Below are 95,204 nucleotides of genomic sequence, written 5' to 3'. Positions count from 1 at the left end.
CGCCGAGCGCTTGTCGGCGTCCTGCACGAACGGGCTGGCGTACTTCGACGCCTCCGCCCAGCCGTACAGGTTGCGCGCGCTGGCCGCCGCGCGGGGGTCGGTCACCGGTTCGCTTCGTGGATCTTCCTCATCCGGGCCGCCGCGTCCGCCCTGGACTCCTCCATGCGGCCCTCGGCCTTCTCCGCCCCGCCCTTCACCTCCATGCCCTTGTCATCGGCCATCGAGCCGATCTCTTCCTTCGTCCTGCCCTTGAGCTGCTCTGCCTTGCCCTTCGTCTTGCCCATGTCGGCCTCCCGGCTGGGGTACGCGATGCCTGGCGGCTACCCGGAATGCGCGGCCGCATGCTCCCCGGATCCGCCGCTGCCGAGCCGCATGCATGAACTCGCGCGACCGTGGTAGACGCAGTGCGTCCCCCCGTCCGAGAGGGACCAGGAGGTACTCATGATTATCCTGGGCGTCATTCTGCTGATCATCGGCTTCTTGACCGGAATCTCGATCCTGTGGACCATCGGCGTGATCCTCGTGGTCATCGGCCTCGTGCTGTGGCTGCTGGGCGCCGTCGGGCACGCGGTGGGAGGGCGGAAGCATTACTACTGACCGGCCGCATCCGGGGCACGGCGCGCTCCGCGAGACCCTCGCCCCCCGTCTCCCCGGCGACCCCGCGCCGCCGGGGGGCCCGGCCGGGCCGGACGGGCAGCTGCTGCCCCAGGACCACACCCAGGCGATCCTGGAAACCACCAAACGGGTGGCGACGCTCCTCAAGCGTTCCGCCCGTCCCTTTCGCCCTCGCGGGCAGCGTCGCCGCCTTCGCCCACGGCCTCCCCGCCACCTTCCAGCACGACACCGACTTCTGCGTCCGCCCCGAGGACGCCCGCGAAGCGGTCAAGGCGCTGGAGGAGGGCGGCATCGCCATGCGCCGGGCCCCCGAGGACTGGCTGGTCAAGGGGCGCTCCGGCGGTGAGGAGATCGACCTGATCTTCGAGCTGGCCCGCCGCCCGGTGAGCACCGCGCTGCTGCAGCGGGCGACCGTCAGGGCGGTGGACTCGGTGTGGATGCCGGTCCTGTCCCCCACCGACCTCATGGACAGCCGCCTCGCCGCGCTGTGCGAGCACTACTGCGACTTCGGCGACCTGCTGCCGATGGGGCGCATGCTGCGCGAGCAGATCGACTGGGAGCGCCTCGACCGCGACCACCGCGACTCCCCGCTGGCCGACGCCTTCCTGTACCTGCTCGACAGGCTCCGCGTCATCGCCCGCCCGGACCGGGCGCAGGACACCCCGTGACCCGCGTCGCGGCCGTCGGGGACATCCACCTCGGGCCGGACGGCGGCGGACTGCTGCGGCCCGCCTTCGACACCCTCGGGGCGTGCGCCGACCTCCTGCTGCTCGCGGGCGACCTGACCCGGCGGGGCACCCGCCGGGAGGCGCGCGTGGTGGCGCGGGAGGTGGCGGGACTGCCGGTGCCGGTGGTCGCGGTGCTCGGCAACCACGACTACGAGAGCGGCGAGGAGGCGGCCGTCGCCGAGGAGCTCCGCACGGCCGGCGCACGGGTCCTGGAGGGCGAGGGCGTCCGGCTGGACCTGGGCGGGACCACGGTCGGGGTGGCCGGGACCAAGGGCTTCGGCGGGGGCTTCGCCGGGCGCGGCGGGAGCGAGTTCGGCGAGGAGCAGATGAAGGCGTTCATCCGGTACAGCCGTACCTGCGCGGAGGGCCTGGGCCGGGCGCTGCGCGACCTGCGTGCGTCGGGGAGCGGGCTGTGCGTCGCGCTGACGCACTACGCGCCTGTTCCGGACACCCTCGCGGGCGAGCCGGCGGAGCTCTTCCCCTTCCTCGGCAGCTCCCTGCTGGCGGAGGCCATGGACGCCGAGGGCGCCGACCTCGCGGTGCACGGGCACGCCCATCTGGGGACCGAGCACGGCAGGACGGCGGGCGGCATCCCGGTCCGCAACGTCGCGCTGCCGGTCATCGGGCGGCCCTTCGCCGTGTACCGGCTGACCCCGCACGCGGGACCCGCCGGGTGACCTCCAGGGCCTCCAGGGCCCCGCGGTCTCAGAGTTCGCGCAGGGCGGGCAGCAGCGTGGACCCGGCCCAGTCCAGGAACGGCGTCTGCCGGTCCCCGCCGATCTGGACGAGGGCCACCTCCGTGAACCCCGCGTCCGCGTAGCCGCGTACCGCGTCGACGACGGCATCGACGTCGTCACCGCAGGGAATGGTGTCGGTGAGGTCCTCGGGACGGGTGTGGCGGGTGGCGGCCGCGAAGCCGGCCGGGCCGGGAAGCTCCGCGTTGAGCTCCCAGCCGCCGACGGCCCAGCGGAACTGGTCGTGGGCGCGTGCCACGGCCGCGTCGCGGTCGGTGTCGTAGCTGACGGGGAGCTGTCCGACGCAGGGCTTGCCGGCGCCGCCGTTCGCCACGAAGGACGTCACGAGGGCGCGGTCGGGTTCCACGGCGACGAGGAGGTCGCCGTAGCGGCCTGCGATTTCGCACGAGCGGGGCCCCGAGGCGGCCATGCCGATCGGGGGCGGTACGTCGGGGAGGTCCCACAGCGTGGCGTTCTCGACGTCGAAGTGGGCGCCGTGATGGCTGACGCATCCCCCGGCGAGGAGCGAGCGGATGATGCCGACGGCCTCCTCCAGCATCTCCAGGCGGACGTGGGCGGAGGGCCAGCCCGCTCCGACGACGTGCTCGTTGAGGTTCTCGCCGGACCCCAGGCCCAGCCGGAAGCGCCCGCCGGACAGGAGCTGCATCGTGGCGGCCTTCTGCGCGACCACCGCCGGGTGGTAGCGGAAGGTCGGGCAGGTCACGTAGGTCATGAGCGGGATCCGGTCGGTGGCCTGCGCGGCGGCGCCGAGGACGCTCCAGGCATAGGGCGCGTGGCCCTGGGAGTCCAGCCAGGGGAAGTAGTGGTCCGAGACGACGGAGAAGTCGAACCCGGCCCGCTCCGCCCCCACCAGGTCCCCGACGAGCTCCCGGGGACCGGCCTGTTCGGTCATCATCGTGTACCCGATCCGCACCATGCCAGGCGCCTTGCCACTGCCACCGTCCCCAAACACGGGCCGGCGGCGGCCGGTCTTCCGGGTGGGGCGGGGAGTGGGCAGGATGGCGCGGCGGGCGGGGGCGCGGACGGTGGCGTGCGGGTGGAGGGGCTTGTGGGGGCTGGGACGGAGCAGGAGCGGCGGGACGGGCTGTACCGGGACCCGTATCCGCTGTACGAGCGGGCGCGGCGGGCCGGGGGGCTGGAGTTCGTGCCCGAGGTCGGCGCCTGGCTGGTGGCGCGGGACGAGGACGTCCGGGAAGTGCTGCGTCGGGACGGGGACTTCTCGTCCGCCAACGCGCTGCTGCCCGACGTGGCGGTGTCGGAGGCGGCGCTCGGGGTGCTGGCGCGCGGGTTCGGGCCGCGGCCGACCGTCGTCTCCTGCGACGGGGCCGCCCACCGCCGCCACCGCGCCCCGCTCAACCGGGCGCTGTCCTCCGCGCGCTCGGCGGCGCTGCTGCCGTACGCGCGGGATTGTGCCCGGGAGCTGGTGGCCGAGCTCGCCGGGGCCGGTTCCGCCGAGCTGGTGGAGGCGTACGCGCGGAAGCTGCCCGGGCTGGTGGTGGGGCGGCTGATCGGGCTGGACCCGGCGGACGTGCCGGCCGCCGTGCACGGCGGCTACCGGGCCGAGGAGCTGCTGTTCCGCCCGCTGGCGCCCCAGGAGCAGGTGGCCGCCGCCGAGGACGTCGTCGCCCTGCAGCAGCTGCTGGACGGGTACGTCCGCGAGCGCAGGGCGCGGCCCCGTGAGGACCTGTGCTCGGACCTGGCCTCCGCCGCCGCCCCGCCGGGCGCCGGGCTGGGCCTCGAAGAGCGTCACGAGCTGGTGGCCCACCTGCAGAACCTGCTGATCGCCGGTTTCCTGACCACCGGCGCCCTCATCGCCACCACCCTGCTGCACCTGCTCTCCGACCGCCGGCAGTGGGAACTGCTGTGCTCCGATCCGGCGCTCGTCCCGGCGGCGGTGGAGGAGGGCCTGCGGTTCGACACCGCGATCCAGGCCTTCCGCCGGGTCACGACCCGGCCGGTGGAGCTCGCCGGGACGGAGCTGCCGGCCGGCGCCGCCCTGCTCGTGGCGTACGCCTCGGCCAACCGCGACGGGCGGCGGTACGAGGACCCCGGCGTCTTCGACATCCGCCGGCCCGCGGGCCCGCCCCACCTCGCCTTCGGGCACGGGCCCCACGCCTGCCCGGGCGCGCACCTGGCCCGCGGCCAGCTCCGGCTCACCCTGGAGCTGTTCACCAGGGCGCTGCCGGGCCTGCGGCTCGACGGGACCCGGCCCGCCCCGCGGATGCGCCCCACGCTCATCCACCGCTCGCCGGAGGCCCTGCACGTGACCTGGTGAGGGCCTCCGGGTGCGAAGATGCTGCTGTCGGAGCGGATGGACGGGCGGCGGAGGGCGGGCGAGCGGTGGCGGACGGCCGGACGGAGCGGGGACGGCGCACCCGGGAGAAGATCGCGGACGCCTTGCTCGGACTCCTCGACGAGGGGGCCGTGGAGTTCCCCGCGGAACGCGTGGCCGAACGGGCCGGGGTCTCGCGCCGGCTGGTGTTCCACCACTTCGCCGACATGTCCGAGCTCGTCGACCTCGCCATCACCCGGCGCCTGGAGCAGCTGGCCGAGCAGATCCGGCCGCTGCCCGTGACCGGCCCGCGGGACGTGCGGGTGGCGGCGCTGGCCGAGCAGCGCGCCCGCATCCTGGAGTGGATCACCCCGGCCCGGCTGACGCTGATGCGGATCGAGCACCCTTCTCCGCGCGTCGTGCAGGTCACGGACGAGGCGTTCGCGGACGCCCGGCGCCGTGTCGCGGAGATCTTCGCGGAGGAGCTCGCCCTTCTCGACGGGGACCGGGCGGCCGCCCTGCTGGACGGCCTGGACGCGGTGACCACCTGGGGGGCCTGGCACCACTGGCGCTCCGGCGGGAAGAGCCCGCAGGAGGCGCGCGCGGCGATGGAGGCCACCGTGCTGAACCTGCTGGTCGCGGCGGACCACCCGCCGGCCTGACGGCCGGTCCGCCGGCCGTCAGCCCAGGGCGACCTCCCCGGCCCGGGCGGTGACCGTCACCCCGGTCGCCCCGACCGAGACGCCCGTGGGCCGCAGGCCGAGGGGCAGGGCGGGCAGGGTGCGGGTCTGGCGGGCGAGCGCCTGGGTGATCAGCGGGCTGTCCGGGTCCAGGGGCCGTCCGGCCAGGGAGGCGGACTCCGCGTGCAGGGACAGGACCGCGCCGTCGAGCCGGACGTCCGCCGTGAGGGTGAACGGGGCGCCCAGGACGCTGCGCCGGACGAGCAGCCGGCCCCCGCCGGCGTCGGAGAGGCTCGTGGTCCCGTCCGCGCCGTCGCCGAGGGAGGCGTAGGGGGCGGTGAACCGGGCCGAGGCCGAGGACGCCCGGTATCCCCCGCCCGCGCCCTGCGGGGTGACGTCGTCGAGGGTGACGTCGGCCGTGACGGGGCGGCCGCGGCCGGTGGTCGTGTCGGCGCGCACCCGGACCTCGGGGTAGCTGTCGCGGGCGGCGTGGAGGAGGAAGGGCAGTCCCCCGACGGTGACCTCGGGCCGCGCCGTCAGGCCCGGCTGCCGCCGGGCGATCCGGTCCGCGAGCCGGCTCTCGGTCAGCCCGCGGGCGGTGGCGTCGGCGACGGGCAGGCCGAGCAGCAGGACGGCGGCGGCCGCGGCGAGGGCCGTGCGGGGGCGCCGGAGGGCGCGCGGGAAGGGCATGCGGATCCTCATCGGGGTCTCTTCGCGGGGCTTCTCGGGGTCTCTTCGCGGGGCTTCTCAGGGGCTCATCGGGGGCCACGTCGGGGCCTCTTCGGAGAAGGTCCCCGGATGCCTCACGGGGTGGGGAGGGCGGGCCGGGCGGGGTGCGGGACAGCGGGGTCGGCCTCCCCGGTGTCCGGCCGCTCCCCGGCGGCCGCCGGCCCCGCGTCGGCTTTCGGCCCCGCGTCGCCCGCCGGCCCCGCGTCCACCGCCGGCCCCGCGTCCACCGCCGGCCCCGCGTCCGCCGCCGGACGGGTGTGGGCGGCGCCCTCGATGTCCAGGTCGGGCAGGATCCGGTCCAGCCACCGCGGCAGCCACCAGCCGCGGTCCCCGAGCAGGGTCATCGTGGTGGGGACGAGCAGCCCGCGCACGACGGTGACGTCCAGGGCCACGGCCGCGGCCAGGCCCGTGCCGAACATCTTCACCACGGGGTCGTCCGACAGGAGGTAGGCGAGGAAGACGCTCACCATGATCAGTGCGGCGGAGGTGATGATGCCGCCGGTGGAGGCCAGTCCGAGGACCACGGCCCGGCGGCCGTCGCCGGTTTCGAGGTACCGCTCGCGGACGGCGGTGAGCAGGAAGACCTCGTAGTCCATGGAGAGGCCGAACAGCACGGCGAACATCAGCAGCGGGACGTATCCGGGCACGGGCACGGCCCCCTCCAGCCCGATGGCCCGCGCGCCCCAGCCCCACTGGAACACCGCGGTGAGGACCCCGTACGCGGCTGCCACCGACAGGAGGTTGAGCACGGCCGCCTTGAGGGCGAGGAGGGGGGAGCGGAAGGCCGCCAGGAGGAGCAGCCCGGCCACGGCCACGACCACGCCGATCACGGCGGGCAGCCGGTCCGCGAGGCGGTCGTTGAGGTCGGCGACCGCCGCCGGGGCGCCGCCCACGTGCGCGGTGCCCGCGCCGTCGGCGGTGGCGCCGGGCAGCACCCGTGCGCGCATGGTGTCGACGAGCCGCGCCGTGTCCGGGTCCCCGGGGGCGGTCGTGGGCGTGACCTGCCAGCGCACGGTACGGGCGTCCGCGGAGATCTGCGCCGGGCCCACGGATGCCACGCCCGGGGTGTGGGCCAGGGCCGTCGAGACCTTCGTGATGCGGGGGTCCTGGGGTCCGGCGGGGGCGGTGGGGAGGGTGTCCGTCACCTGGAGGGGACCGTTGACGCCCGGTCCGAACGCGGCCGAGAGGCGCTCGTAGGCGGTGCGGCTGGCGGAGCCGGCCGGTTTGTCCCCGGCGTCGAGCTGGCCGAAGGCGAGGCCGGCGGCCGGGGCGGCGAGCACGAGGAGCAGGGCGAGGCCGGCGAGCAGGTGGCGCCAGGGCCGGGCGGCGACCCGTTCGGCCAGCCGCTGCCAGCCGCCCGTGGGCCGGCCGGAGCCCGCGGGGTCGGCGGCCGGCGGGGCGGAGCCGAGGAACCGGCCCAGCAGGCTCAGCAGGGCGGGCAGCAGGGTGAGGGTGGCCGCGACGGCGACCAGCACCGCCACCGCCGGGGCCAGCGCGAGGGCCTGCAGCAGCGGCAGCCCGCCGAGGGCGAGCCCGGCCAGCGCCGCGATCACCGCGCAGCCGGCGAAGGCGGCGGCCTTGCCGGCGGTGGCCGTGGCGAGGGCCGCCGCCTCCGCCGCGGCGGTGCCGCGGCCGCGCAGTTCGCGGAAGCGGGTGAGGCTGAAGAGGGTGTAGTCGATGCCGACGCCCAGGCCGATCATGGCGGCGATGGTGGTGCCGGAGGAGGGCATGTCCATGAGGTGTCCGGCCAGGCCGACGGCGGCCAGGGACACGGCCAGCCCGGCGATGCCGATGGCCAGGGGGAGACCGGCGGCGGCCGCCTTGCGGAAGCCGAGGAGGAGCACCACCGCGGCGGCCGCCAGGCCTATGAGCTCGCTGTGGCCGGTGTCTGGCCGGTCCACGGCGGCGGCCAGGTCTCCGCCCGGGGTGACCTCGACGCCGGCGGCGCGGGCCGGGGCCGCGGCGTCGACGATCCGGTCGGTGAGGTCCGGTGTGACGTCCCGGCCGGTGACGTCCAGCCCGACGGAGAGGTAGGCCGTGTGCCCGTCCGCGGCGACCGCCGGGCCGCCCGGGCGGTCGTAGGGCGAGACGACGCTCACGACGTGCGGCACGTCGGCCACCGCCCGGGCGCTGCGCTCCACGGCGGCCCTGGCGGTCTCCCCGGTGAGGAGCGGACCGTCGGCCGCGGTGTGCAGGACGAGCGGCTGGTTGCCCGAGGCGGGCCCCGGGAAGGCCCGGGCGGCGGTGTCCAGGGCGGCCTGGCTGTCACTGCCGGGGATCCTCACCGCCTCGCTGGTGACCCGCCCGTAGGCCAGGACGGCGCCGCCGAGCGCCAGGAGCAGCAGGAGCCACGCCGCGAGCACCCGTTTCGGCCGATGGGCACACCAGCGCCCCAGTGCGAGGAACATCCGGTCCTCCCCTTCCGTCCGGCGCGGGAGGGCCGCGCCGGAGTCGATCACCATTCATTGCACTTGCCGTGCAGCCATTACGCTTGCACTCACCGTGCAACAATGTCAATCGGAGGCCGGACCGGTGGAGGGGTTCAGGGGCGCGGGGCCCTCAGGGCACGGTCCAGTGGAACTTCCCGCCGCCGACCCACCGGACCTCGTCCAGGTCGTCGAGGTCGTGGATGGTGATGCCCACCTCGGCGGCGATCAGCAGCACGTCCGTCATCGACGCCGCCCTGCCGACGATCTCTCCGTCGAACTGGACGAGGCGGAAGGGCGGTTCGCCGGGCTGGACTCCGAGGACGGTGATGCGCGCCGGGGAGATGTGGGGTGCCGATCCTTCAGTCATGGGAAGACCGTTCCACGAGGCGGCCGGGGCGGGGCTCGGCGACACGTTTTCGAGGCTCCGATCCACCGCTTGCGGTTCCCCGCGCTCCTCATCGCCCGTGGGCATCACCCGTGGGCATCACCCGTGGGCATCACCCGTGGGCGAGCCGCTCGACGGCTTCCAGGACGCGTCCCGCTCCGTCCTCGGTCCGCAGGTGCGCCGCGGCCGTCCGGGCGGCCCGGGCGTACTCCGGCTGCTCCACCGCCCGGCGCAGGGCGTCGGCGAGCAGCCCGGCGGTGAGGGACGCGAAGGGGATCGGGGCGGTGGCGGCGCCGGTCGCGGCGAGGCGGCGCGCCCAGAACGGCTGGTCCGCCGTGACGGGGACCGGCACCGCGGGGACGCCGGCGCGCAGTGCGGCCGCCGTGGTGCCGGCCCCCGCGTGGTGGACGACCGCGGCCGTCCGCGGCAGGAGGAGGGCGTGCGGGACGTCCCCGACGGTCAGGACGTCCGGGCCGTCCGCGGCCGTGAGCCCGGCGCTGCCGCTCTGGAGGATGCCGCGCAGCCCGGCGCGGCGCAGGGCCCGTACGGCGAGCTCGCCGAGCCGCTCGCCCTCGCCGGAGGCCATGCTGCCGAAGCCGACGAGGACGGGCCGGGGGCCCGCGCCGAGGAAGTCCTCCAGGGCCTCGGGGAGCCGTGCGTCCGCGCCGACGTGGGGCCACCAGTTGCCCACCACCTCCAGGCCCGGCCGCCAGTCGGACGGGGCCGGCGCCAGGGCCGTGCTGTAGCCGTGCAGGACGGGCCAGCGCGCCCGCTCCTGCCTCCGGCGCATGGCGGAGGCCGCGAGCGGCGGCAGCGCGAGCCGCTCGCGCAGCCGGGCGACGCCCTGTTCGGCGATCCGGTCGGCCATGCGCAGGGCGAACCGGCCGGCCGCGCGGTTGCCGGGGCGGCCCAGTGAGCGTGCACCGGTGACGACGGGCGGGAAGTCGCCGGTGGGCGCGGTGGGCTGGAGGTAGACGCCGAGGGCGGGCGTGCCGGTGGCCTCGGCGAGGTGCCAGCCGAGCGGGGCCGTGGTGGTGGACAGCAGGAGCAGGTCCGCGCCCCCGTCCACGGCGTCGGCGAAGCCCCGGCCGAGTTCGGTGAGGAAGGCGGCGGCGGTGCGCATCAGCCCGCGCCGGTCGGTGACGTCGCCGCGCGGCCGGGTGTCGCCGGGGAGGGCGCGGAACTCCAGGCCCGCGGCGCGTACCAGGGGGGCGAAGGCGTCGGTGGTGGCCAGGGCGACCTCGTGGCCGGCGCCGCGCAGTGCGGCGCCCAGGCCGGTGTAGGGGTCGACGTCGCCGCGCGATCCGGCGGCGGCGATCAGTATCTTCATCGGTTCTCTTCCGGGTCGGTACGGGCGGGCGCGCGACGGGCGGCGTTGGCGTGGACGGCCTCGCGGAGGTAGGAGGCCAGGCCCGGACGCTGCTGCGAGGGCGGTACGACGAGGGCGAAGGCGCGGGGGTCGGCGACGAAGTCGTCCGCGATGCGCCGGTGCATGTCGGGCGGGCAGGAGGTGAACCACCGCGAGACGTGCAGGCGGTGTTCCTCGGCGAGGTCACCGGCGCGCTCCCCGTCGGCGGGCTCCCCCTCGTCGAAGGCGGTGAGGAGCTCGGCGCGCCAGGCGGTGGCCTCGCGCATGAGCCGGCGCCAGTCCTCCTTGGTGTGGGCGGCGGCGCGCGCCATCGCCTCGCGGCGGCCCTCCGAGCCGGTCCACTTCAGCTCCGCCTCGGTGGCGTAGCTGAGGTCGAAGGCGATCTCCCCGAACACCTCGAAGCGCTCCTGCGGGGTCATCGCCACCCCCGTCCGCTGGACCTCGATGGCCCGCTCGGCCACCTCGGAGAGCCGCTGGAGCCTGGCGATCTCCTCGCCCAGCCGCCGCTGGCGGGCCTGGAGGTGCTCCAGGGCGTTCGCCTGCGGGTCCTCCAGGATCGCGGCCGTCTCGTCGAGGGTGAAGCCGAGCTCGCGGTAGAAGAGGATCTGCTGGAGGCGCGCCAGGTCCGCGTCGCCGTAGAGCCGGTAGCCGGCGTGGCTGCGGCTGCCGGGAGAGAGCAGCCCGGCCTTGTCGTAGTGGTGCAGCGTGCGCACCGTCACCCCGGCGAACGCCGCGACCTGACCCACCGAGTAACTCATCCGCCTGCCCTTTCGTCGGCTTCAGCCTGAAGCCTGACGCAGGGGGAGGGTCAACTCCGGCCGGGGGCCCGCCCGGCGGGCCGCCGTGCGGACGCGGTCAGCGCCTGAGTTCGGCGGCCAGGAGGTCCATCAGGAGGCCGTCGTGCCAGGTGCCGTCCGGGCCGCGCTCGTACTGGCGCATGATGCCGACCGGCCGGAAGCCGACCTTCTCGTAGCAGCGGATCGCCGCGGCGTTGTCGGCCGCCGGGTCGATGACGAGGCGGTGGAAGCCGCGGTCGTCGACGAGGTGGCGGGCGAGGGTGCGTACGGCGTCGGTGCCCAGACCGATGCCGTGCACGACGGGGTCGAGGAAGAGGTCGATGCCGGCGTGCCGGTAGTCCGGCTCCTCCTCGGCGTACCACTGGATCATGCCGACGATCCGCTCCCGGTGACTGATGGTGAGGCAGACCGTGCCCGGGTCCTCCAGATCTCCGGCGATCTCCGCCTCCAGGTCGTCCTCGCCCCGCCACCGGGCGCGGACCTCCGGAGTGGCCCGGATGGCGGCCAGGGCGGGGACGTCCTCGGTGAGGGTGGGACGCAGGACGACGCGGGCACCTCGCAGCACGGTCATGAGCAGGGAGGATATAGGTGCGGGCGGTCGGGCGCCCGCTGTTGGTTTCGGGTTCCTCCCCCTCCGGAAAGTGGTCCTCGTGCTCGTCGTCCGTTCGGTCGCCCTGTTCCTCGCCGCCGCCCTCTTCGAGATCGGCGGCGCCTGGCTGGTCTGGCAGGGGGTGCGGGAGCACCGGGGGTGGGCGTGGATCGGCGCCGGGGTCATCGCCCTCGGCGTGTACGGGTTCGTCGCGACCCTCCAGGAGGACGCGGACTTCGGCCGGATCCTGGCGGCCTACGGCGGGGTGTTCGTGGCCGGGTCGCTCGCCTGGGGCATGGTCCTCGACGGGTACCGGCCCGACCGGGCGGACGTCGTCGGGGCGCTCATCTGCCTCGTCGGGGTGGCGGTGATCATGTACGGGCCGCGCGGATGACCGCTGCCGGAGCCCGGGCGGGTGCCACGCCGGGCGGCCGCAAACCCTCGGCGCGGCGCCGCGCCCGGCCGACACTGGCCCGATGGACATCGGAATAGCGCTGCCCCAGTACGGGGACCACGCCCGACCCGAGTGGATCGTGCCGTTCGCCCGGCAGGCCGAGGAGGCCGGCTTCGGCTGGCTGTGGGTGGGCGACCGGTCCCTCGCACCGGTCTCGCCCGGCGACCTCTACCCCGGCCGCACGGCGCAGGACCCGTACCCGGCCGGGTTCCGCACCTTCCTGGACCCGTTGACCGTGCTGACCGCCGCGGCCGGGGCGACCACCCGGGCCCGGCTCGCCACCAGCACCCTCAACGCCCCCTGGTACCCGCCGCTGCTGCTGGCCCGCACCCTCACCACCCTCGACGCGCTCAGCGCGGGCCGGCTGGTCGCCGGGCTGGGCCTGGGCTGGCTGCGCGACGAGTACACCGCCGTCAACGCCGACTTCGCGCGGCGCGGCGCCCTGCTGGAGGAGGCCCTCGACGTCCTGCACGGCTACTGGACGCAGGAGGTGTTCGGCCACGAGGGCCCGCACTGGTCGATCCCCGCGTCGTACGTCGGCCTGCGCCCGGCCCGGCCCGGCGGGCCGCCCGTGCTGCTCGGCGGCCTCTCCCCCGCCGCGATGCGCCGGGTGGGCCGCCGCGCCGACGGCTGGGCCGGGGTGCTGCTGCCGCCGGACGCGGAGGCGGCGCTGTGGGACGTGGCACGGCGGGCCGCCGAGGGGGCCGGCCGGGATCCCGGGGCGCTGACCCGGCACATCCGGCACAACGTCCGCCCCGGCACCGGCGCCGACGCCATCGCCTCGGTGCTCGACGGGGTACGGGCCTCCGGCGCGGACAGCGCCTTCATCGACCTCCAGCAGTGCACGGCCGGTCCCGCCGAGGCCCTGGAGCTCGGCATCGCGGCGCTGGAGCGCGTACGGGCGGGCTGACCGCCCGCGCCCGTCCGCCGGCCCGGACCCGCACGGGGCCGGCGGACGGGGTGCCGGACGGGTACGCCCCGGGAGCGGGCGGGGCGGGCGGTGGTGAGCCGCCGCGGAGAGCCCGGTCGGGTGGCCGCGGCCGGGGCGGTGGTGCGCGGTCAGGGGCGGCGTCCCGCCGGGCCGTGGCCGACGAGGGAGCGGAAGCGGTCCGGCAGGGCCCGGAGCCAGGCCGCCCGGTCGGCGGCGATCTCCCTCAGCCGGGCGTCGTCGTTGCGGGCGACGAGGTGGCCCATGTAGCGCTCGTCGAACCGGGCGTACTCCCGGTGCAGCGTGCGCAGGGCGTCCGCCACGGCCCGCTCGTCGGCCCGGGCCAGGTCGGCCAGTGCGGCGACGTGGGCCTTCCAGCGCCCCTCGACGGCCTGGCGCAGCAGGCCGACGAGTGCGGCGTCCCGGCCGAGGAGGTCCAGCAGGTCCTCGGTGCCCAGGCCGAGGGCGTCCGCCAGGAGCAGGGTCTGGCGGTCGGTGCCGGGCCAGCGGCGTTCGGCCTCGGCGGCGGCGTAGGCGTACGGGTCCATGCCGATGCGCAGGGCCAGGCGCTCGGCGGTGAACCCGCGTGCCAGGCGGTGCTCCCGCAGGGTGGCGGGCCGTACGGCCATGAGGACCGCGACCGGGCACCACAGGGCGTCGGCCAGGGCGAGGAGTTCGGGTTCGGTCGGGGGGACCGCCCCGGCTTCCCAGGCGTGGACCGCTTCCGTCGGCCGCTCCACGCCCAACTGGGCCATGGCGGCGACCACATGGCCGGGCGTCATGCCCAGGCGCAGGCGTGCGGCCCGGGCCTCGGCGGGGGAGAACGGGGGTGTGGGCACGGGGGGATCACCTCGACGGCTGCGCGTCGGCGAAGGCGTCCCAGTCGATCTCCTCCCGTGCCGTGCGGCCGGCCGGGGTGTGGAAGAACAGGTTCAGCAGGACGGCGGTGAGGCTGCCGAGGGTGATCCCGCTGCCCAGGACGGCCCGCACCTCCACGGGCATGTGCGCGAAGAACGGTCCCACGACGGCCGGCAGCATCGCGGCGCCCAGACTGAGCGCGAGGATCAGGGCGTTGCGCTCCTCGCGCAGGTCGACCTTGGCGAGGATCTGGATGCCGACGGTGGCGACCATGCCGAACATCGCGACGGCGGCGCCGCCGAGGACCGGGTGCGGGACGGAGGCGACCACGGCCCCGGCCTTGGGGACCAGGCCCAGCAGGATCATCAGGAATCCGGCGGCGACCACGACGAACCGGCTGGTCACCCGGGTGATCCGGACGAGGCCGATGTTCTCGGCGAAGGCCACGTAGGGGAAGGAGTTGAACACGCCGCCGAGGACGGTGGCCACGCCGTCGGCGCGCAGGGCGCGGCCGACCGTCTCGCCGTCCACCTCGCGGCCGGTGATCTCGCCCATGGCGTACACGTCTCCGGTGGTCTCGACCATGGTGATCACCATGACGACCACCATCGCGAGCATCGGGAAGAGGTGGAACTGCGGTACGCCGTAGTGGAACGGGGTGCTCACGCCGATCCAGTCGGCCTGCTCCACGGCGCCGAGGTCGGCGTCACCGAGCAGCCAGGCGGCGGCCGTTCCGCCGACGAGGCCGAGCAGGACGGCGACGCTGCGCAGGAAGGGTCCGCCGAAGCGGGACAGGAGCAGGATGAGCAGGAGGGTGCCGCCGGCGTAGGCGAGGTGCTCCGGGGCGCCGTAGCCGGGCTTGCCGATCAGGTCGGAGCCGCCGCCCACGTCCTGCAGGGCCACGGGTATGAGCACGATGCCGATGACGGTGAGGAGGGTGCCGGTCACGATCGGGGGGAAGTACTTGGCGAGCCGTCCGACGAACGGGGCCAGCAGGAAGGTGGCGATGCCGCCGGTGATCACGGCGCCGTAGACCACCAGGAGGCCGGCGGTGCCGCCGCCCGCGCCCTGGCCGATGGCGATCATCGGGGAGACTGCGGTGAAGGTCGCGCCCTGGACGAGCGGGAGGCGTGCGCCGATCCGCCAGAAACCCCATGCCTGGATGATGGTGGCGAGGCCGGCCGTGACCAGGTCGGCGTTGATCAGGTAGACGAGTTCCCGGGGGGACAGCCCGAGGCTGCTGCCCAGGATGATCGGGACGAGGACCGCGCCGGCGTAGAACGCCAGGACGTGCTGGAAGCCGTAGAGCGACAGCTGGGAGAACGGGGGGACCGCGTCCACGGGATGCCGGTCGGCGGCGGCCGCGGTACGTCGGCGCGAGGCCAGTGGTGCCATCTCTGCCTTGCCTTCGAGGTAGGTGAATGAGAGGGGGCGCGACGGGGGGTCGCGTGAAAGGGGGTTGTGCCTCGGAAGGGGGCGCGTACGGGCGACCGCTCGGATCGGGCGGCTCGCGGGGCGTGGGACGGCACGGGGTTGCCGGTGCTCGTCCGGGCGCGGTGAGGCGGAACGGGGCCGATACTGTCCGAGCCTTCAGTGGTTGCGCAAGTCGTCGACCGTGTTTTTATTAGCAAAACCCATAGGTAACTTACGAATCCATGGCGAAGCGGCTTCTTTGCTTCGGAATCCGTTGCGGGAGATGTCGGCGCCCAACTGTGCCCCGGGTGGCGCGACTTCACGGTCCCGCCGCGGCCGTCCGAGCGCGCCGAGGCCGGGGGCTACGGCTGCGGACGACGGCGGTGCGCGGCCAGGACCGTGGCCGATGTGAGGAGGAGCAGGGCCGACAGGGCCGGTTCCCAGGGCCCCGCGGCACCGGCCGGCACCGGGGACAGGCGGCGCCGGGGGTCGTGGGCGATGCGGACCTCCGCGCCCCGGGAGAGGGGGGACGGGGCGTCCTTGAGTTCGCCGGGATACCCTCCGGGGCAGTCCAGCGCGAGGCGGTACACCGTCTTCTCCGCGCCCCCCTCGCCGAGCGAGGCCTCCGTCTCGGCGCGGACCTCCCGGACCACGCAGGTGGCCGTCTCCGCGCGCGCGGCCGTCCGCTCCGTGGCCGCCGCCGTCGAGAGCAGCCCCAGCGCGAGGAACAGCGCGCCGAAGAGTCCGCAGGCCCCTCGGACGGACACGGCGTACGCCGGCGAGGCGCCGAGGACGAGCACCGCGCCGCCGGCCACCGCGACGGTGGGCGACGGGGGCGCGGCGCCGACGGAGCACCAGCGCGCCCAGGCGTACACGAGCGCGGCGGCCGCCGCGGGCAGCGCCGCCACGGCGGACCACCGCCCGTGCGTCCCCTCCTCCTGCACGCACACCACCCCCGCCCTCGGACGTACGCCGGCACGCCGGCGGTTGCGCCGGGCGGGGCGGGGAGCCGCCCGCAGGGCGTCAGCCGGCGGGGACGGGGACGTACGGGGCGGCGGCGAGCAGGGCGCGGGCCCGGCCGCGCAGGAGCTCGTCGTCCTGGACGCCCCGGTCCTCCACCCCCGGACGGAACACCCGCGCGTCCCCCTCGGCGAGCACGGCCAGCCGCTCCAGCTGACCCGGGCTCAGGACGTCCGCTCCCAGGGCTCCGAGGGCATCGCAGGCCTCCAGCGGGTCGGCTCCCCGCTCGACGGCGTCCAGCACGGCCCCGGCCAGGGCGGTGCGGGCCGCCGTGTCGGGCCGGGCGGTGGCGACGAGCGCGAGCACCACCGCCGGCACCCGCTCGAAGTCGCCGAGCAGCGCTTCCAGACGGGGCGTCAGGGGGCGGGCCGCAGGCCCCAGGACCGCTGCCGCCCGGACCGCGCGGACCGCCGACCAGTGGCCCCAGGAGCCCCCGGGGGAACGGGCGAGGACCGCGTCGAGGACCGCCACCGCCGTCGCGGCGTCGCCGGCGACGCGCCAGAGGGCCTCGGCGAGCGCGGTGTCGGCCTCCAGGGCGGGCAGCAGCGCGGCGGCGCCGGGGTCGCTCAGGGCGGCGCGCAGCAGCGGGACCAGTGAGGACGCCCGGGGGCCGAGCCCGCCCGCGGCCTCCGCCGCGCGCGCGGTCGCGTGGGCCCCGTCGGAGAGCTGCCGCGCGATGCGGTCGAGCAGCACCCCGTCGTCGCCGGTGAGCTCGTGGAGCGCCGTCGCCACCGCCAGTGCCTCGTCCTCGGCGGCGGCCTTGCGCAGCGCCTCGGCCGCCCGGGCGCGCACGCCCGGTGCGCCCGCGGCCGCGAGGGCGGCCACGACCGGAGCGGTCTGGCGCTGGTGGTGGCGCAGGGCGAGCAGGAGCTCCGGGAGCGCCTCGGCGGCCCGGGCTCCCCAGCCGGACAGCAGGGTGGCCAGCTGCCAGGCCTCCTTGCCGTCCAGGGACTCCGGCCGGGCGAACCGGCTGCGGACGGCGCCGAGGAGCTCCCGGTCGAAGGGGAAGGCGGGGACGGGCGGGGCCACCACCCCGACGGCGGCGCCGAGCGCGCGCGGACGGCGCCCGAGGGACCGGGCGAGGAGCGGCGCCGCCAGGGCCGGGTCGACCCGTACGAGCGCGGCCAGGACCCGGTCCGCGGCGTCGTCCTCCTCGTCGGGGCGACGGCCCGCGAGGCCGGCCAGTGCCGGCGCCGCCGGTGCGGCGGCGGTGCCCAGACGGCCCAGGACCGGGGCCACGGCGAGCACGGCCCCGTCGTCGGCGGCCGCCGCCGCGAGGGCGGGAACCAGCCGGGCGGCGCTGCGCGAGAGGGTGCACACCCGGTCGGCCGCCCACACCGCCTCGGCGCGGACCTCGGCCCGACCGTCGCCCAGGGCGGTGTCGAGCAGCGCGAAAGCGGCCTCGCGGTGGGCCGCCCCGCCCCGGTCCAGCAGCGCCTCCACGGCGTCGGCCAGCGGCTGCCGGTCCGTCAGGTCGCGCCGGCCGGCCACGAGGGGGGCGGCGGGCAGGACGGAGAGCAGGGTCGCGTGCTGTTCCCGCGTCCAGGGCAGCCCCGCGTGCAGGCGGACGAAGACGGCTGCCAGGCGCAGCTCGGCCGGATGGGCCGGGTCCAGCACGCGGGCGGCGGTGGCGGCCGCGGCCGGCGCGTCCGTCCGGGACATCGCGGCCAGCAGCTCCGCGCGTACCCGCGGGTCCGCCTCCACGTCCCAGCGCGCCCGGAGCGCGGGCAGTACGGGCCCGGCCGCGCGGGTCAGCGACACCGCCCACGCGGCGCGGCCGCGCACCAGTGCCGCGGGGGCGTCGAGCAGCGGGAGCAGCAGCGGGAGTTGCCCGGCCACGGCGGCCGCCACCGCGCCCGGGGCCAGTTCGTGCTCGTCCGTGCTCCCGGCCATGTCCGCCAGCAGCGCCAGGACGTCGGCCGTGCGGTGGCCGGCGGCGGCGAGGCGGGCCAGGAAGGGCACGGTCTCCACACTGGCGGTGAAGACCGTGCCCTGGTGGAGCAGGCTCCCGTACAGCTCGAGCAGGGCCTCGTCCGACGCCTCCTCGTCGGCCCCGGCGAAGTCCCGCAGGAGGGCGGGCAGGTCCTGCGCGCCGCCGTAGGCGTGGGACGCCCGCGACCAGGGGTGGGCGTCGAGGCCGGCGAGCGCTCGTTCGAGATCCATACGGGCATGGTGCCAGGCCGCACCGACAACGGGCCGGGGGCCGTACGGGCGCCCGCGGGCGGGCCGGCGGGCCGCAAGCCCCGTTCAGGGCCCGGTGCCGGCCCTCGCGGTCAGGACTTCGCGGTCAGGGCCAGGGGCTGCTCGGCCGTCTGCCGCCCGGCGGCCGCGCCCTCGGCGGCGGGCTGCCCGTCGGAGGGCTTCCCGGCGGCCGGCTTCCCGTCGGCGGAGGGCCGCCGGGTCGCCTGCCGGGCGGCGGGGGTCTGCTCCTCGGCCCACAGGCTGAGGTAGCGCTCGCCGGTGTCGGGCAGCAGCGTGACGATCGACGCGCCGACGTAGTCCGGGTGGGCGGCCAGCCGGGCGGAGGCGTGGGCGACTGCGCCCGAGGAGACGCCCGCGAAGATGCCCTGGCGCCGGGCGAGCTGCCGGGCGGCGTCCAGCGCCTCCTCGTCGGTGACGGTCACCACGCTGTCGATCAGCGAGACGTCGGTGGTGGGCGCCACGAAGCCGCCGTTGAGGCCCGGGATGCGGTGCAGGCCGCCGACGCCCTGGGAGAGCACCGGGGAGTTCTCCGGCTCGACCGCGACGACGCGTACGTCCGGGTTCTGCTCCTTGAGGTACCGGGCGATGCCGGTCAGGGTGCCGCCGGTGCCCACGCCGCAGACCAGGACGTCGACGCGGCCGCCGGTGTCGGCCCAGATCTCCGGGCCGGTGGTCTCGTAGTGGGCCCGGACGTTGTCCGCGTTCTCGTGCTGGCAGGGGAACCAGGAGCCGGGGGTCGCCGCGTGCAGCTCCTGTGCCTTGGCGATGGCGCCGGGGTAGCCCTGCTCGCGCGGGGTCCGCACGACCTCCGCGCCCAGCGCCTTGAGCAGCGCAACCCGCTCGGGGGTGGCGCTGTCGGGGAGGACGATGACGCAGCGGTAGCCGCGGGAGGCGCAGAGGGAGGCCAGGGAGATGCCGGTGTTGCCGGACGTCGCCTCGATCACCGTGCCGCTGCCGGGGGTGAGTTCGCCGCGCTGCTCGGCGGCCCGCAGCATGTACAGGGCGGCGCGGTCCTTGCTGGTGGACATCGGGTTGGCGGCCTCGAGCTTGGCCAGCACCTCGGTACCCGGGGCGGTGTCCTCGAAGTGGAGGCGGATCAGCGGGGTGGATCCGATCAGGTCCTCGATGCTGTCGGCTATGGGGCGAGGCTTACGGCTTTGCACGTGTGGTTCCTCACAAGTCGGGTCGTACGGCTGCCGGTCGGGGGTGTTCGTACGGTCCGCCCGTACGCCGGTGCAGCCTTCGTGGGGGGGAAGGGGATGACACGAGGCGGGGAGTGGCGCGGAGGGGAACGGAGCGGCGGACGCTCCTACCAGGAGCCGGCCGAGGCCGTCACCGCGTACAGGTCCTCCATGGGCTGCGGCTGCTCGCCGACGGCCTTGATCACGGCGGTGGCGGCGAGCACGCGGGCTCCCGGGGGGACGTCCTTGTTGACGAGGGCCTGGGCGCCGATGACGGCGTGCTCCCCGATGGTGACGGGGCCGAGGACCGTCGCGTTGGTGCCGAGCACGACGTGGTGGCCGACCACGGGATGGCGGCGCTCGCCGGCGGGCCGCTTGTTGTCGCTCCACCAGCCGACCGCGCCGAGGGTCACCTGGTGGTAGATGGTCACGTCGTCCCCGATCACCGCGGTCTCCCCGATCACGACGGCGGCGCCGTGGTCGATGAACACCCGCCGGCCGAGGACGGCCCCGGGGTGGATCTCCACGGAGGTCTTGCGGCGGGCCTGCCAGGCGATCAGCCCGGCGGTCATGCGCATGCCACGCCGGTGCAGGCGGTGGGCGACGCGGTGCGCCCACAGGGCGGGCAGGGCCGCGTGCAACAGGGCCTCGCGCCGGTTGCGCATGGAGGGGTCCTGGGCGACGACGACGTCCAGGTCCTCCTTCATGATCGCGAGCAGGCCGGGTTCCTTGTCGTGCGCCATCAGATCAGCACCTCCGTCTGCGCACCGGCGGCGGCGAGCGCCGCGCGGGTCAGGCTCTCCAGCCGGGCCACGAGCTCCGGGTCCGTGTAGCGGCCCCCCTCGGCGGCCACCCCTGCGGCGCGGGCGACGCCGACGGGCTCGTGCTCGACGACCCGCGCGCCGCAGCGGGCGAGCAGAGTGACCAGCCCGGCCTGCGCCTCCACGCCTCCGTTCGCTCCGGGGGAGGCACTGGCCACGGCCGCCACCCGGCCGGTCAGCGGGCTCGGGGACGCGCCGTCCGCCCGGGACAGCCAGTCGAGCGCGTTCTTCAGGGCGCCGGGCATCGCGCCGTTGTAGGAAGGGGTGCTGATGAACAGCAGGTCGGCTCCGGCGACCAGTTCCTTGGCCGCGCGCACCGCCGCCGAGCCGTCGGCGCGCTCCAGGCCCGCCTCGTAGTAGGGCAGTTCCGCGACGGCGAGGTCCACCGTCTCGTGCGCACCGGGGAGGCCCGCGAGGACGTGCCGCACGGTCTCCAGGACGGCGGTGTTCAGCGAGTCCCGTCGGGTACTGCCCGACATCAGAACGATCTTCACCAGGGGAACTCCTTTGGTTCTCGGCCTCCCGGTCGGCAGGCTTCGTGCGCGCACGGGACGGGTGGCCCCGGCAGAGGACCGCCGCACCCGCGTCGGAGCGGCGATGGAGTGCGTACGCCATCCGCCCCGCGTCTCCGTCGTTACGGTGCCAGCGCCGGCCGCAGCCGGACTCGACCCCGGCTCGCACCCCGCCGGAGGTCCGCTGGAGAACCACGCGCCCGTCGGGTCGGCCACCGGTCCCTCCCGTGCAGCCGTGCCTGAGCGGTCCGGGGCGGGGGGCGGGGTTACCGTCGGCGGCATGGACGGTGACCGCCGCGGATGGCGCCAGTGTTTGCTCGCCGGGGCGGTGTTCGCCGTGTGCATGACCGGCACCACGCTGCCCACCCCGCTCTACGGGATGTACCAGGAGAAGTTCTCCTTCTCCGAGCTGACCGTGACGGTCGTCTACGCGGTGTACGCCTTCGCGGTCATCGGGGTCCTGCTGCTGGCGGGGGACGCCTCGGACACGGTCGGCAGGCGGCCGGTGCTGCTCGCCGGCCTGGGGTGTGCGGCGGGAAGCGCCGTCTGCTTCCTGGCGGCCACCGGACTGCCCTGGCTGTACGCGGGCCGGCTGCTGTCGGGGCTCTCCGCCGGGCTGTTCACCGGCGCCGCCACGGCCTACGTCCTCGAACTGGCCCCCGAGCGGGGGAAGGGCCGGGCCACGTTCGTCGCGACGGCCGCCAACATGGGCGGCCTCGGCTGCGGCCCGCTGCTCGCGGGGCTGCTCGCGCAGTACGCCCCCTGGCCCCTGTACCTGCCGTTCGCCGTCCACCTGGCCCTGGTGGCCGGGTCGGCCGCCGTGGTGCTGGGACTGCCGGAGACCGTCCGGGAGCGGGGCCCGCTCCGGGCCGTACGGCCGCAGCGTCCCGGCCTGCCCGCCCCGGTGCGCCCGGTGTTCGGGCCGGCGGCGATCGCGTCCTTCGTGGGCTTCGCGCTCTTCGGGGTGTTCACCTCGGTCAGCCCGGCCTTCCTCGCGCAGTCGCTCGACGTGCACAGCCACGCCGTCGGCGGCCTGATCGTCGCGCTGGCCTTCTTCTCCTCCACCGCCGGACAGCTGGCCGTCGGCCGCGTCGGGGTGGGGCGCTCGCTGCCGCTGGGCTGCGCCGGGCTGCTGGGCGGGCTGGCGCTGCTCGCGGGCGCGCTGCACTGGGATCTCCTGATCCTGGTGGCACTGAGCGCGCTGGTCGGTGGCTGCGGGCAGGGGCTGGCCTTCCGCGGGGCGCTGTCCGCGGTGGCCGGGGCCTCTCCGGAGGACCGGCGCGCCGCGGTGATCTCGGCTCTGTTCGTGGTGGCGTACTGCGGCATCTCGGTGCCGGTGATCGGGGTGGGGCTGCTGGTGGGTCCGATCGGGCTGGAGGGCGCGGGGCTGGTGTTCATCGCGTGCATGGCCGTCCTGGTCTCGGCCGCCGGCGCCTACCTGCTCCGGCGGCCGGTACGGACGGGGGCCTGAGGGACGGGGCGAAGAACGACCGGGGGGACGGGCCGAGGAGCGGGTGCCGCGTCAGCCGCCGGTGTGCGGGCCGCCTTCCCCGCCGTCCGCCGGGGGACCGCCGCCGTCCCCGGCGCCCGGTGCCGCCCCGGCGCCCGGTGCCTCGACGGCCGCCGGGTCCAGCACGCGGTTGAGGAAGTCGCGGGTCCGCTCCTGGACCGGCCGGGTCACCACCTGCTCCGCCGCGCCCTGTTCCACGATGACCCCGCCGTCCATGAACACGACCCGGTCGGCGACCTCGCGCGCGAAGCTCATCTCGTGGGTGACGACCATCATCGTCATCCCCTCCCCCGCGAGCACCCGCATCACCGACAGCACCTCGCCGACGAGTTCGGGGTCGAGCGCCGAGGTGGGCTCGTCGAAGAGCATCACCTCCGGCCCCATCGACAGGGCCCGGGCGATCGCCACGCGCTGCTGCTGCCCGCCGGAGAGCTGGGCCGGGAAGGCGTCCGCCTTCCCGGCGAGGCCGACGCGCTCCAGGTTCTCGCGGGCGACGGCGGCCGCCTCGGCCTTGCGGCGGCCCAGCACCCGGCGCTGCGGGAGGGTGAGGTTCCCGGTGACGCTCACGTGCGGGAAGAGGTTGAACTGCTGGAAGACCATGCCGATGCGGCGGCGCGCGGCGTCGATGTCGACGTCGGGGTCGGTGAGCTCGGTCCCGCCGACGAAGACCTGGCCCCGGCTCGGCTCCTCCAGCAGGTTCACGCAGCGCAGCAGGGTGGACTTGCCCGAGCCCGACGGCCCGATGACGCACACCACCTCGCCGCGGGCGACGTCGAGGTCGATGCCGCGCAGGACGTGGTTGTCCCCGAAGGACTTGTGCAGCCCCCGGATCTCGATCTCCGCCTGGTCCGCGCCCAAGGTGTCCGCCGCCGTTCCGTTCGTCCCTGACATCGTGTCCCCCTCCTCCTCACGTGGCCTTGTCCGCACGGGACTCCAGGCGGCGCACCACGAAGCTCAGCGGCACCGTCACCAGGAGGTAGCACAGGCCCGCGACCAGGATCGGGGTGGAGTTCGCGGTCTCGCTCGCGAGGTCCCGGCCGTACTTGGTCAGTTCCCGCTCCTCCAGCGTGACGCCCAGGAACAGCACCAGCGAGGAGTCCTTGAACAGCAGGACCAGCTCGTTGGTGAGCGGCGGGATGACGATGCGGAAGGCCTGCGGGATGATCACGGACACCATGGCGCGGCCGTGGGAGAAGCCCAGCGAGCGGGCCGCCTCCATCTGCCCCCTGGGGACGGCCTGGATGCCGGCGCGAATCGTTTCCGCCATGTAGGCGGCCGCGACCAGGCCGAGGCCCAGCGCGACCTTCCCGTACGTTCCGCCGGGGATCTCGGTGCCCGGGAACGCCAGCGGCACCGCGACCCCGACGAAGATGAAGATGAGCAGGGCGGGCAGGCCGCGGAAGAGCTCGATGTAGACGCCGGCGACCCAGCGGTAGGGGGCCACCGACGACAGCCTCATCATGGCGACGACCAGCCCGAGCACCAGGCCGAACGCGAACCCGGAGAAGGTGTACACCACCGTGTTGCGCAGGGCGATGGTGAGGATGTCCGGGAAGAGGCGCAGGACCAGGTCCTTCTGCGCGAACTGGTTGCGCAGCCGGTCCCAGTCGGCCAGGACGGCCACCACGACCAGCACCGCCACGAACACCGCGTACTGGACGCCCTGCCAGACCCGGCGCCGCTGGCGCCGGGTCAGCCGGGAGGTCACGACGCCGACTGGGGCATCGGGCCGATCCACTGCTCGTAGAGCTTCTTGTAGGTGCCGTCGGCCTTGGCGGTGGTGATGGCCTTGTCGATCGCGGCGAGGAGGGCCGCGTTGCCCTTCTTCACGGAGAACCCGTACTGCTCCCCGGTGTCGATGTTCTGTCCGAGGACGAACTCGGAGGTGTTCGCCTTGTCCTTGAGCCAGCCCTGGACGACCGGGTAGTCGATGACGACCGCGTCGACCTGGCCGGTGCGCAGGCCGTTGAGGACCGCGTCCGAGCTCTCGAAGGCGACGGGGTTGAAGCCCTGGCTCTTGGCGTAGCTCTCGCCGGTGGTCCCGGCCTGGGCGCCGAGCCTGGCCGACTTCGCCTTGACGTCGGCGAGGGTGGTGATGCCGCTCTTCCTGGTCGCCAGCAGGGCCTGGGTGGCGTCGAAGTAGGGGACGGAGAAGTCGACGTTCTTCTTGCGCTCGTCGGTGATGGTCATGCCGGCCGCGGCGAGGTCGCACTGGCCGGAGTTCAGGAACGCCCCGGTCTTGAAGTTCTCGAACGGGGTGTCGAGGATCTTCTGCTCGACCTTGAGGTCCTTGGCGACGAGGTCGATCAGGGCCACGTCGAAGCCGACGACCTTGCCGTTCTGCTCGAACTGGAAGGGCGGGTAGGGAAGATGGGTGCAGGTGGTGAGCTTGCCCTTCTCGACGACGGGCACGCCGCCGGCCGCCTCCCCCGGCCCGCTCTCGCCGGAGGAGGAACAGCCGGAGACGAGGAACGCGCCCGCCGCGGCGGCGGCGCAGGCCGCCCCCCGGAGGCCGGAGCGGCCGCGCGGGCCGCGGCGGCTGCTGGTGCGCTGACTGCGGTGTCCTTCGGCCGTGCGGAACACGGTTGACCTCCACGGGTGCAGGGCGGGCGGCGGTCGCGGGACGGGACCGTCCGATCGAGATCGTAAGCCCCGGCGGTACGCGGCGGCGGGTGATTCGCGATGCGGCGGGTCCGCGGACGGGCCCGGGGGCCGGCCCCCGCCGGCCGCGTCAGCGCGAGGGCCGGTGGGGCTTGCCCGCGGGTGCCGGCGCGGGCGGGCCGGCGGGCTCCCCGAGGGCCTCGGCGTCCTCCGTGTCCTCCAGGCCGGGGAAGCGGTAGGGGTCGAGTGCCCAGCGGGGCGTGCGGGACGACAGTGCGTACGTCGGTGCGGTGTCCATCGAACCTCCCGAATGCGGTTACCGGCTGTGATGAGTAACTACTCTGCGCATCCGGTTGCGGGTGGCTGCGACTCCCACCCGAACGCCCCCAAGGGCATTTCTTCACATCGCGTGCACATCGGCCCTCAGGACAGGAGCGCGGAGACCGGCGACACCGGGTCCCAGTGGGGGTCGCGGCCCGCCAGCCGGGCCACGGCCCGGTCCCAGACGCCCGGGTCGGCGGCCAGGCGGCTCCCGACGAGGGCGCCGAGTCCGGTCAGGGCCGCGCCGGCCTGCGGCGGGGCGTCCGCACGGCGGGCGGCCGCGTTCAGGTAGGCGAGGATCCGCGCGGCCGGCGCCGCCGTGTGCAGCAGGTCGTCCCCGGTCAGGCCGCCCGACGCCAGCAGACCGTCGAGCTGGGTGGCGGGCGGGCAGTGGTGGAGGCCGGCCAGGCCGTACCGCGCACGGGCCCGGGTGGCCCCGGGCCCGTCGGGCAGACCGTCCGGGCCGGGCTCGGGCAGCAGTGCGGCGTACCGGATCCGCAGACCGGCCGGGGCGCTGGGAAGGTTGACCAGGAACCCCCAGTGGGGGATCGGCTCCTCCTCGTGCGCCCCGGCCAGCGCCTCCCAGTCGACGGCGCCGGGCGTCGACAGGACGGTGGCCGTGGTCTTCCAGTGGCCGGTGCTCCGGCGCAGCCGGGTGAGGAGCTTGGCGGGGGCCAGTTCGCGGGCGACGCGGGTCCGGATCACGGCGGCCGGGTCGGCCGATCCCAGCGCCTTGACGCAGAGCGCGGTGGCCGCCCGGCCGAGCCGGTCCCCGCCGGCGAGGGCGGTGAGGCGGGCGGCTCCCCCGTGTTCGAGCAGGTTGAGGCAGCCCACCGCCTGCTCGGTGAAGCCCAGTTCGGCGCCCTGGCGGGCGAAGGCCTCCTCGATCAGGGCGGGTTCGCTCGAGCGCAGCCAGAGGGCGCCCCCGGGCAGCGGGGCGGAGGGGTCGGACCGCAGCTCGGCCGACAGCCGTGCGGCGGTGCGGCCATGGGGGCGGGCGACGATACGGCCGGCCAGGTGGGAGGTGGTGCCGTTGCGCAACAGGGTGAGGTCCACGTCGGGATCGTCGAGGTCGACCAGCAGCTCCTTGGCGTCGTCGGCGAGCCACCGCGCCTGGGACGCGAGGACGCGCAGGGCCTGGGGATCGCGTCCCGCGAGCAGCCGGCCGAACAGGACGCGCGGGGTCCGGTCGTGGCGCAGCAGGTACGCCGCGAGCAGCCAGGGCCCGTCCGGCCCGAGGCGGGGCAGGACCGCGTCCACGACGTCGCCGTCGGCCAGGCACAGCAGGGTGCCCACGGGCCAGGCCCAGCGCCTGTTGCCGCTCCGCAGCAGCCGCAGCGCCTCGTCCGGCGTGCTCGGCGGGCTGCTCCACGCGCCCTCTGCGGGAGGGTCGCAGGGCAGGTGGCCTGCGGGCGGCGCGCCGGCGGAACGGGACCGTTCGAGGAGTTCCGCCCAGCTGGGGCCGCCCTCGTCGGTGGGCCGGTCCAGGCCGGCGGCGTGCGCGGCCGTGTGCGCCAGCCGGAGCCAGCGGTCGGGGTCGGTGCCCAGTGCGGCGCGCAGCAGGCGGGCGAGGGCCGCCCGCCAGGCCGTGGCGAAGGCCAGGCGGCGCCAGTCGTGGGGCAGGAGGAGCATGCCGCGCGCCGGGAGCAGGCCGAGCAGTTCGTCGGCGGGGAGCAGGCCCTGGGTGTAGGCCTCTTCGGTGAGCCGGGCGCTGCTGCCCCAGCTGCGGGGGCGCTCCGCGCGGACCTCCTCGGGGGCGGGGGCGGTGTGCCAGGCGCCGTGGGGCGGCTCGACTCCGGCGTCCGCGCAGGCCCGGGCGAGCCATCCGGGGGTGGCGAGGCCGGGGGCGTCCTCCTGCCGGTGGTGCGCGAGGAAGGCCAGGGTGGCGGGGTCCGCGGGCAGCGGGGTCCCGGCGGGGGCGAGGCAGTACAGCAGGTCGAGGGCGGCGAGGGCGGCCCGCTCGTGGTGGGTGCGCGGGGAGTGCGGGGGCTGCCCGGTCCGGTCGGCGGGGGCGTCCGCCGCCGGGGGTTCCGCCGCCCCGGGCTCCGCGGACTCCGCGGACTCCGCCGGTGCGGCCCGGCCGGCCAGGGCGATCAGTTCGCCCAGGGTGCCCCGGTGTCCGGGCAGGCCGGCGTCCAGGGCGGCCCACGCCTCGGGGCGGTCGCCGAGGTGGGTGCCGGTGAGGGTGCGCAGTTCGTCCACGGCGGTGCCGGTGAGCAGGCTCCGCTCGGTGAGCCGGGCCAGGGCGGCCACCGCGTGCACGGCGGGGCGTGCGGTGCGGATCAGCTCGACCGGGTCCAGCAGCCCCGCTGCGGCCATGCCCTCCGCCCACTCGGCCGCCGAGTCGTCGAGCTGCTCCCGGGCCAGGCGCAGCTCGGGCGCCCGCGTGTTGCCGGCGCGCCGGCCGGCCACGCGCCAGGGCTCGTTGAGGACGCTGAGCCGGAACACCAGGCGCTGGGCGTCGTCCGCCGCCTCGTGCCGGGCGAGTTCCTCGCAGGCCCTGGGCATGAACGGGGTCGTGGCGTGCGCCTCGGCGAGGGCCCGCATGTCATGGGCGTAGGGCTCGGACAGCAGCGCGGCGAGGGAGCTCGTGCCCCGGGTGCCGGCCAGCAGTCCGGGCAGCCGGGAGGGGTCCTCGTAGGGTTCGCCGCCCTCGCGCAGGCTGCGCAGCCCGTTGCCCGAGCCGTCCTCCACGGCCAGGGCCTTGAAGGCGGCGTCGAGGACGGGGGTGGTCAGGTGGCGCAGGACGTCCGGGCCGTCGAGCAGGGCGGCGAGCGCCTCCCGTCCGGCGGCCTCCCATATGCGGATCAGTGCGTACCGCTGGGCGGCGCCGCGGACCTGCCGGGTGCTCAGCGCGCGCAGCATGAGCTCCGGGTCGCCGGAGACGAGCAGGGGGGCGAGCCAGGTGCCCGGGGGCAGCCGGGTGGGGTCGGTCAGTTCCGCGCGCAGGCCCTCGTCCATCGGGAACTGCGCGAGCCGCCCGGCGACGGTGCGGCGCAGCGACGGGGTGCAGCGCGGGTTGCGGTAGACGGCGGCCGCGACCGCGGCGTCCCCCACGGCGAGCAGCCGGGCCAGTACCCGTGCGTCGAGCCGGGGGTGCCCGGCGAGGGCCGCCCGGGCGGCCGGGTCGCCGTGCTCCGTGACCGCGGTGACGAGCACCGGGCCGGGGAGCGGGCCGCCCCCGAGCAACGCGTCCCGGGTGCGGGCGGGCAGGACGGCCAGAGCGGCCGCGGCCCACTCGGGCCGGGCGTGCTCCAGCAGCAGGGCCAGGGTGGTGTGGACGCTGCGGGGCACGGGCCGGCGGACCTCGCCGGGCGCGGCGGGCGGTGCGGGCGGCGGTACGTCGGCCAGCAGTGCGTGCAGGGTGCCGCGGTGGCCGGCGAGCGCGTCGTGCACGCCGAGCCACCGGTCGGTGCGGTCCGCGAGCAGCTCGGCCACCCACCCGCGCAGCCGCTGCGCGGTGTCGCCGTCCGCCCCGCCGGCGGCCGCGACGCCCGCGGCGGCGGTGCGCGCGGGGCGGGCCTCCTCGACCACCCGGAGGGCGGCGCCGGGCGCGGCTCCGTCCGCTGCGGGGCGGGGTGGTGCCAGGGCGGCGCGCACCGCCCGGGAGGCCTGGATGCTCTGCGGGTTGCTCATGACGCCATGCTAGGGAGCGGGTCCGACAGCCCCGCTCCCCCGGTCCGCGTCGGTCAGGCTGCGGGGGTCAGCGGCGCTGGGGACAGTGCTTCCAGGAGAAGTGGTACCTGGTGTTGATGCTGCCGTCGGTGGAGTCCATCGCGATGAAGCTGGTGGCGGCCGGGGACGAGGTGCCGGCCTGGGTGAGCAGCTCGGTGTTGATGTTCAGGTTCCGCTTCGCCCCGCAGGGGTGGAAGACGAGGGCCTCGACGGGGACGGCGTCGGTGACCTGCCAGTTGTTCTGGAACGGGCCGCGCAGCGCGTGGCTGCGGCTGACGGTCTGGGACATGCCCTGGAAGTAGTAGCTGGCCTTCTGGGTGGCGGTGGCGCCCTGTTGGACGCTGGCGAAGCCGCGGTAGTCGGCCTGGGTGACGGCGTAGGTGTAGCCCTGCGGGACGTTGAGGCTGAGTCCCAGCTGGCAGTTCTTGCGGAAGTCGGTCGGACCGGCGCCGGGGCCCACCACGGCCGTGTAGTCGCTGTACGTCACGGTGAAGGCCGTGTTGTCCGGGGCGACGGCCACGGCGGCGGTGCCGGGGCGGCAGCCCGAGCCGTTGGCCTGGACCACGTCGATGGTGATCTGCTCCGGGGGTGCGAAGGACGGGCCGCCGGTGGCGGCTCCCGCCGGCGGCGTGAGAGCGGCGGCGGCGAGCGCGGCGGCCGCGCCGGCGGTGAACACCGTTCTGAACATGGAAGGTCCTTCCGATCGCTGCGGTGCGTGACCGGCTCGAACCGTTCCACACTCCCCGGGCCCGTCGGCGCAGGCGCGGCAGGCTCCGTCACCGGAGCGGCGGCCGGGCCACCCGGCCGGGGGAATCGTGCGACCGCCGGCCCGGTGGACGGGTACGCGCCACCGGGTCCGGGCGTTTTGGCGCACAAGTGGCGGCCCGCGCGGCCCCGCCGGGGCAGACTGGGCGGGCCAGCGGCCCCCACCGGGAGGAACTGCCCGTGCCCGTCCCGATCATCATCGACTGCGACCCCGGACACGACGACGCCCTCGCGATCATGCTGGCGGCGGCCGATCCCGCGGTCGAGCTGCTCGCCATCACCACGGTCGCCGGGAACCAGACCGTGGACAAGACCACCCTCAACGCCCGCCGGGTGTGCACCGTCGCCGGGATCACGGACGTGCCCATCGCCGCCGGGTGCGGACGTCCGCTGCTCCAGCCGCTGTCGGTCGCCGACGACGTGCACGGCGCATCCGGCCTGGACGGCCCGCGGTTCCCGGAGCCCTCGGTCGACGTGGTGCCGGAGCACGCGGTGGAGCTGATCCACCGGATCCTCATGGAGCACCCGGAGCCGGTGACGCTGGTGCCCACCGCCCCGCTCACCAACATCGCCCTGCTGCTGACCCGCTACCCCGAGTGCGCCGCCCGGATCCGCGAGATCGTGCTCATGGGGGGTTCGACGGAGCGCGGCAACCGGACCCCTGCGGCCGAGTTCAACGTGTACACCGATCCGGAGGCCGCGGACATCGTCCTGCGCAGCGGCGTGCCGGTGACCCTGTGCGGGCTCAACGTCACCCACCAGGCCCTGGCCACCCCGGAGATCGTGGCGCGCTTCGAGGGGCTGGGCACGGAACTCGGCGCCGTCTGCGCCGGGTTGCTGACCTTCTTCGCCTCCACGTACCACCGTCTGTGGGGCATGCCCCACCCGCCGCTGCACGACCCCGTCGCGGTGGCCCGCGTCATCGATCCCTCGATCGTGGACTGCGTGGACGCGCACGTCGCGGTGGAGCTGCGGGGCACCCACACGCGCGGCGCCACCGTCGTGGACCCGCACGGCTACCTGGGCCTGCCCGCGAACGCGCGCGTCGCGGTCTCCCTGGACCGGGAGGCGTTCTGGGACCGCATGGTCGGCGCGGTGGCCGCCCTCGGCGCCCGCACGGCGTGAAGCGGCCGCGGACCCTATCCCGCGACCGGGTACATGAGCCCGCGGCGGCCCTCCGGCGAGGTCAGCCACTCCAGCTTCTCGGCCGTGTCCGTGCCCGGCAGCGGGGTGTGCAGCACGATCGCCAGGTCGGGGCGCGCCGGGACGCGCAGCTGGGTCGACTCCACGTACAGGGTGCCGACGACGGGGTGCTCCATCTGCTTGCGGAGCTGGCCGCCGGGCCGGATCTCCTGACGGTCCCACAACTCCGTGAAACGGGGGCTGAGTTCCCGCGCCTGCTCCAGGACGGCCCGGAAGCCCTCGTCCTCGGGGCGCTCGGAGCAGGCCGCCCGGAACTGGGCCACGACCTCGACGGCGATCTCCTCCCAGTGCGGGGAGCGGGCCATGTAGACGGGGTCGGTGAAGAAGGCGACCAGGCAGTTCTGCACGATCTCCGGCCGCATCCCCAGGACCAGCGCGGCCGCGTCGTTGTACATCACCGTGTTCCAGTAGGTGTCCATGATGTGCGCGGGGAAGGGCATCCAGGCGTCGATGAGCCGCTGCAGGCCCTGGCACATGTCCCGGTCGCCGGGGGCCACTTCGAGGGCCGGCGGGTTGAGCCCGGCGAGGACGTAGAGGTGCCGGCGTTCGGCGCTGGTCAGCTTGAGCACGCGGCTCACCGCGTCGAGGACCTGCCCGGACACCGTGATGTCGCGCCCCTGTTCCAGCCACTGGTACCAGGACGCCCCGACCCCGGCGAGGACGGCGACCTCCTCGCGGCGCAGCCCCGGCGTGCGGCGGCGGGCCCCGCCGTCCGGCAGGCCGGCTTCCGCCGGGGAGATCCTGGCACGCCGGCTCATCAGGAACTCCCGCAGTTCCGTACGGCGGTTCCGGTCGATCGGTGTGGCCACGCGTTCCCCCTGTCCGGCTGCCTGGTGGTGGCGCCAACAGGATAAGTTGCCACTCTTCACGGTCGTTCCCGGGCCGCGAGGGTGGTGGCCATGACGACAGACACCCGGACCCCCGAGGTCACCGGGCCGCGCACGGCGGCCCCCGAGGACGCCCGGCTCTCCGGCCGGGCCCGGCTGGTCCTCTTCGTGCTCTGCGCCGCCCAGTTCATGGTGGCGCTCGACTTCTCCGTCCTCAACGTGGCCCTGCCGGCGCTGGGCAGGGACCTGGACCTGAGCCCGTCCGCCCTCCAGTGGGCGGTCACCGCGTTCACCCTGCCGTCCGGCGGGTTCCTGCTCCTCTTCAGCCGGATCGGCGACCTGTACGGCCGCAAGAAGCTGTTCCTGGCCGGTCTCGCGCTCTTCGGCGGGGCCTCGCTGCTCGCCACCCTGGCCTGGAACCCGGCGGCCTTCCTGACCGCGCGGGCCCTGCAGGGCCTGGGGGCGGCCGCCGTCGTGCCGGCCGGCATGTCCCTGCTGACCACGACCTTCCCCGAGGGCCCGCAGCGCGACCGGGCGCTCGGCATCTCCGGCACGCTGCTGTCCCTGGGCTTCACCGTCGGCATGGTCCTCGGCGGGGTCATGACCGACACCCTCGGCTGGCGCTCGACGATGGCCCTGCTCGCGGTCGCCGCGCTCGTCGTGCTGGTCCTCGCCCCCGCGCTGCTGGCCGAGTCCCGCACCCCGGAGCGGCCGCGCCTGGACGTGCCGGGCGCCGTCACCGTCACCACGGGGCTGCTCGCGCTGATCTACGCCCTGTCGACGGCGGCCGACCGCGGGTTCGGCGGGGCGGACGTCCGGGCGGCCCTCGTGGCCGGGCTGGTGCTGCTGGCCGTCTTCACGGTGGTGGAGGCGAAGTCCCCGGCCCCGCTGGTCTCGCTGCCGATGCTCAGGCGGCGCACCGTGGCCTGGGGCAACGCCGGCGGGCTGGTGACCTTCTCGATGATGTCGACGGTCGTGTTCGTGCTCACCCTGTACCTCCAGGAGACGCTGCGGCTGTCCTCCTTCCTGACCGGTCTGGTCTTCGGTGTCCAGGGCGTCGCCTCGGCCCTCGCCGGTTCGCTGGTCCCCCGGGTGATCGGCCGCTTCGGCGCCCGCCGCACCCTCGTGGGCTCCCTCGCGGGGCAGGGGCTGTTCACCGCGGCGCTGCTGGCCGTGGGTCCGGACTCGGGCGCGCTGGTGGCGACCGTCGCCGTGTCGCTGGGCAGCGTGTGCCACCTGGGCGCGATCATCTCGTACGGGCTGACCGCGACGAGCGGGGTGCCCGACGCGGAACAGGGCCTGGCCACCGGCCTGGTCACCACCACCCAGCAGGTCGGCCTCACCGTCGGGATCCCGCTGCTGGGCGTCCTGGCCACGACGCGGGCCCCGCTCTTCGACGGGGTGCGCACCGTTCTGGCGGTGGACGCGGCCCTGGTGGTCGGCGCGGCCCTGCTGGTGGCCGTCGGCCTGGGGCGCCGCAGGGCCTGAGCCGTACGAGCGGGGCCCGGTCCGGGGTGTCCGGCCCGGGCCCGCTCGGCTCTGCGCCCGCCCCGACCCTGCGGGCGGGCGGTCCGGTCAGACGGTCGTGGACAGGAACGTGCCCGCCCGGCGGGGCGCCGCGGCCGGTTCGGGCGGGCGCCGGCGCGTCCCGCGGGGCTGGAACGCGGGGCGGACCGGGGTGGGGTGGGTACTGCCCGCGACGATCAGGGCCAGTAAGACCGCGGCGGCCTCGCTCTGCAGGATCCGGGCGGCCTGCCGCAGCCGCGCCGGGTCGGCGGCTGGGATGGACAGCGCCACGCACTCGGCGTTCGGACCCGAGGTGATCGGTACGGCCGCGCAGACCGTGCCGACCGCGTACTCCTGGAAGTCGAGCAGGGGGGTGTTGGGCCGGCGGGTGTCGAGCTGGTGGAAGAGGGCCGCCTGGCTGGTGACGGTGTGGGAGGTGAAGCGGGACATCTCGTGCCGGGCGAGGTGGTCCTTGCGGTCGTCGTAGTCGAGCTGGGTCAGCAGGGCCTTTCCGACGGCGGAGGCGTGCGCGGCTGCGCGGAAGTCGACCCATTCGTGGACGGCGGGTGCGCTCGGCCCGTCGGCGTACTGGGTGATGGAGACCTCGCCGTCGGTGTAGCGGGCGACGTACACGGCCGCGCCGACCGCGTCCCGTACCCAGGCCAGGGTCTCGCGCAGCTGCCCCCGGCCCTCTGCGCCGGCCGCGTCGGCCAGCAGCAGGGCGTGGCCCGCGACGTAGGCGTCCGGCCCGGTGGGGGTGGCGAGGTTGGCGCGGACGAGCTGCTCCGTGGCCCGGGCGAGGAGCAGCTGCGGCAGTTTCGTCTCGCGGGCGATCTGGGTGAGGCTGACCCCGCCCGAGTAGCGGTTGACGACCTCCAGGACGCGCAGCGCCTGGTGGACGGAGGCCAGTGCGCCGGTCGCCGGACGCACGTCGGGGGTCTTGCGGGCGGCGTGGGTCAGCCGAGGCTGCCTGAGGGCGTCCAGGGCCCAGGCGTTCGCCTCCTCCGTCAGGTGCACGGGGTTGAGGCGGGCGTGCCGTGCGACGGCGACGGCGACCGGTGGGCTCGGTGTGATGATGTCGCCCAGCTCCGGGTGCTCCTTGCGGGGGCGCGCCGCAACGGCCTGGCGCAGCCGCGCCGGCAGCCGGTACGGGGGCCGGCCGGCCCGGCCGGGGCTGAAGGGGGTGAGGTCCCGGGTGCTGATCGGCGGGGAGGTCCAGATGACCGAGGCGCCCAGGGTCTCCTCCAGGTCCTCCGGGATCCGGGGCATGGGCGGCAGGTGCTCCTCGGCGGGCAGGACGCGGGCCTGGTGCTTCCAGTGGCGGGCCGTGCGGACCTCGGCGCGGGCCAGGTGGTGGAGGTAGAGGCACTGGGCGGCGGTGCGCGATCCCGCGCCGGCGGCGTACTGGAACCAGAACTGCGCGGCCTCCAGCCGGTCCGTCAGGTGCAGCAGGCAGCCGAACAGCAGGGCCGAGTCCACGCCGTGGGGCCAGGACCGGGCGTGCAGGGCGAGCTCCGCGAAGTCCCGGCTCTCGGCCAGGGACCAGGTCAGGTCGTCCAGGCAGCGCGCGGCCCGCACGTGGCAGGCGGCGTCCAGCACCAGGTCGTCCCAGGCGGCCGCCGCGGCCTCCTGCCTGCGGGCCGCGTCCGCCTCCGCGGGGGTGCCGAGCGCCGAGCGGGCACGGTCGGCGGCGATGCGCCGGGCGACGCGGCGCCGGGCGGCCCCCTCGTCGTAGCCGGCGTACTCCTCGGCGAGCACCGCCGCGTCCTCCAGGGCCGCGTCCAGTTCGCGCAGCGGCATGTCACGGTCAGCGGGCATGTCGCTCACTGGTCCTTCTCCTCTCCGGGGATCCAGTCCACCCCGAGCTTGCGGGACAGGGTTCGGCGTGCGCCGCGGACGTGCGACCGGACGGTCGCGGGGGAGATCCCCATCATCCGGGCGACCGTGTCGGAGTCGTTGCCCAGCAGGAACGCCAGCAGCACCACGTCGTACTGCCGCTCGGACAGTTCGGCGATCGCCGCGTACAGGCCGAGCTTCGACTCCAGCAGTTCGAGCCGCTCCCTGGAGGAGCGGCGCAGGGCCGAGAACCATGCCGTCTCCACCATGGCGACCTGGCGCCCGAGGGCCGCCAGGCGCCGTTCCACGTGTTCGCGCAGCACCGCCCACGCGAAGCCGTGGAGGCTCGCTTCCTTGAGCGCCTGGCGCCACACCTTCAGCAGGAAGGTGAACACGTCGTCGACGACTTCCTCGGCGTCCTTGGCGTTGCCCAGTTGCAGGTGGGCGTAGCGCAGGTACGCGCGGTGCTGCTGGGAGTGGAACGCGGTGAAGTCCACCGGGAGCACGCCCACCAGTTCGCTGGAGACCGTCTGGTCCCCCGATGGATCGAACTCGCCCTCACTCATGTGTTCCCCCACCGTTGTTCGTCGCCGCCCGTGCGGGCGGTGGGTGGCCGCGGGTGCCTGCGCACCCTGGTCGCATCGGTCGTGAGGCCCGCTCTCGGGTGGGAGCGGACCGCGGTGGCGTCTATCAGTACGAGGGCGGCGGTCCGTTCAGCGTTCACGTCGGCGTGGAACCTTCCCAGTGGCTGGTGAGTGGCGGCCGCCTGCCCCCGTGTCCGGCAGCCGTGGAGCGACAGGCTCCCCCCAACACCACCCCATCGGAAAAGGGGCCCGATCGTGCAGACCGGCGTCGGAAATCTTCGGGAAGCGTCGCATCCGCCCCGGCGCGCGCCCCCCGTACAACAGCGCACGCCCCGCGTCCGGGTGGAGGCGGGGCGTGCGTCGGCGGACGGGCGCGGGGCGGCTCAGTCCTGGGCGCGGCCGGTGAGCGGTGCGTCGGTCCGGTCGCCGAGGAACTCGTACCAGCGGCGCTGCAGGCACAGGTAGCGGGTGTCGGCCTCGGCGAGGTCCAGGAAGGAGCCGACGGTCGACGCCAGCCGTTCCCCGAGGCCCCGGTCGGCGAGGGCGCCGTCCTCGGTGAACTCCTGGTGGGCCGCCGCGAGGCTGAACATGTCGGGGTAGACCCGTGCGCCGAGGTGTTCCAGCGGGACGCGCAGGGCCCACAGACCGCGGTTGCCGCCCACCATGGACGGGGAGGCGGAGACCAGCAGGACCTGCTTGTCCTTGAAGGGCTGCGGCCGGCCCCGCGAGACCCAGTCGATGGCGTTCTTGACCGGTCCGGGGACGGAGGCGTTGTACTCGGGCGAGGCGATGACGACGGCCTGCGCCGCCTCGATCCGCTCGCGCAGCGCCAGGGCTCCCGGGGGCATGCCGTCGTCGGCCTCGACGTCCCCGTCGTACAGCGGCATCGGGAAGTCCCCGAGCAGCGCGGGCTCGGCGGTGGCCCCCGAGCGCACCACCAGGCCGGCGACGAGCGCCGCCAGACGGGCGTTGACCGAGCCGGTACGGGAGGACCCGGAGAGCACGAACACGTGCATCGAGGCACGGCCGGCGGGCTGCCCGTCGTGCGGACGGGCCGGATCCGTGGGGAAGTGGGCCTGGTCGTTCGAGGTCACGGCGGTCTCCCTTGCCGGTGCGCGCCCCCGGCGCCGGAGGCTGAGGTTCCCAGCGGACTGTACGGGCGGGCGGACCGCACCGGCCGGGACCGCGCGCGCGTCCGTGCGCACGTCACCCGGCTGCCACGGGCGCGCCGCCCGGCGGTGCGCGGCCGCCCGCGACCGTGGCGGCGCCCGTACCGCGGCGGTCGCGGCGGCGCTGCCACGGTCGCGGGGTGGCCGCCCCCTCCCCCCGGCCGGGCGGCACCTCGGCAGGGGCGACCACCGCCCGCGGCCGTGGCGGCGCCGCCGCGACCGCCGGGCCGGGAAGGGGGGAGGGCCACCGCCCGCTCCCGGGGCCGGGGCCGGCGGGAGCGGGCGGTTCAGCCGGCTACCACCAGATGACGACGTAGCCGGCGCCGCCCGGCCCTCCGGCCGTGCCCGGGGCGACGGGGGTGCCTCCCTCGCCGCCGTCACCACCGTCCGCGGTGCCCGCGGGACGGCCGACGATGCCGTCGGGGGCGGTGCCTCCGTCGGCCGCCGTGCCGTCGCCGCCGGGAAGGTTCACCCCGCCCGTGGAGCACGAGCCGTTGCCGCCGGTCCCCGGGGTGCCCCGGGCGCCGTCGGCGTCCGCCGTGCCGTTCCCGCCGGCGCCGCCGCCGGTCCCGCCGGTGGCGGCGAGGAGCAGGGTGTTGGTGGCCGAGGCGACCAGGGTCGAGGCGCCGCCCGCCCCGCCGGTGGCACCCCGGGCGCCCGCCGCTCCCGCGCCGCCGACGTCCACGCCGTAGTCGGTGAGCGGGACGACCCGGAGGGTGCACCAGGTGAATCCGCCGGCGCCCCCGCCCCCGCCCCGGCCGCCCGCGTGGGAGGTGGAGGCCCCGCCGCCGCCCCCGCCCCCGCCGCCCGCGCCCCAGGCCTGGACGAACACGGAGGTGACGCCGGCCGGCGGGGTGAAGGTGTTGTCGGAGGTGAACTGCCGCAGTCCGTGCGCCACCGGCGCCGGCTTCTTCTTCTGCGGGTGCTCGCCCTTGTCCTGCTCGCGGCCCCGGTCGTCGTCCCGGTCGCGGTCCGGGCCCGGGTCGCGGCCCCGGTCGCCGGCCGGGGGCTGCTGCTCGGCCGGGGTCCGCGGTCCGCCCGGGGAGGCCGGTGCCGGGTTCCGGTCCGAGGGCTCGGGGCCGGCCGCGGTCGCGGCCGGAGCCGTCGCGACCAGGTGGCCGGTGAGGGCCGCCGCGGCGGCGAGGGAGGCGAGCAGGACCCGGGTGCGTGCCCGGGAGCGGCCGGTCTCCTTGTGCGCGTGGAGGTTCATGACTGCACATCCCACCGGCCCCGGCGGGGGCGGGTGGTCCGGCGGGGCCGGGGGTGTGGGCCGGGCAGGTGAGGAGTTCGCCGGGCCGGAGCAACTGCCCCGCGGGGGTACGGGCGGCTCCCCGGGGGTGGCGGGGCGTCCGCTCCCCCGGCCCCGCTGCGGGGCCCGGGGGCGCATGGGGCAGGATGACACTCCGTTCGGAATATGTACGTCCGCTCGAACGAGCGCCCGCACAACGCGACCTGACAGGTGACATGGTGACGACACGACACATACGGCGGCCGGCCCTCGCGCGAGCGGAGGCCGTGCGTTGACCCGGGACCTCGTGGTGCACGACTGGGTGGTGGCCGCGATCGCGCTGGCCTCGGGCGGAGCGGCCGGGCTGCTCCTGCGCGCCCTGCTGAAGTGGCTCGCCAAGCACGCGGAGCGGACCAAGTGGACCGGCGACGACATCATCGTCGACGCCCTGCGGACCCTCGCCCCGTGGGCGGCGGTCATCGCGGGCGCGGCGGTGGCGGCGACGGCGCTGCCCCTCACGGCGCGGGTCGGGAACATCGTCAACCAGTCGCTGACCGCCCTGCTCATCATCTTCGCCACGTTCACGGCGGCCCGGGTCATCGCGGGGCTGGTCCAGTCCGTGGCCCAGTCCCGGACCGGGGTGGCCGCGTCCGCGACCATCTTCGTGAACATCACGCGGATCGTGGTCCTCACGATGGGCGTGCTGGTCGCGCTGGAGACCGTCGGGGTGTCCATCGCACCGCTGGTCACGGCCCTGGGCGTCGGCGGTCTGGCGGTCGCGCTGGCGCTCCAGGACACCCTGGCCAACCTCTTCGCGGGGGTGCACATCCTCGCCTCGAAGACCGTGCAGCCGGGTGACTACATCCGGCTCAGCAGCGGTGAGGAGGGCTACGTCGTCGACATCAACTGGCGCAACAGCGTGGTGCGCAACCTGTCGAACAACCTGGTCATCATCCCCAACGGGCGGCTGGCCCGGACGAACATGACCAACTTCACCCAGCCCGAGCAGAAGCTGTCGCTCCTGGTCCAGGCGGGGGTCGGGTACGAGAGCGACCTCGAGCACGTGGAGCGGGTGACGCTGGAAGTGGTGGACACCGTGATGGCCGACATCACGGGCGGGGTCCCCGACCACGAGGGCAAGGTCCGCTTCCACACCTTCGGGGACTCCCGGATCAACTTCACCGTGATCCTGGGCGTGGGCGAGTTCAGCGACCAGTACCGGATCAAGCACGAGTTCATCAAGCGCCTGCACCAGCGCTTCCGCGAGGAGGGCATCTCCATCCCCGCTCCCACGCGCACGGTCTCCTTCCGCCCGGAGGAGGACCCGCGCACGGTCCTCTCCGCGCCGGTCCCGCACCAGCGCGACGCCTCGTCGTCGGCGCTCCTGACGGACCGGTAGCCGCCGGCCGCGGCGCCGATGGTCACGATGGGGTGAAGGCCCCGGGACGACCGGACGTGCGTTCCTATGCTGTTGCTCCTTTGACCGGTTCCAGAGGATCGACTCGTGATGGGGGTACGGATGTACGGCGCGGACAGGGGCGGGGCCATCGGGAACGGCCGCACGGGCGGGCAGTGGGCGGGCCGGATACGGCTCGCGCTCGTCGGTCTGGTGGCGGCGGGGGTCGCCGTCGCGTGCGGGCCCGCCGGGGGCGCGGGCGGGCCGGCCGTGCCGCCCGCGTCCTCGGCGGCGCCGACGACGGCCGCGCCGTCGCCGACGGCCTCCCCCACGCCGACGCCCTCCCCGTCGGCGACCGCGTCGGCGCCGCCGAGCCCCTCGGCCACCGGCGCCGTCCCCGACGCGAAGGCCCCCTCCGAGGCCGCCGCCCCCACGCGGGCCGCCTCCCGGCCCGCCCCGCAGCCGACGACGCGGGCGGCGGAGGAGCCCGCGAAGGCCTCCTGCGAGATCGTCTCGAACGCCGGCAACTGCTACAGCGCCGGCCAGTACTGCCGCAAGGCCGACGTGGGCCGCATCACGCACGCCGCGAACGGCCGCCTGATCTCCTGCCGCCAGGACGGCGGACAGCCGCGCTGGGGCTACTGAGGCCCGCCCGCCCGGGGCGGGCCGCCGGGACCGGGTGCCGGTTCGCCCGGGCGGCGTAATCTGGGGGAAAGGTGGCATACGGCGCGCTCCCGGCGCGCCGTACCGCGCCTCTCACCCTCTCGCACCCGGGCCAGGGAGGCGGCGCGTGACCGATCCTTTCGGCTTCCTCAGGATCCCCCGCAGGGCGGTGCCGCCGCGGCCCGTCGAGGAGCGGCTCGGGGACTGGCGCGAGGTGTACGCGGGACAGGCGCTGCTCCCGCTCGTCCGCGAGCAGGCCGACCGCTGCATGGACTGCGGTGTCCCGTTCTGCCACACCGGCTGCCCGCTGGGGAACCTGATACCGGAGTGGAACGCCTACGCCGCCCGCTCCGACTGGCGCGGCGCCTACGAGCGGCTGCACGCGACGAACAACTTCCCCGAGTTCACCGGCCGGCTCTGTCCGGCGCCCTGCGAGGACGCATGCGTCCTGGCGATCAACGCCGATCCGGTGACCATCAAGAACGTCGAGCAGACCATCGCGGACGAGGGGCGGCGGCGCGGCTGGATGGCCCCGCGCCCGCCGGAGCGGCGCGGCGGGAGGTCCGTGGGCGTGATCGGCTCCGGCCCCGCGGGGCTCGCCGCGGCCCAGCAGCTGACCCGGGCGGGGTACCGGGTCGTCGTCCACGAGCGGGCCGACCGGATCGGGGGCCTGCTCCGCTACGGGATCCCCGAGTTCAAGATGGAGAAGTCGCACCTCGACCGCCGGATCGAGCAGATGCGGGGCGAGGGCACCTCGTTCGTCACGGGCTCGGACGTCGGCGGCGCGGAACCGGCGGACGGGCTGCGCGGCCGCTATGACGCCCTGGTCGTGGCGGTCGGCGCCGGGGAGCGCCGGGAGCTGCCCGTCCCGGGGCGCTCGCTCGGCGGGATCCACCAGGCCATGGACTATCTCACCTGCGCCAACCGGGTGTGCGAGGGCGAGTTCCCGGTGTCGCCGGTGACGGCCGACGGCGCCCACGTGGTCGTCGTCGGCGGCGGCGACACGGGCTCGGACTGCCTGGGCACGGCCCTGCGGCAGGGCGCGCTGTCGGTGGTCCAGCTGGACATCAACCCCGAACCGGGGCCCGACCGCGCCGAGGGCGAGCCCTGGCCGGTGCACCCGAAGGTGTACCGGATCTCCCACGCGCACGAGGAGGCCCGCGGCCGCGCGGGACGCGACCCCCGGCTGTTCTCCAGCGCCACGCTGTGTTTCGAGGGCGACGCCCTCGGCCGGGTGCGGGCGCTGCGGCTGACCGCCGTGGAGCCCGGGGAGCGCCGGCCCCTGGCGGGCAGCGAGCAGGTGATCGAGGCCGGGCTGGTCCTGCTCGCGCTGGGCTTCTCCGGCCCCGAGCGGGCCGGCGGCCTGCGCGAGCAGCTGGGGCTGGAGTACGACGGGCGCGGCAACTTCGCGCGGGACGCGCACTTCGCCGCCGTCGGCCGGGCCCCGGGCGTGTTCGTCGCCGGGGACGCGGGGCGGGGGCAGTCGCTCGTGGTGTGGGCGATCGCGGAGGGCCGCTCGGCGGCCTCGGCGGTGGACCGCTACCTGACCGGTTCCACCGTGCTGCCGGCCCCGGTCGCGGCGCACGACCGGCCCATGACGGCCCTGGGCCGCCTGCGGTACGGACCCGATCAGGACGCTCCGCCGGAGGCGTAGGGGGTCACCGGAGTCCCGGGCCCGTCCCGCCCGGGCGGGACGGCGGGAGGGTTCAGCCGTCGGTCGGGAAGACCGTCGGAGGGGTCAGGGAGGGGTGCGGCCTGGAGCGGGCGCCGTCGCAGAGCAGGGTGATCACGATCTGCGCGGTGGGCGCCCCGGCCGCGGCGGGGCCGGTGAGCCGGGTGCTCGCCGTCCAGTCGGCCTTGCGGAGGCTGAGCACGCCGTCCGGGTGCTGTTGCGCCTCCTGCCAGCCGTGTCCGCTGCGGGCCCGTGCGAAGCCGGCCCGCAGCGCCGCGTCGGCGCCCGCCGCGGGGTACTCGGCCGCCAGCACCTCGTGGCACTCGATCGGGCTCGTGTCCCGGGGCGCCCGGCGCACCGCGACCCCCTCCTCGGCCATGGCCGCCGTCAGGTCGGCGACCGCCTGCTCCGCGCCCAGCGGCGGGCCCGAGTACCGCTCCGGCAGCGGGCCCAGGTCCTGGAAGGGGCCCCCGCAGGCCGTCGCCGTCGCCATGGCCAGTACCACCAGGGCCCGGCGCCCCGCCCCCACCCGCATGCCCCGCCCGCCTCTCGCATCCCGCGTCCACGCACCGGCAGTCTCGCACCCCGGTCGGGGCGGTCCCGCGAGGGGGTCGCCAGCCCGTGGGAGCGGCGCGACGCCTCCGGCGACGGGCCGGGACACGCGGCGCCGGAGCGGCCCCTGCGGCACCCGCGGCGTGTACAACCGGTGCATGACAGCGGTGAGCGAGCAGAGGGCCGTGGACGTCGGCCCGTCGGGCATCGAGGTCGCCTACGAGCGCTTCGGCGACCCGCAGGCGCCCCCCGTGCTGCTGGTGATGGGCCTCGCCCTCCAGATGCACGGCTGGCCCGACGGGTTCTGCGCCGAGCTGACCGGGCGCGGACTGCAGGTGATCCGGTTCGACAACCGGGACTGCGGCCTGTCCTCGCACTTCCACGACGCGCCGCTGCCCGACGTGCCGGCGGCCCATCGAGGCGACCTGTCGTCGGCTTCCTACGACCTGTCCGACATGGCGGCCGACACGGTGGGCCTGCTGGACGCGCTGGGCCTGGCGGGCGCCCACGTCGTCGGCATGTCGCTGGGCGGGGCGATCGGGCAGACGATGGCGATCGAACACCCCGGCCGGGTCCGGTCGCTGACCTCCCTGATGTCCACGACCGGCGCCCCCGGCGTCGGGCGTCCGGACCCCGGGGTGCTGGGGGTGCTCGCGGGGCCGCCGCCCACGAGCCGCGAGGAGGTCATCGAGCGGACGGTCCGGGCGGTACGGGTCATGGGCTCGCCCGCGTTCGCCTGCGACGAGGCCGCGCTGCGCGAGCGCGCCGCCCGCGCCTTCGACCGCGACTACGACCCCCTCGGCGTCGGCCGCCAGGCCGTCGCCTCGCTCGCCTCGGGCGACCGGACGGCCCGGCTGGACACGGTACGGGTGCCCGCGCTGGTGATCCACGGCGCCGCGGACCCGGTGTGCGACGTCAGCGGCGGGCGGGCCACGGCCGCGGCCGTACCGGGCGCCGAACTCGCCGTCTTCGAGGGCATGGGGCACGACCTCCCCCGGGAGCTGTGGCCGCGGATCGCCTCGCTGATCGCCGCCCTGGTGGCGCGTGCCGAGCGGGCCCCGGTCAGCGGCTGACCGGGGCCCGTCCGGGGTGGGCGCCGGCGTGGTCGGTGTGGACGGTCGCGGCGGCCATCCGGGGGAGCGCACGGATCAGGGCTCCCTCCGCCGCCACCGCCAGCCCGTGTGCCTGGACGACCGTCAGGTGCGGGCCGACCACGATGTCGGCCTCGGCGCGCAGGGCGTGGCCGATCCAGCGCATGCGCAGCTGACCGACGTCCAGGACCCCCTCCACCCCGCGCAGCGCGCGCTCGGCGGTGTCGACGAGGGCGGGGTCCACGGAGTCCATCAGGCGGCGGCAGACCTCGCGGGCGGCGCTCCCGAGGACCAGCAGGACGGGGAGCGTGATCAGCAGGCCGACGACGGGGTCGGCGGCGGGCCGGCCGAGCGCGGAGCCAGCCGCGCCCAACAGGACGGCCAGGGAGGTGAACCCGTCGGTGCGGGCGTGCAGGCCGTCGGCGACCAGGGCCGCGGAGCCGATCCTGCGGCCGGTGCGGATGCGGTGGCGGGCGACCCATTCGTTGCCGGCGAACCCGGTGACCGCCGCCGCGGCGACGGCCCACAGGTGGGTGACCTCCCGGGGCTCCAGGAGCCGCTCCACCGCCGCCAGCGCGGCGAGGGCCGCGGACGCGGCGATGACGGCCACGACGCACACGCCCGCGAGGTCCTCGGCGCGCCCGTAGCCGTAGGTGTAGCGGCGGTTCGCGGCCCGCCGGCCGAGGAGGAAGGCGAGGCCCAGCGGTACGGCGGTCAGGGCGTCGGCGGCGTTGTGGACGGTGTCGCCGAGCAGGGCCACGGAACCGGACAGGGCGGCGATCAGGGCCTGGACGACCGCGGTCGCGCCCAGGACGGCGAGGGAGGTCCACAGGGTGCGCATGCCCTCGCGGGAGGCCTCCATCACCGCGTCGACCTTGTCGGCGGCCTCGTGGCGGTGGGGGGTGAGCAGGTGCCCGAGGCGGTGGCGCAGCCGGGCCGCCGGGCCGCTGCCGTGGTGGTCCCCGTGGTGGGCGTGACCGCTGCCGTGGTGGCCGGGCGGGCGGCCCGCGTGCGGATGGCCGTCCGCGTCGGCGCCGTGCGGGTGGCGGTCGTCGGGGCGGCGGTCGCGGGGGCGGCGGGGGTCGTGCCCGCGGGTGCCGTCCTGCGGGTGGCGGTCGTCGTGGGGGTGGGTGCCGTCGGTGCTCCGGTTGCCCTCCATGGGTCCACCGTGGCACAGGGAACGCCTTGCGGCCACGGCCGTCGTACGCGCCGTGACCAGGTGCGAAGGGCTCGCAGGTGCGTGCGGGGAGCCGACGGTGCCGCTCCCCCGTCCGGGTCTGCCCTGAACTCGACTTGACGGCGGGCGACCGCGCCGGAAACCCCCCGGACGGGGGTCCCGCGCGGTCACCATGGCGGAGCGGTACCCCCTGAGACGACAGGAGCGCGCCCGTGACCGGCCCCGGCGATTCCCCCTCCCCCCTCTCCCCCGATCGCCCGCCGGCCGCGTCCGCGCCGGCGGTGCTGCACGACGTGATGTTCGGCCACGTCCACTCCGCGGCCCTGCGGGCCGTGGCCGTCCACCGGATCGCCGACCACCTCGCGGACGGCCCGCGCACGCCCGTCGAGCTCGCCGGCCTCACCGGTACCGACGCCGCCGCGCTGCGCCGCGTCCTGCGGCTGCTCGCGGTCCGGGGCCTCTTCCACGAGGACGCGCGGGGCCGGTTCCGGCTGGAGCCCGCCGGACAGCCGCTGCGGACGGACGTGGCGCACTCGCAGCACGCCGGGGTGCTGATGATCACTGATCCGATGATCGCGGGGTCCGCCGCCGAACTGCCGCGGGCCCTGGGTGACGGGCGGTCACCCTTCGAGCTGGCGTACGGAGGCCCCTTCTTCGAGCACCTGCACGAGTCCCCTCAGGACCGCGCCGTCTTCGACGCGGGGATGGCGTCGTTCTCCGGGCAGGAGGACGAACTGGTCGCCCGCAGCTACCCGTTCCCCGACGGTGCGCGGGTGGTCGACGTGGGCGGTGGCCGGGGCGGGCTGCTGCGGGCCGTGCTGCGCCGGGGACCCGCCCTGGAGGGCGTGCTCTTCGACCGGCCCGCCACCGTGGCCGGGCACCTGCTGGACGAGCCCGCGCTGGCCGGCCGGTGGCGCACGGAGGGCGGGGACTTCTTCGAGGCCGTGCCGCCCGGCGGGGACTTCTACCTGCTCAAGCACATCCTGCACGACTGGGACGACGAGGCCGCGCTGCGCGTCCTCGGCTCGGTCCGGCGCGCGGCCGCCCCGGGGGCCCGGCTGCTGGTGGTGGACGCCGTACTGCCCGGGGGCGGTGTTCCGCACCCGGCCGTGGAGCTGGACATCGTGATGCTGATGGTCGTCGAGGGGCGCGAGCGCACCGCCGCGGAGTTCGAGGAGCTGCTGGCGCGCGCGGGGTTCCGGCTGCACCGGATCCTGCCGACGCCCGCGCTGCCGTCGGTCGTCGAGGCGGTCGCGGTGTGACCGGCCCACGTCCGGCCGGGGTCACAGGAGGGCCGTGGCGAGGGCGGCGAGCAGGGCGGCCGCCACGCTGAGCACGAACGCGGCGACCAGCCCGGCCAGCGCCCCGAGCAGGTGTGGCGCCGCGTTCGCGGCCCTCCCCCGGCGGGCGCAGGCGAGCAGCCAGGAGGCGAGGGCGAGGAAGGGGACGAGGAGGAAACCGGTGACGGCGGTGGCGTGCCCGACCGCGGATCCGGACGGTTCGTACGCCGTGCCCCGGGCGATCCGTACCGGCACGGCGCTGCCCGGGCCGTGCCGTGCGGCGGCGCCGTCCAGGACGACCTCGCGCCGCGGACCTCCGGTGCCGCGCGGGGTGTAGAGGCCCCTGCACTCGGTTCCTCCCGGGTAGCCCTCCGCGTCGGAGGCGTCGTGGCACTCGGACACCGCCAGGGTGCCGTCCACGGGCCGCAGGCCCAGGACGGCCACCAGCTGGGGTCCGGGCAGGAGCCAGACCAGCCATCCGGCGAGGGCCAGGACCGCGGCAAAACCGAGGAGGGCCAGGGCCCGGACCGCGTTGCTTGCGCCAGCTTCCACGACTCCCCCTCCCGGGGGTGAGCCATACCCCCCGGGGCGGTCCCTCTCACGTGCGCCTTCCGGCGGGCCGGGCGCAGGCGCACGGACCGCCCGATGTCCGCCATATGCCGTAGTGGGGAACGAACCGGCCCGTCCCGCTCCTAGGATGGGGCCGCCGCGGCCCCGGAGCGGGGCTGCAGGGGCCCGAACGCAGGGAGTTGAGCATGAAGCGGTTGCGTGTGCTGGTCGTCGCCGGGGTGCTGGTGCTGGGGCCGGCGGGGGCGGGCACCGCCCAGGCGAGCCCGGCGCCGTCCGCGGCGGCGGCCGCGGCCTGCCCGGACGGGGAGGTCTTCGCCACGGACAACACCGCCGTCATCACGGATCCGGCCGACCCCCGGCTGAAGACGCGGCTGACCCGCTTCGACCGCGAGGTGCGCGGGATCGTCCACGCCAACGGAGCCCTGACGGCGCGTTCGACCCTGCTGGACGGGGTGTTCTGGTCCGAGGAGCAGAAGCAGACCACCTACGAGCGGTCGCGCGAGTTCGACGTGGACCGGGTGGACCGGGAGGGGCTGCACCACATCGCCGGTGTCATCGCCAAGCAGTACCACCAGGAGTCGGTGCTGACCTTCCGCTGCCTGTCGCGCACGTCTCCGCAGACCGACGCGGTCGAGGTCCGGGCCTCGGGCGTCAGCCCCACCCGCCTGCGCGAGGCACTGGCCGCCGACCCCGAGGCCCGCGAGCGGCTCGGCGGCGGCTCCGTCACCCTCGGGGGCCGGCTGATCCTGATCGCACCGGTCGCCGACCTGCCGCTCGCGCAGCGGTTCGCGGCCGGGCTCGGGGTGGACTGGAACAAGGCCGAAGTCCACTACGGGGACGAGGAGTTCGTCTCCTAGTCCGGTACGGCGCAGGAGGGCGGGGGTGGTACCAGCACCACCCCGGATACGGGCAGCAGGAGGATCGTCCGGGGGGCCGTGTTCGCGGAGGATCGGGGGGTACCGCACCGCTCCGACCGGGGGGAACCACCCACATGCACCTCTTCAAGAAGCCCGCGCGCTGGGCCACGGCCGCCGCGTGCGGGCTGCTCGCCCTCGCCGCCCTGCCCGCGGCTGCGGCGAGCGCCGCCACGACGAAGGACGCCGCGCCCGCGGCGCCGGCCCGGTACGCGCAGCAGCGGCTCGACTGGCAGCCCTGCCAGTCCGGCGCCCTGGAGTGCGCCTCCATGACGGTGCCGCGCGACTGGTACCACCCCGGCACGGGCGCGGACCTGACCGTCGCGGTGTCGCGGCACCGGGCCGCGGATCCGGCCGCGCGCCGCGGCGTGCTGATGATGGCGGCCGGCGGGCCGGGCGCCTCGGGCCTGGGCCGGCCGGCGGGCCTCGCGGCGTACTCGCCCAAGCTGGCGGCGGCGTACGACATCGTGGGCTTCGACCAGCGCGGGGTGGGCGCCAGCACGCAGGTGGTCTGCTCCGACCAGGACACCGTGGACGCCCTGTTCACCAGCGGTGACCTGCGCGACCGGTCGCCGCAGGCCGTGCAGGCCACCGTGGACCGCGCGCGGGGCTTCGTACGGGACTGCGAGCGGCAGTCGGGCGGGCTGCTCCCGTACATCACCACCGACCAGGCCGTCCACGACATGGACCTGTTCCGGTCGCTGCTGGGCGAGTCGAAGGTGTCCTACTACGGCCCGTCCTACGCCACCTTCCTCGGCGCCTACTACGCCACCGAGTTCCCGCGCCGGGTCGACCGCGTGGTGCTCGACAGCAACATCGGCTTCACCGGCAGCTGGCAGGAGTTCCTGACCGGCCAGCCGATGAGCTTCCAGCGCCGGTTCGAGCAGGACTTCCTGCCCTGGCTCGCCGCGAACGACGCGACCTACCACCAGGGCCGGACCCCGGAGGAGGCCAAGGCGGCGTACGAGCGGCTGCGCGGCGCGCTCGGCGAGCACCCGCTGGACCTGGAGGGGACCCTGGTCACCCCCAACCACCTGGACGCCGCCGCGACGTCCATCGTCTACAGCGGCGACCGCTTCCCCGACCTGGCGATGGTGCTCGGCGTCCTGCAGCACCCGGACACGGCTGCGCCGGCCGCCCGCAAGGCCCTCGCCGAGAAGCTGAGGCACCCGCTGGGGGCCCCGTTCGCGGCCGACTTCTTCTCCGTGATCTGCCAGGACACCCCCTGGAACCACGACAGCGCCTACTGGGTGAACCGGAGCGGGGCCGACAGCCGCGCCTACCCCATGGCCGGGGCCCGGGAGCTGACCTTCGCGTCGGTCTGCGCCTCCTGGCCGCGCTCCCGGGCGCCCCGGGTGCAGGTCACCGGGCGGGGGCTGCCGCCGATGATGATGCTCAACTCGCTGCACGACCCGGCCACGTACTACGAGGGCGCGCTGCGGGCCCACCGCGGGACGGCGGGCTCCCGGCTGATCACGGTCGGCGGCGGCGACCACGGCGTCTACCAGTCGCACAACCCCTGCGTGGACGCGTACGTCGAGGGCTTCCTCGTCGACGGCCGGATGCCGGCCGAGGACGCCTCGTGCGAGGGCAGGCCGCTGCCCGGCCCGGCCGCCGGCCGGTAGGCCCCGGGCCGTCAGGCCGAGGAACCGCTGTCGACGACGAGGTCGGTGCCGACGACGGCACCGGCCTGCGGCGAGGCGAGGTAGAGCACGGCCGCCGCGACCTCCTCGGCCTCCGCGAGACGGCCGAGGGGGTTCTCGTGCCGGATCCGCTCGACCCGGTCGGCCTCGGTCTCGCCCGGCCGCAGCGACATGGGCGCGGCGGTGGCGCCGGGGCTGACCGCGTTGATGCGGATCCCCTCGCGGACGTGGTCGAGGGCGGCGGCGCGGGTGAGGGCGGAGACGGCCGCCTTCGAGGTGACGTAGGCGGCGGCGTTCGGGATGCGCGTGTGGGCGCCCAGGTTGGAGGAGACGTTGACGATGGCACCGCCGCCGTTCTCGCGCATGTGGGCGATCTCGTGCTTCATCGCCAGCCAGACGCCGGTGACGTTGGTGCGCAGCACCGCGTCCCAGTCCTCCTCGGCGATGTCGGCGGCGGGAACGGTGCCCCGCAGGATCCCGGCGTTGTTGACGGCGACGTCGAGCCCGCCGAAGCGGTCCACGGTCTCGCGCACCAGGCCGGCGAGCCGGCCGGAGTCGGTCACGTCGGCGGGGACGGCGGCGGCCGTGCCGCCCGCGGCCGCGATGAGGGCGACGGTCTCCTCCAGCGGGGCCGCGGTCCGTCCCGCGGCGACCACGCGGGCGCCCTCGGCGGCGAAGGCGAGGGCGATCGCGCGGCCGATGCCGGAGCCCGCGCCGGTCACCAGGACGGTCTTGCCGGTGAAGCGGTTCATCTTCGGTGACTCCTCTGGGGCCGTGGGGCCCATATTGGAACGAGCGGTTCAGTATGAGGGCGCACGGAAGGGCCCCGGGAGGGCGCTCGCGCGTGCCGGTGCGGTCAGTCCAGCAGGGTCAGGGCCTGTTCGGCCGCGTCCCGCACCCGGGCCGGGTCGTCGCAGGCCTTGCCCACGACGCGGACCCCCTGGAGCAGGACCAGCAGCATGCGGGCGAGCGCCTGCGGGTCGCGGTCCGCGGGCAGCTCGCCCTGGGCCCGGGCCCGCAGGAGCGCGGAGTGCAGCAGGGTCTCGAAGCGGTTCCAGTCGGCCTCGACCCGGCGGGCGGCGCCGCTGTCGTGCGCGGCCAGTTCGGCGGCGGTGTTGGTGACGAAGCAGCCGGCCTGCCGGCGCCCCGGGGCGGCCGCCTCCGCGGCGAAGCGGCGGACCACCTCCCGCACGGCGGGCAGCGCCGGGCCCGGCCGGGACAGCTCCGACAGGAGCAGCGGGTTCTGCGTCTCGGCGTAGCGGTCCAGCGCCTTCAGGTAGAGCTCGCGCTTGCTGCCGAAGGTCGCGTAGATGCTGGCGCGCCCGATGCCGAGGTGCTCGACGAGGTCCGCGACCGACGTCGCCTCGTATCCGCGGCGCCAGAACAGCTCGAGGGCCGACTGGAGCGCGGCGTCCGGATCGAATTCCTTGGTCCTGGCCACGTCGAAGATCATAAAACGGTCTGGAACGATCGGTCAAGAAAGATGTGACACCGGGAGCACCCCGTTCGGCGCGCCGCGCAGGCCCATCCGTGCTGTGCTCGTAGGGAGGGGTGCACACGGCCGCGGACACACTCGGAGAGCCAAGGAGGAACCATGACCAGGAACCTGCGGGCCCGGGACATCATGACCAAGGGCGTGCAGTGCGTCCGGGAGGAACAGAGCCTGCTGGACGCTGCGCGCATGATGCGCGACCTGAACGTCGGCTGCCTGCCCATCTGCGGGGACGACCAGCGCCTCCAGGGGCTGATCACCGACCGCGACATCGTGATCAAGTGCTGCGCCGAGGGCAGGGACCCGGCCTTGATGAAGGCCGGGGAGCTCGCCGGGACGCTGCACTGGGTGGACGCCGCCAGCAACGCGCAGGAGGCGGTGGACACCATGGAGGTCCACCAGATCAAGCGGCTGCCCGTCATCGACGTCGCCGACGGCCACCGGCTCATCGGGATGATCACCGAGGCCAACCTGGCGAAGAACCTCTCGGACGCGGAGATCGCCGAGTTCGCGGTCCGCGTCTACGCCGCGAACTGACCGCGAACCGACCGCGGACCGACCGCGGACCGCACCCCGGCCGGCCGGCGGCCGCCTTCCCCGCCGGCCGCCCGTAACCCCCTGCCGACGCCCTCGTTGAACCAGGCGGTCAGCGAAGTGGCGGCGCGCCGGCCGGGCTCCCGGAGTCCGGCCGGCGCGTCGTGTGTCGACGAGGGAGAAGCACCACGTGCGAAGCCGCCGGTCACGGCGCACCCCCGCCACCGTCACCCTCACCACCACCGTGATCTGCGCGCTCACCGCCACCGCCGCGACCGGCGACCAGCCCGCCGGCCCTCCCCCGGCCGCCGGCCGGGCCTTCACCCTCACCACCGACCGCGCCGCGCCCGCCCTCACCGCCGCGCGCACGGCCGGCTTCAGCATGCTCGCCGTCACCGCCCCCGCCGGCCGGCCGCCGGGCCCGGGCGGGTACCGGGTCCGCACCCGGGCCCGTTCCTCGGGCGCCTGGTCCCCCTGGACGGTGCTGGAGCCCGGCGAGCCCTGGTGGGCCGGGCCCTCCACCGGGGTCGAGGTCCGGGCCGCCGGCACGGACGCCCCCCTGGCCGCCGGCCTGCGCCTGGACCTGGTCGACCCCGGCCCGGACCCGGCGGCCCGGCCCGGCAGCGGTCCGGCGGCCCCGGCCCTCCCGGCGTCCTACGAGGGCACGGGCGCGGCCCCGCGCCGCCCCCGGGTCGTGGCGCGCGCCGACTGGGGCGCGGCGGAGGACGGCGGCGCCCCGGTGCTGTACGGCAGGGAGGTCGAGGCCGTGTTCGTCCACCACACCGCCCAGACCAACGCCTACGACTGCGCCGACTCCCCCGCGATCGTGCGCGGGCTCCAGACCCTGCACCGGCGGGCCAACGGCTGGAAGGACCTCAGCTACAACTACGTGGTCGACAAGTGCGGCACGGTCTTCGAGGGCCGGGCGGGCGGCTCCGACCGGCCCGTCACCGGGGCGCACACCCTCGGCTTCAACACCGACACCCTGGGCGTCGCCGTGATCGGCCGGTATACGGACGAGGAGGCCCCGGCCGCCGCCGTGGAGGCCGTGGCCCGGCTCGCGGCCTGGGCCCTGCGCCGGTACGGGCACGACCCGGCCGGCACGGTGACCCTGACGTCCTCCGTCGACAACGGCCGCTTCCGCAGGGGCGAGCGGGTGACCGTGGAGCGCGTCTCCGGGCACCGCGACGTGTTCGCCACCGAGTGCCCCGGGACGGCACTCCACCGCCGGCTCCCGGCCGTGCGCGCACGGGCCGCGGACCCGCTCGGCGGCCTGCTGCCCGGCCTCGGCAGCCTGCACGCCTGAACGGCCTGCGACGGTCCGTCAGGGCGCCTGCGCGGGATGCCCGTTCGCGTCGGTGCGGTCCGCCTGGCTGGTGAACTTGTTCAGGAAGACGTCGTACCGGCCGTCCGGGCGCTTCGTGAGGGTGGCGCCGTCCTGCCAGGTGCCGTTGTCGGGCCACCACTGGCTGCCGTACGGGTCGCCCTGGTTCTGGTGGACGTCGTGCATCCCGAGCCCGTGGTCGAAGGGCTCGCCGAAGACCAGGATCTCCCGGCCGGGCACCAGGAGGGGCTCCAGGGCCCGGGCGGCGTCGAGGTTGGAGCCCGAGACCCACGGGTGCGGCGGGTGCAGCCGGTCCAGGAGGGCCCGGAGCCGGGCGGGCGGCCGGCGGACGAAGAGGCAGCCGGGACGGTCCACGAGGGCCGGGTGGCGCAGGTAGTCGAGGGCGCCGGAGCCGGAGGAAGGCCAGAGCTCGTGGTAGCCGGGGCCCATGGCCGGCACCGGGTCGAGGATCGAGGCGGCCAGGACGAACACCTTCCACTGGACGCCGGTGGCGGACTGCTTGCTGTCCACGTCGACGGCGCAGCGGTAGCGGCCGGCCGGGGCGTCCACCTCCAGGTTGACGTGGAACCAGCGCCCCGTGGTGTCGGGCCGGTCGCGGAAGTGGCGGTGCAGCGTCCCGGAGAGCACGCCGTAGGAGTCGAGCGGCATGCGGCCAGTCAACCACCGGCCCTGCGCGGAGGCGGGTGACCCGCCGGGGCGGGCGGCCCCGGAACCGGGTCAGTTCGGGCAGTCGGTGTCCCGGGCGGGGCGGGCGCCGGTGGTCAGGAAGCGGGTGACGGCGCGGTCGCCGCAGGCGTTGCCGTTGCCGAGGTACATGCCGTGGCCGCCCTGGTCGACCCTGACCATCACCGCCCGGGCGCCCAGGGCCGCGCGCATCCTCAGGCTCCCCGCGTACGGGTTCGCGGGGTCCTTGCGGCTCTGGATCATGAGGATGTTCGACGGGCCGTGGTCGGTGATCCGGGTCGGCGGGGTGGTGGGCGGGGTCTTCCAGAAGGAGCAGGGGGTGACGTTGACGGGCATGCCCGCCGTCAGGGGGTGGCGGACGCGCTCCTCGTCGACCGCGCGCTGGAGGTCGGCGGCGGGCGGGTTCGGCCAGGCCACGTCGTTGCAGAGGACCGCGACGAGCTGCGAGGCCTCCTCGTCGCGCAGGGGCTGGGTCAGCTCCGGCGGGAGGACGGGGGTGGCCTGCGGGTCCCGCAGAGACTGGAGGAGCCGGGCGAGGCCGGGGAAGGCGGAGTCGCGGTAGAGGGCGTTCTGGAGCGCCTGGCGCAGGCCGTTGCCGGTCAGGGGCGTCCCCGGGGTGGTGGACGGGCGCGGGGCCCGGTCCAGGGCGTCGGCGAGGGAGAGGACGAGGGGCCGCACCTCCTGCGGGGTCCCGGCCAGGCGCAGGCCCTCGCGGTCGCGGTCGGGGTGGGAGGCCCAGGCGGCGAAGTCGGGGAAGCGGTCTTCGGCACCCCGGCCCATGTTGGCGAGCCAGCCCCGGGCGACCCGCTCCGGGTCGGGGTCGCCGCTGCTGTCGAGGACCCAGCGGTCGGTGCGCCCCGGGTAGGTCTGGGCGTACACGGCGCCCACGTAGGTGCCGTACGAGACGCCCCAGGCGGAGAGCTTGCGCTCCCCCAGGGCCTCGCGCAGGCGGTCCATGTCGCGGACCTGGTTGGCGGTGCTGAAACTGCGCAGGACGGGTCCGCCTGCGGCGGCGCAGGCCTCGGCGACGCGTCGCGCGTGGGCGAGGTTGGCGGTGGTGTCGCCGCCGGGGCCGGGCCAGGAGCGCAGGGTGGTGAGCCGGCGGTCCTCGGGGGCGATGCCGCAGGCGGCGGTGGTGCTGCCGCCGACGCCCCGGGGGTCGAGGGCGACGAGGTCGTAGGCGCCGGCGAGTTCCTTCCCGAGGGCGGCGCCCTTCTGCGTCAGGCGCTGCACTCCGGAGCCGCCGGGCCCGCCGGGGATGAGGACGAGGGTGCCGCGGCGGGCCTCGGGGCGGTCGCTGCGGATGCGGGAGACGGCCACGCTGATCTGCGGGCCGGCCGGGTCGGCGTAGTCGAGGGGGACGGGCAGGTCGGCGCACTCCTGGGCGGCCGGGCCGTCCGGCTTGGCGCAGGGGTGCCAGTCGAGGCGGGGCGTGCCGGCGCGGGGGCGGTCCGCGGGCTGGGGGGCCGCCGTCGCGGTCGTGGCGCCGGCCAGGGCGGTGGCGGTGCAGAGGGCGAGCAGCAGGGCCTTGTTCCGTCGGTTCGTCATGCCGCAAGCCTCGTCGGCCGGGTGCCCGCGGACCCATCCGGCAGCCCGGTGGCCGCCGGGTGGGGTTAACCCCCCGTGAGGGAGGGGGCGTTGCAGCAGGCGTCGCGCTGCATCTGGTGGCGGACCGGGTGCCAGGCGGCCGGGGAGGGGGCGGCGGTCGCGGCGGCGGGGGGCTCGGGGAAGGAGGCTTCCAGGGCGCTGCGTTCGTGGAGGATGCCGGCGCGCAGGACCGCGCGGATCCGGACCAGGTCGGCGAAGTCGGTGAAGGGGTCGCCGTCGACGAGGGTGAGGTCGGCGTACTTGCCGGGTTCGACGGTGCCGAGGTGGGCGTCGGCACCGAAGACGCGGGCGGGGGTGCGGGTGGCGGTGGTGAGGGCCTCGGCCGGGGACAGGCCGTACCGGTGCAGGGCGCGCAGGGCGAGGTGGAGGTGGAGGCCGACGGGGGTGAGGGGGGCGTCGGTGCCCAGGGCGACGCGGCCGCCGCCGGCCAGGACGGCGCGGTAGACGGAGACCTCGCGTTCCAGGGCGGCGAGCTGGTCGGCGCCGGGCGGCTGTCCGGCCGCCGCCCGGATCGCGGTCGCGTCCCAGGGCGGCATCAGGGCGGTGACCCGGCGGTCGGCGGCGAGGGAGGGGTCGGATCCGATGAGGGGCCAGGCGGTGAAGGGGGTGGCGATCAGGTCGAAGGCACCGCCGGTGTACACCTCCAGGGTGTCCTCCTCGGTGTGGCCGCCCGGGGTGGCGCCGTGGCCGTACTCGGCGCGCTCGGTGGCGATCAGATGGGTGGTCAGGTCCTGGCCGGACTGGATGCCGGGGGCGCACAGGTGGGACCCGGCCAGGACGCCGAGCCGTTCGTGGGCGAAGCGGGCGGCCCGTTCCATCAGGTCGTAGGGGGCGCGGACGTAGGTCTTGACGAAGTCCCAGTCCAGGGCGGCGGCCCGGGCCAGGGAGCGGGCGAAGCCCTCCGGGGTGCGGTGGGCGCGGCCCATGCTGTAGGCGACGCGGGATCCGTCGAGGAGTTCGCCGCCGGCCAGCAGCCGGGGCGCGGCGAGCCGGCCGGCCCGGATGTCCTCGCGCAGGCGGGCCTGTTCGTAGGCGGAGCCGCCGAGGGAGACGGCGGTGGTGACCCCGTAGGCGAGGTGGAGCACGCCCTGGCGGGCGCCGTAGGTGTAGGGGTACGGGTGGACGTGGGAGTCCCACAGGCCGGGCAGGACGGTGCCCGTGGAGGCGTCGACGGTGCGGGCGGCGCGGCGGCCGGGGCGGTGGGGTTCGACGCCGGTGACCCGGCCGCCGCTGACGAGGACGTCGACGTCGGCGCGGGGCGCGGTGCCGGTGCCGTCCCACAGGAGTCCGGCGTGGACGACGGTGTCCACGGGGGCGGGCCGGCGGTGGGTGAGGGCGACGGGCACGGTGCGGGGCGCTGCGGCCGGACCGCCGTCGGCGTCGAGGGCGAGCAGGCGCAGGCGGCCCGCGGACTGGTAGAGCAGGGTGCGGGAGTCCGCGGACCAGCTCGGGTGGTCGGCGCTCTCGTCGGTGAGGCGGCGGGGCGCCCCGGCGGGCGTGCCGTCGGGGGCGACGGGCAGCAGCCAGAGGGCCGACTCGCTCACGTGGGCCAGGAAGCGGCCGTCGGGCGACCAGACGGGGCCGGAGGCGTAGCGGTCGGAGAGCGAGGCGTGCGGGGCGGGGGCGTACAGGCGGGAGGCGCCGGTGGCGGTGTCGACGATCCGGATCAGGTTGTAGCCCTCGCGGAAGCGGCGGCTGAGGCGGTTGCGGTCGCACAGCGCGAGGTGGCGGCCGTCGGGCGACCAGCTGGGCGGGCCGGGCAGTCCTCCGCCGCCGAGGGCGGTGGCCAGCGGCTTCTCCTCGCCGGTGGCGAGGTCGCGGACGAGGAGCCGGCCGGTGAGGTCGAGGGCGGCGAGGCGGGTGCCGTCCGGGGAGAGGGATCCGTAGACGCGGCCGGCCGGGGACAGGACGCTCTCCCGGCCGTCGGCGAGTTCCCTGCGGCGTACGGTGTTCAGCCCGTCGCGGTCGTCGGTGTAGAGCAGCGCCCGCCCGTCCGGGGTCCAGACCGGGTTCTGGGGGTAGGCGGTGGTCTTCGCCCGGAGGATCCTGCGCGGGGCCCCGCCGGTGACGGGCGCGACCCAGAGGGCGCCGAGCGCGGCGAAGGCCACGCTGCGGCCGTCGGGCGAGAGGGCGGGCAGGTGGATCCCGCGGACGGGCAGGGGCCGTTCGGCCTCCAGGACGTACTCCTTGACCCGGTAGCGGGGGCGGGTCACCTCCAGGGTGGCGTCGAGGGGGATCTCGACGCCGGTGCGGTCGCGGTGGGGGCGGACGGTGCGGAACCGCCCGTCGAGGGTGACCAGCAGGCGGTCGTCGCCGAGCCAGCGCGGGGGCGCCGGGGCGAGGTCCCCGTCGAGGGCGACCGGGCGGCCGTCGGCCCAGAGGGTCAGGTTCTCGGCCTTGCGGGGGCCGGGGGTGGCGCAGAGCCAGGCGGTGCGTCCGGCCGGGGAGAGGGCGGGGGCCAGCAGGCTGCCGTCGGCGGCGGTGTGCTCGGTGCGGACGGGGCCGGTGCCGTCGGCGGCGGCCGAGGCGAGGGTGCGGGCGGTGAGGGTGCCTTCGCTCGTGGGGGTGGCGCCGGTGAGGGCGGCGCGGACGAACAGCACGCGGGTGCCGTCGGGCGTGAAGACGGGGTCGAAGTCCTCCCAGGCCCCGCCCTGGTCCGGTCCGTCCTGCCCGGGCAGGCCGGTGAGCCGGCGCAGGCCGCCGTCCCCGAGGGCCACGGTCCAGATCCGGTAGGGGCTGCCCGCCACGGGGTCGCCGCCGCGTTCGGAGCAGAAGGCGAGGGTGCGGCCGTCGGGCGACCAGGCGGGGGCGCGGTGGTCGAAGGGGCCGTCGGTGAGCCGGCGCAGTCCGGAGCCGTCGGCACGCATCACCCAGATGTGGAAGTTCCCGCCGCGGTAGGCGCTCATGGCGACGCGGCCGCCGTCCGGGGAGAGCACGGGGCGGCCGGGTTCCAGGTCGGACGGGGTGAGCCGGGCCGCCGGGGAGCCGTCGGGCGGCAGGGACCACAGGACGCCCTGGACCTCGGCGATCACCCGGTCCCCGGCGGCGGTGGCCGTGGCGGCGCCGTTGGTCGTGCGGGTGAACCGCAGCCGGACCGGGGCCGCCGGCTCCGCCGGTGTCCGGGCGGGGGCCGGGGCGGCCGCCGCCTCGGCCGGGGGGTGTCCGAGGAGCGCCGCCAGCGCCCCCGCCGAAGCCGCCCCCAGTACCGTCCTGCGCGCCACCCGCATCGCGAACGCCCCTCCCGTCCCCCGGGCCCGCCCGCCGGTCCCGTCGGACGGTCGAACGACCCGGCCCCCGCCGGGGCAACGGGCCCGGACACGGGCTCACCCCGGCGGGCCCATCGGCCGCCGGGGTGAGGATACGCAGGGGGCGGGGCGTCAGGAGATGCGCATATTGGCCATCATGCCCATGGCGCCGTGGTCGAACAGGTGGCAGTGGTACACGTAGGTGCCCCGGTATCCGGTGAAGGTGGCCTGGAGCTTGACGGTCTCGCCCGGCTTGAGCGGGACGGTGTCCTTGAGGCCGGTCTCGGGGCCGGAGGTGACCGGCTGGCCGTTGCGCTCCAGCACCCGGAACTGGACCAGGTGCATGTGGAAGTTGTGCGGGGCGATCTTGTTGGAGTTGTGCACGGTCCAGATCTCGGTGGCGCCGTAGGCGATCTCGGTGTCGATCCGGTCCATGTCGTACGTCTTGCCGTTGATGTACGCGCTGCCGCCGGGGGCCTCGTCCATGCGCATGTCGAACTCGCGGTTGACGGTGGCCGTGCCGAGCGCGGGCAGGGTGCGCAGGCGCTCCGGGACGGAGCTGTGGTCCGGGGCGGTGCGGGTGACGCGGAACTGGAGCACCTTGCCGACCACGTCCGCCGACTCGAAGGGGGCGATGTCCTTGTTGCGGAGCTCGATGACGGTGCCGACCGGGTAGCGGGAGAAGTCGATGACCACGTCGGCGCGCTCGCCGGGGCTGATCTTGACGACGTTCGTCCGGTACGGGGCCGGCAGCAGGCCGCCGTCGGTGCCGATCTGCACGAGCTCGGAGTCGTCGGCCAGCGACAGGTCGAAGAAGCGCTGGTTGGAGGTGTTGGTGAGGCGGAAGCGGTACTTGCGGGACGCCACCTCGAAGTACGGCCAGGCCCTGCCGTTGGCGAGGATGACGTTGCGCTTCATGAAGTCGCCCATCGCGTAGACGAGTTCACCGTTCTCCAGGAAGCGGGCGTCGCGCAGCGAGATCGGCACGTCGTACTGGCCCGCGGGCAGCGGCAGCCGGCGCTCGACGTCGTCGGTGAGGATGTAGGTGCCCGTCATCCCCCGGAAGACGTTCTCCGACTCCATGTGGTGGGCGTGGTCGTGGAACCACAGGTTCGCGTGCGGCTGGGTGTTGGGGTACGTGTACGTCTTGGTGCCGCCGCCGGAGGGGATCAGGTCCATCGGGGAGCCGTCGCTGTCCTGCGGGACGTGGGCGCCGTGGAGGTGGATCGAGGTGGGGACGGCGAGGTTGTTGGTCTGCTTGATCACCACGCGGCGGTTGGACTCCGCCTTGATGACCGGGCCCGGGAAGGAGCCGTTGAAGGTGCGCAGCGGGGTGCGCAGCCCCGGCACGATCTCCTTCGTGGCCTCCTTGAGGGTCATCCGGTAGTAGCTGGTGCTGCCGGTGTTGAGGTAGGGCGTCAGGACCGGGGGCAGCGGCATCTTCTGCGCGAACTTGGTTATGCCTGCGGCGTCGAGCTCGGCCGCGGCGGCGCGGGCGGGCTCCTTCGCGGTGGCGTTCACGACGGGCAGCAGCATGCCGCCGGTCCCGACGACGCTGGTGGCCGCCACGCCTGCCTTGAGTGCGGTCCGTCGAGTGATCACTGTTCCCCCGTGGGTACTGGCCCGGCGCCTCGCGTGCCGGTCGATCGGTTGGCCGCACGGATGCGCGGTGGTGGACGAGGAGAGACTGCGCGAGAGCGGTGGTGCCCCGCTGGTGCGGCTGTGGAGGACCGGTGAAGGGCTGCGCCGAACGGGCGACTTGGCGGAGTGTCTGGCGCGTGATCTGCGCATACGGGACCAACGTGGCGCCCTGGCCGGGGATATTGGATGAATAGCGCCGTCCACGCGCTCTGCCAGGATTTTTGACGGTTCATCACAGTGGAGGCAATGCGTGATGCGCACACGGTCCGTTCTGGCGGCCACCGCCCTGCTCACGACGCTGCTGCACGCCGCGCACGGGACGGCCGGGGCGGCCGCCGCGGGCGGTCCCGCCGACCGGGCGCGCCGGGCGGCCCCGGACCGGCAGGCCGGGCACGACGCCGCCCTGGCCGGGATCGGGGGTGCGGGGAGCGCCGGGGCCCAGGAGTTCAGCACCGCGGCCGGCCGGCTGGACCGGGTGAGCCTGTACCTGGCCAGCGGCGCGGCGACCGGGAGGGTGCGCGTGCAGGTGCGCACCGTCCGGGAGGACCCCGGTTCCGCGGTCGCGGACGCCGCGGTCGACCTGGCCCGGCTGGGCGGGGCGGGGGCGGGCTGGGTGGAGGTCCCGCTGGCGGCCGCCGTGCGGCCGGGCACCCGCTACTGGCTGTTCGCGCAGGCCACGACGGGCGAGGACAAGCCGGTCGTCTGGTACGGGAAGCGCGGGGACGCGGCCGGCGCCCCGGCCGGCACCCGGTACGACGGGGCGGCGGGCGGCTGGCGCGAGGGCGGGGGCCGGTTCGCCTTCTACGTGAACCCCACGGGGGCGGAGCGGTGCGGCGAGGCGGAGGCCTGCTACGTCCCCGCCTCCCTGAAGCCGGCCCGTACGGCGGGCCTGCTCGCCGACGGGCGGGGGGCGGTGGAGGCGGTCGACCCGGCCTTCGCCGTCGGCGCCCGCTACCTGCCGGGCAGCAACGTGCTGGAGCTGCCGTCCGGGCGGTGGCGCCACCTGCCTGCGGGCGCGGCGAAGTCCCGGGTCGTGGGGGCGCAGGACCCGGGGGCCCTGGCGCAGATCGCCGAGTCCCGGCGCTGGCTGGCCTCGGGGAAGGTCCCGGGCGGGTCCGGGGCCCGGCGCGAGGGGGCCGAGCGGGCGCTGCTGTCGATGCGGGCGCTGCTGCGGCCCAACGGGGCCTTTGCCGCGGCCTGGTACCCGTTCTGGGACTTCTCCTGGCCGCGGGACTCGGCCTTCGCCGCGGCCGCGTTCGCGCACACGGGCCACGACGAGGAGGCGTACCGGATCCTGCGCTACAACGCCGGGACCCAGCGGCCGGACGGCACCTGGGAGGCCCGTACCCGCCTCGACGGGTCGGGGCCGCCGGACAACCGGCAGTGGCAGCTCGACGCCAACGGCTGGGTCCCCTGGGCCGCCTGGCAGTGGTACCGGACGGCGCCCGCGGCGGGCCGGGCGGAGCGGCTGGGCGCGCTGTACCCGGCGCTCGCGAAGGCGGCCGACTTCACCGCCGGCTCCCTGGACGCGGAGGGGCTGCCGCCCGCCTCGCCGGACTACTGGGAGCTGCCGACCGCGACCGCCAACATCGGCACCGCCGCCCCGCTGCTGGCCGGGCTGAACGCCGCCGCGGACCTCGCGCGCGAGCTGGGGCGGGAGGCGGACGCGGCGCGCTGGGCACAGGCGGCCGGGCGCCTGCGGGCGGGCATCGCGAAGCGGTTCGCCCCCCTGGGCTACGCGCGCACGGTCGACGGGCTGCACGGCCGCGACAGCGCGGCGGCGTTCATGGCGCCCCCGTTCAACACGGCGCCCGCGGGCCTGGCCCGGGCCCTCGACGACACCTTCCGGGAGCTGCGGCGTCCCAACGGCGGGCTGGTGCCGGGCAGCGACCCCGGCGCCCCGTGGGGGAACATCTCCTGGACGGCGAGCACCTCGTTCTTCGCCCTGGCCTGGACCTCCTCGGGCGAACGCGCGAAGGGCGGCGCGGTGCTCGACTGGGTGCTGGCCCAGCGCAACCTCCTCGGCGAGCTTCCGGAGACGGTGGACGCCCAGGGTCTGCCGAAGGCCGTCGTACCGCTCGGCTGGACGGACGCGCTGGTGCTGCTGACCCTGGTCGCGCAGGAGGGCACGGGGCTGGCGACCCCGCCGGCCGCCCGTACTTGACCCGCAGGTCCAGAACGTTGTTGAATGACGATCATGGGAAGGCCGAAGCAGTTCGATCCCGAAGCCGCCGTCGAGCAGGCCATGCAGGTGTTCTGGCGCCAGGGTTACGCCGCCACCACGCCGCAGGACCTGGTCGACGCGCTCGGCATCGGCAAGGGCAGCCTGTACCACGCCTTCGGCAGCAAGCACGCCCTGTTCGAACTGGCCCTGCGCCGCTACCGCGACAGCCAGGCGGTGGCCGTGATCGAACTGCTGGGCGGGGACGGGCCCGTGAAGGACCGGCTACGGGCCGCCCTGAAGATGCTCGTCGAGATGGACCTCACGGATCCGGACCGGCGCGGCTGCATGGCGGTCAACACCGCCGCGGAGCTGGCGGGGACCGACGAGACGGCCTCCGAGCTGGTGCGGCGGATGTTCGACCGCACGGAGGAGGCCCTGCGGGCGCTGGTCGAGGAGGGCCGGCGCTCCGGGGAGATCGCACCGGAGCGCGACGCGCGCGCCGTCGGGAGCATGCTGCTGAGCACGGCCGTGGGCCTGCGGCTGCTGGCGCGCGTGGCCGAGGGGCCCGAGCGCCTCGCGCTGGTGGTCGAGGCCACCGTCGACTCCCTGTAGGACCCGCCCCGCACCCCGCCGGGGGCCCGCCCCGCGAGGGGCGGCTTCCGCCTGCCCATGTTTTGTACCTGTAGCTCAAGAACTGGGGAAACGATGAAGCTCGGACTGCACGACAAGACCGCCGTCGTCACCGGCGCCAGCCGCGGCATAGGACTCGCCACGGTGCGGACGCTGGTGGAGGAGGGCGTGCGCGTCGTCGGCGCCGCCCGTACGGTCACGCCGGAACTCGCCGCCTCCGGCGCCCTGGGGGTCGCCGCCGATCTGGGCACCGCCGCCGGAGTGGCCGCCCTCGCGGAGGCCGCGCACACCGAACTGGGCGGCGTCGACCTGCTCGTGAACAACGTGGGCGGCGGCGACCCGGAGGGCGGCCTCACCGGCTTCCTGGACAGCGACGACGCCCAGTGGGCGCGGTACCTGGACCTCAACCTGATGAGCGCCGTGCGCCTGACCCGCGCCGTCCTGCCCGGCCTGGCCGAGCGGCGCGGGGCCGTCGTCAACGTCTCCTCCGTCTGCGCGCGCCTGCCCGCCACCGGCCCGGTGGCCTACAGCGCGGCCAAGGCGGCGCTGGGCGCGGTCACCAAGTCCCTCGCCGAGGAGTTCGGGCCCCGGGGCGTGCGCGTCAACACCGTCTCCCCCGGTCCCACCCGGACGGCGGTCTGGGAGGACCCGGAGAACTTCGGGGGTCTGGTGGCGCAGGCCGCCGGGATCGGGCACGCCGCCCTGCTGGAAGGCCTGCCGGCGGAGTTCGGACTCACCACCGGCCGGCTGACCGAGGCGCGGGAGGTGGCCGCGGTCATCGTCTTCCTGCTGTCCGACGCCGCCGGCAACGTCACGGGCGCCGACTGGGTCGTCGACGGCGGGATGGTCAAGACGGTCTGACGGCCGGCCCGCGCGGCGGGGCCGGGGTCAGGGCCGGGGCCCGGGACCGACGTCCCGGGCCCCGGCGCGGAGGGATGGCCTCCGGTCAGGACGTGTAGTAGTACAGCCACCACTTGTAGTGCTCGTAGGAGCAGTGGTAGCTCGTGTAGTGCCCGTAACGGCCGGCCGACAGACAGGCCCCCTTGCTGGAATACGGGCCCTTCTTCCCGGACGACCGGTGGTCCACGACCGAGGCGGCCGAGGACGTCCCGTGCTGCGGGGCCGCCAGTGCCGCCGGGCCGGAGAGGATCAGACCCGCGGCCAGGAGCGCGGCCGGGAGGATGCGAGCGGTCTTCGTGTGCATGAGGATTGCCTCTTTCCCGTTCCTCGGGGCCCGTCCGGCTCCGGACCACCAACGTACGGACGCCCCGGTCCCGGGCGCATGAGGCGGGTGTCCCGGCCGGGTCGGGACACACCCGGGCGCTCGTTGCCCGGCCCTCACCCCGGCGGCGGTCCGACGGCCAGCCGCAGCGGCCGGCGGGCGGGGGCGGGCGGCAGCCGCAGCGGGCGGCGGCCCGGGGTGAGGGAGCCGAGCACCCGGGGGCCGCGGGCGCCGGTGCACGCGGGGTCGTTGCCGGGCAGGCCGTGCAGGGTGAGGAAGCCCAGCACGGCGAAGGCGTACGCCTCCTTGGCGGCGGCGGGCAGGCCGAGCGCCTCGGAGCCCAGCAGGGCGGTGCCCGGGGGCAGTTCCTCGCGGAGCATCCGCATCAGGACCGGGTTGCGGGTGCCGCCGCCGGAGGCGATGACCTCGGTGGGGCGCAGCGGGCGCAGGGCGTCGGCGACCGTGCGGGCGGTGAGCCGGGTGAGGGTGGCGAGGAGGTCGCCCGGCGCGAGGGGGCCGAGGCCGTCGAGGGCGGCCCGCAGGTGGCCGGGGTGGAAGAGCTCCTTGCCGGTGGTCTTGGGGGCGGGCAGCCGGTAGTACGGCTCGGCCAGCAGGCGCCGCAGGAGCGGTGCGTGGACCCGGCCGGCGGCGGCGAGGGCGCCGTCCTCGTCGTATCCGAGGCGTCCGGCGGTGAGTTCGCGTACGGCCGCGTCGAGCAGGGCGTTGCCCGGGCCGGTGTCAAAGGCCACGGGCGGGCCGGCCGGGGGCAGGGCGGTGACGTTGGCGATCCCGCCGATGTTCAGCGCGGCGGGGGCGCCGGGGCGGCCGCGCAGCAGCATCAGGTCGATCAGGCCGACCAGGGGGGCGCCCTGGCCGCCGGCCGCGATGTCGCGGGGGCGGAAGTCGGAGACGACGGGGCGGCCGGTGGCCTCGGCGATCCAGGCGGGGCGGCCCAGCTGGAGGGTGCCGTGGACCCGGCCGCCGTCGCTCCAGTGGTAGACGGTCTGACCGTGGGAGGCGATCAGCTCGGCGCGGCCCCCGCACAGTTCGCGGTCGGCGCGGGCGGCGAGCTCGGCGAAGGCCCGGCCGATGAGGGTGTCGAGGCGGCACACGTCGGCCAGGGCGGTGGGCGCGGGCGGCAGGGCCGCCGCCAGCCCGGCCCGCAGGGTGTCCTCGTAGGGGGCGCTGACCATGCCGAGCGGGCCCAGGCGCAGGGTCTCGCCGCCGTCCTCCAGGGTGAGCCGGGCCGCCGCCGCGTCGACGGCGTCGTACGAGGTGCCCGACATCAGGCCCACGACCCTCACCGCAGGGCCCCCCGGTGGCCGTCCCGCAGGCCGGCCAGGGCGAGGGCGCTGAGGGCGCAGGTGCCGGCGGCGTAGTAGGCGGGGACGTCGCCGTCGCCGGTGGCGGCGGTCAGGGCGGTGACGACCAGGCCGGCGCAGCCGGAGAACACCGCGTTGGCGAGGGCGTACGCGACGCCGAGGCCGGTGCAGCGGACGTGCGCGGGGAACATCTCGGCGAGCATGGCGGGCCCCGGCCCGGCCAGCAGCCCGACGGCGGCGCCCGCGCCGAGCACGGCGGCCGCCTTGGCGGGGGCGGGGGCGGCGGGGTCCTGGAGGAGGTGCAGGAGCGGCAGGGCGAGGAGGGTGACGGCGAGGGCCCCGCCGAGCATGACCGGGCGGCGGCCGACCCGGTCGCTGAGGATCCCGGCGGGCAGGATCGAGGCGGCGAAGCCGAGGTTGGCGAGGGCGGTGGCGGCGAGGGCCTCCCGGAGGGAGGCGCCGAGGGTGGCCTGGAGGTACGAGGGCAGCACGACGAGGAAGGTGTATCCGGCGGCGGACCAGCCCATGACCCTCCCGATCCCGAGGACGACGGCACGCCAGGTGGCCCCCGCACCCGCGCCACCGGGGCCGGGGGCCGGAACGTGGCCGGGGGCGGGGACGGAACGGCGGACCTGGACGGAACCGGGGGCGAGGTCGGGACCGGAGGCGGGAGCGGGACCGGAGGCGGGAGCGGGAGCGAGGCCGGGAGCGGGAGCGGGGCCGGGAGCGGGAGCGGGGCCGGGGGCGGGAGCGGGGCTGTCGTCGTGGGCGCGGGCGGCGGCCGGGGCGGATGCCGCCGTAGCGCCCGCACCCGGGCCGGGAGCGGGGCCGGTGCCCGGCTCGCCGACCCCTTCGGCCGGGGCGGACGTCACGGCCACGCTCCGGCCCGGGCCGGTGCCCGCGCCCGGCCCCGGGACGGGGACGGGGACGGCCGCGTCGGCGGCCGGCGCCGGGGGAGGTTCCTCCCGTTCCCCGCCCGTGGGCCGGGGGCCGGGCGGGTCCGGGAGGGTGCGGCGCAGGTGGAGGGCGGTCAGGCCCAGGGGGAGGGCCAGGAGGAACGGGACGCGCCAGCCCCAGGCCATGAGGGCCTGGGGCGGCAGCAGCGAGGCCAGGAGCGCGGCGGTGCCGGCGCCGGCGAGGAGGCCGAGGGCGACGGTGAAGGACTGCCAGGCTCCGTACCGGCCGCGCCGGCCCGGCGGCGCCTGCTCGGTCATCAGGGCCACCGCCCCGCCGAACTCCCCTCCGGCGCTGAGCCCTTGCAGGGCGCGCAGCGCGGTGAGCAGCCAGGGCGCGGCGGTCCCGGCCGCGGCCCGGGTGGGGAGCAGGCCGATCAGGGTGGTGGCGAGGGTCATCAGGCCCACGACCAGGACCAGGGTGGGGCGGCGGCCGATGCGGTCGCCGAGGCGGCCGAAGAGCAGGGCCCCGGCGGGGCGCAGGAAGAAGGCCACCGCGAAGGAGGCGTACGCGGCGAGGAGCGGGCCGGCGCCCGCCGGGCCCTTCCCGGGGGCGGGGGTGAAGAAGTGGGCGGCGAGGACGGTCGCGAAGCAGCCGTAGACCCCGAACTCGTACCACTCGACGAAGTTCCCGGCCGCGCCCGCGAGCAGCACCCGGTGCGCCGGCGGGGGCGCGGGGCGCGGCCCGAGGGGGGTCACGTCGTCGGTTCGAGGCGGGAGGCGGCGGTGTCGGCGCGGGGGGCGGGGTGGGCGGCGGCGGGGGTCAGGGCGCTGCCGGCCAGCCAGGTGCGCCAGTCCACGTTCCAGTCGCCGAAGCCGTTGTCGAAGGGGGACATCCGGTCCCCGCCGCTGTTGACCACCTCGACGATGTCGCCCTCGCGGACGGTCTCGTAGAACCACGCGGCGTCCTCGGTGGACATGCCGGTGCAGCCGTGGCTGACGTTCTCCTCGCCCTGTGCCTCGACCGACCAGGGCGCGGCGTGCACGTACTCGCCGCTCCAGGTGACCCGGGTCGCGTAGAGGACGGGCAGGTCGTAGAACTCCTTGGTGCCCTTCTGGATGCCGACGGTGTCCCCGCGCATGCGGACCTTGGCCTCCTTGCCGAGGACGACCTTGATGCCGCTGCGGGTCAGGAAGCCCGCCTTGCCGGTGGTGACCGGGATGGTGCGGATGACCCGGCCGTTGCGGCGTACGGTCATCTCGTGGGCGGCCGAGTCGGTGACGGCCTCGATCCGGTCGGCGACGGTGAACTCCAGGGGCTCGGAGGGGCCTCCGTATCCGTGCTCGCCCAGTTCGACCCCGTCGAGGCCGCTGCGGACGCGGACCACGGTGTGGGCGGGCCAGTAGGTGCGGGGCCGGAAGTGCAGGGTGGTGGCGTCGACCCAGTGCCAGGCGCCCTCCACCTGGGGTTCGGAGGTGACCTGGAGGGCCTGTTCCACACGGGCGCGGGCCTCGGGGGCGTCGGCGGGCACCGGGTGGCTCAGCTCGGCGGTGACGATCTCGCCGGCGCCGTAGGTGCCGGGGCGGGGGCCGAACTCGGCGGTGAGGCGGGTCCCTTCGGCGGCGGGCCGGGCGGTGCGGAAGGCGAGGGTCACCCCGACCGGGGTGCCGTCGCCGTCCTGGGCCCCGACCTGGAGGGTGTAGGCCTCTCCCGCGCGCAGGGGTTCGGTGTTGTGCCAGCGGCCGCTCTCCGGGGCGACCTCTCCGGCCAGCCGGCGCCCGTGCCCGTCGCGGACGGTCACGTCGGTCAGGCGGCCCGCCTCGGCGTGGGCGAGGGCGACCTCCAGGGGCCCGCCGGCGGCGGTCGGGAGCGTGGCGGTGCCGAGCGCCGGGTTCCACAGGAGGGACGCGGCCCCGTGGGCGGTGGCCCGTACCCGCTGCTCCCGCCAGGCGCCGCAGGGCCCGCTCGCGAAGGCGGGGGCGGCGCACCAGCGGGCGGCGGGCGCCCGGCCGCGGTCCAGGGCCCGGGAATCCAGGCTCCGTCCCACGAGCAGGGTGACCGCCGCGTCCCGTGCGGCGGGCGCGTCCGCGCCCTGCGGGGTGCCGGCCCCCGCGGTACGGCCCGGGGCGGCGGCGACGGCCAACAGGGCCCCCGTCACCGCGGCCGCCGTGCTCCACGCCTTCGTCCGCGACACAGCCACGCGGCCCTCCCGGTTGTCGTACGTCCGCAGGGCAGCATCAAAAGCGACAGGAAGCCGAACCGATGATCGTAAACCCGGTCCTGCGGCCGAACGGGCACCGCAAGTGAACCCGGACGGAGCAGGGGACGGCCGGGCGGAACGGCCCGCTCCCCCGTCCCGTAGGCTCGGCGGATGGCGAAGTACTTCGACGTGCACCCCGAGAACCCTCAGCGGCGCACCATCAGCGGCGTGGCCGACAGCATCCGCTCCGGCGCGCTCATCGCATATCCCACGGACTCCTGTTTCGCTCTGGGGTGCCAGCTGGGCAACCGGGAGGGCCTGGCCCGGATCCGGCAGATCCGCGAACTCGGCGACAAGCACCACTTCACGCTCGTGTGCCAGAACTTCGCGCAGCTGGGGCAGTTCGTCCACGTGGACAACGACGTGTTCCGCGCGATCAAGGCGTCGACGCCGGGCCCCTACACGTTCATCCTCAAGGCCACCTCGGAGGTGCCGCGCCAGCTGCTGCACCCGAAGAAGAAGACGGTCGGCGTGCGGATCCCCGACCACGTGGTCACCCAGGCGCTGCTGGAGGAGCTGGGCGAGCCGCTGCTCTCCAGCACCCTGCTGCTGCCCGGCGAGGACGAGCCGATGACCCAGGGCTGGGAGATCAAGGAGCGGCTCGACCACGTGGTGGACGCCGTGGTCGACTCCGGGGACTGCGGGACCCGGCCGACCACCGTCATCGATTTCTCCACCGGCGAGGCCGAGATCGTCCGCCGGGGGGCCGGCGACACCGACCGCTTCGAGTAGTCCCGGGCGGACGGCCGCCGGGCCCCGTCCGCAGGCCCCGTCCGGGGGACCCGGCGCCCCGTCAGGTGATCCCGTACCGGCGGACCGTCTCCTCCTGCTGCGCGATGCGGTGCATGGCCCGGAGGATCGGTTCGAGGAGGATGGTGGCGGCCACGGCCGCCTCCACCCGCTCCGCCTCCGAGGGGTAGGTCTCCACGAAGTCGAGGTCGTGGACGGCGACCTGGTGCATCATCCGGGCGTAGGGGGTCATCATCTCCGCGTTCCACGGGTAGCCCAGCCTGATCAGCGAGGCGACCGCCTCCACCAGCGAGGTGTGGTCCGGGTTGAGGGGGGCGAGTTCGCGGGCGCTCTCCCAGCCCACCTCCTCCAGCAGCCGGTCGACCTCCCGGCGCGCCGCCGCCCGGGCCCCGTCGTCCTCCTCGGCGTCCGGCGCGGGAGGGTGCGGCAACGCCCACAGGGCTGCGCCGAGACGGATCGAACGGCCCAGCGCGTCGTCGTCCACGTGCCCCAGCACCTCCCGGGCCGTGGCCACCGACAGCCCGCCGACCTGGAGCAGGGTGCGGACGAGGCGCAGTCGGCGCAGGTGGGCCTCGTCGTAGTCGGCGGTGGTGGCGCTGACCCGCCGCCCGGGCGCCAACAGGCCTTCTCGCAGGTAGTACTTGATGGTCGCGGTGGAGACGCCACTGCGCTCGCTCAACTCTGACAGCCGCATCCCTTGCGCCTTTCCTCGGATAGCGCCACTATCCCATTGCGCCCTGTTGGACAGTGGCGCTATCCAACCGCATACACCTCCGGAGGCCTCGTGTTCGCCAAACCGGTTCCGGGCCGCACCACGGCGGCCCTCGAGGGTGACGCCGTGGTCCTGCTGATCGGGATGCGCATCAACCGCTTCTGGGCCGTGCACTCCTGGCTGCCCGTGTTCACCGGCATGCCGCGGATGCTGCGCGAGCTGAAGAAGGACCGGGCCCGGGGGCTCCTGGGCCACGTCCTGCTGACGGCCTCGCCGCGCACCTACTACGTGGTCCAGTACTGGGAGTCCAGGGAGAAGCTCTACGCCTACGCGGCGGCGCCCGACGCGCTGCACCACCGGATGTGGGCCGCGATCAACCGCAAGGACCGGGCCGGCCGGATGCGGGGGCACGTGGGGCTCTGGCACGAGACGTACGTCGCGCCCCAGGGCTCGTACGAGGCGATCTACTTCGACATGCCGCCGTTCGGGCTGGCGGCGGCCACGGGGGTGCTGCCGCTGGACAAGCGCGGGCGCCGCGGCGCCGACCGGTTCGCGTACCGCCCTGCGGCGGCGGACGCACCGAAGCGATAGGGAGAACCATGTTCCAGCACGGCAGTACCGCCCGGCGGGCCGGCCTCGTGGCGGCGCTCGGCCTGGGCCTCGTGCTCACGGCGGCCTGCGGCGGCGAGGACGGCCCGTCCGGGTCCTCCTCCTCGAAGGGCCGCAGCGGCTCCTGGCAGGTCGGCGACTGCGGCGGCCCCGACCCGAAGCAGGCGCCGGACGGCTACCGGCCGCTCGGCTGCGACGAACCCGGCGCCACCTTCAAGGCCCTGGAGGTCACCTCGGCCGGGATCCTCCCCGGTTCGGTCCAGTGCCCGGCCGGGACGGACCTGATGATCCGCGTGTCCGTGTCGTACGGGTCCTCCGCCGAGAACGGGTCCAAGGGCGGCGGGATCCCCACCCACACGGTCTGCGGGCGCAACCTCTCCGGCGACCACCCCGGGGACGCGGGGGCCGGCGGCGGGCAGCTGGTCAAGGGCGACTGCGTCTCCTCCTCCGCCCAGGAGGTGGCCTGCGTCTCCGCCGGGCGGGACGCCTTCACGGTGCTCGGCCTGGTCGAGGAGAAGGGGCAGTGCCCGGCGGGCACCACCGAGCCCATGGAGCTGACCCTGTCGGTCGGGCGCCCGTACGACGTGATCTGCACCGCGCCCGTCTAGGACGGGGGTCGGCGGACACCGCCGCCCGGTCGCGGCAAAGAGGGGGCAAAGCCGGAAGGCGGGGCGGGCGGGGGCGGCCCACGATGGAGGAATGAGCGCTGGACGGTACGAGCTGACGTTCCCCGGCGGCGCCGGGGTGGACGGGGACACCGTGGTCGTGGACCGGACGGAGTCGACCGGGCCCGGCGGGCATCCGGTCTACTCCGATGCCACCGGCATCGTCCGGGCGGAGATCAGCGACCGGGGCGAGGTCCGCATGCTGGCCTCCGGCGGCCACCAGGCCCCCTCCCAGCCCGTGACGGCGCGCGCGCTGCCCTCCTGACCGCCGCTCCGGGCTGGGCCGACGGTGCGAAACCGGGCCTCCCCCGCTCGCGCCTGGGGCCGCCGCCCCCGCACTGCGCCCGATACTCGCCTGGGTCGCCGCGCACGGGACCCGCACGGCGACCCGGAGGAACACGCGATGGACAGGGCAGGACCGCCGCGCCGCTCGGCCCTGCTGGCCGGCGGCCTGGCGCTGGCCGCGGGCACGCTCTCCGCCTGCACGGGTACGGCCGGCGGGCCCGGCCGTACCCGGGCACGGCCCGAGCCCGCCGCGCCGAACCCGCGGACGGACACGCCGGCCGAGGCCTACGCGAGGCTGATGGCGGGCAACCGGCGGTGGGTGGACGGCACGCTCCGCCACCCCGACCGCGACCCCACGCGCCGCGAGCTGGTCGCCCAGAGCCAGACGCCGTACGGGGTGGTCCTGGCCTGCATCGACTCCCGGGTGCCGCCCGAGCTGGTCTTCGACACCGGGCTCGGCGACCTGTACGTCCTGCGCACGGGCGGTCAGGCCGTCGGCCCGGTCGTCACCGGCTCCGTGGAGTACGGGCCGATGACCTCCGCCACCCCGCTGGTCATGGTGCTCGGGCACCAGCGCTGCGGGGCCGTCCAGGCGGCGTACGAGGCGGCGCGCGACGGGAAGCGGCTGCCCGGCAACCTGGAGGCGATCGCCCGGGCCCTGCGGCCGGCGTACGAGCAGACCGTCCGGCAGGGCGGCCCGGACCCGGTGGACCGGATGATCCGCAACCAGATCACCCTGACCGCCGACGACCTGCGCGCCAACAGGGACCTCGCCCCCCTCGTGGACAAGGGCGCCCTCGCCGTGGTCGGCGGCTACTACTCCCTCGACACGGGCCGGGTGGAGGTCCTCACGGGCGCACCGACCGCCGCGACGCCGGGCCGCACGGGCACCCCGGGCACGACGGGCACCCCCGGCCGGACGGGCGGGCCGGGCCGCACGAGCGGGCCGGAGCCCGCCGGGACCGCCGTCCCGAGCGGCACCCCCCTGCCGACCGGCCTCCCGTCCTGAGACCGCCGACGGCACGCGCCCGAGCCCCCCGCCCGGCGGCCGCGGGAACGCGGCCCGGCAGGGGGCTCGGGGCAGCGGCCGGCGGCGGTCAGGCCGCCGGCGCGGGCTCGGCGGGGACGGTCCTGGCCGGCTGCGGGGCCGGGTAGACCGCCTCCCGCGGCAGCCTGGGCTCCAGGCGCAGGACACCCAGGGCCGAAACGGTCGCGCCCACCGCCAGGACCAGCCACATCGCCGTCGGCGACAGCGTGAGCAGGGCCGTCAGGACGGCCGGGGCCAGCGCGCTGGGCACCGCCCAGGAGAGCTGGTAGACGGCCAGGTGCCGGCCCCGCGTCTCCTCCGGCGCGGCCTGCGCGCACAGGGCCGAGGCCGTGGCGCCGTGCATCAGCTCGCCCGCCGTGAACAGGACCGTCGCGGCGAAGATGCCCACCATGATGACGGACTTGTCCCCCACCGCGGCGAGGGTGGCGAACACCACGAACGAGGCGGCGAACACCGCCGCGCCCAGGGCCACCGCACGCGAGCGGCGGAAGGCGACGAGCGCCCGGGTGACCGGGATCTGCAGCAGGGCGATCCCGACCGTGTTGACGGCGTACAGGACGCCCACCAGCGAGGTGGACGCGCCCAGGTCCTGGGTGACGTACGCCGGGATGCCGACGGCGAGCACCGTGTAGCCGAAGGCGGTCGGCACGTTGAGCAGGGTCAGGGCCAGGAACGGCCGGTTGCGCGCCACGAGCCGGTAGCCGCCCTTGCGGGAGACCCGCGGCGCCCCCTCGCCGGGCGCCGTACGCGGGATCGGGATGGACCCGAAGCAGACGGCGGCCAGCACGTACCCGGCGGCCGTGCAGAACACGATCACGTAGTAGAACGCGTCGCTCCCGAGGGCGAGGACACCGCCCGCGATCAGACCGCCCACGCCCAGGCCGGCGTTGCGCAGGCTGCGCTGCGCGGCGAGCAGCTTGTCCCGCTCGGTGCCCTTGACGAACTCCGCGATGAACGACTGGATGGCCGGCGGGAACGAGGTGTCGCCCAGCGCCACCAACAGGATCACGCAGAACATCGTGTAGCCGTTGTCCACCAGCGGATACGTGCAGAAGCCCGCGGCCCGCAGCAGGTACCCGCCGGTGACGACGGCCTTGGCGCCGAACCGGTCGATGAGGACGCCCGCCGCCGGGTTGCTGATCAGACCGATCACCGCGGCGGCCGTCATCAGGGTGCCCACCTGGGTGAGCGGCAGCCCCGTCACGTGGTGGAAGTACAGCAGCGACAGCGGCAGGTACATGCCGGCCCCGGTGGCGTCGACCACCATGCCCAGCATGTACCGCGTCTTCGCCGACAGGCGGGCCGCCGTCATGACGCGTCCCCGATCACGCTGTGTTCGCGCACCCACGCGCCGAGCTCGCGCAGCCGGCGCTCGCACTCCGTGCGGTTCGGCGCGGTGCCCACGGCGGCGGCGAGGAAGTCGGAGGAGCCGGAGGCCGGGGCGATGACCTGGCCCTCCTCGGCGTAGAGCCAGAACCCGTCGAGCCAGGGCTCGTCGGGGACCGCCGGGAGCTCGCGCACGAGCCCGGGCCGCTTCATCATGAGCAGCTGGCCCGCCATGTGCCGCGGCCGCGGCAGCCCGGCCGGGTCGTCGCCGCGGCGGACGGCCTCGTGGAGCGGGTGGCCCGCGTCGGCGCGCACGGCGTACTCGCCGAGGTGCACCCCGAACAGGCTGTGGAAGACCTCGCGGATCTTCGCACCGCCGGGACGGCAGGCGATCTCGCACAGCACCAGCCGGTCGTCGGGGGTGAGGAAGACCTCCATGTGGAAGGCGTGGTCGCGCAGCCGGGAGCCCTCGGGGGCCAGGGCGGCGAGGACCTGCTCGGCGAGGTCGAGCAGGCGCGGGGTGACCGGGTCGTCCTCGTCGAGGGTCAGGTCGATGCGCGGGCCCGGGTCGGAGGCGAAGGAGGACAGGTCGTACTGGTACTGGGAGGGCCAGGCCATGGCCAGCCGGCCGTCGCGCACCACGCCGTCGACGTGGCACATGCGGCCGGGGACGAAGGCCTCCAGCAGGACGTCGTCGCGCTCGCCGGCGGCGTACGCCTCCGTCAGGCTCTCCTCGAAGGAGGCCCCGTCGCGCAGGATGCGCAGGCCGATCGCGTTGAAGCCGCTGCGCTCCTTGAAGACCAGGGGGAAGCCCTCGGCCTCGGCGAAGGCCCGGGCCTCGTCGGCGGTGCGGGGCTGGACCCAGGCGGCGACCTCGATGCCCGAGGCCTGGGCGCGGGTCTTCATCAGGGCCTTGTCGCGGAAGGGCTTGACGTCGTCCTGCCAGGGGCCGCGCAGCCCGAAGCGCTGGCGCAGCCGGGCGGCGAGGTCCATGTCGCCCTCGTGCAGCACGGTCACGCCGGTGATCCGGTGCTCCGCCATGAGTTCGAGGGCGCGGGCCTCGAACTCCGGGGAGTCGAAGTCGTCGTGGATCTCCAGGCGGGTGTAGCCGAGGTTGCCGTCGGGGATCTTCTCGCCGGCGAGTTCGATCTTCTCACGGTTGGCGAGGACCACGATGTCGCCGGTGTGGTCCGGCAGCCAGGAGCGGTACGGGAACGGCTCCAGCGGGTTGCGGTGGATGATCAGCAGGTTCTCGCGGGGGGCGATCTCGGAGGGCTGCGCGAGGACGGTGGCGCCGTCGGGGTGGGCGAGGGTGATGCGGATGTGCTCGCGGATCACCTCGGCCCCGCGGCGGATCGCCGCCGTGGTGTCCTCGGCGGCGACGGCGATCAGGCCGAGCCGGTCCCAGTTGTCGGTGAGCACGCGCACGCCGTCGCCGGGCTTGGCGCCCACGGTGACGGAGATGACGCCCTCGGCGGCGCGGGCCCCGTCGAGGCCGGCGACCGACTCGACGGTGGTGCCCGGGGTGCCGACCAGGGCGCGCACGGCGGCGCCGCCGTGCGCCCGCGGCCGGTCGGGCAGCTCCTCGACCAGGCCGAACGGCTGGCCGACGGCGAGGGTGACCAGGTCGACGCCGAAGGCGCTGCGCACCAGTTCGGGGATGGAGTCGCCGCCGATGCGGTTGTGGCCCTCGATCACGCGCGGGCCCTTGGCGGTGAGGCGGACCTCGGTGTGGCAGACGCCGTCGCGCATGCCCATCACGTCGAGGAAGCCGCGTATGCCCTCGCGTATCGCCGCGTCGTCGGCCTCGGAGAGGCGGGCCGGAACCGCGTGGCCCAGTTCGGCGAAGTGGCCGTCCGAGGTGAACTTCTCGGTGATGGTGACGATCACGTGGCGGCCGGCGAAGCTGAAGGACTCGACGCTGAACTCGGGGCCGTCCAGGAACTCCTCCATGAGGAAGTCCTTGAGGACGAAGAGGGAGGAGACCCGGTCGGTACGGGTGCCCGAGAGGCGCGTGACCTCGTCCCAGACCCGGTCGGCGTCCTCGGGTCCCTGCACCCGCATGACGCCGATGCTGGCGGTGGCGTCGACGGGCTTGACGATGAAGGGGAAGCCGTAGGAGGCGCCGAAGGCGTCCAGGTCCTCACGGGTCTTCAGGGAGCGGGCCCCGACCGCGTGCTCCGGGTCGTGCTCGGCGACGTAGCGGCGCATGGCGGCCTTGTCCCGGATCCTGGCGGTGACCTCGTAGCCGGTGCCCCCGAGCCCGTACAGGTCGTTGATCCGGCCCGCGTTCTCGAGCCCCGGCTCGGTGAGGGAGACGACCGCGGCGAAGCCGGGGCTCTCGTGCCAGGCCCGCACCAGGGGCTCGACGAGGGACCACTCGGTGAAGTCGACGACCTCGACGGCGGCGGCGAGCCGGTTCTGCACCTCGCTCACCTTCGTCGGGTGCTGGAGGAGCAGCACGTTCAGCCCCAGGTCGTGGGCCTTCTGCACGGTCTCGTCGGTTCCACCGACGAGCAGCAGGGTGCGCTCGGGGTTCATTCGCTCTCTTCTCCCCCTGCGGCGGCAGGGAATTTCAGGCTCGTACTCGGGCAGGCGTGGGGGTGGGGAAGGAGTGGGGGCGGGCCCGGGCGCACCGTGGGGCGGCCCCGGGCCGCCGTTCAGGACCGGTCGGCGGACGCCGCCTCCGGCCACCAGCTGAGGTAGCGCTCGCCGCTGTCGGGGAACACGGTCGCCACGACCGCGTCCGACAGGTCGTGCCGGCGGGCGAGTTCGCGGCAGCCGTAGGCGGCCGCGCCCGCGGAGATCCCGACGAGGAGCCCGGTGCGGGCGGCGATGGCGCGCGTGGTGGCGGCGGCGTCCTCGTCCTCGACGGCGATCACCTCGTCGATGAGGTGGACGTCGGTGACGGGGCTGATGAAGCCGCCGTTGAGGCCGGGGACGCGGTGGGGGCCGGGCTCGCCGCCGGACAGCAGCGCGGAGCCCGCGGGTTCGACCGCGACCACCTTGAGGTCGGGGTTGCGCTCGCGCAGGTAGCGGGCGATGCCGGTGATGGTCCCGCCGGTCCCGATCCCGCACACCAGGTAGTCGACGCGGCCTCCGGAGTCCCGCCAGATCTCGGGGCCGGTCGTCGTGTAGTGCGCCCGGACGTTGTCGGGGTTCTCGTGCTGGCGCGCGTACCAGGAGCCGGGCATCTCGGCGTGCAGCTGTTCGGCGCGCTCGCAGCAGGCGCGGAAGCCGAGGGTGTGGTCGGTGAACTCCACCTCGGCGCCCAGCATGCGCAGCGTCAGCACGCGCTCGCGGGAGGCGTTGGAGGGGAGGACGATCAGACACCGGTAGCCCCGGGAGGCGGCGAGCGCGGCCAGGGCGATGCCGGTGTTGCCGGAGGTCGACTCGATGACGGTGGCTCCGGGTACGAGCGCGCCGGACTCCTCCGCGGCCCGCAGCATGAAGAGGGCGGCCCGGTCCTTGATGCTGGACAGCGGGTTGGCGGCCTCGAACTTGGCGAGGACCCGGGCGGTGGCGGGCAGGCCGTCGAGCTGGAGTTCGAGCAACGGCGTCTCGCCGACGAGATCCTCGAACGATGCCGCGATGCGGCCGGCGGTGAGCGCGTTGTTCACGTGGCTCCCCCTTTGGTGCTGGACGTGCGGTCGGTCTCCGAAAGGTAGCCAGCTGCGGTGGTGCGCGATTGGTGCCCGGCTCGGGGGGGACTCGAGCCCCGCTCGTGTACCACGTGCGGCTGCGAGGGGCCTGCCGCGCTTGTTCTCACGGGGTGTGCACGTCCACGGCGGCGTGGTGGGCGCCGCCGGTGCGGATCCGCCGGGCGGCCTCCGCGGCGCCCGCCCGGGCCGGCCCCCGCCCCGCGGGGGCCGGCCCGGGCGGGGGGGGTCAGGTGCGCAGGCCCGCGAGCTTGTCCGGGTTGACCTGGATGCGGAGGTTGCGGAGCAGGCCGTTCTCCAGGTCGAAGGTGACGGCGGCGATCGGGGTGTCGCCCACCCGCGTGAGCAGGCCGAGCTCGCCGTTGATGAGGGCCGGGGTGATGACGGCACCGGCGTTGCCGGGCTTGGACAGGACACCGAAGAGCCAGCGGGCCACGTGGTCCGGGCCGTGGAGCGGGCGGCGGGCGGCGGTCACCTTGCCGCCGCCGTCCGACCAGGCGGTGACGTCGGGGGCGAGCATCTCCAGGACGGCGTTGATGTCGCCCCCGGCGCAGGCGGTCAGGAAGCGGTCGGTGACGCGCTCGCGCTCCGCGCTGTCGGTGTCGAAACGCGGCCTGCGGGCCGCGACGTGCTTGCGGGCGCGGGAGGAGATCTGCCGGACCGCCGGCTCCTCGCGGTCGAGGAAGCCGGCGATCTCCGCGTGCGAGAAACCGAAGACCTCGCGCAGGACGAACACGGCGCGCTCCACGGGCGACAGGGTCTCCAGGACGACCAGCATCGCCATGGAGACGCTCTCGGCGAGCTCCCGGTCCTGCGCCACGTCGGGCGAGGTGAGCAGGGGCTCGGGGAGCCACGGGCCGACGTACTCCTCCCGGGTGGCCCGGGCGGAGGTGAGCCGGTTCAGGGACAGGTTGGTGACCGTGCGGACGAGGTAGGCCCTGGGGTGGCGCACCTCCGACCGGTCGGCCTTGTTCCAGGTCAGCCAGGCGTCCTGGACGATGTCCTCGGCGTCGCTGACGGTGCCCAGCATGCGGTAGGCGGTGGCGAACAGGAGCCTTCGGTGTTCGTCGAAGGGGTCCGTCTCGGGTTCGGTCGTGGTCACCGGTCGATTCTGCACGGGGCACTGCGCCCGCATGACCCCGGGGGCCGCCGGGGCGTGGGGAGTTGGGGTTGTCCGGAGCACCGGTGTGACCGGCTCATTCGCGTGGGGTGGAGGTCCGCAGGGCGACGACGGCCGTCCGGCCCTCGGTGCGCACCCGGCACGGGGCCGCCGCGGCCTCGAGCAGGACGGCGTCGTACGGGCCCAGTGCGACGCTCCCGCCGGAGTGGTCGAGGCGGGCCGGTCCCTCCAGGGCGACGACCAGGAGGACGGTCTGCGGCGGGACGGCGAGGGCGAGTGCGCCCCTGACGACGGCGGTGTGCGCCTCGACGCGGCCGCGCCGGTACATCACGTTGAAGTTCACGACGGGTCCGTCCAGCAGCCGGCACCCGGTCGGCTCGTCGCCGGGGAAGTCGCAGGGCGCGTAGCGCTCGTCGACGCGGCGCGGGACCCCGGAGACCGTGAGGTCCATGCCGGCGCCCTCGGCGAGCGTGAGGGTGCGGTCGACTCCGGGGAACTCCGAGAAGGGCCCGTCGGCGGCGACTTCGGCGAGGCTGACCCGCCAGCCGAAGTCCTCCGTCCCGGCCCCCTCGGGGGCGGCCGCGATCTCGCGGGTGACCCCGCCGCCGTTCTTCCAGGGCACCGCGGCACGGTCGGCGGCGCGCAGGATCCTGACGGCGGCGGGGCCGGGCATGCGGGGTTTCCTTCCCTCGGGTCCGTACCGCCCGGCGGGGCTGCGGCCCCGGGCGGTGGGGCCGAGCCTAACGCGGGGCGGCTAGACGACGGTGAGGTCGTCGCCGCGGACCGCGCCCTGGCCGTACCAGCCGTGGAGGTACACGGTGACGGTTCCGGAGGCGCCGGTGGTGAAGGGCACCGTCAGCCTGGTCCAGCCGGTGGCGCTGGTCCAGGTGCTGGCGTTCGCGCCGCCGCGGACTCCGAGGTAGGCGTAGGCGCCCTGGACCCAGCCGCTGAGGGTGTAGGTGGTGTCGGGGGCGAGGGTGAGGGTCTGGGCGCATTCGCCGGTGTGGGCGGAGTCCGGGTCGCCCTGGACGGCGTACGTGCCCGAGTGGACCGGCGCCGTGACGGCCGAGCCGCCGTTCTCGCAGGTCCAGGGGGCGAGGGAGCCGGTTTCGAAGCCGCCGTTGACCAGGGCGCCGCTGCCGCCGCCCGGGCCGGAGACCGTGAGGGTGAAGCCGGTGGCGTGGCTCGACCCGCCTGCGGCGGTGACGGTGAGCGGGTAGGTGCCGGGCGCGGCGGTGGTCGAGGCGGCGACCGTGAGCCGGGCCGTGGCGCCGGCGGTGACCGCGTCGGGGGTGAGGGTGGCCGTGACGCCTGCGGGGGCGCCGGAGACCGTCAGCGTGAGGGGCTGCGCCGCGCCGGAGGTGACCTGTGTGGAGACGGTGGCGGTGGCGGTCGCGCCGGGGGCGACGGAGGCGGAGCCGGGGGCCACGGAGACCGAGAAGTCGTCGGCGACGGGTCCGCCGCCGCCGGTGAACGGGGCGAAGGCGTGGGTGAAGTACCAGGGGTCCTGGGCGATGCCGGAGCAGGTGTCGGAGCCTGCGGTACCGGGGCAGCCGCCGTTGTCGCGCTGGAGGGCCCAGAAGGAGAGGGTGTCGAGGCCCTTGGAGACGGCCCAGTCGTAGACGGCGGTGGCGTTGGCCGTGGTGAAGGTCTCGGCGGGGCCGTAGTCGTCGATGCCCGGCATCTCGGTGACGCCGATCGTGCCCCACAGCTGTGCGGGGGTCCGGTCCGGGTAGAGGGCGGCGAGCTGGTCGTAGAGGCCGGTGGCGGCGGTGCGGGTGTCGGCCGCCATGTCGTGGGCGGCGCCGTCGTAGTAGTCGAAGGTCATCAGGTTGACCACGTCGACCCGGGCTCCGGCCGCCTTGGCGCTCTTGAGGACGGCCAGTCCGCTGCTCGCGAGCCCGCTCGTGGTGGTGGGGAGGGTGTAGGAGATCTGGAGGGGGCGGCCGGTGGCGGCGGCCCAGTCCTGGAGCTTCTTGATGGCCTGGTTGCGGCGGTCGACACCGGCCTTGTCGGTCAGCGACTTGTCCTCGATGTCCATGTCGAGGCGGCTGACGTCGTAGGTCGTGACGAGCTTCTGGTAGGCGGCGGCGATCGCGTCGACGCTGGTGCAGCTGTCGGCGATCTCGGTGCCCCCGCTGTCGGCCGCGTAGCCGCCGAAGGAGGGGATGACGTCGCCGCCGCGCGCCCGGATCGCGGCGAAGTCGGCGCCGAAGACGGAGTCGGAGACGGGCTGCCGGGTGGAGCCGTTCCAGTACGGGGTGCAGGAGCCCTTGGCCTCGGTCTGGACGAAGGCCATCGTCAGGTACTTCGCGCCGGACTTCTGCGCGAGGTCGGCGGGGCTGTCGGAGGAGTACGCCTCGAAGTAGGGCGCGAAGACGTGCGCGGGCAGTGGGGTGGCCGCGTAGGGGGTGGCCGCCCGGGCGGGCCCGGCGCCGGCGGCGGCGAGCAGTCCGGCGGAGGTGGCGAGGGTGGCGCAGGCCGCGAGTAAGCGGCGGAGGGCATGCTGACGCAGTCTCAACGAAGGCTCCCGGTGGGGCGCGAGCGAACGGGCGGACGCCTCATGATTGGTCTGGACCAGCTTGGGGTCAAGGGGTCCGACCGGTCCGCGCTCCACCGGGAGCCCGGGGGTTCAGCGCAGGATGCCCGCCTGCCGGGCGGCGCGGATCCAGGAGGGGAACTCCGACAGGAGCCGGTCGTAGAGGTCGGGGTCCGAGATCCGGTCGATGTCGTCGACGGCGAAGAAGCCGACGTTGTCGACCCGGCGGCCCGGCATGGTGTCGAAGCGCTCCAGTACGCCGAAGCCGGCCCGGCCGAGACCGACGAACTGCCAGAACACCGGCTCCTCCACGGCCTCCCGCAGCTCCCGCTCGATCTCGGCGTTGCGGTACACCCCGCCGTCCGAGAAGAAGAGGACCAGGGTGGGCGCGGGCACGGGGTGGGCCCGTACGAAGGCGCGGACCTCGGCGATGACCTTCTGCTCCTCGTTCTGGAAGCCCACGTGCCGCATGTCGACCTGGCCGGGGAGCAGGCCCTTGGGCGCCCTCTTGCGGCCGAAGACGGCCATCTGGCCGACGCGCACGTGCAGGCGCAGCCACTCCGGGAGGTCGCCGATGGCGAGGTCGGGAAGGCGGGCGGGGTTGGTGGCGAACGTCCAGGCCTGCATCTCGCCGTCGTCGTCCAGCTGGGCGGCGACGGCGGCCATCCGCTCGACCACGCCGGCCACCGTGCCGCGGGAGTAGAGGGTGCTCATCGAACCGGAGGCGTCGAGGACGAGGACGACGCGCGCGGTGACGTCGGCGGCGCCGGCCTTGCGGAGGCTGACGGCCACCTGCTCCTTGCGCAGGGAGAGCCGGCCGCGCATCTCCGGGGGCAGCCACTCCTCGCCCTTGACCAGGCGCACGGCGGTCCCGGCGGGTTCGGGGGCGGACGCCGCGACGGGGACCGCGACGGGCGCGGGCACGGGGGCGGGTGCCGGGGGCGGGACCGGGGCGGGCGCGGGCGCCGGGGCGGGCGCGGGCGCCGGGGCGGGCGGCCGGACGGGCTCGGGCACCGGCGCGGGCGCGGGGGCGAGGGCGGCCGCGGGCGGGGCGTCGTCCACGGTGATGCCGTAGTCCGTGGCCAGTCCCGCGAGCCCGCTCGCGTACCCCTGGCCCACGGCCCGGAACTTCCAGGCGCCGGCCCGCCGGTAGAGCTCCCCGCCCACCAGGGCGGTCTCCGGTCCGGCCTCGATCGCGAAGTGGGCCACCTCCGCCCCCGACACCCCGTCGAGCAGCCTCAGGTGGAGCCCGGGGACCTGCCCGAAGGTGCCGCCGTCGGCGGAGGCGCAGAGCAGGACGCGCGCGATGTCCGGCTCCAGGGCGGCCAGGTCCACGTCGAGCGTGTCGGCCCCCGGCCGCTTGCCCACGTGGCGTACGGCGCCGGAGGCGTGCCGCGGCTGGTTGTAGAAGACGAAGTCCCCGTCGGAGCGGACCCGTCCGCTGCCTGCCAGCAGCAGCGCGGACGCGTCCACGTCGGGCACGCCCGGCCCGCCGGACCAGCCGAGCACGGCTCTGACGGAGGGTGCCGAGACCGGCAGATTGGCGCCTTTGCTCATAGTCGTCACGCCGGACAGTCTGCCCGGTGGACCGCGCCGCGGGCGGCCGAACCCCCTCGGCCGGCCCGGACCGCCGGCACCGCCGGGGTCCGGGCCGCCGCCGCGCGGCTCAGCCGCGGAACTCCTCCGTGCGGACGGGCGAGGCCTCGGCCAGGGCGCGGGTGACCTCCTCGGCGCCGGCGCGCAGCCCGTAGACGGGGGTGCCGGGCTGCTGGCGCCAGGACTCGTCGATGCCGCCCGCGTCGACGGTGTCGAAGCCGAGCTCGTCGATCAGGGCGCGGACGGCCTTCTTCGCCGCCTCGTCGTCGCCGGCGACGGGCAGGGCCATGCGGTCCGGGTCCCCGGCCGGGCGGGCCCGTTCGAGGATGTCGATCGCGTAGGTGCCGTTGAAGGCCTTGACGACCGGGTGGCCCAGCCGGCCTTCGGTCCAGCGGCTCTCGGTGAGGCCCTCGTCCTCGACGGCGGCGATGCGGCCGTCGCGCTGGCGCGGGTAGTAGTTGTTGGTGTCGATGACGGTGAACCCCTCGGCGGCCCCCTCGAAGAGCCCGGCGGGCAGGTCGGGAAGGTTCTTGAAGGGGACGGTGACCACGACGATCTCGGCGCCGCGGGCCGCCTCGGCGACCGCGACGGGGGTGGCTCCGGTCTCCTCGGCCAGGCCGGCCAGGGTGTGGGGGCCGCGGGAGTTGGCGACGCGGACCTCGTGTCCGAGTGCGGTGAGCCGGCGGGTGAGGTTGCCGCCGATGTTGCCGGCGCCGATGATGCCGATCTTCATGAGCTCTCCAGTGCGTACGGAGTCGGATGTCGCGTCCGTCGCAACCCCGGCCCGGTCCGCCGCATTCCACCGCCGCGCGGACTCGGGGGGACGGATCGCCCGTACGAGCGAAATCTCGCCATTTCCCGGACAAGGAGAACCCGTTGGCGGTGGCCCCCCGTCTTCCGGGGCAGCCGGGGACCGTACCGGCAGCACGTGATCACGGGGAAAGGTACCGACCGATGCTCAAGCTCCCGAACCAGCGCGCCACGTCCGTCGCCCTCGCCGCCGCCGCGGGCGCGGCCGCCCTCTCCTTCGCCCTCCTCGCCGGCACCTCGGCCACGGCCGCCGCGCCGCCGTCCGTCTCCGGCAGCCCGGAAGGGGCGTTCACCCGGATCGCCGACTTCTACGGCGCCTACATCGACGCGGTCTACGACGGCGACGGCCGCACCGCGGACCGGCTGCGGGCCGCCTACCTCTCCGAGCCGCTCCAGCGGGAGCTGAGGCAGTGGGAGGAGGCCAACCACGCCGACGGTGTGCTGCGCGCCCAGAACGTTCCGCTCCGGTGGAAGGTGACCTCGGTCGACAGCGGGATGGGCAAGACCAACGCCGCGGTGGCTCTGACCTGGAGCGGCAACAGCACGACCACGGTCCACGTCCAGGCCGACCTGCAGACCCGGAAGATCACCTCGATCGGGGACTGACCCCGGACGCACCGGTGGGGCCCGCCGCAGGCGGGCCCCACCGGTGTCTCACGCGCCGCTCGCCCCGAGCATCTCCTCGCGCTCCACGATCTTCACGCGCTCACGGCCCTGCGGCCCGCCCAGCGCCTTCTCGGCGGCGTCGAGCCGGTACCAGCCGTCCCAGGTGGTGTACCGGACCTGCCGCTCGGCGAGGAAGGCCTCGACCGCCTCCGGCTCGGGGGCGGAAGGGGTGAGCAGCCGTCCCTGGGCGTGGTCCTCCAGGAGGTTGGCGACGGTCTCGTTGGCGTCGCCCTTGGTGTGCCCGATCAGGCCGATGGGACCGCGCCGGATCCAGCCGGTGACGTAGGTCGACGCCATGTGCTCACCGCCCTCGATGACGCGGCCGCCCTCGTCCGGGACGGTGCCGGACTCGACGTCCCAGGGGAGCTTGGGCAGTTCGTCGGAGAGGTAGCCGACGGCCCGGTAGACGGACTGGACGTCCCAGGTGGTGAACTCGCCGGTGCCCTTGACGTTGCCGGTGCCGTCGAGCTCGGTGCGCTCGGTGCGCAGGCCGACGACCCTGCCGTCCTCGCCGAGGATCTCGGCCGGGGACTCGAAGAAGTGCAGGAAGAGCTTGTGCGGGCGGTCGCCGATGTCGCGGATCGCCCAGTTCTCCAGGGTCTTGGCCACCATGTCCGCCTGCTTGTTGGAGCGGCGGGTGGTGATCGAGCCCTCGTCGTAGTCGATGTCCTCGGGGTTGACGATGACCTCGATGTTGGGCGAGTGGTCGAGCTCGCGCAGCTCCATCGGGCTGAACTTGGCCTGCGCGGGGCCCCGGCGGCCGAAGACGTGGACCTCGAGCGCCTTGTTGGCCCTGAGGCCGTCGTAGACGTTCGGCGGGATCTCGGTGGGCAGCAGCTCGTCGGCGGTCTTGGCGAGGATGCGGGCGACGTCCAGGGCGACGTTGCCGACGCCGAGGACGGCGACCTTCTCGGCCTCCAGCGGCCAGGTGCGCGGCACGTCGGGGTGGCCGTCGTACCAGGAGACGAAGTCGGCGGCGCCGTACGATCCGTCGAGCTCGATCCCGGGGATGCCGAGGGCGCGGTCGGCGGTGGCGCCGGTGGAGAAGACCACGGCGTCGTAGAAGGAGCGCAGCTCGTCGAGCGAGATGTCGCCGGGGTAGTCGACGTTGCCGAAGAGGCGGACCTGCGGCTTGTCGAGGACCTGGTGCAGGGCGGTGATGATGCCCTTGATGCGCGGGTGGTCGGGGGCGACCCCGTACCGGATCAGGCCGAAGGGGGCCGGCATGCGCTCGAAGAGGTCGATCGAGACGCCGGGGTCCGCGGCCGCCTCCGACTTCAGCAGCGCGTCGGCCGCGTAGATACCGGCGGGGCCGGCGCCGACGATTGCTACCCGCAGAGGGCGAGGCATGACTGGGTTCCCTTCGACCGACAATCTGACTGATCAAGGAAACCCTAAACTAAGGCCACCCTAACCCCCTACCCGCCTCCCGTTTATGACCCCATAAGCCGATCTTATGACTTACCAAAGCCTGACTTCTGCCTGACGGTACCCTAACGCGGGCACGGCGGCAGCCGGGTCAGCCCGCGTACTCGGTGAGGTCGATGCCGTACAGGGTGACGGGTGCTCCGGTGGCGGGGTCGGTGGTGTCTCCGTCGTGGGCCATGCCGAGCTTGCGGATCACGTTCGCGGACTCCTCGTTGCCGACCCGGTTGACGGCGACGACCCGGTCGAGACCGCGGTCCTGGAGGGCGAACTCCAGGGTGGCCTGGGCGGCTTCGGAGGCGTAGCCCTGACCCCAGAAGGGCCGGCCCAGGCGCCAGCCGATCTGCACCTGGTGCCGGGTCTCGGGCAGGTCGTCGGCGGCGGACAGCCCGACGGCGCCGATCAGCTCGCCGGAGGCGAGGAGCTCGACGGCGAAGACGCCGAAGCCCTCGTCGTCCCACTCCTCCTCCCAGAGCTCGATGGCCTCGGCGGTCCCGTCGAGGTCGAGCACGGATCCGTCGCCGATCCAGCGCATCACGTCCGGGTCTGAGGTGATCTCCGACAGGGGCACGAGGTCGTCGTCGGACCAGCGGCGGAGGAGGAGGCGGGGGGTGCGGATCTCGGTCATGTCCCACATCCTGCCGAACCGGGCCCGACCAGGGGTAATCGGGGACGGGAACCAGGGGTGACCGGGGACGGGCCGGGCCCGGGCCGGCTCAGCCGACGCTGATCTGGTCGAGCTTGGCGCGCAGGTAGGCGTGCGAGTCGACCGGCTCGTGCGCCACCCGGCCGACCGGGGCGGGCAGGGACTCCACGCGGGTGTGGGCGTCGCACTCGTAGAAGTAGACGAGCGAGACCAGTTCCTCCGCCGGGGCGTGCGCGGGCGGCGGCAGGACCCGGTGGCGGCCCGCCCGCCAGCGGTCGCCGGTCCAGCGGGCCAGCAGGTCGCCGATGTTGACGGTGAGCGCCGCCGGGTCGTAGGGGGCGTCCTGCCAGCCGCCGGCGTCGGTGTGGATCTGGAGTCCGCCCGCGCCCGGCTCCCGGTCCAGGACGGTGACCGTGCCGAAGTCCGTGTGCGGCCCGATGCGGAACTGTCCGGGCAGGGGCGTTCCGACGGTCTCGGTGCCGGGGTACCAGTTGACGTTGAACCCCCAGGTGGGGTGGCCGGTGTGACGGGTGAAGTGGTCCCCGGGCAGGGCCAGGGCCGCCGCGAGCAGCTCCAGGAGCTCGTCGGAGAGGGCGCGCATCGCCCTCAGGTACGCGGTCACCGGCGCGTGCAGGCCCGGAACCTCCGCGGGCCAGGTGTTCGGCCGGAACCATTCGGCGTCCACCGGGGGCACGCCGGTGGGCTCGTCGGCCGCGAAGGACCAGGACTCCTTCAGGTCGGGCGGTGAGGCGGTGCCCTCTGCGTAGCCGTTGGCCTCCGCGCCGGGGCCGAGCCAGCCGCGTCCGCCGACGGCGACCGCGTACGGCTGTTTCACCTCGGGCGGCAGCCGGAAGAAGGAACGTGCGGCTTCCCGGATCCGGGCGGGCAGGGCCGGATCCACCCCGTGCCCGGCGACCAGCAGGAAACCGGCCGCCTGGAGGGCCCCGTCCACCCGGCCCGCGATCCGGGCCCGGTCGGCGGGGCCGCCGGTGCGCCACGCTCCGAGGTCGATGACGGGGACGACGGGGACCTGGGGGCTCTCCATGGGGGCCTGCCTTCTGCGGGGATGTGACGACAGTAGGGCTTCAGGGGCGTTCGAGGCCGGTGCACGGCGGCGCGTAGTCCAGATGGGGGAGGTACGAGGCCCACTGTGCGCGCGTGATCCGCGGGCCGGCGTGGGCGCAGGCCCCCGCGAGGGCGCGGTCGAGGTCGCTGTCCGCCAGCCGGAGCGTGCTGTCGTAGCCCGCGGAGGCCAGCACGGCCCCGTCGGGGCTGAAGGCGACGGAGCCGACCGCGGTGGCGTGCCCGCTCAGGGTGGCCGACGGGGCGGGCCGGCTGCCCGGGGCCACGCTCCACAGCCGGACCGTGCGGTCGTCCCCGGCGCTGGCCAGGGTGCGGCCGTCCGGGGCGAAGGCCACCGAGCCGACGACGTCGGTGTGCCCGGTCAGTGCCGCGAGCGGCGCGGGCCGGCGCGGTTCGGTCACGTCCCACAGCCGGACCGGGGTGCGGCCGCCGGAGCCGGTGGCGAGGGTGCGGCCGTCGGGGGCGAAGGCGACGGAGAACACGGCGGTGTCGTGGCCCCGTACGACGGCCAGCGGGGCGGGCCGGGCACGGTCGGCGACGTCGGTCAGCCGGAGGGTGGCGTCCTCCCCGCCGGTGGCGAGGACCCGGCCGTCCGGGCTGAAGGCCACCGCGCGGACGGTGTCCCGGTGGCCGGGGACCGGCGCGGTCTCGGCGGGCCGCCGGGCGGGGCCGTCGGCACCGGTGACGTCGCCGACGTCCCACAGGTGGACGCCGCCTGCCGCGCCCGCGGTGGCGAGGGTGCGGCCGTCGGGGCTGAAGGCGAGGGCGCGCACGTCGGCCTCCCGCGCGGGGAGTTCGGCCGCGACGGCCGCACGGGCGGGGTCGGCGACGTCCCACAGCCGGACTCCGCCGTCGGCCGCGGCGGTGGCCAGGGCGCGGCCGTCGGGCCGGTAGGCGAGGGCGCGCAGGGCGGCGCCGTGGCCGGCGAGGGTGGCCACGGGGGTGGGGCGGCCGCTCCCCCGGGTCTGCCACAGCCGGGCGGTGCGGTCGCCGCTCGCGGTGGCGAGCTGGCGGCCGTCGGGGCGGTAGGCGAGGGCGACGACCTCCTTGTCGTGCGCGGGCAGCGAGGTCATCAGCGCGGACAGCAGGCCGTCGCGGGTCCGGGCGGTGGGTGAGAGCCGGTAGGCGGTGAGGCCCAGCTGCACGGCGAGGCCGGGCTCGGCTGCGGCCACCCCGGCGGAGGTGTCGGCGAGGTTCTGGGCGACCGCGTCGTTGCGCTGCCGGGTGACCTCGTCCTCGGCGCGGACGGCGCTGCCGGTGGCGACGGCGGCCACCACGACGAGGGCGGCGAGCGCGCCGACCAGCAGGCGCAGCCGGCGGGTGCGGCGGCGGGCGGAGTCCCCGGCGGCGGCCTCGGCGGCGGCGCCTGCGGCGAGGAACTCCGCCTCCCCGGCGGTGAGGACGGAGGTGCCGCCGCCGTCGGCTGTGAGCTCGCGGGCCAGGGCGAGCGGGGCCCCGCGCAGCAGGGCTCCGGGGTCGCGCCCCACGGCCTCCCAGGCGCGGGCGGCCTCGGCGAGCTGGCGGTGGCGGCGCAGGCGCTCGCGGTCGTCGGTGAGCCAGTCGCGCAGCCGGGGCCAGGCCCGGATGAGGGCCTCGTGGGTGAGCTCGACGGCCCCGCGGTCGAGGGTGAGCAGCCGCAGGGCGGCCGCCCGGGCCAGGAGGGTGCGGGTGTCGCCGTCCTGGCCCAGCTCCGCGCGGACGACGGGCCGTTTGGTGTCCTCGGTGCCCTCGCCGAGGGCGATGAGGTGGACGAAGACCTGCCGGGCGAGACGCTGCTGGGGCGCGGAGAGGGACGCGTAGAGGGATTCGGCGGACTGGGCGAGGGCTCCCTCGAAGCCGCCGGCGGCGTGGAACCCGTCCAGGGTGAGGGCCGCGCCCCGGCGCCGCCGCCAGGTCTCCAGGAGGGAGTGCGAGAGCAGGGGCAGGACGCCGACCTGGCCGTGGGCGTGGGCGACGAGGGTGGCCTGGAGGCCGCCCTCGACGGTCAGGCCGGCCCGGCGGGCGGGTTCCACGACGGCGCGGCGCAGTTCGGCGGCGCTCATCGGGCCGACGACGACCTGGGCCTCGCGGAGCACGTCGACGAGTTCGGGGTGGCGGGTGCAGTGGGCGTAGAAGTCGGCGCGCACGCCGAGGACCACCCGGCAGCCGGAGCCGGGCCGCCGGGCGGCGCCGACGAGTGCGGTGACGAACCGGGTGCGTTCGGCGGGATCGGCGCAGACGGTGAAGACCTCCTCGAACTGGTCGACGACCAGCACCCGTTCGACCGCGTCGCCGTCCGCGCCGGCGCCGGGGTCCGCGGCGAGGGCCCGGCGGGCGCGGTCGAGGGGGTGCGGGCCGGGGGTGAGGACGGTGACGGCGCGGGCCGGGCGGTCGGCGTGCAGCCGGGGCAGCAGTCCGGCGTGCAGCAGGGAGGACTTGCCGGCCCCGGAGGCGCCCACGAGGGCGACCACCCGGTGCCGGGTCAGGGCGGTGAAGAGGTCCTCGACGAGACGTTCCCGGCCGAAGAAGAGGGCCGCGTCCTCGGTGCGGAAGGGCGCGAGGCCGACGTACGGGAGCCCCTGCGGGCCCGGCACGGCGGGTTCCGGGGGCCCGGATCCGGCGCCGTCGGCGGCCAGCCGCACGGCGGCGGCGCGCCAGCGGCGCTCCCACTCCCCCGGGTCCCCGCCGCAGGCGCGGACGTAGGAGAGGGTCACGTCCAGGCTGGGCAGCCGGCGGCCGGCGGCGGCGCCGGACAGGGTCGCGACGGAGTAGTGGGCGCGCGCGGACATCTCGCGGTACGGGGGTGACCCGGCCTCGTGGCGCAGCCGGCGCAGGGCGGTGGCGAACTCCCGCAGGGGCCCGTCCTCCCCTTCCAGCGGACGTTCCCTGCGTGCCATGCGCCGCCCCTTCCCCCGGGCCCGTTTTGGACCTGCCGGGGTGGATTGTTCAGCAATTGTTTGTTCAGTTCCAGGGCCCCGACGGCGAACAACGGGAGGCGGCTACACCTGGGTCCGGACGACGGGCCGCGCACGGCGGCACGGGCACCCTCGGAGGGGGTCGGGACGGATGAGGCGAGTACGGAGGGCCCCGGTGGCGGCCGCCCTGGCGGCGGCGCTGGCCCTGGCCGGGTGCGGGGCGCAGGGGACGCCGGAGCGCGGGCGGGCGTCCGCCGCGGAGCCCACCGCCGGCCAGTCCCGCGTCCTCGCGCGGGCGGAGCAGATCCTGATCAGCCGCTGCATGGCGGCGCGGGGCTTCGTGTACGAGGTCACCGGACCGGCCCCGGAGGAGGGGGCCGGGCGCTCCTTCCCGTACGGGCTGGACGACGTGGAGTGGGCCCGCGCCCACGGCTACGGGGGCCGGGCGGAGCGGGCGGCCGCCGGGGCCCGGGCGGCCGACCCCAACCAGCGGTACTTCCACCGGCTGCCGGCCCGCGAGCGCGCGGCCGCCCGGACCGCGCTCATGGGCGCCTCCCCGACGGGACTGTCCGCCACCGCCCCCACCGGCATGACCCTGACGGCGAGCACCGAGGGGTGCATCGCGCAGGCGCAGCGGACCCTCTACGGGGACCTGGCCGCCTGGTTCCGCGCCAAGGTCGTCACGATGAACCTCCGCCCCGCCCAGGAGGAGCGGGTGCGCCGCGACGCCCGGTACGCGGAGGCGGTCGGCCGGTGGGCGGCCTGCATGAAGGAGGCGGGCCGGCCGTACGCCTCCCCGGCCGAGTCCCGGCAGGCGGCGGCCGCCCTCGCCGAGGGCCTGGCGCCGGACCGGGCCGACGCCGCCGAGACCGCCCTCGCGGTCACCGAAGCGACCTGCGCGACCAGCACCCCGCTGGGCCGGGTCTCCCAGGCTCTGGACCGCGCCTACGGGGAGGAAGTCCGCGCCCGTCACCGGGACGACATCACCCTCGGCCGGCGGCTCCAGAACGCCGCGCTCCCCAGGGCGGAGCGCGTCGTGTCCCAGCACGACCGACCCACGTCACCAGGAGGATCCCGTGGTTGAGTTCCGTACGACGATGCTGGCCTGCGCGCTCGCGCTGCCCCTGCTGGCCCTCTCCGGCGCCCCGGCCGGCGCCGCCCCGGCCGGCGCCACCGCCCCGGCCGATGCCTCCGGCGTGGCCGCCGACGGCAACTACTGGGTCTGGGCGGACACCAACCGCGGCGGTCCGGCCTGCGGCTGGAGCGGGAACGACGCCGACTGGCGCACCTGTGGGGCGGGGAACGACTACGACATGAACGACCGGGCCTCGTCCTGGTGGAACAACGGCTACTCGGGCGCGCTGGGCGACGTCCGGGTGTACGCGGACATCAACTACGGCGGTGCCTCCACCTGCGCCCCGAACGGCTCGGCGGGCAACATCCCGTGGGAGTGGAACGACCGCATCTCCTCCCACAAGTGGGTGACGAACTGCGGCTTCTGACCGCCGCACGCCCCCGTCCCACCGCCCCCTCCGGGCGGCGGGGCGGGGGCGTCGCCTACTCCGGGAGCTCCGTCCCGCAGCGGGAGCAGTAGCGGGCCGCGGCTTCGGCGGCGGGGCGGCCGCAGGCGGGGCAGACCCGGTGGAGGAGGCAGGCCGGCTCGCCGCCCTCGGCGGGGGCGGCGGAGCCGATGGCGAGCCCGGGGCGGCGGGTGTGGACCGTCAGGTACGCCAGGCCGCCGGGCCCCGCGGTCAGGGAGCGCCGGGTGCCGCGCGGGAGCCAGCACGCCGAGTGGGCCCGCAGCGGGTGCGCGCCGTCCGGGGTCTCGATGCGGCCGCCGCCGGACACGACGAGGAGCAGGACGTCGAGGAGGGGCTCGGCGTGCTCCGCGATGGCCGCGCCGGGACGCAGCCGGACCAGGTTGGAGTCCAGGGCGCGTCCGGCCCCGGTGAGCCGCCAGAGCGCTCCGGTCGCGTCGGCGGGGGCTTCGGCGATCACCGTGTCGAGGTCCGTCGGGACCCCGGCGGGATGCGGGTGCGTCATCGTGGGTGCCGTTCCTTCCTGCCTTCGGCGTGCTCCGCCGTCCTGCACACGATCACGTCCGGCCCTCCCCGGCGGTTCGCCCGCCGTCCCCCTTCCCCGGGACCTGCCGCCCGTCCGTGCGCACACGGCCGATACACTCATGTCCGGATCGCGTCGGCCGCACACGCGCCGGCCGCGCGGCCCCGCCTTCCGGTCGACCACCGCGTGGGGTGAGGCCGCCCGCCTCCCTGCCCCGGCCCCGCACCGAAATCCTGCTCCCGCATGCCTGCCGCCACCACCCGTACGCCCGACGCGCCCCCGGCGCCCGTCACGGCTCCCGGCGCCCCGCCCCGGCCCAGCGCCCTGGCCGCGTTCCACAGCATCAGCGCCGTCACGACGGTGCTGCTGGCCCTCGTCGCCATCGGCGCGGCGATCCACGAGCCGGTGCTGATACCCCCGCTCGCCGCCAGCGCCGCGCTGGTGCACAGCGCCCCCACCCTGCCCCTGGCACAGCCGCGCGGGGTGATCGTCGGCCACCTGATGGGCGTGGCCTGCGGCTACGCGGTGCTGGCGGCCGCGGGCAGCTCCGCCTGGGCGGCGGCCGTGGCGGCGGGGCTCACCCTCGCCGTGCTGACCCTCGCCCGCACCCCGCACTCGCCGGCCGTGGCCACGGCCGTGATCACCGTGCTCCAGACGCCGGAGCCCGCGCGGTTCGTCCCGCTGCTCTTCGGCTCGACCGTGCTCCTGGTCCTCACCGGCTACGCCGGCTCCCGCGTCCGCCGCACCGCACCGAGGTACCCCGCCTACTGGTGGTGATGACCTGCGGGCGCGCCTGCGCCGCGCGGAGGGGGCCCGGGCGCTACTCCTTGTGTCGTGGAGATTTCGACGAAGGACGTGTTCGGGGCCCCCTGCTGGGTGAGTCTGATGGCCCGCGACCTGGAGGCGTCCCAGCGCTTCTACGGAGCGGTCGTGGGCTGGACCTTCCGTCCGGCCCGGTTCGGCTCGGCCTTCTCGATGGCCGTGCAGGACGGGGTGCCGGTCGCCGGGATCGGGGCGCTGGCCGGCGACCTGGCCGTGGCGGTGGCCTGGACCCCGTACTTCGCCGTCGACGACGTCGACGTGGCGGCGGCCCGGATCCGCGAGCGCGTCGGCACGGTGGCGGTGGGCCCGGTCTCCTTCCCCGGAGGCGGGCGGGCGGCGCTGGTCGCCGACCCCGACGGGGCGGTCTTCGGCATCTGGCAGGGGCCGGTCACCGCGGGCTGGCGCGTCGGGCGGGGCCCGGCACCCGCCTGGCTGGAGCTGCGCACCCGCAACGCCTTCGACGCGGCCCTCTTCTACGGGGAGGTGCTGGAGTGGGCCACGGGCCGCCCCGGCTGCTGCGAGGTCGCGTACGAGGAGGACCAGGTCGTCCTGCGGCAGGGCGGGGAGCCGGTGGCCCGGCTGGACAGCGGGCCCGTGGAGGTGGGCGCCTACACCCCGCACACCCGGCCTCGCTGGCACGTCCACTTCCGCGTCCCGGAGCTGGAGCCGGCCGTGGAGGCGGCACTCGACCTCGGCGGCCGCACCGTCTCGGTGATCACCTCGGACGGCAAGGAGCGCTCGGTCATGCTCCGGGACCCGGACGGGGCCCTGTTCACGCTCACCGAGCGCGTGGCCCCGCCCGAGGGGGACGACGCCGGCTGATCCGCCCGGGCCGGCCGCTACCCGAGGAAGGACAGGCGGACCTGGCGCTCCGGGTTGTCCTGGTTGGTGTCGACGAGGCAGACCGACTGCCAGGTCCCCAGCCGGAGCCGGCCGCCGACGACCGGAAGGGTCGCGTGCGGCGGGACGAACGCCGGCAGGACGTGGTCGCGGCCGTGGCCCGGGGAACCGTGCCGGTGCTGCCAGCGGTCGTCGGCGGGGAGCAGGGTGCGGAGCGCGTCGAGGAGGTCGTCGTCGCTGCCGGCGCCCGTCTCGATCACGGCGATGCCCGCGGTGGCGTGCGGGACGAAGACGTTCAGCAGGCCGTCGCGGCCGGCCGCGGCCTCGGCCAGGAAGCGCTCGCAGTGGCGGGTCAGGTCGGTGACGGTCTCGGCGCGGCCGGTCGTCAGGTCGAGGACCCGGGTGGTGAATCGGTCGGACATGCGGACCATGATCGCGCACCCGGCCGTGCGGCGCGCCCGCGTCCGGGCGGGGTCCGCTCCGCGCTCGCCGCCCCGCGGGAGCGCGGGGACACTGGCAGCGTGAGGAGGTGCCCATGGACCCGGTGGCGGCGCTGGACCGCATCGCCTTCCTGCTGGAGCGCGCGCAGGCCCCCACGTACCGGGTCCGGGCCTTCCGTACGGCCGCCTCGGCGCTGGCCCGGATGGGTGAGCGGGAGACGGCCGGGCGGGCCGCCGCCGGGACGCTGGAGGCGGTGCGGGGCATCGGGCCGAAGACCGCACAGGTGGTGCGCGAGGCGCTGCGGGGGGAGGTTCCCCGGTACTTGCAGGGGCTGGAGGACGAGGCCGCCGCGATGCCCGAGGGGCCGCCGCCCGGCCCCGCCGCCACGGCGCTGCGCGCGGCGCTGCGCGGGGACTGCCACCTGCACTCGGACTGGTCGGACGGCGGGAGCCCGATCGAGGCGATGGGCCGGGCCGCGGCCGGGCTCGGGCACGAGTGGGCGGTGCTGACGGACCATTCGCCGAGTCTGAAGGTCGCCCGGGGCCTGTCGCCCGGGCGGCTGCGCGAACAGCTGGAGGCGGTGGCGGAGCTGAACGGGCGGTGGGCGCCGTTCCGGCTGCTGACCGGGATCGAGTGCGACATCCTGCCGGACGGCTCGCTCGACCAGGAGCCGGAGCTGCTGGAGCGGCTCGACGTGGTCGTGGGCTCCGTGCACTCGAAGCTGCGGATGGAGTCCCCCGCCATGACGCGGCGCCTGCTGGCGGCGGTGCGCAACCCGCTGATGGACGTCCTCGGGCACTGCACGGGCCGGCTGGTGACCGGCCGCACCCGCCCGGAGTCGACGTTCGACGCGGAGGCCGTGTTCGCCGCGTGCGCGGAGTCCGGGACGGCCGTGGAGGTCAACAGCCGTCCCGAACGGCTGGATCCGCCCCGGCGGCTGCTGCGCCTGGCGGCCGGGGCGGGCACCTTCTTCGCGATCGACACCGACGCGCACGCGCCGGGCCAGCTCGACTGGCAGATCCTGGGCTGCGCACGGGCGGCGGAGTGCGGGGTCCCGCCGGAACGGGTCGTCAACACCTGGCCGGCGGAACAGCTGCTGGCCTGGACCCGCACCCGGCGGGCGCCTGACGGGGGAGACGAGACGGCCTAGCTGTTCTGTCCAGGGAGGTTGTGGACGGGTGATGCAGGTCTCGGTTGAGGGATCTTGAAATGGGTGAGGGCCTTCTGGCCTGGTGTGGATTGCGAC

86 protein-coding genes and 1 pseudogene are annotated in these 95,204 nt (G+C 75.7%); 33 read left to right on the top strand and 54 right to left on the bottom strand.

Annotated elements, in window-relative coordinates; genetic code table 11:
• Positions 1 to 101: 101 nt before the first annotated feature.
• Positions 102 to 284, bottom strand: coding sequence for a CsbD family protein (locus AB0469_RS31060; protein ID WP_366454785.1), 183 nt, complete (start codon positions 282 to 284; stop codon positions 102 to 104).
• A gap of 157 nt (positions 285 to 441) precedes the next feature.
• Between AB0469_RS31060 and AB0469_RS31055 the strand changes: the two genes are divergently transcribed.
• From AB0469_RS31055 to AB0469_RS31045, 3 genes are all read left to right on the top strand, one after another.
• Entirely contained in the window at positions 442 to 597 is a 156-nt protein-coding gene (locus tag AB0469_RS31055; RefSeq protein WP_366454784.1) for a DUF6131 family protein, read from the top strand.
• A 314-nt stretch (positions 598 to 911) separates the two neighbouring features.
• Complete coding sequence (locus AB0469_RS31050) at positions 912 to 1,283, top strand: hypothetical protein (protein WP_366454783.1); 372 nt, start codon at positions 912 to 914, stop codon at positions 1,281 to 1,283.
• Positions 1,280 to 2,020, top strand: coding sequence for a metallophosphoesterase (locus AB0469_RS31045; protein ID WP_366454782.1), 741 nt, complete (start codon positions 1,280 to 1,282; stop codon positions 2,018 to 2,020). Before AB0469_RS31050 ends, AB0469_RS31045 begins: the two co-directional genes overlap by 4 nt.
• Before the next feature lie 28 nt (positions 2,021 to 2,048).
• On the opposite strand, the gene AB0469_RS31040 is transcribed toward AB0469_RS31045, so the two are convergent.
• Positions 2,049 to 3,014, bottom strand: a complete 966-nt coding sequence (locus AB0469_RS31040; RefSeq protein ID WP_366454781.1) for a TIGR03557 family F420-dependent LLM class oxidoreductase — start codon at positions 3,012 to 3,014, stop codon at positions 2,049 to 2,051.
• A 132-nt stretch (positions 3,015 to 3,146) separates the two neighbouring features.
• Here AB0469_RS31040 and AB0469_RS31035 point away from each other — a divergent pair, with 132 nt between their 5' ends.
• The gene (locus AB0469_RS31035; protein ID WP_366454780.1) at positions 3,147 to 4,373 is read left to right on the top strand and encodes a cytochrome P450; all 1,227 of its coding nucleotides are present in this window, start codon (positions 3,147 to 3,149) and stop codon (positions 4,371 to 4,373) included.
• A 65-nt stretch (positions 4,374 to 4,438) separates the two neighbouring features.
• The gene (locus AB0469_RS31030; RefSeq protein ID WP_366454779.1) at positions 4,439 to 5,032 is read left to right on the top strand and encodes a TetR/AcrR family transcriptional regulator; all 594 of its coding nucleotides are present in this window, start codon (positions 4,439 to 4,441) and stop codon (positions 5,030 to 5,032) included.
• A gap of 18 nt (positions 5,033 to 5,050) precedes the next feature.
• Here AB0469_RS31030 and AB0469_RS31025 read toward each other — a convergent pair whose 3' ends face one another.
• From AB0469_RS31025 to AB0469_RS31000, 6 genes are all read right to left on the bottom strand, one after another.
• Positions 5,051 to 5,752: a DUF2993 domain-containing protein gene (locus tag AB0469_RS31025; protein WP_366454778.1), complete on the bottom strand. Its 702-nt coding sequence runs from the start codon at positions 5,750 to 5,752 to the stop codon at positions 5,051 to 5,053.
• A 101-nt stretch (positions 5,753 to 5,853) separates the two neighbouring features.
• Positions 5,854 to 8,241 (bottom strand): MMPL family transporter, encoded by a 2,388-nt coding sequence (locus AB0469_RS31020; protein ID WP_366454777.1) that lies wholly within the window; start codon positions 8,239 to 8,241, stop codon positions 5,854 to 5,856.
• 97 nt (positions 8,242 to 8,338) lie between these two features.
• On the bottom strand, positions 8,339 to 8,575 hold the full coding sequence (locus AB0469_RS31015) for a hypothetical protein (RefSeq protein WP_366454776.1): 237 nt from the start codon (positions 8,573 to 8,575) through the stop codon (positions 8,339 to 8,341).
• 130 nt (positions 8,576 to 8,705) lie between these two features.
• Positions 8,706 to 9,923 carry a glycosyltransferase gene (locus AB0469_RS31010; protein ID WP_366454775.1) on the bottom strand — a complete coding sequence of 406 codons (1,218 nt, stop codon included), beginning with the start codon at positions 9,921 to 9,923 and terminating at the stop codon, positions 8,706 to 8,708.
• Positions 9,920 to 10,720 carry a MerR family transcriptional regulator gene (locus AB0469_RS31005; RefSeq protein ID WP_366454774.1) on the bottom strand — a complete coding sequence of 267 codons (801 nt, stop codon included), beginning with the start codon at positions 10,718 to 10,720 and terminating at the stop codon, positions 9,920 to 9,922. The genes AB0469_RS31010 and AB0469_RS31005 overlap by 4 nt, the downstream gene beginning before the upstream one ends.
• Positions 10,721 to 10,817: 97 nt before the next feature.
• Positions 10,818 to 11,330 carry a GNAT family protein gene (locus AB0469_RS31000; RefSeq protein WP_366454773.1) on the bottom strand — a complete coding sequence of 171 codons (513 nt, stop codon included), beginning with the start codon at positions 11,328 to 11,330 and terminating at the stop codon, positions 10,818 to 10,820.
• 79 nt (positions 11,331 to 11,409) lie between these two features.
• On the opposite strand from AB0469_RS31000, the gene AB0469_RS30995 reads away from it, so the two are divergent.
• On the top strand, positions 11,410 to 11,742 hold the full coding sequence (locus tag AB0469_RS30995; RefSeq protein WP_366454772.1) for a YnfA family protein: 333 nt from the start codon (positions 11,410 to 11,412) through the stop codon (positions 11,740 to 11,742).
• An 82-nt stretch (positions 11,743 to 11,824) separates the two neighbouring features.
• On the top strand, positions 11,825 to 12,712 hold the full coding sequence (locus AB0469_RS30990; RefSeq protein WP_366454771.1) for a TIGR03619 family F420-dependent LLM class oxidoreductase: 888 nt from the start codon (positions 11,825 to 11,827) through the stop codon (positions 12,710 to 12,712).
• Positions 12,713 to 12,861: 149 nt separating this feature from the next.
• On the opposite strand, the gene AB0469_RS30985 is transcribed toward AB0469_RS30990, so the two are convergent.
• The 7 genes from AB0469_RS30985 to AB0469_RS30955 all read right to left on the bottom strand — a co-directional run bounded on the left by AB0469_RS30985 (position 12,862) and on the right by AB0469_RS30955 (position 20,719).
• A complete protein-coding gene (locus tag AB0469_RS30985; protein WP_366454770.1) occupies positions 12,862 to 13,569 on the bottom strand; it encodes a helix-turn-helix transcriptional regulator in 708 nt (235 codons plus the stop codon).
• Between the two features lie 7 nt (positions 13,570 to 13,576).
• Complete coding sequence (locus tag AB0469_RS30980; protein ID WP_366454769.1) at positions 13,577 to 14,983, bottom strand: nucleobase:cation symporter-2 family protein; 1,407 nt, start codon at positions 14,981 to 14,983, stop codon at positions 13,577 to 13,579.
• A 380-nt stretch (positions 14,984 to 15,363) separates the two neighbouring features.
• Entirely contained in the window at positions 15,364 to 15,945 is a 582-nt protein-coding gene (locus AB0469_RS30975) for a hypothetical protein (RefSeq protein WP_366454768.1), read from the bottom strand.
• A gap of 79 nt (positions 15,946 to 16,024) precedes the next feature.
• The gene (locus AB0469_RS30970) at positions 16,025 to 18,184 is read right to left on the bottom strand and encodes a hypothetical protein (RefSeq protein ID WP_366454767.1); all 2,160 of its coding nucleotides are present in this window, start codon (positions 18,182 to 18,184) and stop codon (positions 16,025 to 16,027) included.
• A 110-nt stretch (positions 18,185 to 18,294) separates the two neighbouring features.
• Positions 18,295 to 19,386, bottom strand: a complete 1,092-nt coding sequence (locus AB0469_RS30965) for a cysteine synthase family protein (RefSeq protein ID WP_366454766.1) — start codon at positions 19,384 to 19,386, stop codon at positions 18,295 to 18,297.
• Positions 19,387 to 19,532: 146 nt separating this feature from the next.
• A complete protein-coding gene (gene epsC, locus AB0469_RS30960; protein WP_366454765.1) occupies positions 19,533 to 20,147 on the bottom strand; it encodes a serine O-acetyltransferase EpsC in 615 nt (204 codons plus the stop codon).
• Positions 20,147 to 20,719 carry an NAD(P)H-dependent oxidoreductase gene (locus AB0469_RS30955; protein WP_366454764.1) on the bottom strand — a complete coding sequence of 191 codons (573 nt, stop codon included), beginning with the start codon at positions 20,717 to 20,719 and terminating at the stop codon, positions 20,147 to 20,149. The genes epsC and AB0469_RS30955 overlap by 1 nt, the downstream gene beginning before the upstream one ends.
• A gap of 298 nt (positions 20,720 to 21,017) precedes the next feature.
• Between AB0469_RS30955 and AB0469_RS30950 the strand changes: the two genes are divergently transcribed.
• A complete protein-coding gene (locus tag AB0469_RS30950; protein WP_366454763.1) occupies positions 21,018 to 22,208 on the top strand; it encodes an MFS transporter in 1,191 nt (396 codons plus the stop codon).
• 51 nt (positions 22,209 to 22,259) lie between these two features.
• Here the strand turns inward: AB0469_RS30950 and AB0469_RS30945 are convergent, their stop codons facing one another.
• The 6 genes from AB0469_RS30945 to AB0469_RS30920 all read right to left on the bottom strand — a co-directional run bounded on the left by AB0469_RS30945 (position 22,260) and on the right by AB0469_RS30920 (position 29,532).
• Positions 22,260 to 23,138, bottom strand: a complete 879-nt coding sequence (locus tag AB0469_RS30945; RefSeq protein ID WP_366454762.1) for an amino acid ABC transporter ATP-binding protein — start codon at positions 23,136 to 23,138, stop codon at positions 22,260 to 22,262.
• A gap of 16 nt (positions 23,139 to 23,154) precedes the next feature.
• Entirely contained in the window at positions 23,155 to 23,955 is an 801-nt protein-coding gene (locus tag AB0469_RS30940) for an amino acid ABC transporter permease (protein WP_366454761.1), read from the bottom strand.
• Positions 23,952 to 24,830, bottom strand: a complete 879-nt coding sequence (locus tag AB0469_RS30935; protein ID WP_366454760.1) for an ABC transporter substrate-binding protein — start codon at positions 24,828 to 24,830, stop codon at positions 23,952 to 23,954. The genes AB0469_RS30940 and AB0469_RS30935 overlap by 4 nt, the downstream gene beginning before the upstream one ends.
• A 148-nt stretch (positions 24,831 to 24,978) precedes the next feature.
• Positions 24,979 to 25,146 carry a hypothetical protein gene (locus tag AB0469_RS30930; RefSeq protein WP_366454759.1) on the bottom strand — a complete coding sequence of 56 codons (168 nt, stop codon included), beginning with the start codon at positions 25,144 to 25,146 and terminating at the stop codon, positions 24,979 to 24,981.
• Between the two features lie 125 nt (positions 25,147 to 25,271).
• Positions 25,272 to 28,805, bottom strand: coding sequence for a hypothetical protein (locus AB0469_RS30925; RefSeq protein ID WP_366454758.1), 3,534 nt, complete (start codon positions 28,803 to 28,805; stop codon positions 25,272 to 25,274).
• Positions 28,806 to 28,872: 67 nt separating this feature from the next.
• Positions 28,873 to 29,532 carry a DUF4360 domain-containing protein gene (locus tag AB0469_RS30920; protein ID WP_366454757.1) on the bottom strand — a complete coding sequence of 220 codons (660 nt, stop codon included), beginning with the start codon at positions 29,530 to 29,532 and terminating at the stop codon, positions 28,873 to 28,875.
• A 257-nt stretch (positions 29,533 to 29,789) separates the two neighbouring features.
• Between AB0469_RS30920 and AB0469_RS30915 the strand changes: the two genes are divergently transcribed.
• Positions 29,790 to 30,734 (top strand): nucleoside hydrolase, encoded by a 945-nt coding sequence (locus tag AB0469_RS30915; RefSeq protein ID WP_366454756.1) that lies wholly within the window; start codon positions 29,790 to 29,792, stop codon positions 30,732 to 30,734.
• 14 nt (positions 30,735 to 30,748) lie between these two features.
• Here the strand turns inward: AB0469_RS30915 and AB0469_RS30910 are convergent, their stop codons facing one another.
• Positions 30,749 to 31,570 (bottom strand): helix-turn-helix transcriptional regulator, encoded by an 822-nt coding sequence (locus AB0469_RS30910; protein WP_366454791.1) that lies wholly within the window; start codon positions 31,568 to 31,570, stop codon positions 30,749 to 30,751.
• Between the two features lie 141 nt (positions 31,571 to 31,711).
• Here AB0469_RS30910 and AB0469_RS30905 point away from each other — a divergent pair, with 141 nt between their 5' ends.
• Complete coding sequence (locus AB0469_RS30905) at positions 31,712 to 33,127, top strand: MFS transporter (protein WP_366454755.1); 1,416 nt, start codon at positions 31,712 to 31,714, stop codon at positions 33,125 to 33,127.
• A gap of 210 nt (positions 33,128 to 33,337) precedes the next feature.
• On the opposite strand, the pseudogene AB0469_RS30900 reads toward AB0469_RS30905, so the two are convergent.
• The 4 genes and pseudogenes from AB0469_RS30900 to AB0469_RS30885 all read right to left on the bottom strand — a co-directional run.
• Positions 33,338 to 34,075, bottom strand: a pseudogene (locus tag AB0469_RS30900) (IclR family transcriptional regulator C-terminal domain-containing protein); the annotation flags it as partial.
• An 893-nt stretch (positions 34,076 to 34,968) separates the two neighbouring features.
• Entirely contained in the window at positions 34,969 to 35,547 is a 579-nt protein-coding gene (locus AB0469_RS30895) for a sigma-70 family RNA polymerase sigma factor (protein WP_366454754.1), read from the bottom strand.
• Positions 35,548 to 35,948: 401 nt separating this feature from the next.
• Positions 35,949 to 36,581: an NAD(P)H-dependent oxidoreductase gene (locus AB0469_RS30890; protein WP_366454790.1), complete on the bottom strand. Its 633-nt coding sequence runs from the start codon at positions 36,579 to 36,581 to the stop codon at positions 35,949 to 35,951.
• Positions 36,582 to 37,029: 448 nt separating this feature from the next.
• Positions 37,030 to 37,944 (bottom strand): hypothetical protein, encoded by a 915-nt coding sequence (locus tag AB0469_RS30885; RefSeq protein WP_366454753.1) that lies wholly within the window; start codon positions 37,942 to 37,944, stop codon positions 37,030 to 37,032.
• Between the two features lie 310 nt (positions 37,945 to 38,254).
• Between AB0469_RS30885 and AB0469_RS30880 the strand changes: the two genes are divergently transcribed.
• From AB0469_RS30880 to AB0469_RS30870, 3 genes are all read left to right on the top strand, one after another.
• Positions 38,255 to 39,361 (top strand): mechanosensitive ion channel family protein, encoded by a 1,107-nt coding sequence (locus tag AB0469_RS30880; protein WP_366454752.1) that lies wholly within the window; start codon positions 38,255 to 38,257, stop codon positions 39,359 to 39,361.
• A 105-nt stretch (positions 39,362 to 39,466) separates the two neighbouring features.
• Positions 39,467 to 40,003, top strand: a complete 537-nt coding sequence (locus AB0469_RS30875) for a hypothetical protein (RefSeq protein WP_366454751.1) — start codon at positions 39,467 to 39,469, stop codon at positions 40,001 to 40,003.
• A 145-nt stretch (positions 40,004 to 40,148) separates the two neighbouring features.
• Positions 40,149 to 41,675, top strand: coding sequence for a glutamate synthase subunit beta (locus AB0469_RS30870; RefSeq protein WP_366454750.1), 1,527 nt, complete (start codon positions 40,149 to 40,151; stop codon positions 41,673 to 41,675).
• Between the two features lie 52 nt (positions 41,676 to 41,727).
• Here AB0469_RS30870 and AB0469_RS30865 read toward each other — a convergent pair whose 3' ends face one another.
• Positions 41,728 to 42,186: a hypothetical protein gene (locus AB0469_RS30865; RefSeq protein ID WP_366454749.1), complete on the bottom strand. Its 459-nt coding sequence runs from the start codon at positions 42,184 to 42,186 to the stop codon at positions 41,728 to 41,730.
• Positions 42,187 to 42,403: 217 nt separating this feature from the next.
• On the opposite strand from AB0469_RS30865, the gene AB0469_RS30860 reads away from it, so the two are divergent.
• Positions 42,404 to 43,318, top strand: a complete 915-nt coding sequence (locus AB0469_RS30860; protein WP_366454748.1) for an alpha/beta hydrolase — start codon at positions 42,404 to 42,406, stop codon at positions 43,316 to 43,318.
• On the opposite strand, the gene AB0469_RS30855 is transcribed toward AB0469_RS30860, so the two are convergent.
• The gene (locus AB0469_RS30855; RefSeq protein ID WP_366454747.1) at positions 43,308 to 44,495 is read right to left on the bottom strand and encodes a cation diffusion facilitator family transporter; all 1,188 of its coding nucleotides are present in this window, start codon (positions 44,493 to 44,495) and stop codon (positions 43,308 to 43,310) included. The genes AB0469_RS30860 and AB0469_RS30855 overlap by 11 nt on opposite strands.
• Before the next feature lie 230 nt (positions 44,496 to 44,725).
• Between AB0469_RS30855 and AB0469_RS30850 the strand changes: the two genes are divergently transcribed.
• A complete protein-coding gene (locus tag AB0469_RS30850; protein WP_366454746.1) occupies positions 44,726 to 45,775 on the top strand; it encodes a methyltransferase in 1,050 nt (349 codons plus the stop codon).
• 21 nt (positions 45,776 to 45,796) lie between these two features.
• On the opposite strand, the gene AB0469_RS30845 is transcribed toward AB0469_RS30850, so the two are convergent.
• On the bottom strand, positions 45,797 to 46,345 hold the full coding sequence (locus AB0469_RS30845; protein WP_366454745.1) for a hypothetical protein: 549 nt from the start codon (positions 46,343 to 46,345) through the stop codon (positions 45,797 to 45,799).
• A 203-nt stretch (positions 46,346 to 46,548) separates the two neighbouring features.
• Here AB0469_RS30845 and AB0469_RS30840 point away from each other — a divergent pair, with 203 nt between their 5' ends.
• Together AB0469_RS30840 and AB0469_RS30835 are read left to right on the top strand one after the other, a co-directional pair.
• Positions 46,549 to 47,220: a hypothetical protein gene (locus AB0469_RS30840; RefSeq protein ID WP_366454744.1), complete on the top strand. Its 672-nt coding sequence runs from the start codon at positions 46,549 to 46,551 to the stop codon at positions 47,218 to 47,220.
• 134 nt (positions 47,221 to 47,354) lie between these two features.
• Positions 47,355 to 48,902 (top strand): alpha/beta hydrolase, encoded by a 1,548-nt coding sequence (locus tag AB0469_RS30835; RefSeq protein ID WP_366454743.1) that lies wholly within the window; start codon positions 47,355 to 47,357, stop codon positions 48,900 to 48,902.
• Positions 48,903 to 48,913: 11 nt separating this feature from the next.
• Here AB0469_RS30835 and AB0469_RS30830 read toward each other — a convergent pair whose 3' ends face one another.
• Together AB0469_RS30830 and AB0469_RS30825 are read right to left on the bottom strand one after the other, a co-directional pair.
• On the bottom strand, positions 48,914 to 49,672 hold the full coding sequence (locus tag AB0469_RS30830) for an SDR family oxidoreductase (RefSeq protein ID WP_366454742.1): 759 nt from the start codon (positions 49,670 to 49,672) through the stop codon (positions 48,914 to 48,916).
• Positions 49,673 to 49,776: 104 nt separating this feature from the next.
• Positions 49,777 to 50,361 carry a TetR family transcriptional regulator gene (locus AB0469_RS30825; protein ID WP_366454741.1) on the bottom strand — a complete coding sequence of 195 codons (585 nt, stop codon included), beginning with the start codon at positions 50,359 to 50,361 and terminating at the stop codon, positions 49,777 to 49,779.
• A 153-nt stretch (positions 50,362 to 50,514) separates the two neighbouring features.
• Between AB0469_RS30825 and AB0469_RS30820 the strand changes: the two genes are divergently transcribed.
• Both AB0469_RS30820 and AB0469_RS30815 read left to right on the top strand, forming a co-directional pair.
• Positions 50,515 to 50,949 (top strand): CBS domain-containing protein, encoded by a 435-nt coding sequence (locus tag AB0469_RS30820; protein ID WP_366454740.1) that lies wholly within the window; start codon positions 50,515 to 50,517, stop codon positions 50,947 to 50,949.
• Between the two features lie 187 nt (positions 50,950 to 51,136).
• Entirely contained in the window at positions 51,137 to 52,252 is a 1,116-nt protein-coding gene (locus AB0469_RS30815; RefSeq protein ID WP_366454739.1) for an N-acetylmuramoyl-L-alanine amidase, read from the top strand.
• A gap of 18 nt (positions 52,253 to 52,270) precedes the next feature.
• Here AB0469_RS30815 and AB0469_RS30810 read toward each other — a convergent pair whose 3' ends face one another.
• The 4 genes from AB0469_RS30810 to AB0469_RS30795 all read right to left on the bottom strand — a co-directional run bounded on the left by AB0469_RS30810 (position 52,271) and on the right by AB0469_RS30795 (position 59,430).
• Positions 52,271 to 52,939 carry a DUF2278 family protein gene (locus AB0469_RS30810; protein WP_366454738.1) on the bottom strand — a complete coding sequence of 223 codons (669 nt, stop codon included), beginning with the start codon at positions 52,937 to 52,939 and terminating at the stop codon, positions 52,271 to 52,273.
• Positions 52,940 to 53,008: 69 nt separating this feature from the next.
• Positions 53,009 to 54,523 carry an alpha/beta hydrolase gene (locus tag AB0469_RS30805; protein WP_366454737.1) on the bottom strand — a complete coding sequence of 505 codons (1,515 nt, stop codon included), beginning with the start codon at positions 54,521 to 54,523 and terminating at the stop codon, positions 53,009 to 53,011.
• Between the two features lie 65 nt (positions 54,524 to 54,588).
• A complete protein-coding gene (locus AB0469_RS30800) occupies positions 54,589 to 57,810 on the bottom strand; it encodes an amidohydrolase family protein (protein WP_366454736.1) in 3,222 nt (1,073 codons plus the stop codon).
• Between the two features lie 150 nt (positions 57,811 to 57,960).
• Entirely contained in the window at positions 57,961 to 59,430 is a 1,470-nt protein-coding gene (locus AB0469_RS30795; RefSeq protein WP_366454735.1) for a multicopper oxidase domain-containing protein, read from the bottom strand.
• A 289-nt stretch (positions 59,431 to 59,719) separates the two neighbouring features.
• Here AB0469_RS30795 and AB0469_RS30790 point away from each other — a divergent pair, with 289 nt between their 5' ends.
• The 3 genes from AB0469_RS30790 (at position 59,720) to AB0469_RS30780 (ending at position 63,124) form a co-directional block, all read left to right on the top strand.
• Positions 59,720 to 61,633, top strand: coding sequence for a hypothetical protein (locus tag AB0469_RS30790; protein WP_366454734.1), 1,914 nt, complete (start codon positions 59,720 to 59,722; stop codon positions 61,631 to 61,633).
• A 33-nt stretch (positions 61,634 to 61,666) separates the two neighbouring features.
• On the top strand, positions 61,667 to 62,245 hold the full coding sequence (locus tag AB0469_RS30785; RefSeq protein WP_366454789.1) for a TetR/AcrR family transcriptional regulator: 579 nt from the start codon (positions 61,667 to 61,669) through the stop codon (positions 62,243 to 62,245).
• Between the two features lie 93 nt (positions 62,246 to 62,338).
• Positions 62,339 to 63,124, top strand: coding sequence for an oxidoreductase (locus AB0469_RS30780; RefSeq protein ID WP_366454733.1), 786 nt, complete (start codon positions 62,339 to 62,341; stop codon positions 63,122 to 63,124).
• Between the two features lie 85 nt (positions 63,125 to 63,209).
• On the opposite strand, the gene AB0469_RS30775 is transcribed toward AB0469_RS30780, so the two are convergent.
• From AB0469_RS30775 to AB0469_RS30760, 4 genes are all read right to left on the bottom strand, one after another.
• Positions 63,210 to 63,467 (bottom strand): hypothetical protein, encoded by a 258-nt coding sequence (locus AB0469_RS30775; protein WP_366454732.1) that lies wholly within the window; start codon positions 63,465 to 63,467, stop codon positions 63,210 to 63,212.
• A gap of 134 nt (positions 63,468 to 63,601) precedes the next feature.
• Positions 63,602 to 64,789 (bottom strand): anhydro-N-acetylmuramic acid kinase, encoded by a 1,188-nt coding sequence (locus AB0469_RS30770; protein ID WP_366454731.1) that lies wholly within the window; start codon positions 64,787 to 64,789, stop codon positions 63,602 to 63,604.
• Positions 64,786 to 66,459 carry an MFS transporter gene (locus tag AB0469_RS30765; protein WP_366454730.1) on the bottom strand — a complete coding sequence of 558 codons (1,674 nt, stop codon included), beginning with the start codon at positions 66,457 to 66,459 and terminating at the stop codon, positions 64,786 to 64,788. Before AB0469_RS30765 ends, AB0469_RS30770 begins: the two co-directional genes overlap by 4 nt.
• Positions 66,456 to 67,901, bottom strand: a complete 1,446-nt coding sequence (locus tag AB0469_RS30760) for an Ig-like domain-containing protein (RefSeq protein ID WP_366454729.1) — start codon at positions 67,899 to 67,901, stop codon at positions 66,456 to 66,458. Before AB0469_RS30760 ends, AB0469_RS30765 begins: the two co-directional genes overlap by 4 nt.
• A gap of 171 nt (positions 67,902 to 68,072) precedes the next feature.
• On the opposite strand from AB0469_RS30760, the gene AB0469_RS30755 reads away from it, so the two are divergent.
• Complete coding sequence (locus tag AB0469_RS30755; protein WP_366454728.1) at positions 68,073 to 68,693, top strand: L-threonylcarbamoyladenylate synthase; 621 nt, start codon at positions 68,073 to 68,075, stop codon at positions 68,691 to 68,693.
• A gap of 61 nt (positions 68,694 to 68,754) precedes the next feature.
• Here AB0469_RS30755 and AB0469_RS30750 read toward each other — a convergent pair whose 3' ends face one another.
• Positions 68,755 to 69,405: a MerR family transcriptional regulator gene (locus tag AB0469_RS30750; protein WP_366454727.1), complete on the bottom strand. Its 651-nt coding sequence runs from the start codon at positions 69,403 to 69,405 to the stop codon at positions 68,755 to 68,757.
• A 90-nt stretch (positions 69,406 to 69,495) separates the two neighbouring features.
• On the opposite strand from AB0469_RS30750, the gene AB0469_RS30745 reads away from it, so the two are divergent.
• The 4 genes from AB0469_RS30745 (at position 69,496) to AB0469_RS30730 (ending at position 71,991) form a co-directional block, all read left to right on the top strand.
• Positions 69,496 to 70,014 carry a DUF4188 domain-containing protein gene (locus AB0469_RS30745; RefSeq protein WP_366454726.1) on the top strand — a complete coding sequence of 173 codons (519 nt, stop codon included), beginning with the start codon at positions 69,496 to 69,498 and terminating at the stop codon, positions 70,012 to 70,014.
• An 8-nt stretch (positions 70,015 to 70,022) separates the two neighbouring features.
• Positions 70,023 to 70,640: a hypothetical protein gene (locus AB0469_RS30740; RefSeq protein ID WP_366454725.1), complete on the top strand. Its 618-nt coding sequence runs from the start codon at positions 70,023 to 70,025 to the stop codon at positions 70,638 to 70,640.
• Positions 70,641 to 70,731: 91 nt separating this feature from the next.
• The gene (locus tag AB0469_RS30735) at positions 70,732 to 70,962 is read left to right on the top strand and encodes a DUF6296 family protein (RefSeq protein ID WP_366454724.1); all 231 of its coding nucleotides are present in this window, start codon (positions 70,732 to 70,734) and stop codon (positions 70,960 to 70,962) included.
• Between the two features lie 138 nt (positions 70,963 to 71,100).
• A complete protein-coding gene (locus AB0469_RS30730; RefSeq protein WP_366454723.1) occupies positions 71,101 to 71,991 on the top strand; it encodes a carbonic anhydrase in 891 nt (296 codons plus the stop codon).
• A gap of 88 nt (positions 71,992 to 72,079) precedes the next feature.
• Here AB0469_RS30730 and AB0469_RS30725 read toward each other — a convergent pair whose 3' ends face one another.
• The 8 genes from AB0469_RS30725 to AB0469_RS30690 form a co-directional block, all read right to left on the bottom strand.
• Entirely contained in the window at positions 72,080 to 73,342 is a 1,263-nt protein-coding gene (locus tag AB0469_RS30725) for an MFS transporter (RefSeq protein WP_366454722.1), read from the bottom strand.
• The gene (locus tag AB0469_RS30720; RefSeq protein ID WP_366454721.1) at positions 73,339 to 75,897 is read right to left on the bottom strand and encodes an ATP-grasp domain-containing protein; all 2,559 of its coding nucleotides are present in this window, start codon (positions 75,895 to 75,897) and stop codon (positions 73,339 to 73,341) included. Before AB0469_RS30720 ends, AB0469_RS30725 begins: the two co-directional genes overlap by 4 nt.
• Before the next feature lie 119 nt (positions 75,898 to 76,016).
• Complete coding sequence (locus tag AB0469_RS30715; RefSeq protein ID WP_366454720.1) at positions 76,017 to 76,976, bottom strand: cysteine synthase family protein; 960 nt, start codon at positions 76,974 to 76,976, stop codon at positions 76,017 to 76,019.
• 268 nt (positions 76,977 to 77,244) lie between these two features.
• Complete coding sequence (locus AB0469_RS30710; protein ID WP_366454719.1) at positions 77,245 to 78,117, bottom strand: RNA polymerase sigma-70 factor; 873 nt, start codon at positions 78,115 to 78,117, stop codon at positions 77,245 to 77,247.
• Between the two features lie 94 nt (positions 78,118 to 78,211).
• Positions 78,212 to 78,808, bottom strand: coding sequence for a HutD family protein (locus AB0469_RS30705; protein ID WP_366454718.1), 597 nt, complete (start codon positions 78,806 to 78,808; stop codon positions 78,212 to 78,214).
• An 81-nt stretch (positions 78,809 to 78,889) separates the two neighbouring features.
• Positions 78,890 to 80,650, bottom strand: coding sequence for a glycosyl hydrolase family 18 protein (locus AB0469_RS30700; RefSeq protein WP_366454788.1), 1,761 nt, complete (start codon positions 80,648 to 80,650; stop codon positions 78,890 to 78,892).
• A 117-nt stretch (positions 80,651 to 80,767) separates the two neighbouring features.
• Complete coding sequence (locus AB0469_RS30695) at positions 80,768 to 82,231, bottom strand: VWA domain-containing protein (protein ID WP_366454787.1); 1,464 nt, start codon at positions 82,229 to 82,231, stop codon at positions 80,768 to 80,770.
• A 109-nt stretch (positions 82,232 to 82,340) separates the two neighbouring features.
• On the bottom strand, positions 82,341 to 83,198 hold the full coding sequence (locus tag AB0469_RS30690) for an NAD(P)-binding domain-containing protein (RefSeq protein WP_366454717.1): 858 nt from the start codon (positions 83,196 to 83,198) through the stop codon (positions 82,341 to 82,343).
• A gap of 26 nt (positions 83,199 to 83,224) precedes the next feature.
• Between AB0469_RS30690 and AB0469_RS30685 the strand changes: the two genes are divergently transcribed.
• Positions 83,225 to 83,686: a hypothetical protein gene (locus AB0469_RS30685; protein WP_366454716.1), complete on the top strand. Its 462-nt coding sequence runs from the start codon at positions 83,225 to 83,227 to the stop codon at positions 83,684 to 83,686.
• Between the two features lie 48 nt (positions 83,687 to 83,734).
• On the opposite strand, the gene AB0469_RS30680 is transcribed toward AB0469_RS30685, so the two are convergent.
• The 4 genes from AB0469_RS30680 to AB0469_RS30665 form a co-directional block, all read right to left on the bottom strand.
• The gene (locus AB0469_RS30680; RefSeq protein ID WP_366454715.1) at positions 83,735 to 85,096 is read right to left on the bottom strand and encodes an FAD-dependent oxidoreductase; all 1,362 of its coding nucleotides are present in this window, start codon (positions 85,094 to 85,096) and stop codon (positions 83,735 to 83,737) included.
• A 169-nt stretch (positions 85,097 to 85,265) separates the two neighbouring features.
• Entirely contained in the window at positions 85,266 to 85,799 is a 534-nt protein-coding gene (locus tag AB0469_RS30675; protein ID WP_366454714.1) for a GNAT family N-acetyltransferase, read from the bottom strand.
• Between the two features lie 88 nt (positions 85,800 to 85,887).
• Complete coding sequence (locus AB0469_RS30670) at positions 85,888 to 86,862, bottom strand: 2-oxoglutarate and iron-dependent oxygenase domain-containing protein (protein WP_366454713.1); 975 nt, start codon at positions 86,860 to 86,862, stop codon at positions 85,888 to 85,890.
• 40 nt (positions 86,863 to 86,902) lie between these two features.
• The gene (locus AB0469_RS30665) at positions 86,903 to 89,776 is read right to left on the bottom strand and encodes a hypothetical protein (RefSeq protein WP_366454712.1); all 2,874 of its coding nucleotides are present in this window, start codon (positions 89,774 to 89,776) and stop codon (positions 86,903 to 86,905) included.
• A 193-nt stretch (positions 89,777 to 89,969) separates the two neighbouring features.
• Between AB0469_RS30665 and AB0469_RS30660 the strand changes: the two genes are divergently transcribed.
• Positions 89,970 to 90,878, top strand: coding sequence for a hypothetical protein (locus AB0469_RS30660; RefSeq protein WP_366454711.1), 909 nt, complete (start codon positions 89,970 to 89,972; stop codon positions 90,876 to 90,878).
• On the top strand, positions 90,871 to 91,296 hold the full coding sequence (locus AB0469_RS30655) for a peptidase inhibitor family I36 protein (RefSeq protein ID WP_366454710.1): 426 nt from the start codon (positions 90,871 to 90,873) through the stop codon (positions 91,294 to 91,296). The genes AB0469_RS30660 and AB0469_RS30655 overlap by 8 nt, the downstream gene beginning before the upstream one ends.
• 55 nt (positions 91,297 to 91,351) lie before the next feature.
• Here the strand turns inward: AB0469_RS30655 and AB0469_RS30650 are convergent, their stop codons facing one another.
• Entirely contained in the window at positions 91,352 to 91,837 is a 486-nt protein-coding gene (locus tag AB0469_RS30650; RefSeq protein ID WP_366454709.1) for a hypothetical protein, read from the bottom strand.
• Positions 91,838 to 92,098: 261 nt separating this feature from the next.
• Between AB0469_RS30650 and AB0469_RS30645 the strand changes: the two genes are divergently transcribed.
• Both AB0469_RS30645 and AB0469_RS30640 read left to right on the top strand, forming a co-directional pair.
• Positions 92,099 to 92,632, top strand: coding sequence for an HPP family protein (locus tag AB0469_RS30645; protein ID WP_366454708.1), 534 nt, complete (start codon positions 92,099 to 92,101; stop codon positions 92,630 to 92,632).
• Between the two features lie 108 nt (positions 92,633 to 92,740).
• Positions 92,741 to 93,499 (top strand): VOC family protein, encoded by a 759-nt coding sequence (locus tag AB0469_RS30640; protein WP_366454786.1) that lies wholly within the window; start codon positions 92,741 to 92,743, stop codon positions 93,497 to 93,499.
• A gap of 17 nt (positions 93,500 to 93,516) precedes the next feature.
• Here the strand turns inward: AB0469_RS30640 and AB0469_RS30635 are convergent, their stop codons facing one another.
• The gene (locus tag AB0469_RS30635; protein WP_366454707.1) at positions 93,517 to 93,939 is read right to left on the bottom strand and encodes a secondary thiamine-phosphate synthase enzyme YjbQ; all 423 of its coding nucleotides are present in this window, start codon (positions 93,937 to 93,939) and stop codon (positions 93,517 to 93,519) included.
• A gap of 113 nt (positions 93,940 to 94,052) precedes the next feature.
• Between AB0469_RS30635 and AB0469_RS30630 the strand changes: the two genes are divergently transcribed.
• Positions 94,053 to 95,108 (top strand): PHP domain-containing protein, encoded by a 1,056-nt coding sequence (locus tag AB0469_RS30630; protein WP_366454706.1) that lies wholly within the window; start codon positions 94,053 to 94,055, stop codon positions 95,106 to 95,108.
• The last annotated feature ends 96 nt before the right edge of the window (positions 95,109 to 95,204 follow it).

The sequence above is a fragment of the Streptomyces sp. NPDC093801 genome, from assembly GCF_040701585.1.
Classification (GTDB): Bacteria; Actinomycetota; Actinomycetes; order Streptomycetales; family Streptomycetaceae; genus Streptomyces.
The sequence above is the reverse complement of the archived record's forward strand: the minus strand, read 5'-3'. Positions and strand labels throughout refer to the sequence as shown.

What these genes read in the sequence shown, in the direction of transcription:
- AB0469_RS30980 (WP_366454769.1), bottom strand. Translation starts at nt 14,983, where the DNA reads ATGGCACCACTGGCCTCGCGCCGACGTACCGCGGCCGCCGCCGACCGG.
- epsC (WP_366454765.1), bottom strand. Translation starts at nt 20,147, where the DNA reads ATGGCGCACGACAAGGAACCCGGCCTGCTCGCGATCATGAAGGAGGAC.
- AB0469_RS30920 (WP_366454757.1), bottom strand. Translation starts at nt 29,532, where the DNA reads ATGTTCAGAACGGTGTTCACCGCCGGCGCGGCCGCCGCGCTCGCCGCC.
- AB0469_RS30705 (WP_366454718.1), bottom strand. Translation starts at nt 78,808, where the DNA reads ATGCCCGGCCCCGCCGCCGTCAGGATCCTGCGCGCCGCCGACCGTGCC.
- AB0469_RS30685 (WP_366454716.1), top strand. Translation starts at nt 83,225, where the DNA reads ATGCTCAAGCTCCCGAACCAGCGCGCCACGTCCGTCGCCCTCGCCGCC.
- AB0469_RS30895 (WP_366454754.1), bottom strand. Translation starts at nt 35,547, where the DNA reads ATGAGTGAGGGCGAGTTCGATCCATCGGGGGACCAGACGGTCTCCAGC.
- AB0469_RS30945 (WP_366454762.1), bottom strand. Translation starts at nt 23,138, where the DNA reads ATGTCAGGGACGAACGGAACGGCGGCGGACACCTTGGGCGCGGACCAG.
- AB0469_RS30950 (WP_366454763.1), top strand. Translation starts at nt 21,018, where the DNA reads ATGGACGGTGACCGCCGCGGATGGCGCCAGTGTTTGCTCGCCGGGGCG.
- AB0469_RS31000 (WP_366454773.1), bottom strand. Translation starts at nt 11,330, where the DNA reads ATGACCGTGCTGCGAGGTGCCCGCGTCGTCCTGCGTCCCACCCTCACC.
- AB0469_RS31020 (WP_366454777.1), bottom strand. Translation starts at nt 8,241, where the DNA reads ATGGTGATCGACTCCGGCGCGGCCCTCCCGCGCCGGACGGAAGGGGAG.
- AB0469_RS30630 (WP_366454706.1), top strand. Translation starts at nt 94,053, where the DNA reads ATGGACCCGGTGGCGGCGCTGGACCGCATCGCCTTCCTGCTGGAGCGC.
- AB0469_RS30670 (WP_366454713.1), bottom strand. Translation starts at nt 86,862, where the DNA reads ATGGAGAGCCCCCAGGTCCCCGTCGTCCCCGTCATCGACCTCGGAGCG.
- AB0469_RS30855 (WP_366454747.1), bottom strand. Translation starts at nt 44,495, where the DNA reads ATGGAGGGCAACCGGAGCACCGACGGCACCCACCCCCACGACGACCGC.
- AB0469_RS30810 (WP_366454738.1), bottom strand. Translation starts at nt 52,939, where the DNA reads ATGCCGCTCGACTCCTACGGCGTGCTCTCCGGGACGCTGCACCGCCAC.
- AB0469_RS30805 (WP_366454737.1), bottom strand. Translation starts at nt 54,523, where the DNA reads ATGACGAACCGACGGAACAAGGCCCTGCTGCTCGCCCTCTGCACCGCC.
- AB0469_RS31005 (WP_366454774.1), bottom strand. Translation starts at nt 10,720, where the DNA reads ATGAGTTACTCGGTGGGTCAGGTCGCGGCGTTCGCCGGGGTGACGGTG.
- AB0469_RS30800 (WP_366454736.1), bottom strand. Translation starts at nt 57,810, where the DNA reads ATGCGGGTGGCGCGCAGGACGGTACTGGGGGCGGCTTCGGCGGGGGCG.
- AB0469_RS30635 (WP_366454707.1), bottom strand. Translation starts at nt 93,939, where the DNA reads ATGTCCGACCGATTCACCACCCGGGTCCTCGACCTGACGACCGGCCGC.
- AB0469_RS30820 (WP_366454740.1), top strand. Translation starts at nt 50,515, where the DNA reads ATGACCAGGAACCTGCGGGCCCGGGACATCATGACCAAGGGCGTGCAG.
- AB0469_RS30680 (WP_366454715.1), bottom strand. Translation starts at nt 85,096, where the DNA reads ATGCCTCGCCCTCTGCGGGTAGCAATCGTCGGCGCCGGCCCCGCCGGT.
- AB0469_RS30990 (WP_366454771.1), top strand. Translation starts at nt 11,825, where the DNA reads ATGGACATCGGAATAGCGCTGCCCCAGTACGGGGACCACGCCCGACCC.
- AB0469_RS30840 (WP_366454744.1), top strand. Translation starts at nt 46,549, where the DNA reads ATGAAGCGGTTGCGTGTGCTGGTCGTCGCCGGGGTGCTGGTGCTGGGG.
- AB0469_RS31055 (WP_366454784.1), top strand. Translation starts at nt 442, where the DNA reads ATGATTATCCTGGGCGTCATTCTGCTGATCATCGGCTTCTTGACCGGA.
- AB0469_RS30890 (WP_366454790.1), bottom strand. Translation starts at nt 36,581, where the DNA reads ATGCACGTGTTCGTGCTCTCCGGGTCCTCCCGTACCGGCTCGGTCAAC.
- AB0469_RS30860 (WP_366454748.1), top strand. Translation starts at nt 42,404, where the DNA reads ATGACAGCGGTGAGCGAGCAGAGGGCCGTGGACGTCGGCCCGTCGGGC.
- AB0469_RS30640 (WP_366454786.1), top strand. Translation starts at nt 92,741, where the DNA reads ATGGCCCGCGACCTGGAGGCGTCCCAGCGCTTCTACGGAGCGGTCGTG.
- AB0469_RS31040 (WP_366454781.1), bottom strand. Translation starts at nt 3,014, where the DNA reads ATGGTGCGGATCGGGTACACGATGATGACCGAACAGGCCGGTCCCCGG.
- AB0469_RS30720 (WP_366454721.1), bottom strand. Translation starts at nt 75,897, where the DNA reads ATGAACCCCGAGCGCACCCTGCTGCTCGTCGGTGGAACCGACGAGACC.
- AB0469_RS30785 (WP_366454789.1), top strand. Translation starts at nt 61,667, where the DNA reads ATGGGAAGGCCGAAGCAGTTCGATCCCGAAGCCGCCGTCGAGCAGGCC.
- AB0469_RS30675 (WP_366454714.1), bottom strand. Translation starts at nt 85,799, where the DNA reads ATGACCGAGATCCGCACCCCCCGCCTCCTCCTCCGCCGCTGGTCCGAC.
- AB0469_RS30750 (WP_366454727.1), bottom strand. Translation starts at nt 69,405, where the DNA reads ATGCGGCTGTCAGAGTTGAGCGAGCGCAGTGGCGTCTCCACCGCGACC.
- AB0469_RS30725 (WP_366454722.1), bottom strand. Translation starts at nt 73,342, where the DNA reads ATGACGGCGGCCCGCCTGTCGGCGAAGACGCGGTACATGCTGGGCATG.
- AB0469_RS30755 (WP_366454728.1), top strand. Translation starts at nt 68,073, where the DNA reads ATGGCGAAGTACTTCGACGTGCACCCCGAGAACCCTCAGCGGCGCACC.
- AB0469_RS31050 (WP_366454783.1), top strand. Translation starts at nt 912, where the DNA reads ATGCGCCGGGCCCCCGAGGACTGGCTGGTCAAGGGGCGCTCCGGCGGT.
- AB0469_RS30830 (WP_366454742.1), bottom strand. Translation starts at nt 49,672, where the DNA reads ATGAACCGCTTCACCGGCAAGACCGTCCTGGTGACCGGCGCGGGCTCC.
- AB0469_RS30730 (WP_366454723.1), top strand. Translation starts at nt 71,101, where the DNA reads ATGGACAGGGCAGGACCGCCGCGCCGCTCGGCCCTGCTGGCCGGCGGC.
- AB0469_RS30910 (WP_366454791.1), bottom strand. Translation starts at nt 31,570, where the DNA reads ATGAGCCGGCGTGCCAGGATCTCCCCGGCGGAAGCCGGCCTGCCGGAC.
- AB0469_RS30970 (WP_366454767.1), bottom strand. Translation starts at nt 18,184, where the DNA reads ATGGATCTCGAACGAGCGCTCGCCGGCCTCGACGCCCACCCCTGGTCG.
- AB0469_RS30930 (WP_366454759.1), bottom strand. Translation starts at nt 25,146, where the DNA reads ATGGACACCGCACCGACGTACGCACTGTCGTCCCGCACGCCCCGCTGG.
- AB0469_RS31025 (WP_366454778.1), bottom strand. Translation starts at nt 5,752, where the DNA reads ATGAGGATCCGCATGCCCTTCCCGCGCGCCCTCCGGCGCCCCCGCACG.
- AB0469_RS31060 (WP_366454785.1), bottom strand. Translation starts at nt 284, where the DNA reads ATGGGCAAGACGAAGGGCAAGGCAGAGCAGCTCAAGGGCAGGACGAAG.
- AB0469_RS30905 (WP_366454755.1), top strand. Translation starts at nt 31,712, where the DNA reads ATGACGACAGACACCCGGACCCCCGAGGTCACCGGGCCGCGCACGGCG.
- AB0469_RS30835 (WP_366454743.1), top strand. Translation starts at nt 47,355, where the DNA reads ATGCACCTCTTCAAGAAGCCCGCGCGCTGGGCCACGGCCGCCGCGTGC.
- AB0469_RS30925 (WP_366454758.1), bottom strand. Translation starts at nt 28,805, where the DNA reads ATGAGCAACCCGCAGAGCATCCAGGCCTCCCGGGCGGTGCGCGCCGCC.
- AB0469_RS30645 (WP_366454708.1), top strand. Translation starts at nt 92,099, where the DNA reads ATGCCTGCCGCCACCACCCGTACGCCCGACGCGCCCCCGGCGCCCGTC.
- AB0469_RS31015 (WP_366454776.1), bottom strand. Translation starts at nt 8,575, where the DNA reads ATGACTGAAGGATCGGCACCCCACATCTCCCCGGCGCGCATCACCGTC.
- AB0469_RS30885 (WP_366454753.1), bottom strand. Translation starts at nt 37,944, where the DNA reads ATGAACCTCCACGCGCACAAGGAGACCGGCCGCTCCCGGGCACGCACC.
- AB0469_RS30650 (WP_366454709.1), bottom strand. Translation starts at nt 91,837, where the DNA reads ATGACGCACCCGCATCCCGCCGGGGTCCCGACGGACCTCGACACGGTG.
- AB0469_RS30775 (WP_366454732.1), bottom strand. Translation starts at nt 63,467, where the DNA reads ATGCACACGAAGACCGCTCGCATCCTCCCGGCCGCGCTCCTGGCCGCG.
- AB0469_RS30780 (WP_366454733.1), top strand. Translation starts at nt 62,339, where the DNA reads ATGAAGCTCGGACTGCACGACAAGACCGCCGTCGTCACCGGCGCCAGC.
- AB0469_RS30665 (WP_366454712.1), bottom strand. Translation starts at nt 89,776, where the DNA reads ATGGCACGCAGGGAACGTCCGCTGGAAGGGGAGGACGGGCCCCTGCGG.
- AB0469_RS30740 (WP_366454725.1), top strand. Translation starts at nt 70,023, where the DNA reads ATGTTCCAGCACGGCAGTACCGCCCGGCGGGCCGGCCTCGTGGCGGCG.
- AB0469_RS30695 (WP_366454787.1), bottom strand. Translation starts at nt 82,231, where the DNA reads ATGAGCAAAGGCGCCAATCTGCCGGTCTCGGCACCCTCCGTCAGAGCC.
- AB0469_RS31010 (WP_366454775.1), bottom strand. Translation starts at nt 9,923, where the DNA reads ATGAAGATACTGATCGCCGCCGCCGGATCGCGCGGCGACGTCGACCCC.
- AB0469_RS30865 (WP_366454749.1), bottom strand. Translation starts at nt 42,186, where the DNA reads ATGGCGACGGCGACGGCCTGCGGGGGCCCCTTCCAGGACCTGGGCCCG.
- AB0469_RS30735 (WP_366454724.1), top strand. Translation starts at nt 70,732, where the DNA reads ATGAGCGCTGGACGGTACGAGCTGACGTTCCCCGGCGGCGCCGGGGTG.